The 115,343-nt window shown below is 72.1% G+C and carries 82 protein-coding genes, 1 tRNA gene and 2 pseudogenes (1 of these 85 only partly in view); 43 read left to right on the forward strand and 42 right to left on the reverse strand.

Annotation, left to right across the window (positions count from 1 at the left end; all coding sequences use genetic code 11):
• A partial coding sequence (locus N5I75_RS25480; protein ID WP_476680971.1) for a bile acid:sodium symporter occupies positions 1–198 on the forward strand: 198 nt, incomplete at its 5' end.
• Here N5I75_RS25480 and N5I75_RS25485 read toward each other — a convergent pair.
• The 3 genes and pseudogenes from N5I75_RS25485 to N5I75_RS25495 all read right to left on the reverse strand — a co-directional run bounded on the left by N5I75_RS25485 (position 143) and on the right by N5I75_RS25495 (position 4,443).
• Positions 143–1,341, reverse strand: a pseudogene (locus N5I75_RS25485) (hypothetical protein). The gene N5I75_RS25480 and the pseudogene N5I75_RS25485 sit on opposite strands and share 56 nt — an antisense overlap.
• A 177-nt stretch (positions 1,342–1,518) precedes the next feature.
• Positions 1,519–3,324, reverse strand: coding sequence for an exo-alpha-sialidase (locus N5I75_RS25490; RefSeq protein ID WP_476680973.1), 1,806 nt, complete (start codon positions 3,322–3,324; stop codon positions 1,519–1,521).
• A 195-nt stretch (positions 3,325–3,519) separates the two neighbouring features.
• A complete protein-coding gene (locus N5I75_RS25495) occupies positions 3,520–4,443 on the reverse strand; it encodes a quinone oxidoreductase family protein (protein ID WP_476680975.1) in 924 nt (307 codons plus the stop codon).
• Between the two features lie 145 nt (positions 4,444–4,588).
• Here N5I75_RS25495 and N5I75_RS25500 point away from each other — a divergent pair, with 145 nt between their 5' ends.
• Positions 4,589–5,041: a MarR family winged helix-turn-helix transcriptional regulator gene (locus N5I75_RS25500; protein WP_476681278.1), complete on the forward strand. Its 453-nt coding sequence runs from the start codon at positions 4,589–4,591 to the stop codon at positions 5,039–5,041.
• Positions 5,042–5,108: 67 nt separating this feature from the next.
• On the opposite strand, the gene fdhD is transcribed toward N5I75_RS25500, so the two are convergent.
• From fdhD to N5I75_RS25525, 5 genes are read right to left on the reverse strand one after another with little or no spacing between them, the layout of a single operon-like run.
• Complete coding sequence (gene fdhD, locus N5I75_RS25505) at positions 5,109–5,972, reverse strand: formate dehydrogenase accessory sulfurtransferase FdhD (RefSeq protein WP_476680977.1); 864 nt, start codon at positions 5,970–5,972, stop codon at positions 5,109–5,111.
• Between the two features lie 7 nt (positions 5,973–5,979).
• On the reverse strand, positions 5,980–6,840 hold the full coding sequence (locus N5I75_RS25510) for a 2Fe-2S iron-sulfur cluster-binding protein (RefSeq protein WP_476680979.1): 861 nt from the start codon (positions 6,838–6,840) through the stop codon (positions 5,980–5,982).
• Positions 6,837–8,675, reverse strand: a complete 1,839-nt coding sequence (locus N5I75_RS25515) for an NADH-ubiquinone oxidoreductase-F iron-sulfur binding region domain-containing protein (RefSeq protein ID WP_476680981.1) — start codon at positions 8,673–8,675, stop codon at positions 6,837–6,839. The genes N5I75_RS25510 and N5I75_RS25515 overlap by 4 nt, the downstream gene beginning before the upstream one ends.
• Before the next feature lie 48 nt (positions 8,676–8,723).
• On the reverse strand, positions 8,724–10,655 hold the full coding sequence (locus tag N5I75_RS25520; protein WP_476680983.1) for a molybdopterin oxidoreductase family protein: 1,932 nt from the start codon (positions 10,653–10,655) through the stop codon (positions 8,724–8,726).
• Positions 10,652–11,632, reverse strand: a complete 981-nt coding sequence (locus tag N5I75_RS25525; protein WP_476680985.1) for a 2-dehydropantoate 2-reductase — start codon at positions 11,630–11,632, stop codon at positions 10,652–10,654. Before N5I75_RS25525 ends, N5I75_RS25520 begins: the two co-directional genes overlap by 4 nt.
• Positions 11,633–11,800: 168 nt before the next feature.
• Between N5I75_RS25525 and N5I75_RS25530 the strand changes: the two genes are divergently transcribed.
• The 19 genes and pseudogenes from N5I75_RS25530 (at position 11,801) to N5I75_RS25620 (ending at position 35,531) form a co-directional block, all read left to right on the forward strand.
• A complete protein-coding gene (locus N5I75_RS25530) occupies positions 11,801–13,174 on the forward strand; it encodes an OFA family MFS transporter (RefSeq protein WP_476680987.1) in 1,374 nt (457 codons plus the stop codon).
• A complete protein-coding gene (locus tag N5I75_RS25535) occupies positions 13,134–13,286 on the forward strand; it encodes an MFS transporter small subunit (protein ID WP_476680989.1) in 153 nt (50 codons plus the stop codon). Before N5I75_RS25530 ends, N5I75_RS25535 begins: the two co-directional genes overlap by 41 nt.
• A 129-nt stretch (positions 13,287–13,415) precedes the next feature.
• Positions 13,416–14,363 (forward strand): beta-ketoacyl-ACP synthase III, encoded by a 948-nt coding sequence (locus tag N5I75_RS25540; protein WP_476680991.1) that lies wholly within the window; start codon positions 13,416–13,418, stop codon positions 14,361–14,363.
• Between the two features lie 128 nt (positions 14,364–14,491).
• Positions 14,492–15,169 (forward strand): GntR family transcriptional regulator, encoded by a 678-nt coding sequence (locus tag N5I75_RS25545; RefSeq protein WP_476680993.1) that lies wholly within the window; start codon positions 14,492–14,494, stop codon positions 15,167–15,169.
• Between the two features lie 154 nt (positions 15,170–15,323).
• Positions 15,324–16,505: an ROK family transcriptional regulator gene (locus N5I75_RS25550; protein WP_476680995.1), complete on the forward strand. Its 1,182-nt coding sequence runs from the start codon at positions 15,324–15,326 to the stop codon at positions 16,503–16,505.
• A gap of 129 nt (positions 16,506–16,634) precedes the next feature.
• Complete coding sequence (locus N5I75_RS25555; RefSeq protein ID WP_476680997.1) at positions 16,635–18,182, forward strand: sugar ABC transporter ATP-binding protein; 1,548 nt, start codon at positions 16,635–16,637, stop codon at positions 18,180–18,182.
• Positions 18,183–18,246: 64 nt separating this feature from the next.
• Positions 18,247–19,263: an ABC transporter permease gene (locus N5I75_RS25560; protein ID WP_476680998.1), complete on the forward strand. Its 1,017-nt coding sequence runs from the start codon at positions 18,247–18,249 to the stop codon at positions 19,261–19,263.
• A gap of 39 nt (positions 19,264–19,302) precedes the next feature.
• Positions 19,303–20,352, forward strand: coding sequence for a substrate-binding domain-containing protein (locus N5I75_RS25565; protein ID WP_476681000.1), 1,050 nt, complete (start codon positions 19,303–19,305; stop codon positions 20,350–20,352).
• 151 nt (positions 20,353–20,503) lie between these two features.
• Entirely contained in the window at positions 20,504–21,652 is a 1,149-nt protein-coding gene (locus tag N5I75_RS25570) for a Gfo/Idh/MocA family protein (RefSeq protein ID WP_476681280.1), read from the forward strand.
• Positions 21,653–21,729: 77 nt separating this feature from the next.
• Entirely contained in the window at positions 21,730–22,728 is a 999-nt protein-coding gene (locus N5I75_RS25575; RefSeq protein ID WP_476681282.1) for a sugar phosphate isomerase/epimerase family protein, read from the forward strand.
• Positions 22,729–22,949: 221 nt separating this feature from the next.
• A complete protein-coding gene (locus N5I75_RS25580) occupies positions 22,950–26,678 on the forward strand; it encodes a ThuA domain-containing protein (RefSeq protein WP_476681002.1) in 3,729 nt (1,242 codons plus the stop codon).
• Between the two features lie 251 nt (positions 26,679–26,929).
• A pseudogene (locus N5I75_RS25585) lies at positions 26,930–28,129 on the forward strand (inositol-3-phosphate synthase).
• Positions 28,126–29,244, forward strand: coding sequence for an SCO3242 family prenyltransferase (locus N5I75_RS25590; RefSeq protein ID WP_476681004.1), 1,119 nt, complete (start codon positions 28,126–28,128; stop codon positions 29,242–29,244). Before N5I75_RS25585 ends, N5I75_RS25590 begins: the two are co-directional and overlap by 4 nt.
• Positions 29,241–30,122 (forward strand): sugar phosphate isomerase/epimerase family protein, encoded by an 882-nt coding sequence (locus N5I75_RS25595; protein WP_476681005.1) that lies wholly within the window; start codon positions 29,241–29,243, stop codon positions 30,120–30,122. The genes N5I75_RS25590 and N5I75_RS25595 overlap by 4 nt, the downstream gene beginning before the upstream one ends.
• The gene (locus tag N5I75_RS25600; protein ID WP_476681007.1) at positions 30,119–30,769 is read left to right on the forward strand and encodes an EboA domain-containing protein; all 651 of its coding nucleotides are present in this window, start codon (positions 30,119–30,121) and stop codon (positions 30,767–30,769) included. The genes N5I75_RS25595 and N5I75_RS25600 overlap by 4 nt, the downstream gene beginning before the upstream one ends.
• A complete protein-coding gene (locus N5I75_RS25605) occupies positions 30,769–31,620 on the forward strand; it encodes a TatD family hydrolase (protein ID WP_476681009.1) in 852 nt (283 codons plus the stop codon). The genes N5I75_RS25600 and N5I75_RS25605 overlap by 1 nt, the downstream gene beginning before the upstream one ends.
• Positions 31,621–31,623: 3 nt before the next feature.
• The gene (eboE, locus tag N5I75_RS25610; protein ID WP_476681011.1) at positions 31,624–32,796 is read left to right on the forward strand and encodes a metabolite traffic protein EboE; all 1,173 of its coding nucleotides are present in this window, start codon (positions 31,624–31,626) and stop codon (positions 32,794–32,796) included.
• Positions 32,793–34,178 carry an alkaline phosphatase family protein gene (locus N5I75_RS25615; RefSeq protein ID WP_476681013.1) on the forward strand — a complete coding sequence of 462 codons (1,386 nt, stop codon included), beginning with the start codon at positions 32,793–32,795 and terminating at the stop codon, positions 34,176–34,178. The genes eboE and N5I75_RS25615 overlap by 4 nt, the downstream gene beginning before the upstream one ends.
• Before the next feature lie 171 nt (positions 34,179–34,349).
• The gene (locus N5I75_RS25620) at positions 34,350–35,531 is read left to right on the forward strand and encodes a sugar phosphate isomerase/epimerase family protein (protein ID WP_476681015.1); all 1,182 of its coding nucleotides are present in this window, start codon (positions 34,350–34,352) and stop codon (positions 35,529–35,531) included.
• Positions 35,532–35,594: 63 nt separating this feature from the next.
• On the opposite strand, the gene N5I75_RS25625 is transcribed toward N5I75_RS25620, so the two are convergent.
• From N5I75_RS25625 to N5I75_RS25645, 5 genes are all read right to left on the reverse strand, one after another.
• Positions 35,595–36,971 (reverse strand): OFA family MFS transporter, encoded by a 1,377-nt coding sequence (locus N5I75_RS25625; RefSeq protein ID WP_476681017.1) that lies wholly within the window; start codon positions 36,969–36,971, stop codon positions 35,595–35,597.
• A gap of 1 nt (position 36,972) precedes the next feature.
• Positions 36,973–38,358: an OFA family MFS transporter gene (locus N5I75_RS25630; protein ID WP_476681019.1), complete on the reverse strand. Its 1,386-nt coding sequence runs from the start codon at positions 38,356–38,358 to the stop codon at positions 36,973–36,975.
• Positions 38,359–38,479: 121 nt separating this feature from the next.
• Positions 38,480–40,633: an acetate--CoA ligase family protein gene (locus N5I75_RS25635; RefSeq protein ID WP_476681284.1), complete on the reverse strand. Its 2,154-nt coding sequence runs from the start codon at positions 40,631–40,633 to the stop codon at positions 38,480–38,482.
• Between the two features lie 3 nt (positions 40,634–40,636).
• Entirely contained in the window at positions 40,637–41,866 is a 1,230-nt protein-coding gene (gene frc / locus N5I75_RS25640; protein WP_476681021.1) for a formyl-CoA transferase, read from the reverse strand.
• Positions 41,867–41,881: 15 nt separating this feature from the next.
• Entirely contained in the window at positions 41,882–43,582 is a 1,701-nt protein-coding gene (locus N5I75_RS25645; RefSeq protein WP_476681023.1) for a thiamine pyrophosphate-binding protein, read from the reverse strand.
• A gap of 146 nt (positions 43,583–43,728) precedes the next feature.
• Here N5I75_RS25645 and sucC point away from each other — a divergent pair, with 146 nt between their 5' ends.
• The 4 genes from sucC (at position 43,729) to N5I75_RS25665 (ending at position 47,717) form a co-directional block, all read left to right on the forward strand.
• Positions 43,729–44,880 (forward strand): ADP-forming succinate--CoA ligase subunit beta, encoded by a 1,152-nt coding sequence (sucC, locus tag N5I75_RS25650; RefSeq protein WP_476681025.1) that lies wholly within the window; start codon positions 43,729–43,731, stop codon positions 44,878–44,880.
• Between the two features lie 11 nt (positions 44,881–44,891).
• Positions 44,892–45,806, forward strand: a complete 915-nt coding sequence (sucD, locus tag N5I75_RS25655; RefSeq protein ID WP_476681027.1) for a succinate--CoA ligase subunit alpha — start codon at positions 44,892–44,894, stop codon at positions 45,804–45,806.
• Positions 45,807–45,956: 150 nt separating this feature from the next.
• Positions 45,957–47,495 carry an aldehyde dehydrogenase family protein gene (locus N5I75_RS25660; RefSeq protein ID WP_476681029.1) on the forward strand — a complete coding sequence of 513 codons (1,539 nt, stop codon included), beginning with the start codon at positions 45,957–45,959 and terminating at the stop codon, positions 47,493–47,495.
• Between the two features lie 134 nt (positions 47,496–47,629).
• Positions 47,630–47,717: transfer RNA gene (locus tag N5I75_RS25665), tRNA-Leu, on the forward strand.
• Positions 47,718–47,794: 77 nt separating this feature from the next.
• Here the strand turns inward: N5I75_RS25665 and N5I75_RS25670 are convergent.
• Together N5I75_RS25670 and N5I75_RS25675 are read right to left on the reverse strand one after the other, a co-directional pair.
• Positions 47,795–48,721, reverse strand: coding sequence for a lytic polysaccharide monooxygenase auxiliary activity family 9 protein (locus N5I75_RS25670; protein ID WP_476681286.1), 927 nt, complete (start codon positions 48,719–48,721; stop codon positions 47,795–47,797).
• A 209-nt stretch (positions 48,722–48,930) separates the two neighbouring features.
• Positions 48,931–49,740 carry a TetR/AcrR family transcriptional regulator gene (locus N5I75_RS25675; RefSeq protein ID WP_476681031.1) on the reverse strand — a complete coding sequence of 270 codons (810 nt, stop codon included), beginning with the start codon at positions 49,738–49,740 and terminating at the stop codon, positions 48,931–48,933.
• An 83-nt stretch (positions 49,741–49,823) separates the two neighbouring features.
• On the opposite strand from N5I75_RS25675, the gene N5I75_RS25680 reads away from it, so the two are divergent.
• A complete protein-coding gene (locus N5I75_RS25680) occupies positions 49,824–50,765 on the forward strand; it encodes an aldo/keto reductase (protein ID WP_476681033.1) in 942 nt (313 codons plus the stop codon).
• A gap of 25 nt (positions 50,766–50,790) precedes the next feature.
• Here the strand turns inward: N5I75_RS25680 and N5I75_RS25685 are convergent, their stop codons facing one another.
• Positions 50,791–51,846 carry a lipoate--protein ligase family protein gene (locus N5I75_RS25685; protein WP_476681035.1) on the reverse strand — a complete coding sequence of 352 codons (1,056 nt, stop codon included), beginning with the start codon at positions 51,844–51,846 and terminating at the stop codon, positions 50,791–50,793.
• 313 nt (positions 51,847–52,159) lie between these two features.
• Here N5I75_RS25685 and N5I75_RS25690 point away from each other — a divergent pair, with 313 nt between their 5' ends.
• The 3 genes from N5I75_RS25690 (at position 52,160) to N5I75_RS25700 (ending at position 58,714) form a co-directional block, all read left to right on the forward strand.
• The gene (locus N5I75_RS25690; RefSeq protein WP_476681037.1) at positions 52,160–53,155 is read left to right on the forward strand and encodes an SGNH/GDSL hydrolase family protein; all 996 of its coding nucleotides are present in this window, start codon (positions 52,160–52,162) and stop codon (positions 53,153–53,155) included.
• A gap of 181 nt (positions 53,156–53,336) precedes the next feature.
• Positions 53,337–56,510 carry a glycoside hydrolase family 2 TIM barrel-domain containing protein gene (locus N5I75_RS25695; RefSeq protein ID WP_476681039.1) on the forward strand — a complete coding sequence of 1,058 codons (3,174 nt, stop codon included), beginning with the start codon at positions 53,337–53,339 and terminating at the stop codon, positions 56,508–56,510.
• A 110-nt stretch (positions 56,511–56,620) separates the two neighbouring features.
• The gene (locus N5I75_RS25700) at positions 56,621–58,714 is read left to right on the forward strand and encodes a pectinesterase family protein (RefSeq protein ID WP_476681041.1); all 2,094 of its coding nucleotides are present in this window, start codon (positions 56,621–56,623) and stop codon (positions 58,712–58,714) included.
• Between the two features lie 9 nt (positions 58,715–58,723).
• Here N5I75_RS25700 and N5I75_RS25705 read toward each other — a convergent pair whose 3' ends face one another.
• A complete protein-coding gene (locus tag N5I75_RS25705) occupies positions 58,724–59,551 on the reverse strand; it encodes an alpha/beta fold hydrolase (RefSeq protein WP_476681043.1) in 828 nt (275 codons plus the stop codon).
• Between the two features lie 166 nt (positions 59,552–59,717).
• Between N5I75_RS25705 and N5I75_RS25710 the strand changes: the two genes are divergently transcribed.
• A complete protein-coding gene (locus N5I75_RS25710) occupies positions 59,718–60,176 on the forward strand; it encodes a hypothetical protein (RefSeq protein ID WP_476681045.1) in 459 nt (152 codons plus the stop codon).
• 63 nt (positions 60,177–60,239) lie between these two features.
• Here N5I75_RS25710 and N5I75_RS25715 read toward each other — a convergent pair whose 3' ends face one another.
• Both N5I75_RS25715 and N5I75_RS25720 read right to left on the reverse strand, forming a co-directional pair.
• Entirely contained in the window at positions 60,240–61,280 is a 1,041-nt protein-coding gene (locus N5I75_RS25715) for a nucleotide-binding protein (protein ID WP_476681047.1), read from the reverse strand.
• Between the two features lie 1,386 nt (positions 61,281–62,666).
• Positions 62,667–63,902 (reverse strand): CynX/NimT family MFS transporter, encoded by a 1,236-nt coding sequence (locus N5I75_RS25720; protein ID WP_476681049.1) that lies wholly within the window; start codon positions 63,900–63,902, stop codon positions 62,667–62,669.
• 135 nt (positions 63,903–64,037) lie between these two features.
• On the opposite strand from N5I75_RS25720, the gene N5I75_RS25725 reads away from it, so the two are divergent.
• From N5I75_RS25725 to N5I75_RS25750, 6 genes are all read left to right on the forward strand, one after another.
• On the forward strand, positions 64,038–64,772 hold the full coding sequence (locus N5I75_RS25725; protein ID WP_476681051.1) for a FadR/GntR family transcriptional regulator: 735 nt from the start codon (positions 64,038–64,040) through the stop codon (positions 64,770–64,772).
• 183 nt (positions 64,773–64,955) lie between these two features.
• The gene (gene qcrB, locus N5I75_RS25730; protein ID WP_476681053.1) at positions 64,956–66,647 is read left to right on the forward strand and encodes a cytochrome bc1 complex cytochrome b subunit; all 1,692 of its coding nucleotides are present in this window, start codon (positions 64,956–64,958) and stop codon (positions 66,645–66,647) included.
• Between the two features lie 85 nt (positions 66,648–66,732).
• Entirely contained in the window at positions 66,733–67,503 is a 771-nt protein-coding gene (locus N5I75_RS25735) for an enoyl-CoA hydratase family protein (RefSeq protein ID WP_476681055.1), read from the forward strand.
• Complete coding sequence (locus tag N5I75_RS25740) at positions 67,500–68,366, forward strand: CoA transferase subunit A (RefSeq protein ID WP_476681057.1); 867 nt, start codon at positions 67,500–67,502, stop codon at positions 68,364–68,366. Before N5I75_RS25735 ends, N5I75_RS25740 begins: the two co-directional genes overlap by 4 nt.
• Complete coding sequence (locus N5I75_RS25745) at positions 68,363–69,112, forward strand: CoA-transferase subunit beta (protein ID WP_476681058.1); 750 nt, start codon at positions 68,363–68,365, stop codon at positions 69,110–69,112. The genes N5I75_RS25740 and N5I75_RS25745 overlap by 4 nt, the downstream gene beginning before the upstream one ends.
• The gene (locus tag N5I75_RS25750; protein ID WP_476681060.1) at positions 69,109–70,173 is read left to right on the forward strand and encodes an NAD(P)H-dependent flavin oxidoreductase; all 1,065 of its coding nucleotides are present in this window, start codon (positions 69,109–69,111) and stop codon (positions 70,171–70,173) included. Before N5I75_RS25745 ends, N5I75_RS25750 begins: the two co-directional genes overlap by 4 nt.
• Positions 70,174–70,181: 8 nt before the next feature.
• On the opposite strand, the gene N5I75_RS25755 is transcribed toward N5I75_RS25750, so the two are convergent.
• Complete coding sequence (locus N5I75_RS25755; protein WP_476681062.1) at positions 70,182–71,339, reverse strand: acetyl-CoA C-acetyltransferase; 1,158 nt, start codon at positions 71,337–71,339, stop codon at positions 70,182–70,184.
• Positions 71,340–71,393: 54 nt separating this feature from the next.
• Positions 71,394–72,179 (reverse strand): SDR family oxidoreductase, encoded by a 786-nt coding sequence (locus tag N5I75_RS25760; RefSeq protein WP_476681064.1) that lies wholly within the window; start codon positions 72,177–72,179, stop codon positions 71,394–71,396.
• Positions 72,180–72,273: 94 nt separating this feature from the next.
• Between N5I75_RS25760 and N5I75_RS25765 the strand changes: the two genes are divergently transcribed.
• Both N5I75_RS25765 and N5I75_RS25770 read left to right on the forward strand, forming a co-directional pair.
• Positions 72,274–73,416 carry an acyl-CoA dehydrogenase family protein gene (locus N5I75_RS25765; protein WP_476681066.1) on the forward strand — a complete coding sequence of 381 codons (1,143 nt, stop codon included), beginning with the start codon at positions 72,274–72,276 and terminating at the stop codon, positions 73,414–73,416.
• Positions 73,416–74,363 carry an acyl-CoA dehydrogenase family protein gene (locus N5I75_RS25770; RefSeq protein ID WP_476681068.1) on the forward strand — a complete coding sequence of 316 codons (948 nt, stop codon included), beginning with the start codon at positions 73,416–73,418 and terminating at the stop codon, positions 74,361–74,363. Before N5I75_RS25765 ends, N5I75_RS25770 begins: the two co-directional genes overlap by 1 nt.
• Here N5I75_RS25770 and N5I75_RS25775 read toward each other — a convergent pair.
• From N5I75_RS25775 to N5I75_RS25785, 3 genes are all read right to left on the reverse strand, one after another.
• The gene (locus N5I75_RS25775) at positions 74,354–75,493 is read right to left on the reverse strand and encodes a serine hydrolase domain-containing protein (RefSeq protein WP_476681070.1); all 1,140 of its coding nucleotides are present in this window, start codon (positions 75,491–75,493) and stop codon (positions 74,354–74,356) included. The genes N5I75_RS25770 and N5I75_RS25775 overlap by 10 nt on opposite strands.
• 61 nt (positions 75,494–75,554) lie before the next feature.
• Complete coding sequence (locus N5I75_RS25780; RefSeq protein WP_476681072.1) at positions 75,555–76,949, reverse strand: hypothetical protein; 1,395 nt, start codon at positions 76,947–76,949, stop codon at positions 75,555–75,557.
• Entirely contained in the window at positions 76,936–79,854 is a 2,919-nt protein-coding gene (locus N5I75_RS25785) for a peroxidase family protein (protein ID WP_476681074.1), read from the reverse strand. The genes N5I75_RS25780 and N5I75_RS25785 overlap by 14 nt, the downstream gene beginning before the upstream one ends.
• A gap of 329 nt (positions 79,855–80,183) precedes the next feature.
• Here N5I75_RS25785 and N5I75_RS25790 point away from each other — a divergent pair, with 329 nt between their 5' ends.
• Positions 80,184–81,440, forward strand: a complete 1,257-nt coding sequence (locus N5I75_RS25790; RefSeq protein WP_476681075.1) for a lipase family protein — start codon at positions 80,184–80,186, stop codon at positions 81,438–81,440.
• Positions 81,441–81,462: 22 nt separating this feature from the next.
• On the opposite strand, the gene N5I75_RS25795 is transcribed toward N5I75_RS25790, so the two are convergent.
• From N5I75_RS25795 to N5I75_RS25835, 9 genes are all read right to left on the reverse strand, one after another.
• A complete protein-coding gene (locus N5I75_RS25795) occupies positions 81,463–83,496 on the reverse strand; it encodes a metallophosphoesterase family protein (protein WP_476681077.1) in 2,034 nt (677 codons plus the stop codon).
• A 65-nt stretch (positions 83,497–83,561) separates the two neighbouring features.
• The gene (locus N5I75_RS25800) at positions 83,562–85,208 is read right to left on the reverse strand and encodes an FtsK/SpoIIIE domain-containing protein (RefSeq protein WP_476681079.1); all 1,647 of its coding nucleotides are present in this window, start codon (positions 85,206–85,208) and stop codon (positions 83,562–83,564) included.
• Entirely contained in the window at positions 85,136–87,670 is a 2,535-nt protein-coding gene (locus N5I75_RS25805; protein WP_476681081.1) for an FtsK/SpoIIIE domain-containing protein, read from the reverse strand. Before N5I75_RS25805 ends, N5I75_RS25800 begins: the two co-directional genes overlap by 73 nt.
• A 59-nt stretch (positions 87,671–87,729) precedes the next feature.
• Positions 87,730–88,404: an SLATT domain-containing protein gene (locus N5I75_RS25810; protein ID WP_476681288.1), complete on the reverse strand. Its 675-nt coding sequence runs from the start codon at positions 88,402–88,404 to the stop codon at positions 87,730–87,732.
• 114 nt (positions 88,405–88,518) lie between these two features.
• On the reverse strand, positions 88,519–91,350 hold the full coding sequence (locus tag N5I75_RS25815; protein ID WP_476681083.1) for an NHLP bacteriocin export ABC transporter permease/ATPase subunit: 2,832 nt from the start codon (positions 91,348–91,350) through the stop codon (positions 88,519–88,521).
• Between the two features lies 1 nt (position 91,351).
• Positions 91,352–93,568 (reverse strand): NHLP family bacteriocin export ABC transporter peptidase/permease/ATPase subunit, encoded by a 2,217-nt coding sequence (locus tag N5I75_RS25820; RefSeq protein ID WP_476681290.1) that lies wholly within the window; start codon positions 93,566–93,568, stop codon positions 91,352–91,354.
• A gap of 11 nt (positions 93,569–93,579) precedes the next feature.
• A complete protein-coding gene (locus N5I75_RS25825) occupies positions 93,580–94,380 on the reverse strand; it encodes a DUF2118 domain-containing protein (RefSeq protein WP_476681085.1) in 801 nt (266 codons plus the stop codon).
• A gap of 146 nt (positions 94,381–94,526) precedes the next feature.
• Positions 94,527–94,754: a type A2 lantipeptide gene (locus N5I75_RS25830; RefSeq protein WP_398194386.1), complete on the reverse strand. Its 228-nt coding sequence runs from the start codon at positions 94,752–94,754 to the stop codon at positions 94,527–94,529.
• Between the two features lie 293 nt (positions 94,755–95,047).
• Positions 95,048–95,782 (reverse strand): YoaK family protein, encoded by a 735-nt coding sequence (locus N5I75_RS25835; protein ID WP_476681088.1) that lies wholly within the window; start codon positions 95,780–95,782, stop codon positions 95,048–95,050.
• A 116-nt stretch (positions 95,783–95,898) separates the two neighbouring features.
• On the opposite strand from N5I75_RS25835, the gene N5I75_RS25840 reads away from it, so the two are divergent.
• Positions 95,899–96,819: an LLM class F420-dependent oxidoreductase gene (locus N5I75_RS25840; protein ID WP_476681090.1), complete on the forward strand. Its 921-nt coding sequence runs from the start codon at positions 95,899–95,901 to the stop codon at positions 96,817–96,819.
• Between the two features lie 178 nt (positions 96,820–96,997).
• Entirely contained in the window at positions 96,998–98,014 is a 1,017-nt protein-coding gene (locus N5I75_RS25845; RefSeq protein ID WP_476681091.1) for a LacI family DNA-binding transcriptional regulator, read from the forward strand.
• A 22-nt stretch (positions 98,015–98,036) separates the two neighbouring features.
• Here the strand turns inward: N5I75_RS25845 and N5I75_RS25850 are convergent, their stop codons facing one another.
• The 6 genes from N5I75_RS25850 to N5I75_RS25875 are packed head-to-tail and all read right to left on the reverse strand — an operon-like array spanning position 98,037 to position 106,651.
• Positions 98,037–98,756 carry a GH12 family glycosyl hydrolase domain-containing protein gene (locus N5I75_RS25850; RefSeq protein ID WP_476681093.1) on the reverse strand — a complete coding sequence of 240 codons (720 nt, stop codon included), beginning with the start codon at positions 98,754–98,756 and terminating at the stop codon, positions 98,037–98,039.
• 40 nt (positions 98,757–98,796) lie between these two features.
• Complete coding sequence (locus N5I75_RS25855; RefSeq protein ID WP_476681292.1) at positions 98,797–101,004, reverse strand: glycosyl hydrolase family 95 catalytic domain-containing protein; 2,208 nt, start codon at positions 101,002–101,004, stop codon at positions 98,797–98,799.
• A complete protein-coding gene (locus tag N5I75_RS25860) occupies positions 100,997–102,991 on the reverse strand; it encodes a beta-galactosidase (protein WP_476681294.1) in 1,995 nt (664 codons plus the stop codon). The genes N5I75_RS25855 and N5I75_RS25860 overlap by 8 nt, the downstream gene beginning before the upstream one ends.
• 2 nt (positions 102,992–102,993) lie before the next feature.
• Positions 102,994–103,920: a carbohydrate ABC transporter permease gene (locus tag N5I75_RS25865; protein WP_476681095.1), complete on the reverse strand. Its 927-nt coding sequence runs from the start codon at positions 103,918–103,920 to the stop codon at positions 102,994–102,996.
• A complete protein-coding gene (locus N5I75_RS25870; protein WP_476681096.1) occupies positions 103,917–104,972 on the reverse strand; it encodes an ABC transporter permease in 1,056 nt (351 codons plus the stop codon). Before N5I75_RS25870 ends, N5I75_RS25865 begins: the two co-directional genes overlap by 4 nt.
• Positions 104,972–106,651: an extracellular solute-binding protein gene (locus tag N5I75_RS25875; RefSeq protein WP_476681098.1), complete on the reverse strand. Its 1,680-nt coding sequence runs from the start codon at positions 106,649–106,651 to the stop codon at positions 104,972–104,974. Before N5I75_RS25875 ends, N5I75_RS25870 begins: the two co-directional genes overlap by 1 nt.
• Before the next feature lie 221 nt (positions 106,652–106,872).
• On the opposite strand from N5I75_RS25875, the gene N5I75_RS25880 reads away from it, so the two are divergent.
• Both N5I75_RS25880 and yicI read left to right on the forward strand, forming a co-directional pair.
• Positions 106,873–109,698, forward strand: a complete 2,826-nt coding sequence (locus N5I75_RS25880) for a glycoside hydrolase family 3 C-terminal domain-containing protein (protein WP_476681100.1) — start codon at positions 106,873–106,875, stop codon at positions 109,696–109,698.
• Complete coding sequence (yicI, locus tag N5I75_RS25885) at positions 109,695–111,923, forward strand: alpha-xylosidase (RefSeq protein WP_476681102.1); 2,229 nt, start codon at positions 109,695–109,697, stop codon at positions 111,921–111,923. The genes N5I75_RS25880 and yicI overlap by 4 nt, the downstream gene beginning before the upstream one ends.
• Here yicI and N5I75_RS25890 read toward each other — a convergent pair.
• From N5I75_RS25890 to N5I75_RS25900, 3 genes are all read right to left on the reverse strand, one after another.
• Positions 111,904–113,391 (reverse strand): glycoside hydrolase family 43 protein, encoded by a 1,488-nt coding sequence (locus tag N5I75_RS25890; RefSeq protein WP_476681104.1) that lies wholly within the window; start codon positions 113,389–113,391, stop codon positions 111,904–111,906. The genes yicI and N5I75_RS25890 overlap by 20 nt on opposite strands.
• A gap of 108 nt (positions 113,392–113,499) precedes the next feature.
• Positions 113,500–114,777 (reverse strand): MFS transporter, encoded by a 1,278-nt coding sequence (locus tag N5I75_RS25895; protein WP_476681296.1) that lies wholly within the window; start codon positions 114,775–114,777, stop codon positions 113,500–113,502.
• Between the two features lie 73 nt (positions 114,778–114,850).
• On the reverse strand, positions 114,851–115,343 hold the 3' portion of the coding sequence (locus tag N5I75_RS25900; RefSeq protein WP_476681106.1) for a hypothetical protein. It continues 365 nt past the right edge of the window; the window shows 493 of its 858 coding nt (coding positions 366–858); its start codon lies off the right edge, out of view; the stop codon is at positions 114,851–114,853.

A 115,343-nucleotide genomic window follows, 5' to 3' on the forward strand; every position in this document is an offset into this window, starting at 1 on the left:
ATGGCGAGCGTGCTGTTCGGCGCGCACGCCTCGCTCGCGGTCCTGCCGCTGATGCTCTTCCACCAGATGCAGCTGATGGTGTGCGCGGTGATCGCCAAGCGCCGCGCGAAGGACCCGGAGGAGCCGCACGACGAGCGGCCGCTCACCCCAGCCGGAGCGTCACGAACCGCGGCCGGTACAGCGCCACGTTCCGGCTGAGGTGCGCCTGCGCGGTGGCGGGCGCGGCGTCCAGCCAGTTGACGTCGTAGCTGAGCACGAGCCGCCCGCCCCCGCTCACGGCCTGGTGCACCTGCGGGTTGTAGGCGGCGACCGTCCCGTCCGGCAGCGGCGGCGCGAACCCCTTCGCGGGCCCGTGCCAGGGCCCGGTGGGGGAGCAGGACCAGTACGAGGTGACGGTGGTCAGTCCCGCAGTGCCCGCCGCCATGGTGAACAGGACGTACGTCCCCGCGTCCCGCACCACCCCGAACGCGCTGCCCACCCCGCGCCGCCGACCGTCCCCGAGTACGGGCGCCGCCCGCGCCCCGGCCCGCCAGCGTTCACCGTCCCAGTACTCCCAGTCCTGCGGTGAGCCGAGTTGCCCGCGCTCGACGCGGGCCACGTAGGCACGGCGCACCGGAGCCTGCCCGTCGTCACCGCCGAACACATACGTGAAGGCCCCGTCGTCGACCATGGTCGTCCCGTACAGCACGCGCCGGGCGGGATCGGGCACCTGCCGCTGGTCGAGCACCTGCGTGAGGGAGTCGAGCCGCAGGTCGGGCAGGGTGAGGGTGGCGACCTCGGTGGCCGTGGGCACCCCGTAGATGTACGGCCCGGTCCCGGCGGTCCGCGTCCAGAGCAGCACCCGTACGACGTCCTCCTCGGCCCCCGGCGACCGCGGCTCCACCCGCGCGGCGACGGGCCACCGCCACTCACCGGCCCCCGTGTCGGGGAACAGCGGCGCGGCGAGGGTCCGCTCGATCCGCCCCGAACGCCCCATGACCACGGCGGAGTTGCGCACCATCGGCGCGTCCGCGTCCCGCCAGGAGTAGTTCTGCCCGACGGGGTTGGGCGGCGGACGCACGGCCCCGAGATACGTGTCGGAGAACAGCCACAGCACCCGCCCGTCGGGCAGGGCCACGGAGTGCGTCCCGTCCCCACCGGTCCAGTCGTCGCCGAGGGAGTTGTCGTCCCGTACCGCGCCCACCGCCCGGTCAGCTCGTCATCGGCCTCCCAGCCGGTGACGGATCGGGAGCCGCACGACAAGCCGCCCTCATCACGACCGACGAGGGCAACCCACACCACGAACCCGCAGACAAGAACGAGGACCAGCCCGATCAGGGGCGCGGGGAACTGCGCGACCAGCCCCCACCGGCCGCGAGACGCCAACGATCCCTCACGGCCCCCCACGGTCTGCGACGCTAGCTCCCCGGGCCGACACGATCCAGACCACCAGCCCCCTCAGAGGCGCGGGGAACTGCGCGACCAGCCGGAACAGACCGCGAGCGGCCAGCGATTCCGCACGCCCCACGCCCCGCGACGCTAACCCCCCGAGCGCACCCGATCCAGCGGCAGCCAGAGAACCGGCCGCCCACCGGAGGTGACCCGGACATCATCGAGCGCCCCCGAGAAGAACGCCCGGCTGTCCATCCGCTGCCCCACATGCACCCCGAACGGCGAGTTCCGGCTGACGGACCCAGGAACGTCGACGGCGCTCTTCACCACGTCACCGTCGACACTGAGGGTCAACTCCCCGCCAGCGCGCCGGAGTTCGACCTGATGCCAAGCTCCGTCGTTGTACGCGGAGGAACTGCTGACCGACACGGTCCGCGGAGCACCGGCCCCCTCGCGTGCGGTGATCAACCCGGTGATCCGGTGCGACGCGGGCTCGCCCCGCAGCCACACCTGCGGCTGCGTCGTCCCGATGCCGCCCATCCACAGGAACGGCTGCTCCCCGCTGGTGGCGGTGTACCGGAACCGCACGGAGGCGGTGAAGTCCCGCTCGCCCAGGGGCAGTGACCGCCGGAACGGCAGCCGCACCGCGTCGTCGACCCCGTCGAACGTGAGCGCCCGCCCGACCGCCCCGTCGTCGGTCACCGATGCCCCGCCGAGGACGGCCGCCGGCCGCGCGCCCGGCGCGAGGTCGAGCGTCGTCGGATCGGGCCCGCGCCGCTCCTTCAGCCAGTCGAGCGTGAACCGGGCGAAGCGGATCTCGTCGCGGGCGTCGACGGCGCCGCCCTCGTACATCAGGCCCACATGGTCCCGGTCGGCCTGCACCAGGTCCGAGTAGCCCGACCAGTCCGTCGTCACGACGGTGGAGCGGTCGAAGCTGTCCCAGGTGCGTCCGCCGTCGTAGGAGGACCGGATCGTCATGGTGCGGCGCCGGTCCGGGTCGCCGGGGCAGCCGAGCAGCAGCTGCCTGCCGCCCTTGCCGACGGGCAGGATCGAGCACTGCACCTGCGGCGCGTACAGGTCCGGGATCGCGGTGAAGGGGCGGGCGAAGGAGTTCCCGCCGTCCCGGCTCACCGTGTGCGTACGGTGCCCGAGGTCGGTGCCGTCCTGCTCGCGCCCGCTGACGTAGACCGTGCCGTCGGGGAGTTCGGCGAGCGTCATCTCGGACGGCTTCTGGCGCCATGTGCCCTCCGGCGGTATCGGCCATGTGTCCTTCGCGCCGATCCGCCAGTGCTCGCCGTGGTCGTCGCTGACCATCAGGGTGGCGTGGTTGGCGGTGACGCGGCTGCCGTCCCACGTCTCGGCGTTGACGGTGAAGACGAGGCGGCCGCGGTGGCGGCCCTTGGTGAGCTGGATGCCGTGCACGGGCCCGGTCGCGTACCAGGAGTTGTACTCGGGCGGCAGCAGCTCGTCGCTCAGATCGCGCGGCGCGGACCACGAGCGGCCGTCGTCGTCGCTGTACTGGAGGTGCGGGGTGCGGTCGCACGGCACGGGGCAGTTCCCGCCGTTCGGAAGGCCCGTGTTCCAGGTCTCGGCGAGGAGGATGCGGCCGGTCTGCCGGTCGACGACCGGGGCCGGGTTGCCGTGGGTGTCGCCGGCGCCCTCGTTGACGACCTGGAGCGGCGACCACGTACGGCCGCCGTCATCGGACCGTTTGACGACGATGTCTATGTCACCGGCGTCGGTGCAGTCGTGTGTGCGCCCCTCGGCGAAGGCGAGAAGGGTGCCCTTGACCGTCCGCACGACGGCAGGGATGCGGTAGCAGGCGTAGCCGGGGTCCTGCGACGCCCTGAACAACACCTGTTGCTCGAACGGGGGTTGGGGCTCGGCCGCCGTCGCGGCGACGGCCGGGAGCGCTGCGGCGACAGCTATGGAGGCGATCGAGGCCGCCACCATGGATCTCAGAGATCTCAGACGTGCGCGCACGGAGTTACGTCGCATGACGCGACCCACCCTTCAGGTCATACCGACATATGGCTATGAACCAGACATCCCACGTCCAACGTATGCGGCACAGACGCTACTGGCGTGCCCCGACACCCCACAAGAAGCGCGCACCACGTCGTTCTCCCGCAGGAGGGGGCAGGAGAATCAGGGGATCAGCACCACCTTCCCGAGATTGGCCCGCCCCTCGATCACCGCGTGCGCCCGCCCCGCCTCCTCCAGCCCGTACTCGCCGTGCACCACCGGTTTCAGAGCCCCCGTCAGGAACAGCCGCCACAACTCCTCGCGCCACTTCTCGTACGTCTCCGGACACCCTCGCGCGATGAGGCCCAGCTGGAACCCGATCACCGACTTGGCCCCGACGAGCAGGTCGTACGCGGCGACGGTCCCGCCGCCCGAGCTGTACGCCACGACGCGGCCGTGCGGGGCGAGGGCGGCGACCGCGCGCGGCAGCACGTCGCCGCCGACCGCGTCGAGGACGTAGTCCACCGGTTCGCCCCAGCTCCGGGCGTCGTAGCCGACGACGGCGTCGGCTCCGAGCCCGCGCGCGAAGTCGGCCTTCCCCCTGTCGGAGACGGCGGCCACCACCCGGGACGCGCCCTCCAGACGGGCCAGTTGCAGGGCCAGATGGCCGACACCGCTCGCCGCCGCCGTCACGAGCGCGCCCTCGCCCGGCCCGGGCCGCGCCGCCCGGAGCGCGCCGTAGGCGACGAGCCCGCTGCGGACGAGCGCCACCGCGTCGACCGGGCTCGCGGCGTCCGGCACGGGGGAGGCCATCGCGGTGTGCAGCAGCGCGTAGTCGGCGTAACCGTGACCGAGGACCAGGCCCGTGACGCGGTCGCCGACGGCGTACGTCGTCACGCCCTCACCAAGGGCCACCACCTCGCCCGCGATCTCGCCGCCCAGCGCGATCGGCTCCCGGTCCTCGCGCACCTTGCGGACGACGGGCAGGGTGACCCCGACCGCCTCGGCGCGCACGAGCAGCTCGCCGGGGCCGGGCTCGGGGACGGGTGCCTCCTCCAGGAACAGGACCTCGGGGCCTCCGCTGCGGGTGTACCGGACTCGACGCATATGTGTGCCACCGCCTTACGTCTGCCGTCTCTCGACGCGCGAAACCGTTGGGAGCTCCAACGGTAGCCCTTTGTTCATTGGGAAGTCCAACGATTGTGGGTACGCTCTGTCCATGAGCAGCAGCAACAGCAACAGCACGCCGCCGATGCCGCGCGCCGTCGCTCCGAGTACCATCCGTGACCTGCCGAGCTGGCTTCTCGGCCGGGCCGCCGCGCGCGGCCGGGCGCTGGTCGCGGAGGCTCTGGCCGGGCAGGGGCTGAAGATGTGGCACCACGTGGTGCTCAGCGCGGTCGCCGATCTGGAACCGGTCGCGCAGGCGGATCTCGTGCGGAGTGTGCAGCTCGACCCGAAGGACATGGTCGGCGTCCTGAACGACCTTCAGGCGGCGGGTCTCGTCGAGCGCACGCCCGACCCCCGTGACCGGCGCAAGAACGCCGTCACGATCACCGCGGACGGCACACGTATGGTCGACACGTGTGCCCAGGCGGCGCGCGCCGCCAACGACGAACTGCTCGCACCGCTCACCGCGGACGAGCGGGGGATGTTTCTCGACATGGTGCGCCGGGTGTCCGGCGTGCTGCCGGGTGGGTCGGCGTAGGGGCCCGGCCGGCGCAGGGGGCGCTCCCCGCCGGTCCGGGGCCCCGCCGCCGTGCCGCGGGGCGGGGTCAGCCCTGCCGCGGCGAGACGGCCGTCGCCGCCTCCTGCAGCGCGAGCCGCTCCTCACCCGCGTACACGTTCATGGAGGCGCCCCGCAGGAAGCCGATCAGGGTGAGGCCGGTCTCGGCGGCGAGGTCGACGGCGAGCGACGACGGCGCCGACACCGCCGCGAGCACCGGGATGCCCGCCATGACGGCCTTCTGCGCCAGCTCGAACGAGGCCCGCCCGGAGACCATCAGCACCGACCGCGACAACGGCAGGTCCCCGCTCTGCAGCGCGCGCCCGACCAGCTTGTCCACCGCGTTGTGCCGCCCCACGTCCTCCCGTATGTCGACGAGCTTCCCCTCCTCGTCGAAGAGGGCCGCCGCGTGCAGCCCACCCGTCCGGTCGAAGACGCGCTGCGCCTCGCGCAGCCGGTCGGGGAGCGAGGAGAGCAGCTCGGGGGTGAGCCGCAGCGGGGGAGTGTCGGCGATCGGGAAGCGGGCCGTGGTGCGCACCGCGTCGAGGCTCGCCTTGCCGCACAGCCCGCAGGAGGAGGTGGTGTAGACGTTGCGCTCAAGGGTGATGTCGGGCAGGACGACCCCGGGCGTGGTCCGCACGTCGACCACGTTGTACGTGTTGGAGCCGTCCGCCGTGGCGCCCGCGCAGTACACGATGTTCAGCAGGTCGTCGGCGGCGCCGAGCACGCCCTCGCTGACCAGGAACCCCGCCGCGAGCGCGAAGTCGTCGCCCGGGGTGCGCATGGTGATGGCGAGCGGCTTCCCGTTCAGCCGGATCTCCAGGGGTTCCTCGGCGACGAGGGTGTCCGGCCGGGTCGAGACGCGCCCGTCCCGGATGCGGAGCACCTTGCGCCGTTCGGTGGCTCGTCCCATGTCCTGATCAGTCCCGGTTCTGTACGTGCTGGTAGCCGAAGCGGCCCTTGATGCAGAGGTTGCCGTGCGTCACCGGATTGTCGTGCGGCGACGTGACCTTCACGATCTCATTGTCCTGCACATGGAGCGTGAGGTTGCAGCCGACTCCGCAGTAGGCGCACACCGTCACGGTCTCCGACTGTGCCGACTCGTTCCAGGTACCCGCCGCACGCATGTCGAACTCCGACTTGAACGACAACGCGCCCGTCGGACACACCTCGATGCAGTTGCCGCAGTACACACAGGCCGAGTCGGTGAGCGGCGCGTCCTGCTCCACCGCGATACGTGCGTCGAATCCGCGCCCGGCGACCGAGATGGCGAAGGTGTTCTGCCACTGGTCGCCGCAGGCGTCGACACACTTGTAGCAGAGGATGCATTTGCCGTAGTCGCGGACGTAGAGGTCGTTGTCGACACGGGGTTCATCGCCGAGCCGCTCGGCGTCCGGACCGAACCGGTCGGGCTTCGCACCGTACTCCTCGATCCATGTGGCGACCTGCGGAGTCGTCGACAGATCGACCGACGACGCGAGGAGTTCGATGACGACCTTGCGGCTGTGCCGGGTCCGCTCGGTGTCGGTGCGCACCGCCATCCCCGGCTCGGCCTTCCGGGAGCAGGCGGGCACGAGCGTGCGCGCCCCTTCCACTTCCACGACACACACCCGGCACGCGTTCTTCGGCGTCAGGGTGTCTCCCTGGCACAGGGTCGGTATGTCCTTCCCGGCGGCGCGGCAGGCGTCGAGGAGCGTCGACCCCTCGGGCGCGCGCACCGGCTCGCCGTCGATGGTGAACTCCAGGAGGCGGCGCGGGACACCCAGCTCGATGACGGTCATGACGCGTAGACCCCCAGGCGGTCGATGGCGGACTCGATGGCGTTCCACGCGGTCTGGCCGAGACCGCAGATCGAGGCGTCCTTCATGGTCCGGCCCACCTCGCGCAGCAGGGCGATGTCGTCGTCGGCGGCGATGCCCCTCTTCTCGGCGATCCGGTGCAGCGCCTCCTGCTGCCGCACCGTCCCGACCCGGCAGGGCACGCACTGCCCGCACGACTCCTCGCGGAAGAACTGGGCGATGCGCAGCAGTACGCGGGGGAGCGGCACCGCGTCGTCGAGGGCCATGACCACCCCGGAGCCGAGTGTGGTCCCGGCGGCGCGGGTGCCCTCGAAGGTGAGCGGGATGTCCAGCTCGTCGGGGCGCACGAAGCCGCCGGCGGCGCCGCCGAGCAGGATCGCGCGCAGCGGGTTCGGGGTCCCGGCGAGGGCGAGCAGATCGCCGAGGGTGGCGCCGAAGGGCAGCTCGTAGACCCCGGGTCGGTCCACGGCACCGGAGACGCAGAACAGCTTGGGCCCCGTCGACTGCCCGGTGCCGATGGCCGCGTACGCCTCCGCGCCGATGGTCAGGATGGGCAGCACGTTGACCAGCGTCTCGACGTTGTTGGCGGCGGTCGGTTTGCCGAAAAGCCCCTTCTCGGCGGGGAACGGCGGCTTCGAGCGCGGCTCGCCCCGGTACCCCTCGATGGAGTTGAACAGGGCGGTCTCTTCACCGCAGATGTAGGCGCCCGCGCCGCGTCGGATCTCGATGTCGAACGAGAACCCCTGCCCGAGGATGTCCGCCCCGAGGAACCCGCGCGCCCGCGCCTCCTCCACGGCATGGCTCATCCGGGCGAGCGCGAGCGGGTACTCGCCGCGCAGATAGAGGTATCCGTGCCAGGCCCCGACCGCGTACGCCGCGATGGTCATGGCCTCGACCAGCGCGTACGGGTCACCCTCCATCAGCACCCGGTCCTTGAAGGTGCCGGGCTCGGACTCGTCGGCGTTGCAGACGAGGTAGTGCGGCTGATCGGGCTGCGCGGCGGTGCCCTGCCATTTCCGCCCGGTGGGGAACGCGGCCCCGCCACGCCCGACGAGCCCCGCGTCCGTCACCTCCTTGATGACGGCGGCGGGCCCGACGGCGAAGGCACGCCGAAGGGCGGCGTACCCACCGGCGGCACGATAGGAGTCGAGGGAGCCGGGATCGACGACTCCGACACGGCTGAGCAGAAGCAGCCCCTCCGGCGCTTGAGGAGCGGGGTTCGGGGCGGAGCCCGGTGACAGCGCGACCGGCAATCCCAGCCTCTCCGGCGTTTGAGGAGCGGGGTTCGGGGCGGAGCCCCGTGACAGTGCGACCGGCTCGGCCGACGCAGATGATCCCGCCCGCGTCAGCAACGCCGCGGGCGCCCGCTCGCACAACCCCAGACACGCCGACTCGGCGACACACACATCAGGCCCGAACCGCTCCTGCGCAGCCCCACACACATCCGGCCCCGAAACCCGCGCACACGCCAGATCCGTACACACATGCAGAACCGCCGCCCCCCGCTCCCGCAGAGAGAACATGGAGTAGAACGTGGCCACCCCATACGCCTCGGCGGGCGGCACGGTCAGCCGCCGGCACAGATAGTCAAGCGCCCCGGGGCTGATCCACCCGACCCGGTCATGGACCGCATGCAACCCCGGCAACAACAGATCCCGCCGCTCGCGCACAAGGGCTTGCCCACCCCGCGCCCACCGCAGATCCGCGTCGGACCGGTCACCGGCCCCTTCCCACGCGGACTCGGGCGGCCCGAGCAACGCGTCGACGGCCTCCCGCTCCTCGTCCGTGGGTTCGCTGTCACCGAAGCGCAGATCCACGTGCCCCCAGCCCCTTCCCACCACTTACGCGACCGCTCGGGCCACCGCTCACACGTCCAGCTTCTCGATACGTATCGCCGACGCCTTGAACTCCGCCGTCCCGGCGATCGGGCAGTTCGCCTCGATCGTCAGCGCGTTGGTGTCCACCTCGTCGGGGAAGTGCATGGTCATGAAGGCGAGGCCGGGCCGCAGCCCGGGATCGACCCAGACCGGCGCGGTGACCACCCCGCGCCGCGAGGAGACACGTACCTCCTCCCCGACCGCCACCCCGTACCGCTCGGCGTCCTCCGGGCACAGCTCGACGTACTCGCCGCGGCGCAGCGGCGACGCGAAACCGCCGCTCTGTACCCCGGTGTTGTACGAGTCGAGGCGGCGCCCGGTGGTCAGCCGGATCGGGTACGCCTCGTCGGTGAGGTCGACCGGCGGGTCGTGCTCGACGAGCCCGAACGGCGCCCGCCGCCCGCGCCGTTCCGGATCGGTGTCCCACAGCCGCCCGTGCAGATAGGAGGAGGGCAGTTCGTCCACGTCGGGGCAGGGCCACTGCAACCCCTGGTGGAGCGCCAGACGTTCGTACGTCATGCCGAAGTGGTCGGGGGACAGGGCGCGCAGCTCGTTCCAGACGGCCTCGGCGTCCGCGTACTTCCAGTCGTGGCCGAGGCGTCCGGCCAGGTCGCAGAGGATGTCGATGTCCTCGCGGGCCTCGCCGGGCGGGGTGAGCGCGGCCCGTACGCGCTGGACGCGGCGCTCGCTGTTGGTGGTCGTGCCCTCGGTCTCCGCCCAGGCGGCGGTCGCGGGCAGGACGACGTCGGCCAGTTCTGCGGTCCTGGTCAGGAAGATGTCCTGGACGACGAGGTGGTCGAGGGCGGTGAGTCTGCGCACGGCCTGCTCGCTGTCGGCCTCCGACTGCGCCGGGTTCTCGCCGATGCAGTACACGGCGCGCAGCCGCCCGTGCTCCATCGCCTCGAACATGTCGGTGAGCGTCATCCCGTACCGCGCCGGGATCACCGTCTCCCACGCCTGCTCGAACTTGGTCCGGTGCCCGTCGTCGAGGAGGTCCTGGAAGCCGGGGAGCCGGTTGGGGATGGCGCCCATGTCGCCGCCGCCCTGCACGTTGTTCTGCCCGCGCAGCGGCTGCACCCCGGCGCCGTACCGGCCGACGTGCCCGGTCAACAGGGACAGGTTGATGAGGGCGCGGACGTTGTCGGTGCCGTTGTGGTGCTCGGTGATCCCCAACGTCCAGCACAGTTGCGCGCGTTCGGCCCGTGCGTAGGCGTGCGCGAGGCCGCGGATCGCGGCGGCGGGCACGCCGGTCACCTTCTCCGCGAGCGACAGGGTCCACGGTTCGACGAGCGCCCTGAACTCCTCGAACCCGGTGGTCGCCCGCTCCACGAACGCCTTGTTGTACAGACCGGCCGCGATGATCTCCCGGGCGACGGCGTGCGCGAGCGGGATGTCGGTGCCGACGTTGAGGCCGAGCCAGCTCTCCGCCCACTCGGCGGTCGAGGTGCGGCGCGGGTCGACGGCGTACATCCGCGCCCCGTTCCTGATCCCCCGCAGCACGTGCTGGAAGAAGATCGGGTGCGCGTAGCGGGCGTTGGAGCCCCACATCACGATGAGGTCGGTGTGCTCGACCTCCTCGTACGAGGAGGTGCCGCCGCCCGAGCCGAACACCGCCGACAAGCCGGCGACGCTCGGCGCGTGACACGTACGGTTGCAGGAGTCCACGTTGTTGGTGCCCATGACGACACGGGTGAACTTCTGCGCCACGAAGTTCATCTCGTTGGTGGCGCGGGCGCAGGACAGCATCGCGAAGGCGTCCGGGCCATGTGTCTCGCGGGTGTGCCGGAAGCCGTCGGCCGCGAGGGCCAGCGCCTCGTCCCAGGTGGCCCGCCGGAACGGTGACGTGCGGTCGCCGGGTGTCTCGCGCACGAGGGGGTGGGTGAGCCGGGTGTACGTTCGCCGGGGTTTCCTGGTCCTCACGCGGCGTCCCTCCTCATACCGTCGGCGAGCAGGTCCGTGAGCGCGTGCACGGTGCGCAGGGTGGGCACCTCGACGCCCGTGATGTCCGCGAGCTCCACCACCGCGGCCAGCAGCACGTCCAGCTCCAGGGGCTTTCCGCGCTCCAGGTCCTGGAGCGTGGAGGTGCGGTGGTCGCCGACCCGCTCGGCACCGGCGAGGCGGCGCTGCACGGAGATGTCGGGCGTGCAGCCGAGCGAGGCGGCGACGGCGAGCGTCTCGGCCATCATGATCTCGATGACGCGCCGGGTCCCGCCGTGCCGGCACATCTGCCCCATCGTCGCCCGCACCAGGGCGCTGATCGGGTTGAAGGAGATGTTGCCGATCAGCTTGATCCAGATGTCGGCGCGCAGGTCCGGCTCGACGGGGCACTTCAGACCGCCCGCCCGCATCGCCTCGCTGAACGCGGCGCAGCGCGGGGACACCGACCGGTCCGGCTCCCCGACGGAGAACCGCGTCCCCTCCAGGTGGCGGACGACGCCGGGCGCCGACAGCTCCGTAGCCGCGTAGACGACACAGCCGACGGCCCGTTCCGGCGCGAGGACGGCGCTCACGGCGCCGCCCGGGTCGACGCTCTCGAGCCGGTGGCCGTCGTGCGGGCCGCCGTGCCCGTGGAAGTACCACCAGGGGATGCCGTTCTGCGCCGCGACCACCGCCGTACGGCCGTGGAGGAGGGGCTCGATCAGCGGCCCGCACGCCGCGTACGAGGTCGCCTTCAGGCCGAGGAAGACATAGTCGACGGGGCCGATCTCGGCCGGGTCGTCGGTGGCGTGGGCCCGCGCGGTGAAGTCGCCGCGCGCGCTGAGGACCCGTACACCGCGCTGCCTCATGGCCGCCAGGTGCGGTCCACGGGCGACGAGATGGACGTCGGCGCCGGCGCGGTGCAGCGCGGCTCCGACGTAGGCGCCGATCGCTCCGGCGCCGAGGACTGCGACTTTCACTGGCGTGCTCCGTCCGGTCGAGGTCCGGTCGAGGGTGCGAAGCGGAGTCCGGGAGCGGACTGCATGAACTGCCGACGGAATATTGTCTACAGTATGGAAGGTGGGTCGACAAGGCTTCACACACCGGGCTCTTCCCAACGCCCGCGCCCCTGCCTACCGTTCTCGATCATGAGGCCCCCCGTCGCACCCCCCGGCTGGAGCCGCTGGCTCGTACCGCCCGCCGCCCTCTCGGTCCATCTCTCCATCGGCCAGGCCTACGCCTGGAGCGTCTTCAAACCACCCCTCGAATCCGCCCTCGGCCTGAGCGGCACGCAGAGCGCGCTGCCGTTCCAGCTCGGCATCGTGATGCTCGGCCTGTCCGCCGCGTTCGGCGGCACGCTCGTCGAACGCAACGGCCCGCGCTGGGCGATGACCGTCGCCCTCGTCTGCTTCTCCTCGGGCTTCCTGCTCTCCGCCCTCGGCGCCGCCACCGAGCAGTACTGGCTGATCGTGCTCGGCTACGGCTTCGTCGGCGGCATCGGACTCGGCATCGGCTACATCTCCCCGGTCTCCACCCTGATCAAGTGGTTCCCCGACCGCCCCGGCATGGCCACCGGCATCGCGATCATGGGCTTCGGCGGCGGCGCGCTCATCGCGTCGCCGTGGAGCGCGGAGATGCTGGACAGCTTCGGCACGGACAGTGACGGCATCGCGCTGGCGTTCCTCGTGCACGGCCTGGTCTACGCGGTCTTCATGACGCTGGGCGTGCTGCTGGTCAGGGTGCCGGGCAAGGAGTCCCGGCCAGGGGCGCGGGGGACCGCGCGAGAAGTCCCCACCGGCCCGCAGGTATCGGCGAAACAGGCCATCCGCACCCCCCAGTTCTGGTGCCTCTGGCTCGTCCTCTGCATGAACGTCACCGCGGGCATCGGCATCCTCGAAAAAGCCGCACCGATGATCACCGACTTCTTCAAGGACTCCAGCACGCCGGTGACGGCGAGCGCGGCGGCCGGTTTCGTCGCGCTGCTCTCCGCCGCCAACATGGCGGGCCGCATCGGCTGGTCCTCCGCCTCCGACCTCATGGGCCGCAAGAACGTCTACCGCCTCTACCTCGGCGTGGGCGCCCTGATGTACCTCCTCATCGCCCTCTACGGCGACGCCTCGAAACCCCTCTTCGTCCTCTGCGCGCTCGTGATCCTCTCCTTCTACGGAGGCGGCTTCGCGACCGCGCCCGCCTATCTGAAGGACCTGTTCGGCACCTACCAGGTCGGCGCCATCCACGGCCGGCTGCTCACGGCCTGGTCGCTCGCCGGCGTCCTCGGCCCGCTCATCGTCAACTGGGTCTCCGACAGCCAGGAGAGCGCGGGCAAGCACGGCCCGTCCCTCTACGGCGTCTCCTTCGTCATCATGATCGGGCTGCTCGTCGTCGGCTTCGTCGCCAACGAGCTGATCCGTCCCGTCCACGCCCGCCACCACGTCCCCGCCTCCGCCGTCCCCACCCCCGCCGCTCCCAGGGAGTCCTCCGATGACACCGCCGACCGCGAGCACGACAGCGACCGCCAGTAGTCCGCCTAGCCGTCGCGGCCTCATCGCCTTCGCCTGGCTCTGGGTGGGCGCGCCGCTCGCCTACGGACTGTACGAACTGGTGCAAAAGGCCACACAGCTGTTCACAGGCTGATCGGTTGGAAGTCTCCAACCGAGACACCGCAATCCTGTTGTATACGTCACCTCGTACTCACCGGTCACTGAACAGACTTGGACGTCCGCGCCCCGCACAGGGGCGGGCCAGCTATACGAGGGGACCACCATGAACGGTTCGCGCATCGTCGGCATCGGCCACTATCAGCCCGCCAGAGTCCTCACGAACGAGGATCTGGCGGGCATGGTCGACACCGACGACGAGTGGATCCGCTCCCGCGTCGGCATCCGCACCCGGCACATCGCCGGGCCCGACGAGCCGGTCGACGAGCTGGCCGCGCACGCCGCCGCCAAGGCGCTGGCCGCCGCGGGCCTGACCGCCGACGCGATCGACCTCGTCGTCGTCGCCACGTCCACGGCCGTCGACCGCTCCCCGAACATGGCGGCCCGCGTCGCCCATCGGCTCGGCGTCCCCTCCCCGGCCGCGCTCGACCTGAACGTCGTCTGCGCCGGGTTCACCCACGCCCTCGCCACCGCCGACCACACCCTGCGCGCGGGGGCCGCCACCCGCGCCCTCGTCATCGGCGCCGACAAGATGTCCGCCGTCACCGACTGGAGCGACCGTTCCACCTGCGTCCTCGTCGGCGACGGCGCGGGCGCCGTGGTGATCGAGCCCTGCGCCGACGGCGAGGAGCCCGGCATCGGCCCCGTCCTGTGGGGCTCGGTCCCGGAGATGGGCAACGCCGTACGGATCGAGGGCGAGCCCGCGCGCTTCGCCCAGGAGGGCCAGTCCGTCTACCGCTGGGCGACGCGGCAGTTGCCGCCGCTCGCCCGGGAGGCCTGCGAGAAGGCGGGGCTCGCCCCGGCCGACCTGGCCGCGGTCGTCCTGCACCAGGCCAACCTGCGCATCATCGAACCCCTCGCCGAGAAGATCGGGGCGGTGAACGCGGTCGTCGCCCGGGACGTCGTCGAGTCCGGCAACACCTCCGCCGCGAGCGTGCCGATGGCGCTCTCCAAGCTGATCGAGCGCGGCGAGCTGCCCAGCGGGGTGCCGGCGCTCCTCTTCGGCTTCGGCGGCAACCTCTCGTACGCGGGGCAGGTCGTGCGCTGCCCCTGAGGCCGTCAGGCGCGCTGCCTCGGGATGTGACGAGGCCAACGGCCCCTGGTGGTGGTGATTGTGCTCGGTAAACTGTATTCCAAAGACAATCGCAGCCGCGAGGACCGAAGCCCACGAGGGGGACCGCGATGTTGTCCACAGGACTGCCGCAGGGGGCGGTGCCCAAGCTCGAACGCCCCGGTCCGCTGCGCGAGCGGGTCTACGAGGCGCTGCTCTCGCTGATCACGACCCGCGCCCTCCAGCCGGGCCAGCACCTCGTCGAGAGCGAGCTGGCCGGGCATCTCGGGGTCTCGCGCCAGCCGGTGCGCGAGGCGCTCCAGCGCCTCAACACCGAGGGGTGGGTGGACCTGCGTCCGGCGCAGGGCGCGTTCGTGCACGAGCCGACGGAGGAGGAGGCCGACCAACTCCTCACCGTCCGTACGCTCCTTGAGGCCGAGGCCGCCCGGCTCGCCGCCGCCAACGCGGGCAGGACCGGCATCACCGCCCTGGAGGAGCTCTGCGCCAAGGGTGAGCAGGCCGTCGCCGACGGGGACGTGGACCTGGTCGTCGAGGCCAACGCCGAGTTCCACCGCAAGATCATGGAGCTCGCGGGCAACGTGGTCCTGGCCGAACTCGCCGGGCAGGTCGACGCCCGCGTCCGCTGGTACTACCAGCCGGTCGCCCGCCGGCGCGGCAAGCAGTCCTGGATCGAGCACCGCGCACTCATCGCGGCGATCTCGGACCGCGACGAGGCCCGGGCGACGGCCGTGATGCGGGCCCACACGGAGCACACCCGGGAGACGTACCACCATCGCGATCAGGGCTGAGTGTTCGGCCCCATCTTTGTCCTGTGACTGGAGAAAGTCATGGGTAATTCCTGCGCAACTTCTTCCCACACCCGGCAGGCACTGCTACGTTCCCCATCGAAAGAACGGCGGAAGTACCGGAGCCCGAAGAGGCGGGGAGGGGCACGTGAGACGCATGACGGCTCGACCCGCGAACGCGCATCAGGCGCGCCTGTTGCGACTGCTGCGTGACGGAGGGCCCAACTCCCGCGCTCAGCTCGGCGACCAGATCGACCTGTCCCGCTCCAAGCTGGCGGTCGAGGTGGACCGCCTCCTGGAGACCGGACTCGTGGTCGCCGACGGACTCGCCGCCTCGCGCGGCGGCCGCCGGTCCCACAACATCCGGCTCGCCCCCGAACTCCGCTTCCTCGGCGTCGACATCGGCGCGACCTCGGTCGACGTCGCGGTCACCAACGCCGAGCTGGAAGTGCTCGGGCACATCACCCAGCCCATGGACGTGCGCGAAGGACCGGTCGCGGTCTTCGAGCAAGTGCTCGCCATGGCAGCGAAGCTGAAGGCGTCCGGACTCGCCGAGGGGTTCGACGGAGCGGGCATCGGCGTGCCGGGCCCGGTCCGCTTCCCCGAAGGTGTGCCGGTCGCCCCGCCGATCATGCCGGGCTGGGACGGCTTCCCGGTCCGCGAGGCGCTCAGCCAGGACCTCGGCTGCCCGGTCATGGTCGACAACGACGTGAACCTGATGGCCGTGGGGGAGCAGCACGCGGGCGTCGCCCGTTCCGCGCGCGACTTCCTCTGCGTCAAGATCGGCACCGGTATCGGCTGCGGCATCGTCGTCGGCGGCGAGGTCTACCGGGGCACGACCGGATCGGCCGGCGACATCGGCCACATCCAGGTCGAGCCCGACGGCAGACAGTGCGCCTGCGGCAACAAGGGCTGCCTGGAGGCCTACTTCAGCGGCGCGGCGCTCGCCCGCGACGCCGAGGAGGCCGCCCGGGACGGCCGCTCGCCCGAGCTCGCCGGGCTCCTGGAATCGGCGGGAAAGCTCAGCGCCGCCGACGTCGCGGTGGCCGCCGCGGCCGGGGACGGCACCGCCCTCGACCTCATCCGCGACGGCGGCAACCGCACCGGTCAGGTCATCGCGTCCCTCGTCTCCTTCTTCAACCCGGGCCTGGTCGTCATCGGCGGCGGTGTCACCGGCCTCGGCCACACGCTCCTCGCCGCCCTGCGCACCCAGGTCTACCGCCAGTCGCTGCCCCTCGCGACCGGCAATCTGCCCATCGTCCTGGGTGAGCTGGGCCAGGCCGCCGGAGTCATCGGCGGCGCCCGCCTCATCAGCGACCACCTGTTCTCACCCGCGTAACACCCCGTTAGACACGTCTCACAGGTACTCACACGTACTCACACGTATTCATCAACCACGTCACTCAGCACAGCGCCCTGCTCTGCCCTGCCCTGAAACCGGCCCGCACCCGCTGCTAGGGGAACCGCCATGGCACTTTCGGCACCAGAACCACCGCTGCTCACGATGTCCGGCATCACCAAGTCGTTCCCCGGCGTCCGCGCCCTCGACGGCGTGGACCTAGAGGTCCAGGCGGGTGAGGTGCACTGCCTCCTCGGCCAGAACGGTGCGGGCAAGTCCACGCTCATCAAGGTCCTCGCCGGCGCCCACCAGCCCGACGAGGGCTCCATCACCTGGCGCTCCGAGCACGTCACCCTGCGCTCGCCGATCGCCGCGATGCGCCTCGGCATCGCCACCATCTACCAGGAACTCGACCTCGTGGAAGGCCTGTCGGTGGCCGAGAACGTCTTCCTCGGACACGAACCGACCTCGGCCGGATTCGTCGTACGCGGCAAGGACGCCAAGGCGGCAACAGCCGCACTGCTCAAGCGGCTTGGACACGGGGAGATCGACCCGGGCACCCTCGTGGGCGACCTCTCCGCCGCCGGGCAGCAGATCGTCTCGATGGCCCGCGCCCTCTCCCACGACGTACGCCTCATCGTGATGGACGAGCCGTCCGCCGCGCTCGACCCCGACGAGGTCGACAACCTCTTCCGCATCGTCGCGAGCCTCACCGCCGACGGCGTCGCCGTCGTCTACATCTCGCACCGCCTGGAGGAGATCCGCCGCATCGGCGACCGCGTCACCGTCCTCAAGGACGGCCGCGCCGTGGCCGGCGGACTCCCCGCCAAGGACACCCCGACGCGGGACGTGGTGGCGCTGATGACGGGCCGCAACGTCGAGTACGTCTTCCCGGACCGCCCGTCGTACGGGACCGGTTCCGCCGCTTCTGCAGAACCGGTTCTGCGCGCCGAGAACCTCTCTCGTGAGGGCGAGTTCGAGCCACTCGACCTCACCCTGCGCCCCGGTGAGATCGTCGGCCTCGCGGGACTCGTCGGCTCCGGCCGCTCCGAGATCCTGGAGACGATCTATGGCGCCCGCAAACCGACGACCGGTCAGGTCATGGTCGAGGGCCGCGCCCTGCGGCCGGGAAGTGTGCGGGCGGCGGTCCGCGCGGGCCTCGGCCTCGCCCCCGAGGAGCGCAAGGCGCAGGGCCTCCTGATGCTGGAGTCCGTCACCCGCAACGTCTCCGTCTCCTCCATGTCCCGCTTCTCGTACGGGGGCTGGGTCGACCGGGGCCGTGAGAACGAGGCCGCGCACAAGGTCACCCGTGAACTCTCCCTGCGCCCCGACAACCCGGCCGTCCCCGTCCGCACCCTCTCCGGCGGCAACCAGCAGAAGGCCGTCCTGGCCCGCTGGCTGCTTCGCGGCTGCAAGGTGCTGCTCCTGGACGAGCCGACCCGCGGCGTCGACGTCGGCGCCCGCGCCGAGCTGTACGCGGTCATCCGCCGCCTCGCCGACGAGGGCCTCGCCGTGCTCATGGTCTCCAGCGAGGTCCCCGAGGTGCTCGGCCTCGCCGACCGCGTCCTGGTCCTGCGCGAGGGCCGCGTCGTCCACGAGGCCCCGGCGACGGAACTGACCGAACACCGGGTCCTGGACCTGGTGATGGAAGGCAGCCCGGAAGACAGCGCGGCATGAAGCAGTGCGCCGCCGCAGCCGCCCCGCTGAACAGACGACCCCGACCAGAAGGGACCCCGGCGCCATGACGCAGCCCGCCTCACCCGCCCGCCCGGCGGAGCCCAAGACCGCGCCGGCCTCGCACCCCAGCGCCCTGAAGACCCTGCGCCTCGACGTACGGACGCTGTCCCTGCTCGGCGTCCTCGCCGCGCTGATCATCGTCGGCGGCGTCACCCAGCCCGACTCGTTCCTGGACACCGACAACGTCCAGCTGATCCTCACCCAGGGGTCCGTCATCGGCGTCGTCACCGTCGGCATGACCTTCGTGATCATCTCCGGCGGCATCGACCTCTCCGTGGGCGCGATCGTCGCGCTCGCCAGCTGCTGGGCGACCACGGTCGCCACCCAGGAGTACGGGTTCATCGGCATCCTGTTCACCGCGGTCGTCGTCGGTGTCGGCTGCGGCCTCGTCAACGGTGTCCTGATCGCGTACGGCGGCATGGTCCCCTTCATCGCCACCCTCGCGATGCTCGCCTCCGGGCGCGGCCTCGCCGAGCAGATCACCGACGGCAAGACCCAGGTCGTCACCGTCGACAGCGTGCTGAAGCTCGGTGAGCGCGACGCCTACGTCCTCGGCATCCCACCGCTCGTCCTCGTCTTCGCCGCGGTCACGATCGTCGGCTGGCTGGTGCTCAACCGCACCACCTTCGGCCGCCGCTCGGTCGCCGTCGGCGGCAACGCCGAAGCCGCCCGCCTCGCCGGCATCGACGTACGCCGCCAGCGGCTCTACCTCTACCTGCTCTCCGGCCTGTGCTGCGGCATCGCCGCGTTCCTGCTCATCGTGCTCGCCGGATCCGGCCAGAACACCAACGGCAACCTGTACGAGCTCGACGCCATCGCCGCCGCGATCATCGGCGGCACGCTCCTCACCGGCGGCCGCGGCACCATCGTCGGCTCCGTCCTCGGTGTCCTGATCTTCACCACGATCACCAACATCTTCGCGCTGAACAACCTCCAGAGCGACGTCCAGGAGATCGCCAAGGGCGCGATCATCGTCGCGGCGGTCCTGGTCCAGCGACGTACAGCGAACACGCATTCCTGACGTTCCGCACTTTTCGAAGCCCCGGGAAGGGACGACGCCATGCCAGAGACCACGAGCCGCAGAGGACTCCTGTTCGGCGCGGCAGCAGCCGTCACCGCAGGCGGTCTGCTCACGGCCTGCACCAGCAACGAGCCCAGCGACAAGGGCGACAGCAGCAAGGCCGCCGACCAGCCGGTCGCCGACGACAAGCCCGGCAAGCAGGTCACCATCGGCTTCGCCGGTCCGCAGGCCGACCACGGCTGGCTCAACGCGATCAACGAGAACGCCAAGGAACGGGCGAAGAAGTACTCGGACGTCACCCTCGAAGCCACCGAGGGGTCGAACGACACGGCCGCGCAGATCGGCCAGGTCGAGACGCTCATCAACAAGAAGGTCGACGTCCTCGTCATCCTGCCCGCCGACGGCAAGGCGCTCACCCAGGTCGGGCTCAAGGCGATGCGCGCCGGGATACCCGTCGTCAACCTCGACCGCATCTTCAACACGCCGCAGGCGTACCGCTGCTGGGTCGGCGGCGACAACTACGGCATGGGCCTGAGCGCCGGGAACTACATCGGCGAGAAGCTCAAGGACAAGAAGAACGCCAAGGTCGTCGAGCTCGCGGGCATCGACAACCTCGAACTGACCAAGCAGCGCACGCAGGGCTTCGACGACGCGCTGAAGAACTACCCGAACATCGAGAAGGTCGCACGGCAGGCCGCCGAGTTCACCGTCGAGTCCGGCCAGGCCAAGATGGCCCAGCTCCTCCAGGCGCAGAAGAGCTTCGACGCCATGTGGAACCACGACGACGACCAGGGCGTCGGCGCCCTGCGCGCCATCAAGCAGGCGGGCCGCGACGACTTCCTCATGGTCGGCGGCGCGGGCGCCCTCTCCGCGATGCAGGCCATCGAGGCCGACGACAGCGTCCTGAAGGCCACCGTCCTCTACCCGCCGACCATGGCCGCCTCCGCCATCGACCTGGCCCGCGCGCTCGGCCAGGGCAAGGGCATCAGCGGCATGGCCGAGTTCGAGATCCCCGCCCACGTGACCCTGTTCTCCGCCGTCGTCGACAAGGAGAACGTCGCCAAGTACATGCCCACCGGATTCAAGTGACGGGCGCCGGCACGAGGCATCGGGCGATCACCGCGTGGACCAGGAGGACTTCCGCATGGCAGGCAGCAGCACGGGTACGACGGCTCGGGTTACGGGCGGCGGCGACGACGGCGACGGCGACGGCGAGGTGAAGCCGGTCCTCGGGGTCGGCATGGTCGGCTACGCGTTCATGGGCGCCGCCCACTCCCAGGGGTGGCGCACCGTGGGCCGGGTCTTCGACCTGCCGCTGACCCCGCGGCTCGCCGCGGTCTGCGGCCGTGACGGCGCGGCCGTGCGCGCCGCCGCCGACCGGCTCGGCTGGGCCGCAGCCGAGACCGACTGGCGGGCGCTGATCGAGCGGGACGACGTCGACCTCGTCGACATCTGCACCCCCGGCGACAGCCACGCCGAGATCGCCGTCGCGGCGCTCGAGGCGGGCAAGCACGTGCTGTGCGAGAAGCCCCTCGCCAACTCCGTCGACGAGGCGGAGGCGATGACGGAGGTCGCCGAGCTGGCGGCGTCGCGCGGGCAGGTGGCGATGACCGGCTTCAACTACCGCCGCGTCCCCGCCATCGCCCTCGCCCGCCGCATGGTCGCGGAGGGCCGCGTCGGCACCCTGCGCCACGTCCGCGTCAGCTACCTCCAGGACTGGCTCGTCGACCCGGCGTTCCCGCTGACGTGGCGGCTGCAGAAGCCGTACGCGGGCTCCGGCGCACTCGGCGACCTCGGCGCGCACGCCGTCGACCTCGCCCAGTACGTGGCGGGGGAGCCGGTCGCGGGGGTCTCGGCGCTCACGGAGACGTTCGTACGGGAGCGGCCTTTGGTGGAGGGCTCGTCGTCCGGGCTCTCCGGGACCGGCGGAGGGCGGTTCGGGCAGGTCACCGTCGATGACGCGGCCGTCTTCACCGGCCGCTTCGCCTCCGGCGCCCTCGCCTCCTTCGAGGCCACCCGGTTCGCCACGGGCCGCAAGAACGCGTTGAAGGTCGAGCTGAACGGCGAACGCGGCTCCCTCGCCTTCGACCTGGAGCGCCTGAACGAGCTGTCCTTCCACGACCAGACCGAGCCGAGCGCCAGCGCGGGCTTCCGCCGCATCCTCGTCACCGAACCCGACCACCCCTACCTGGAGGCGTGGTGGCCGCCGGGCCACGGCCTCGGCTACGAGCACACCTTCGTGCACCAGGCCCGCGACCTCGTCCACGCCATCGCGGAGCGCGCCACGCCCGCGCCGTCGTTCGCCGACGGCCTTCAGGTGCAGCGCGTCCTCGCGGCGGTCGAGGAGAGCGCGGCGAAGAACTCCGTCTACACCCTCGTCCAGGCTTGACCTCGTCCCGGCTTGATCTCGCCAGGTTTGACCTCGTCCAGGTTTGACCTCGTCCACGCTCAGGAGGCTTGACGACCGTGCCACGCCAGTTCACCCTGTTCACCGGCCAATGGGCGGATCTCCCGCTCGAAGAGGTCTGCCGCCACGCCCGCGACTTCGGCTACGACGGCCTCGAACTCGCTTGCTGGGGCGACCACTTCGAGGTCGACAAGGCCCTCGCGAACCCCGATTACGTCAAGGGCCGCCACGCGCTGCTCGACCGTTACGGCCTCAAGTGCTTCGCCATCTCCAACCATCTGGTCGGCCAGGCCGTCTGCGACGCCATCATCGACGAGCGCCACGAGGCGATCCTGCCCGCGCGCATCTGGGGCGACGGCGACGGTGAGGGCGTACGGCAGCGCGCCGCCGCCGAGATCAAGGACACGGCCCGCGCGGCGGCGGCCTTCGGCGTCGACACCGTCATCGGCTTCACGGGCTCGTCGATCTGGCACCTCGTCGCCATGTTCCCGCCGGCCCCCGAGTCGATGATCGAGCGCGGCTACGAGGACTTCGCCACGCGCTGGAACCCGATCCTCGACGTGTTCGACGCGGAGGGCGTGCGGTTCGCCCACGAGGTGCACCCGAGCGAGATCGCGTACGACTACTGGACGACGCACAAGGCGTTGGAGGCGGTCGGCCACCGCCCGGCCTTCGGCCTCAACTTCGACCCCTCGCACTTCGTGTGGCAGGACCTCGACCCGGTCGGCTTCCTGTGGGACTTCCGTGACCGGATCTACCACGTCGACTGCAAGGAGGCCCGGCGCCGCCTCGACGGCCGCAACGGGCGCCTCGGCTCCCATCTGCCGTGGGGCGACCCGCGCCGCGGCTGGGACTTCGTCTCCGCCGGGCACGGGGACGTGCCCTGGGAGGACGTCTTCCGGATGCTCCGCTCGATCGACTACCAGGGGCCGATCTCCGTGGAGTGGGAGGACGCGGGCATGGACCGCCTCCAGGGCGCTCCCGAGGCGCTGAGCCACCTGCGCAAGCTCGACTTCGAGCCGCCGAGCGCGTCGTTCGACGCGGCGTTCAACAGCTGATCCGTCGCGCAGGTGTCCGGTGGGCCGAACGCCTTTGTCCTGCACTGGGAAAAAGTTGAACCAGTTGTGGCGCACGGGGTGTTCGGCCCGGACAAACAGAGTTAACGTCCCTGAAGTGTTCAGGTCACACACGTCTCCGGGGTGACGGCGCACCCCGGCGCCCGCACCGCACGTCTCCGCACCCATTCCGTACGGCCCACCCCGTTCCCGGAGGGACCTTCGTGCACAGCAGCAGAAGCAGAAACCGCAACGGCACCACCACCAGGCGCTCCAGACTCCGCACCACCATCGCCCTGCTCACCGGCTCCGTCCTGGTCGGCTCCTCGCTCGCGCTGTCCATGCCGGTGGCGAGCGCCCACCCGGACCACCCGGACGCACCCGCCGCCGACTCCGACTTCCAGCAGGTCACCCTCGCCAAGGGCGCGGACGAGACCGGCGAGCCGATGTCGCTCGCCGTCCTTCCGGACCGCAGCGTCCTGCACACCTCCCGCGACGGCACGCTCCGCCTGACCGACGCGGGCGGCTCCACCTCCGTCGCCGGCAAGCTCGACGTGTACAGCCACGACGAGGAGGGTCTCCAGGGCGTCGGCGTCGACCCCGGCTTCAAGGACAACCGGTTCATCTACCTCTACTACGCGCCGCCGCTGAACACCCCGGCCGGTGACGCCCCGGAGAACGGCACCGCCGCCGACTTCGCCCCGTTCGACGGCGTGAACCGGCTCGCCCGCTTCGTCCTCAAGGAGGACGGCACCCTCGACAAGGCGAGCGAGAAGAACATCCTCGAGGTCAAGACCTCGCGCGGCACCTGCTGCCACGTCGGCGGCGACATCGACTTCGACGCCGACGGCAACCTGTACCTGTCGACCGGCGACGACACCAACCCCTTCGCCTCCGACGGCTACAGCCCCCTCGACGAGCGCGCGGACCGCAACCCGGCCTTCGACGCGCAGCGCAGCTCGGGCAACACCAACGACCTGCGCGGCAAGGTCCTGCGCATCAAGGTCAAGGACGACGGCAGCTACGACATCCCCGAGGGCAACCTCTTCGCGCCGGGCACCGAGAAGACCCGCCCCGAGATCTACGCGATGGGCTTCCGCAACCCGTTCCGCATCAGCGTCGACAAGCCGACCGGCACCGTCTACGTGGGTGACTACGGCCCCGACGCCGGTGCGGCCGACCCCAAGCGGGGCCCGGCCGGACAGGTCGAGTTCGCCAAGATCACCAAAGCGGCCAACTTCGGCTGGCCGTACTGCACCGGCGCGAACGACGCCTACGTCGACTACGACTTCGGCACGAAGGTCTCCGGCGCCGCGTTCGACTGCGACGCGCCGAAGAACACGTCGCCGAACAACACCGGCCTGACCGACCTGCCGCCGGCCCAGCCCGCCTGGATCCCGTACGACAACGCGTCCGTGCCCGAGTTCGGCTCCGGCTCCGAGTCCCCGATGGCGGGCCCGGTCTACCGCTACGACGCCGACCTCGACTCCCCGGTGAAGTTCCCCGAGGAGTACGACGGCGACTTCTTCGCCACCGAGTTCGGCCGCCAGTGGATCAAGCGGATCGAGCAGGACGGCTCCGGGAACGTCTCGAAGATCAACGACTTCCCGTGGTCCGGCACCCAGGTCATGGACAGCGCCTTCGGCCCCGACGGCGCCCTCTACGTCCTCGACTACGGCCTCTCCTGGTTCGGCGGCGACGAGCACTCGGCGCTGTACCGCATCGAGAACGCGACGGGCGGCCACTCGCCGATCGTCGAGGCGAAGGCGTCCAAGACGTCGGGTCAGTCCCCGCTGCGCACGCAGTTCACCGCGACCGGCACCGACGCCGACGACGACCCGATCACCTACACCTGGGACTTCGGCGACGGCACGACGGGCACGGGCCCGAACCCGAGCCACACGTACCGCAAGGACGGCACGTACGTGGTGACGGTGACGGGTGACGACGGCACGGGCCGCACCGGCTCCGCCAACGTCCGCATCGTCGTCGGCAACACGGCGCCCTCGGTGAAGTTCCAGAACCCGCCGAACGGTTCGCTGTTCAAGTTCGGCGACACGATTCCCTTCAAGGTCGCGGTCAGTGACCCCGAGGACGGCACGATCGACTGCTCCAAGGTCACCGTGCGCTACCTCCTCGGCCACGACAACCACGCCCACGCCATCACCTCGGCCAACGGCTGCGAAGGCACCATCACCGCGCCCGCCGACGCCGAGCACGACCCCAACGCCAACATCTACGGCGTGCTCGACGCCGAGTACACCGACGGCGGCGGGGGCGGCCAGGCCGCGCTGACCACGCACGACCAGGTCCAGCTCCAGCCGCGCCACCGCCAGGCCGAGCACTACAGCGCGCAGCAGGGCACCACGCTGCAGAACAAGACCCAGGCCAACGGCGGCCGCACCGTCGGCGACATCAACGACGGCGACTGGATCTCCTTCACCCCCTACAACCTCACCGGGGCCAAGAAGCTCACCGCCCGGATCTCCTCCGGCGGCGCGGGCGGCTTCCTCGAGGTGCGCGCCGGCTCGGCGACCGGCACCCTGCTCGGCTCCACGACGGTCCCCGTCACCGGCGGCTGGGAGACGTTCCAGAACGTCGACGTGCCCCTGCGCAACGTCCCGAAGAAGACCACCGACCTGTACCTGGTCTTCAAGGGCGGCGACGGCGCGCTCTACGACGTCGACGACTTCGAGATCTCCAACGATGCTCCGGTCAAGGGCGCCAAGCGGGTCCTCGTCTTCTCCAAGACGGGCGGCTTCCGCCACGACGCGATCCCCGAGGGCATCGCGGCCCTGAAGGAACTGGGCGCCACCAGCAACATCACGGTCGACGCCACCGAGTCCGCCGCCCAGTTCACCGCCAACAACCTCGCCCGCTACGACGCGGTCGTCTTCATGTCGACCACGGGTGACGTCCTGAACGACGCCCAGCAGAAGGCGTTCGAGGGCTTCATCGCGGGTGGCGGCGGCTACATGGGCGTCCACGCCGCCGCCGACACCGAGTACGACTGGTCGTACTACGGCGGCCTCGTCGGCGCCTACTTCGACTCGCACCCGGCCATCCAGAAGGCCACCGTCCGCGTCGAGGACAGCGCCAACCCGGCCACCGCCCACCTCAGCAAGGCCTGGGAGCGCACCGACGAGCTGTACAACTACCGCACCAACCCGCGCGACAAGGTGCACGTCCTCGCCACCCTCGACGAGACGACGTACCAGGGCGGGAACATGAAGGGCGACCACCCGATCGCCTGGTGCCAGAGCTACGGCGGCGGCCGCTCCTTCTACACCGGCCTCGGCCACACCAAGGAGTCCTACGCGGACGACGCCTTCCGCACCCACCTGCTCGGCGGCCTGAAGTACGCCGCCGGCCAGGCCAAGGCGGACTGCAAGCCGAACAAGGGTTACCGGTCGATCTTCAACGGCCAGTCCCTCGACGGCTGGAAGCAGGCCGGTCCCGGCAAGTTCAGCATCAAGGACGGCACGCTGAACTCCGAGGGCGGCATGGGCCTCCTCTGGTACCAGGCCAAGGAGCTGAAGTCGTACTCCCTCAAGCTCGACTGGAAGATGCAGGGTGACGACAACTCCGGGATCTTCGTGGGCTTCCCCGCCTCCGACGACCCCTGGTCCGCGGTGAACAAGGGCTACGAGGTCCAGATCGACGCCACCGACGCGGTCGACCGCACGACGGGCTCGATCTACACCTTCAAGGCCGCCAACACCAAGGCCCGCGACCAGGTCCTGCGCCCGCCGGGCCAGTGGAACTCCTACGAGATCAAGGTCCAGGGCGAACGCCTCCAGGTGTTCCTCAACGGAGTCAAGATCAACGACTTCACCAACAAGAACCCCGAGCGCTCCCTGACGGACGGCTACATCGGCATCCAGAACCACGGAGACGCCGACCACGTGGCCTTCCGCGACATCCAGCTCAAGGAACTGCCCAGCTCGGAGTGAGCCCCGTCCGCGGCGGGCACGCCCGCCGCGGACGACTGGCCAGGAACCGCCCGCCCCGGGCGACCGATACGACGGTGGGCGGAGGACGCCGGACCTCCGCCCACCGTCCCACCCGACCCGGCCGGGGCCCGAACACCCCGGCCGCCTCCGGCACCACTTGCTCCGCATCACGTACGACCCCTGATCACGTACAAACCTACAACCCCCGTTTCATGTACGACCCCGGTTCGTGTTCGACAAGGAGGCTGCCCATGTCCGCCGAACCGTCCCCCGCCGCTCCTCTCACCTCCCCGACCCCCACCCCTCCCACTCCTCCTCCGCGCCCGTCTCGTCAGAGACTCCGCCGCTACGGTGTCTGGCTCATCGGGGGCCCGCGGCTCCGTCGCCACGACCGCCGTCGCGGGATGCGCCGCCGTCGCCGCGGGTCTGCACCCGCCGACCGGCATGGTCACCGAGACCGCCCCCTTCGCGGACGCCGGTCTGCCAACGTTGTCGTCGCTCGTCTTCGGCGGCCACGACACCGACGACTGCCCGCTGCCCAAACGCGCCGAACACCTCGCCGCGGGCGGCGTCCTGCCCCACGGCCTGCCCTCCGCGATCGCCGCCGAACTGGCTGCAGCGGACCGGGAGATCAGACCCGGTGGTCCGCTGCCCGGCCGCGACGACGACCGCACCCAGGACGACCTGATCACCACCTTCGCCACCGACCTGCGTGACTTCATCCGCACCCAGGACCTGGCGGGCGCCGTCGTCGTGAACGTCGCCTCGACCGAACCCGCACCGGCCGACGGCGACACACTCCCGGCCAGCTCCCTCTACGCCGCCGCCGCCCTTCGCGCGGGCTGCCCCTACGTCAACTTCACCCCTTCCACGGGCCTGCACCACCCGAACTTGGCCGCCGAGGCGTCCGCCGCCTCCGTCCCCTACGCGGGCCGCGACGGCAAGACCGGCCAGACCCTCCTGCGCTCCGTCCTCGGCCCGATGTTCCTGCAACGCGCCCTCACCGTACGCGCCTGGTCCGGCACCAACCTGCTCGGCGGCGGCGACGGCGCCGCCCTCGCCGACCCCGCCGCGGCCGCCGCCAAGAACGCCGGCAAGGAACGCGTCCTCGCCGACACCCTCGGCGGCGCCCCGAGGGCCAGGTCCACATCGACGACGTGCCCGCGCTCGGCGACTGGAAGACCGCCTGGGACCACATCGCCTTCGACGGCTTCCTCGGCGCCCGCATGGTCCTGCAGACCACCTGGCAGGGGTGCGACTCCGCGCTCGCCGCGCCCCTCGTCCTCGACCTGGCCCGCCTCCTCCTGCGCGCCGCCGACCTCGGCTTGACCGGCCCGCGCCCGGAACTCGGCTTCTACTTCAAGGACCCGGACGGCGACGCCTCCTCGGCACTCGGGGAACAGTTCGCCGCGCTGGTGGACTTCGCCCAGCGACTGCGGGACCCACGATGAGCGCGGGACGACGACGTGCCTGGGCCGAACTCCTGCGCCTCCCCGCCCTGTTCACCGTCCCCGGCGACGCCCTCGCGGGCGCGGCGGCGGTCGGCGCCCGCCCCGGCCGCTCCACCTTCCTCGCCATCGGCTCCTCCCTGTGCCTGTACGAGGCGGGCATGGCCCTCAACGACTGGGCCGACCGCGCCGAGGACGCCCGCGACCGCCCCCACCGCCCCATCCCGTCGGGCCGCGTCCACCCCACGGCGGCCCTGACGGCAGCCGGCGCGTTCACGGCAGCGGGCATCGCCCTGGCCTTCCGCGCGGGACGCACCCCGGGAACCCTGAGCGCGGCCCTGGCGGCAACGGTCTGGGCATACGACCTCGGCCTGAAACAAACCCCGGCCGGCCCAGCGGCCATGGGCACGGCCCGAGCCCTGGACGTACTCCTGGGGGCATCGGCCTCCGGCCGCGGGGCCGGGTACAGGTCCGGCTCCGGTTCCGGAGCAGGGTACAGGTCCGGCTCCGGTTCCGGAGCAGGGTCCGGGTCCGGAGTAAGGTCCGGGTCCGGAGCAGGGTCCCTGAACGCGGGGTCGGCCACCAGTGCGGCCAAGCTGCCAAGGCTCGGCGCCGACCGCAATCGGCGCCCCGGCCCTGGCCTCGGGCCCGGCCCCGGCCCGGGCCCCGGGCCCGGCTCTGGCTCTGGCTTCGCTCCCGCCCCGCTGAGCGCAGCGCTCCCGGCCGCTCTGGCCCTGGGCGCCCACACCGCCGCCGTGACCACGGTCTCCCGCAACGAGACGACCGGCGGCGCCCCCGGCGCACCCGCGGCGGCGCTGGCCGCCACCGCGCTTCTGACCAGGCACCTTCTCAAGCTCCCGGCGGGCCGAGGCGACGCAGCCCTCCTCGGCCTGCCGGGTCCCACCGCATACGCGGCGACCACCGCGCGCCCTCTCCTGCACGCCCTCCTCAATCCGTCCCCGCCCCTGACGCAGCGCGCTGTCGGCGCCGGGATCCGGGCCATGATCCCGCTCCAGGCGGCTCTGGCGGCCCGCGCGGGAGCTCCCCGGACGGCTCTGGCCACCGCCGCCCTCGCCCCCTTGGCCCGCCGCTTCGCGAAGAAGGTGAGCGTCACGTGACCACGCACGAACCGAGCCGCCCGCGCTGGGGCTACGGCACCAACGGCCTCACCGACCTCCGCCTCGACGACGCCCTCGCCCTCCTCTCCGACCTCGGCTACGACGGGGTGGGCCTCACCCTCGACCACATGCACCTGGACCCGGTCACCCCGGACCTCGCCGAACGCACCCGGCAGGTCGCCCGGCTCCTGGAGCGGTACCACCTGACGGCCACCGTCGAGACCGGTGCTCGCTATGTCCTCGATCCGCGCCGCAAACACGGCCCCTCCCTCCTCGACCCCGATCCCGACGCCCGGCAGGCGCGTGCCCGGCTGCTGATCCGCGCCGTCCAGGTCGCCGCCGACCTGGGCGCCCACGCGGTGCACTGCTTCAGCGGCATCACCCCCGACGGCACGGACCAGGACACCGCCTGGAAGCTGCTCGCCGACGAACTCGGCCCGGTCCTGGACACCGCCACCGCCGCCGGTGTCCCGCTCGCCATCGAGCCCGAACCCGGCCACCTCCTGGCGACGCTCGCCGACTTCCACCGGCTGCGCCACGCCCTGGGCAGCCCCGACGCGCTCGGCCTCACCCTCGACATCGGCCACTGCCAGTGCCTGGAGCCCGACCCGCCGGCCGACTGCGTCCGCGCGGCGGCGCCCTGGCTGCGGCACGTGCAGATCGAGGACATGCGGCGCGGAGTCCACGAGCACCTCCCCTTCGGCGAGGGCGAGATCGACTTCCCGCCCGTGCTCGACGCCCTCGCCGCCACCGGCTACCAGGGCCTGACCGTGGTCGAACTGCCCCGCCACTCCCACGCGGGCCCCCAGCTCGCGGCGGAAGCCATCCAGTTCCTGCGGGAAGTAAGCCGAGAAGCAGCGCAAGGAGGCCGCGTATGACCGCGCCCGCCACCCTCGCCGCGCTCCGTGCCCACCTCGACGGCGCCCTGACGGGAGCCGCCCGCGCCTGGCTGGACCAGGCACTCGCCGAAGCGGCCGCCCACACCGGGCCCCGCGACGAGAAGGCACCGCCCACCTGGGAGCTGCGCTTCGCGGAAGCGGGCCGCCGCACCGGCCAGGACCACGCTGACGCCACCCGCGTCCTCCTGCTGCACGCGGCCCGCGCCGACGCAGCCACCCTCACCCGCGTGTACGCGCAGGGCACCGCCGCCGAACGCCGCGCCGTCCTGACGGCCCTGCCCCACCTGATCCCGGGCCCTGAAGGGCTGGCGCTGGTCGAGGACGCCCTGCGCACCAACGACACCCGGCTCGTCGCCGCCGCCCTCGGCCCGTACGCCGCCGAGCACCTGCCCGCCCACGACTGGCGCCACGCCGTCCTGAAGTGCCTGTTCACCGGCGTGCCCGTGGACGCCGTCGCCGACCTGCCGCGCCGCGCGGCAGGGGACGCCGAACTGGCGCGCATGCTGGACGACTTCGCCCAGGAGCGCACCGCCGCCGGCCGCCCCGTACCCGAGGACCTGCACCGCGTGCTGAGCCTGACGGCCCCCGCGAAGAACCTGACGGCCCCCGCGAAGAAGGAGTCCTGATGCGCATCTTCGACCCCCACATCCACATGACCTCGCGCACCACCGACGACTACCAGGCGATGTACGCGGCCGGGGTCCGCGCCCTGGTCGAGCCCTCCTTCTGGCTCGGCCAGCCCCGCACCTCGCCCGCCTCCTTCTTCGACTACTTCGACGCCCTGCTCGGCTGGGAGCCCTTCCGCGCCGCCCAGTACGGCATCGCCCACCACTGCACGATCGCCCTCAACCCCAAAGAGGCCAACGACCCGCGCTGCACCCCGGTCCTGGACGCCCTGCCGCGCTACCTCGTCAAGGACAACGTGGTCGCCGTCGGCGAGATCGGCTACGACTCCATGACCCCGGCCGAGGACACCGCGCTCGCCGCCCAGCTGCAGCTCGCCGCCGTCCACGAACTGCCCGCGCTCGTCCACACCCCGCACCGCGACAAACTCGCCGGGCTGCGCCGCACCCTGGACGTGGTCCGCGAGTCCGCGCTCGCCGTCGAACACGTCCTGGTCGACCACCTCAACGAAACCACTGTGAAGGACGCCAAGGACGCGGGCTGCTGGCTCGGCTTCTCCGTCTATCCCGACACCAAGATGGACGAGGACCGCATGGTCGAGATCCTGCGTCTGTACGGAAGCGAGAAGGTCCTCGTCAACTCGGCCGCCGACTGGGGCAAGAGTGATCCGCTCAAGACCCGCAAGGTCGCCGACAAGATGCTCGCCGCCGGGTTCACCGAGGACGACGTCGATCAGGTCCTGTGGCGCAACCCGGTCGCCTTCTACGGCCTGAGCGGCCGCCTCCAGCTCGACGCGGCCGCCCCGCAGGAGGCGACCCACGAGGGGAACTCCATCCTGCGCGGAGGGGCGTGACACATGCGCTTCCGCCACCCCGACGGCTCCACCGTCCACCTCGCGTACTGCACCAACGTCCACCCGGCCGAGACCCTCGACGGCGTCCTCGCCCAGCTCCGCGACCACTGCGAACCCGTCCGCAGGCGCCTCGGCCGCGACCGCCTCGGCATCGGCCTCTGGCTCGCCAAGAACGCCGCCCGCACCCTGATCACCGATCCGGCGGCCTTGCGCGGCCTGCGCGCGGAGCTCGACCGGCGCGGCCTGGAGGTCGTCACCCTCAACGGCTTCCCCTACGAAGGGTTCGGCGCCGAAGAGGTCAAGTACCGCGTCTACACACCGGACTGGGCCGACCCCGAGCGCCTCGCCCACACCAGCGACCTGGCCCGCCTCCTGGCCGCGCTGCTCCCCGCCGACGTCACCGACGGCACCGTCTCCACCCTGCCGCTCGCCTGGCGCACCGCCTACGACGACCAGCGCGCGGTCACGGCGGTCACCGCCCTCGGCACGCTCGCCGAACGCCTCGACGCCCTGGAGGAGCTGACGGGGAAATCGGTCCGCGTCGGCCTGGAACCCGAACCGGGCTGCACCGTCGAGACGACCGCCGACGCCATCGCCCCGCTCACCGCCGTCGCCCGCCCCGACCGCATCGGCATCTGCCTCGACACCTGCCACCTCGCCACCTCCTTCGAGGACCCCGACACCGCGCTCGACGGCCTCGCCGCCGCCCGTGTCCCCGTCGTCAAATCGCAGCTCTCCGCCGCCCTGCATGCCGAACACCCCCATCTCCCCGAAGTCCGCGAGGCCCTCGCCGCCTTCGACGAACCCCGCTTCCTGCACCAGACCCGCACCGTCACCGCCGGCACCCTGCACGGCACCGACGACCTCGGCCCCGCCCTCGACGGCGCCGCCCTGCCGGACGCCACCCCGTGGCGCGCCCACTTCCACGTCCCCCTGCACGCGGCTCCCGCCGCCCCGCTCACCTCCACGCTGCCCGTCCTCAAGGCGACGCTGGCCCGCCTCGTCGGCGGCGCGCGTCCACTCACCCAGCACCTGGAGGTGGAGACGTACACCTGGCAGGCGCTGCCGCCCGAACTGCGCCCACGGGCCCGCACCCAGCTCGCCGACGGCATCGCCGCCGAACTCGCCCTCGCCCGCGACCTGCTGACCGACCTCGGCCTCAAGGAGCTGCCATGACGGAGACCCGCCCCACCCCGCTCCTCGTCCTGGACGTCGTCGGCCTCACCCCCCGTCTCCTCGACCACATGCCGCACCTCAAAGCGCTCGGCCAGTCCGGCTCCCGTGCCCCGCTCGGCACCGTCCTGCCCGCCGTCACCTGCGCCGCCCAGTCCACCTTCCTGACCGGCACCATGCCCTCCGAGCACGGCATCGTCGGCAACGGCTGGTACTTCCGCGAACTCGGCGACGTCCTCCTGTGGCGCCAGCACAACGGCCTGGTCTCCGGCGACAAACTCTGGGACGCCGCCCGCCGCGCCCACCCCGGCTACACCGTCGCCAACATCTGCTGGTGGTACGCCATGGGCGCCGACACCGACATCACCATCACCCCCCGCCCCGTCTACTACGCCGACGGCCGCAAAGAACCCGACTGCTACACCCGGCCCCCGGCCCTGCACGACGAACTCACCGAGAAACTCGGCACGTTCCCCCTCTTCCACTTCTGGGGTCCGGGCGCGGACATCGTCTCCAGCCAGTGGATCATCGACGCCACCCGCCACGTCATGGCCACCCGCCACCCCGACCTGACCCTGTGCTACCTCCCTCACCTCGACTACGACCTGCAGCGCTTCGGCCCCGACGACCCCCGCGCCCACCGCGCCGCCACCGAACTCGACACCGCCCTCGCCCCGCTCCTCGACGACGCCAAGGCCGAGGGACGCACCGTCGTCGCCCTGTCCGAGTACGGCATCACCCGAGCGGACCGCCCCGTCGACATCAACCGCGCCCTGCGCCGCGCCGGCCTCCTCGAAGTGCACACGCAGGACGGCATGGAGTACCTCGACCCGATGGCCTCCCGCGCCTTCGCCGTCGCCGACCACCAGATCGCCCACGTCTACGTGCGCCGCCCCGAGGACCTCGATGCCACCCGCGCCGCCCTCGCCGACCTGCCCGGCATCGAGCAACTCCTCGACGACCAGGGCAAGAAGGACCACCACCTCGACCATCCGCGCGCCGGAGAACTCGTCGCGATCGCGGAGCCCGACGCCTGGTTCACGTACTACTACTGGCTCGACGATGCCCGCGCGCCCGACTTCGCGCAGCTCGTCGAGATCCACCGCAAACCCGGCTACGACCCGGTCGAACTCTTCATGGACCCCCTCGACCCCTACGTCAAGGTCAAGGCCGCGACCGCGCTCGCCCGCAAGAAACTCGGCATGCGCTACCGCATGGCGGTCGTGCCGCTGGACGCCTCACCTATTCGCGGCAGCCACGGCCGCCTCCCCACGAGCGACGACGAAGGTCCGCTCATCATCAGCTCCACCCCCCACGCACTTCCCGGCCGGGTCCCGGCCACCCAAGTGAAATCGCTGCTGCTCGATCTGGCCGGACTGGGCTGAGGCAGAGACAGTCCTCACCCCTGCCCGGCCCTGACCAGGACCAGTTACAGAGAGTGAAGCACGCGCCACGGACAACGCGCCAGTGGCTCCCGCCGTTTTCACCCGCACGACGACCGTCCCCCTGGCCGGCCCCGACGACCGTCACCGCACTTCGAGAAGAGAGAGGCACCCGTGACCGACTTCCAGGACACCCCCACCGACGAGGCCCTCAGACAGCGTCTCGGTGTCAACCGCCGCCGCTTCCTCAGCACCTGCACCGCCGTCGCCGCGGGCGCGATCGCCGCGCCCGTGTTCGGCGCCTCGCCCGCCTTCGCCCAGTCGCACTCCGGCGGCGGTCACGGGCACGACCACGGCCACGGCGGTCACGGCCGCGGCAGCGAGCTGGTGCCCGCGAACAAGCGCGGCATCATCCTCTACACCGTCCGCGACGCGACCGGCCGCGACCCGCTCTCCACCGACCTGCCCTCCGGCTTCCGCGAGGTCTTCAAGGAGCTGGCCCGCTACGGGTACAAGCAGGTCGAGTTCGCGGGTTACGGCCAGCACGCCAACGCCCCCGGCGGCGCCAGCCTGGAATCCGTCGCGGGCGCCAAGCTGCTGCGCCGCTGGCTCGACGAGTACGGACTGCGCGCCCAGGGCAACCACGGCTTCATCCCGTCGTCGTGGCCGCTCAGCACGGCCGACCTCGACACGTTCAAGAAGCACCTGGAGATCGCCAACATCCTCGGCATGGCCCACATGGGCACCGGCGGCGACCCGACCAACAGCTCCTACAAGGCGGACTGGGACGTCGCCGCCGACAAGTGGAACGCGCTCGGCGACATCGCCCGCAAGGCCGGCATCAAGCTCTACACGCACAACCACGACGCGGCCTACGGCTTCCTGCTCGACGGCGGCCCGCTCGACGCCCAGGGCCGCCCGACCCGCAGCTCCGGCATCCGCAAGCTGGAGTACTTCCTCAAGGTCACCGACCCGAGGTCGGTCTGGCTGGAGATGGACGTCTTCTGGGCGCACGTCGCGCAGTACAAGTTCCACACCTACACCGCCCACGACGGCTCCCAGCGGGAGAAGGTCTTCGACCCGGCCGGGCTCGTCGTCCGCCACAACAAGCGCTACCCGCTGTTCCACGCCAAGGACGGCACGCGCAACGAGACGAGCGGCGAAGGCTACGACATGGGCGTCTTCGGTGAGGGCGTCATCGACTACCGCACCTTCTTCAGCCGGGTCGGCGAGAAGAACTACCGCAACCCCATGGTCGAACAGGACAACGCGCCCAGCTCCACGGATCTCGGCCAGTCCCTGAGGTATGCCAAGATCGGGTACGACAACCTGGCGGCCCTGCGCAAGAAGCGCTGACCGCGCCCACGCACGAGAGGGGCCCGGCCGCCGAGCCGGGCCCCTCTCGATGTGCGGCAGTACTTACTGTGCGGCGGCACCCCGCTCCCGCCCTGGCTGGCGCAGCAGCAGCGCGACCGCCGCCGCCACCATGGAGACGCCCCCGGCCAGCGCGTACGCCCCGTTGTAGCCCCACGCGGCGACCACCATCGAGCCGAGCCCGCCGCCGAAGAGGCCGCTGACGAGTTTGCCGCTGTAGACGAGCCCGTAGTTGGTGGCGTTGTAGTTCTCGCCGAAGTAGTCCGGGGTCAGCGCCGCGAACATCGGGTAGAAGGCGCCCCCGCCGAAGCCCGACAGGAAGGCGAAGAACAGGAACAGCCATTCGCTGCGGACGTCGCCCGCCCAGATCACGCCGAACTGCGCGAGGCCGAGGACGACGATGACGAAGACGAGGCTGGACTTGCGGCCCAGGATGTCCGACAGCCAGCCGACGACCGCCCGTCCGACGCCGTTGATGACGGCCATGACGCCCATCGAGGACGCCGCGACCAGAGGGCCGAAACCGACCTCCTTGGCGAAGTCCACCTGGAAGGAGATGCCGAAGATGGACACCCCGGCCGTAAGGACCAGGCTCAGCCACATCAGCGGCAGCATCCCGGTTCGTATGGCCTCTTTCGGGGTGAACTGCTTTACGGCGGGCGGATTCTTCGCCAGGCTCCGCGCGCTCTTCCCGGAGCCCGACTTCACCAGCGGATCGACCTCCGCGGGCCACCAGTTCTTCGGCGGGTCCCGGAAGAAGAAGGCGCAGACCAGCACCACGACCAGGACATACGCGCCGATCATGTCGAGCACCCGGTGGTAGTTCGAGGTGTCGAAGCCGTAGTTGAAGAGGAAGATGAACGGCAGCGACCCGTAGGCGAATCCGCCGTTGACGAATCCGGTCCTGCCGCCCTTACGTTCCGGGAACCATTTGCCGACCATGTTGATGCAGGTCGCGTAGACCAGGCCGGAGCCCAGGCCGCCGACGACACCGAACCCGAGGATCGCCAGCCACACACTGCCGAAATGGCTGAGCGCGAGAAATCCCAGCAAGCACATGAAGGCGCCGGTCATGGTCGCCCTCTTCGCCGTCAGGATCCCCTTCTCCCGCAGCCAGCCGCCCGGGAAGGCGATGCCCGCCTGGAAGAACACCCAGACGCTCAGGATCCAGAAGGTGTTCGACTGCGTCCAGCCGTGGGCGCTGGACAGGGTGTCCTCCGCCGAACCGTACGCGTACTCCGAGACGCTGATGGCCATCATCGCGACCCATGGCAGATACACCATGAGTTTGCGCGAATGACCGAGGATGTCGCGGTCCGTCTCGCCGACGCGGTAGACGCGGCCGTTCTCGTCGGTGATCTCTCGGTATCTCGTTCCGGGGGCCGGTGCAGTATTGCCTGCGGCGATGGGCTCCGCCGTCATATCAAGCCATCTCCTCACCGAGCGGTTGCGGGTTGGGTTCGATGCCACGGGTCTTGCGCCTGCCGGGCGGGGACAGGAAGAGCGCGACGAAACCGGCGAAGAACGAGATGCAGCCCGCCAGGATGAAGGCGCCGGAGTGCCCCCACGCGCTGACGACGAGGGCGCCCATGCCCGCGCCGAGTCCGGAGACGAGCTTGGAGCTGTAGACCATCCCGTAATTGGTGGCGTTGTTGTTCTCGCCGAAATAGTCGGCGGTCAGGGCCGCGAACATCGGGAAGATGGCGCCGCCGCCGAAGCCCGATATCGCCGAGAACGTCAGGAACAGCGGAAGGTTCTTCGCCTCGGCCGAGAAGAGGATGCCGAACTGCGCCGCGCCCAGAATGGCGCAGACGGCGAGGAGGCACTGTTTGCGGCCGTAGCGGTCGGAGAGCCAGCCGATGACGCCGCGCCCGGTGCCGTTGACGATCGCCTTGAGCGACATCGCCGTGGCGACGATGCCGCCCGCGAAGCCCGCCTCCTCACCGATGTCGACCTGGAAGGCGATGCCGAAGATGTTCACGCCGGAGGTGCACGCGAGACAGAACCACATCAGCGCCACCCGGCCGGTCTTCCACGCCTCCATGGGGGTGTACTGCTTGACCGCCGGCGGGTTCTTCGCGAGCGACCTACGCGCGCGTGGGTCGCTCGGCGGGTTCAGCGGGTCGATGTGCGCGGGCCACCAGTTCTTCGGCGGGTCCTTGAAGAAGTAACCGGCGCACGCCACCATCGCGGCGAGCAGCACACCCACCGACAGCAGCACCCAGCGGAAGTTCGTCAGATCCATGTAGCCGGTGAACAGGAAGACGAACGGCACGGACCCGTAGGCGAAGCCGCCGTTCACGAAGCCGGTCTTGCCGCCCCTGCGCTCCGGATACCACTTGCCCACCATGTTGACGCAGGTGGCGTACACCATGCCCGCGCCCATGCCGCTGAGGACGCTGAAGCCGATGTAGGCGACGACGACGTGCGGTGCCAGGGCCAGCGACAGGTACCCCATGAAGGTGCCCGAAGCGCCGATCATCATCGCCCAGCGGGCCGGAAGCCGGCCGCTCTCGCGCAGCCTGCCCGCGGGGAAGGCCACGGCCGCCTGGAAGAACACCCAGACGGTCATCATCCAGAAGATGTGCAGGCTGTTCCAGTGGTGCGCGGTGTGCAGCGTGTCCTCGGCGGACGCGAACGCGTACTCGGCGGAGGAGATCCCCATCATGCCCACCCAGGGCAGGATCACCATCCACCTGCGCTTGCGCCCCATGATGTCGATGTCGCTCTCGCCAACGCGGTACACCCGGCCGTTGACGTCCGCCACCTCCCGGTAGGGAACGGCGGCGGGCAGCTCGGTGGTCGTCATGACGGTCGCACCCCTTGCGTCGAAAGACTTGGCCAGCGCCCCCTGTCCAATTGCTTTCGTGTGCGCACGGGACCTGGGTCCGGCCGACGCGCACCGCCGGCCGGACCCGCCGGAGGTCACCTCATCGACCGCCCCCCAACAGACCGGCCGCGCGCGCCCACCGGTACTTGGCGCCCAGGACCGCCACCGGCTTCTCGGTCGTGTACGGGTACGCGACCACGCCGCGCTCGAACAGGTACTGGCACGCTTCCTCGACCTCGACGTCCCCGGCCAGCGACGCGACCACCGGCTTCTCGACGCCGCGCTCGCGGAACTCCCGTACCACGCGGGCCGTTACCTCTGCGAAGACCATGGGAGGGGTGACGATGGTGTGCCAGTAGCCGAGCACGAGCGCGTGGATGCGCGGGTCCTCCAGGCCGAGGCGAATCGTCGCCTCGTACGTCGACGGCGGCTCGCCGCCTGTGATGTCGACGGGGTTGCCCGCGGCCCCGAACGGCGGGATGAACCGCCGGAAGGCCGCGTCCAGGTCGGCCGGGATCTCCATGAGGCGCAGCCCGTTGTCCGTGACCGCGTCGGAGAGCAGCACACCGGAGCCGCCCGCGCCGGTGATGATCACGACGTTGTCGCCCTGCGGGGCGGGCAGCACGGGCAGCGCCCGCGCGTACTCCAGCATGTCGTTCAGGCCCGGGGCCCTGATGACCCCGGCCTGCCGCAGGATGTCGTCGTAGACGGCGTCGTCGCCCGCGAGCGCGCCCGTGTGCGACCCGGCGGCCCGCGCGCCCGCGGCCGTCCGCCCCGCCTTCAGGACGACGACCGGCTTCTTCGGCACGGTCGCGCGCGCCGCCTCCACGAAGGCACGCCCGTCCTTGAGGTCCTCCAGGTGCATGGCGATGCACTGGGTGTGCGGGTCCTCGCCGAACCAGGTCAGCAGGTCGTCCTCGTCCAGGTCCGACTTGTTGCCGAGTCCCACGATCGCCGAGACGCCGGTCCTGGTGGTGCGCGCGAAGCCCAGGACGGCCATGCCGATGCCGCCGGACTGCGAGGTGAGGGCCACGCCGCCCTTCACGTCGTAGGGCGTGCAGAACGTGGCGCACAGGTCGTGCCACGTCGCGTAGTAGCCGTAGATGTTCGGCCCGAGGAGCCGTACCCCGTGCCGCTCGCCGACGGCCACGATCTCGTCCTGGAGCGCCTGTTCCCCGGTCTCCGCGAAGCCCGATGGGATGAGGACCGCGTTCGGGATGCCCTTGCGCCCCACCTCCTCCAGGGCCGCCGCGACGAACTTGGCGGGGATGGCGAAGACCGCCACGTCCACGTCGCCGGGCACGTCCGTGACGCTCTTGTACGCCTTGCGGCCGAGGATGTCGTCGGCCTTGGGGTTGACCGGATGGATCTCCCCGGAGAAGCCGCCGTCGATCAGGTTGCGCATCACGGAGTTGCCGATCTTGCCCGCCTCGTTGGAGGCGCCGATCACGGCGACCGAGCGCGGCTGCATGAGCCGCCGCATCGTCGTGAGGATCTCCTCGCGCGTGTACGTGCGCCGCGGCTTCGGCGCCCCCTCGGCGAGGATGACCCGGATGTCGGCGGCGACCGCGCCCTCCGGCGTGGCGATGACCGGGTTGAGGTCGACCTCCGCGATCTCGGGGAAGTCCGTGACCAGCTGCGACACCCGGCGGATCTGTTCGGCGAGCGCCCACCGGTCGACTCCGCGCGCGCCCCGCACCCCGCGCAGCACCTCGGCCGCCCGGAGGGAGTCGAGCATGCCGGCGGCCTCGTCGGCGTCGATCGGTGCGAGCCGGAAGGTGACGTCTTTCAGGACCTCCACCAGGACACCGCCGAGCCCGAAGGCGACGACCTTGCCGAACGTCGGATCGGTGACCGCCCCGACGATGACCTCCTGCGACTCCGCGCCCGTCGGCAGCAGCTCCTGCACCTGTACGCCCTCGATGCGCGCATCGGGCGCGTACGCGCGCGCGTTGTCGATGATCCGGTGGAACGCCGCGCGCACGTCGGCCGCGCCCTCCACCCCGACGACGACCCCGCCCGCGTCGGTCTTGTGCAGGATGTCCGGGGAGACGATCTTCAGGACGACGGGCTTGCCGAAGCGCGCCGCAGTGGCTACCGCCTCGTCGACATCCGTGGCCAGGGCCTCACCGGGGACGGCGATCCCGTACGCGTCCGCGATCACCTTGCCCTCCGGGGCGGTGAGTGCCGTGCGCCCCTCCGCCCGTACGGCGTCGAGCAGCGCGCGCACCGTCGGCCTGCGGTCCTCGGCCAGCAATCAGATCACTCCGTTCGACTTGAGCAGGTGCAGTTCCTCGTCGCCGAGGCCGAGTTCACCGACGAAGACTTCCTCGTTGTGCTCGCCGAGGAGCGGGGAAGCGGTCACGTCGACGGGGGAGTCGGAGAGTTTGAGCGGGGAGCCGACGGTGGTGAAGGAGCCCCGCTGCGGGTGCGCCACCTCGACGACCATCTCGTTCGCGACGAGCGAGGCGTCCTCGATGATCTCCTTGGTGGAGAGGATCGGGCCGCACGGGATGTTGTGCGCGTTGAGCCTTTCCAGGACTTCCCACTTGGGCAGCGTCGAGGACCACTCCTCGATCAGCTGGAACATCTTGTTGAGCTGGGGCAGGCGCGCCTCCGGGGTCGCCCACTCGGGGTCGGCCGCCAGCTCGGGCCGTCCGATCAGCTCGGTCAGCGGCTGCCAGCCCACCGGCTGCACGATCACGTACACGTAATCGTTGGGCCCGCCCGGCGCGCATTTCACGGCCCAGCCGGGCTGTCCGCCGCCGGACGCGTTCCCCGAGCGCGGCACCTCGTCGCCGAAGTCCTCGTTCGGGTACTCCGCGAGCGGGCCGTGCGCCAGGCGCTGCTGGTCGCGGAGTTTGACGCGGCACAGGTTGAGCACGGCGTGCTGCATGGCCACGTTCACGCGCTGCCCGCGCCCGGTGCGCTCACGCTGCAGCAGGGCGGCGAGGATGCCGGCCACCGCGTGGACACCGGTCCCGGAGTCGCCGATCTGCGCGCCCGTGGCGAGCGGCGGCCCGTCCTCGAAGCCGGTGGTCGCCATGGAGCCGCCCATCGCCTGGGCGACGACCTCGTACGCCTTGAAGCCGGTGTACGGGCCCTCGCCGAAGCCCTTGATGGACGCGTACACGATGCGCGGATTGATCTCCTGGATGCGGTCCCAGGTGAAGCCCATGCGGTCCACGGCGCCGGGGCCGAAGTTCTCGACCATGACGTCGGAGCGGCGGATCAGTTCGGTGAGCAGCTCCTTGCCGCGCTCCGTCTTGGTGTTGAGGGTGATGCTCCGCTTGTTGCAGTTGAGCATCGTGAAGTACAGGGAGTCGACATCCGGGAGGTCGCGCAGCTGCTTGCGCGTGATGTCGCCGGTCGGCGCCTCCAGTTTGACGACGTCCGCGCCGAGCCAGGCGAGGAGCTGGGTGGCGGAGGGCCCCGACTGGACGTGGGTCATGTCGAGGACGCGGATGCCTTCGAGAGCCTTGGTCACGAGGGACTCCCCTCTCTACTTGTACATGGTCTGGTTCATGGTTCCGGGGGCGTAGGCGTCCGGATCGACCCATACGTTGATCAGGGACGGCTTGCCGGACTCACGCGCGCGGCGCAGTGCCGGACCGATGTCGGCGGGGTCGCGGACTTCCTCGCCGTGGCCGCCGAGGATCCGGGCGAACTGGTCGTAGGGCACGTCGCCGAGGGTGTTGCCCACGCGCTCGCGCGCGGCGCCGTACTTCGCCTTCTGGCCGTAGCGGATCTGGTTCATCGAGGAGTTGTTGCCGATGATCCCGACGAAGGGCAGGTCGTAGCGGACCAGCGTCTCGAAGTCCCAGCCGGTCAGGGAGAACGCGCCGTCGCCGAAGAGCGCCACCACCTCCTTGTCGGGCCGCGCCTTCTTGGCGGCCAGGACGAAGGGGATGCCGACGCCGAGCGTGCCGAGCGGCCCCGGGTCCATCCAGTGGCCGGGCGCCTTGGGCTGCACGACCTGTCCGGAGAAGGTGACGATGTCGCCGCCGTCGCCGATGTAGAGCGAGTCCTCGGTCAGGAAGTCGTTGATCTCGCTGACGAGCCGGTAGGGGTGGATCGGGGAGGCGTCGGAGCGCAGGTTCGGCAGCCGCTTCCCGATCGCCGTCTGCTCGGCGGCGCGCAGCTCGTCGAGCCACTCCTTGCGCTTGGCGGCGCCCCCGTTGAGCCGCCCCGAGGCGGCCTCCGTGACCGACTTCAGGATGAGTCCCGCGTCGCCGACGATGCCGAGGTCGATGTCGCGGTTCTTGCCGACGGTGCGGTAGTCGAGGTCGATCTGCACGACGGTCGCGTCGGGGGAGAGCCGCTTCCCGTAGCCCATGCGGAAGTCGAAGGGCGTGCCGACGATCACGATGAGGTCGGCGTGGGAGAAGGCGTAGCGGCGCGACAGCTGGAAGTGGTGCGGGTCGCCGGGCGGCAGCGTGCCGCGTCCCGCGCCGTTCATGTAGGCGGGCACGTTCAGGGTGCGGACGAGGTCGATGGCGGCGGCGGTGCCGCGCGTCGTCCACACCTGGCTGCCGAGCAGGATCGCGGGCTTCTCCGCGTGCACGAGCAGGTCGGCCAGCTTTTCCACCGACTCCGGGTCGCCTGCGGACCGGGTGGAGGCGCGGTAGTGGCCTGCCTTCGGCACGCGCGCCTTGTCCACCGGGACCTTCGCGTCGAGCACGTCGCGCGGTATCTCCAGGAAGGAGGGGCCCGGCGCCCCGTGGTAGCACTCGCGGAACGCCATGGAGACCATGTCGGCCGCGCGCGCGGTGTCCGGCACCGTCGCGGCGAACTTGGTGATCGGGGCCATCATGTCCACGTGCGGCAGGTCCTGGAGAGACCCCATCTTGTGCTGGGTGTGGGCCCCTTGGCCGCCGATGAGCAGCATCGGTGACTCGGCGCGCAGCGCGTTGGCGACACCGGTGACGGCGTCGGTCGTGCCGGGTCCGGCCGTCACGACGGCGCAGCCGGGTTTGCCGGTCACGCGCGCGTGGCCGTCCGCCGCGTGCGCGGCGACCTGTTCGTGGCGTACGTCGACGACTTCGATGCCTTCGTCGACGCAGCCGTCGTAGATGTCGATGATGTGGCCGCCGCACAGGGTGTAGATGACCTCCACCCCCTCGGCCTTGAGCGCCTTGGCGACCAGATGCCCGCCGGAGATCTGTTCCTGGCCGTTGTCCTTGTCCGCATCGGACTGGGGCATGACGAAGTCCCGTCCCTTCCTCAGGGGCTCGCGCACAACCGGTTCGTACATTGCATACAGTCGACGAATACTGTATGAACCTTGTTATCCCGCATCCGATGAACGGTGTCCAGGGGGCGTGCGGCACTTTCGAGTCAGGAGCCGGAATGGACCTGTACGAACATCAGGCGAGGGAACTCTTCGCGGAACATGGCGTCTTGGTACCGCGAGCTGAGGTCACCGACTCCGCCGAGGAGGCGCGGCGGATCGCGCGCCGGCTGGGCGGCCGCGTCGTCGTCAAGGCGCAGGTGAAGACGGGCGGCCGCGGCAAGGCGGGCGGCGTCAGGATCGCCGCCGACCCGGCCGCCGCCGAGGAGGCGGCGCGCCGGATCCTCGGCATGGACATCAAGGGCCACACCGTCCGCGCGGTGATGCTGGCCCAACCTGTGAAGATCGAGACCGAGTTCTACGTCTCCTACGTCCTCGACCGCGCGGCCGGCACCTTCCTCGCCATCGCCTCCGCCGAGGGAGGCATGGACATCGAGGAGGTCGCGGCGGCCCGGCCCGAAGCGGTCGCGCGGATCCCCGTGGACCCGGCCGAGGGCGTCACCACGGCGGTGGCCGCCCGCATCGCCGAGGCGGCGGGGCTGCCCGCACAGTGCGTCGACACCCTGGTCCGTCTCTGGGCCGTCCTGGTCCGGGAGGACGCCGTCCTCGTCGAGGTGAACCCCCTCGCCCGCACCGCGCGAGGGCAGATCATCGCCCTCGACGGCAAGGTCACCCTCGACGACAACGCCCGCTTCCGGCGCGCACGTTGGGGCGCACAGGAGGAGACGCACGACGACCCGCTGGAGGCGCGAGCAGCGGCCAAGGGGCTCACCTACGTGAAGCTGGACGGCGAGGTCGGCGTCATCGGGAACGGTGCGGGGCTCGTCATGTCGACCCTCGACGTCGTCGCCGACCGGGGCGCCCGCCCCGCCAACTTCCTCGACATCGGCGGCGGCGCCTCCGCCCGCACCATGGCCGACGGGCTGAACGTCGTCCTCGCCGACCCGGCCGTGAAGTCCGTACTCGTCAATGTCTTCGGCGGCCTCACCGCCTGCGACGCCGTCGCCGACGGCATCGTACGGGCGCTCGACAGCGTCCGGCCGACCAGGCCGATCGTCGTCCGCCTCGACGGCAACAACGCCGCCCGGGGCCGCGCCCTCCTCGACGAACGGGCCCATCCGCTGGTCCGGCAGGCCACCACGATGGACGACGCCGCAGGCCAAGCCGCACACCTCGCCCGCACCGCCCACGCGCACGCGCACGCCAGTTAGGGGACCGGGACATGGCCATCTACCTCACCAAGGAGAGCAAGGTCCTCGTCCAGGGCATGACCGGCGCCGAGGGCATGAAGCACACCCGTCGCATGATCGACGCGGGCACGGACGTGGTCGGCGGCGTCAACCCCCGCAAGGCGGGGCGCAGCGTCGACTTCGACGACCGCGCCGTCCCTGTCTTCGGCACCGTCCGCGACGCCGTCGAGGCCACGGGCGCCGACACCACCGTCGTCTTCGTCCCGCCCGCCTTCGCCAAGGCAGCCGTGGTCGAGGCCGCCGACGCGCGCGTGCCGCTCGCCGTCGTCATCACGGAAGGCATCCCGGTGCACGACGCGGTCGCCTTCCACGCCCACGCCCGCCGCACGGGGACACGGGTCATCGGGCCCAACTGCCCGGGACTGATCACACCGGGCCAGTCCAACGCGGGCATCATCCCCGCCGACATCGCCAAGCCCGGCCGGATCGGACTCGTCTCCAAGTCCGGCACGCTCACCTACCAGCTCATGCACGAACTGCGCGACACCGGCTTCTCCACCTGCGTCGGCATCGGCGGCGACCCGGTCATCGGCACCACCCACATCGACTGCCTCGCCGCCTTCGAGGCCGACCCGGACACCGACCTCGTCGTCCTCATCGGCGAGATCGGCGGCGACGCGGAGGAGCGGGCCGCCGCCTACATCCGCGACCACCTCACGAAACCGGTCGTCGCCTACGTCGCCGGGTTCACCGCCCCCGAGGGCCGCACCATGGGCCACGCGGGCGCCATCGTCTCCGGCTCGTCCGGCACGGCGCGGGCGAAGAAGGAGGCGCTGGAGGCGGTCGGCGTACGAGTGGGATTGACCCCGACCCGGACGGCATGGCTCGTCCTGGAACGACTCGCCGAGGACAGCGGCAGCGGCACCGGCACGAACAGCACCGCTTGAGCGGCAGCGCCCCAACAACAGCGGCTGAGCGCCGCCAGTGCCCCGACATCAGCGGCTGAGCACCGCCAGTGGCCGGGCAGCAGCGCCCCAACCCGCGCAAACGCCCATGACCCGCACCCGCCCCGACCGTGCACCGTGAGCGGAGACACCATGGCACCCACCCTCAAAGCCGGCACCTCCTGGGACGACGCCTGGCAGCGCTGCCTCGCCGCCGCCCCCGAGGCCTTCCGCGACGACCGCGTCCTCAACCTCTGGGACGCCGGCTGGCGCGCCGACGGCCACCCGCTGCCCGCCACTTCCCCGGTCGACGGCCGCCCCGTCGCCGGGCCGCCGCGCCTGGACGCGGCCACCGCCCACCAGGCCGTACGCGCCTCGCTCGACCAGCACCGCGCCTGGCGCCACATCCCCCTCGCCGAGCGGCGCGCCCGCGTCGCCGCCACCCTCGACGCCCTCGCCCACCACCGCGACCTGCTCGCCCTGCTGCTCATCTGGGAGATCGGCAAGCCGTGGCGGCTCGCCCTGGCCGACGTGGACCGGGCCGTCGACGGCGTGCGCTGGTACGTCGACGGCATCGACGCCATGCTCGGCGAACGCACCGCGCTGACCGGCCCGGTCTCCAACATCGCCAGCTGGAACTATCCGATGAGCGTGCTCGTTCACTCACTGCTGGTCCAAGCACTGGCAGGGAACGCGGTCATCGCCAAGGCCCCGACCGACGGCGGCGTCTCCTGTCTCACCCTGGCCTGCGCCCTCGCCGCCCGCGAAGGCGTTCCGGTCACGCTCGTCAGCGGCGGCGGCGGGCAGCTCTCCCAGGCGCTCGTCCGGGCGCCCGAGATCGGCTGCGTCTCCTTCGTCGGCGGCCGCGACACCGGCGCCCGCGTCGCCACGGACGTAGCCGACCTCGGCAAACGCCACATCCTGGAACAGGAGGGACTCAACACCTGGGGCATCTGGAACTTTACCGACTGGCCGAAGCTGGCCGCGACAATCCCGAAACTCTTCGATTACGGGAAGCAGCGCTGCACCGCCTACCCGCGCTTCGTCGTGCAGCGCGACGCCTTCGACGCGTTCCTCGCCGCGTACCTGCCCGCCGTACGCACCCTGCGCGTCGGACATCCGCTGGCCGTGCCCGACCCGGCGGACCCGTACCCGGAGCTCGACTTCGGCCCGCTCATCAACGCGGCCAAGGCGAAGGAGCTGACCGATCAGGTCGCCGAGGCCGTCGGCCGCGGTGCCGTGCCCGTGTACCGCGCCGCCCCCGACCCCGGCCGCTTCCTGCCCGGCCAGGACATCAGCGCGTACGTCCACCCCGTCACGCTCCTCGACCCGCCCCCGTCGTCGCCGCTGCACCACGCCGAGCCCTTCGGCCCGGTCGACACGATCGTCCTCGTCGACACCGAGGCGGAGCTGCTCGCCGCCATGAACGCCTCGAACGGCGCGCTGGTGGCGACGCTCTCCACCGACGACGAGGCCACGTACGCGCGGCTCGCCCCGCAGATCCGCGCCTTCAAGGTCGGCCACGGCGTGCCACGCTCGCGCGGCGACCGGGACGAGCTGTTCGGCGGGTTCGGTGCGTCCTGGCGCGGCGCCTTCGTCGGCGGCGAGCTGCTCGTGCGGGCGGTCACACAGGGCCCGGCGGGGGAGCGGCTGCCGGGGAACTTCCCCGCGTACCACCTGATGCCCGGGTGACCGCGCCGTCACTCCTCGTACAGCCGTGAACCCGCAGGTCAGGCGGGACGGATACGCAGGTGAAAGGCACTCCGAAACCTTGGTATTGTTGTCCATGTCGCCGCGGGGAACACCCCGCGAACGGCAGACACCTTGTCCGGGTGGCGGAATGGCAGACGCGCTAGCTTGAGGTGCTAGTGCCCTTTATCGGGCGTGGGGGTTCAAGTCCCCCCTCGGACACCACTGGGATCCCCAGGTCGGTTGAAACGGCCTGGGGATCTTTGCGTTGATCGGCATTGTTCGGCGTTGTACGGCGTCGGTCAGCGTTCGTCGGTGCGCGGTTTGCGCAGGCGCAGGTGGAGGACCGTGCCGCCGAGCAGGGCTACCGCGCCGGTGGCCGCGAGGGTGCCCGCCTTGTTGAGGGTGGACGCGGCGTTCTGCTCGGAGGTGTCGGACGGCGTCGCCGCCACCGCCTGCTGAGTGCCGTGGTCCGCGTGTGTCGCATGGCCGGCGTGTGCCGCGTGGTTCGCGTGCGCCGCGGCCGGGACCGCCGCGCTGATCGAGCGCGCGGCGCTGGACAACCCGGTGACCTCGCCGTTGCCTCCGTCGAAGACCAGGTCCGAGCAGGAGAAGAAGTTCTCCTGGCTGTCGGAGCGGACCCACTGGACGAACATCATGTGGCGGCCTGTGCGCTGCGGCAGCTGCAGGTTCCAGTAGTAGTGGCCCGCTTCCGTGCCCGGGCCGCCGCTGTTGGGCGGGTTCGTGATGGTCTGCACCTGTTCCAGGTCCGCCCAGCGCAGCGGCTGCGCCGCGTCGAAGCCCTGCTTGGTGACGTAGACCCTGAACGAGCCCGGGTGGTGCGCCCAGTTGCTGTACTTCACCTGGATCGTGGCGCCGGCGGTCAGGTGGGTCACCGGCCAGTCGGTGCGGGCCGCGTTGTACGGGGAGAAGTTGTACGGGCTGCGGTCGCCCGCGCTGCACAGCTTGCCGTCGGCGACGTAGCCCTGGCCGCGGCCGCCCGCGTTCGAGTCGAGCACCGCGAACCAGTTGTAGAGCGGGGTCGTGCCGGCCGACTGCACCGCCGCCTTGCAGGCGGGGTTGGCCGGCATCTGGGTCGAGGAATGGGCGAGCAGGTCCTTGTAGCAGAGGTAGGTGCGGGAGCCGGGTGTCAGCGCCACGCCGTGCGCGGCGGCCGGGCCGGGGAACGCGAGGACTGCCGCCGCGGCCGTGCCCAGGGCACCGGCCAGGGCCGCGGCTCTCGCGGCGCGGGACGCGCGGGCTGCGCGGGCTGCGCGGGGCGCGCGACGTGTGCCGTCGGGGCGTAATTGGGGGATCGGGCGAGGAACAGTCACGGGACGTCTCCTTCGGGGGGCCTGGAGTTTCCGATGAGTGGCTCGCCCGGTGGTTGCCGCCGACGTCCCGAAGGTTGCCGCCCGTTCCCGTATTTTCTGTTCGGTCAGGCCGGTGCCGGGCGCAGCACGTCCACCACCAGGTCCTGCAACCGGGCTGTCTTCTCCGGGCAGTTGACCACCGTCGTGGAGAGGAAGACCCCGAGGAGCATCAGCGTGATCTCCCCGGCCTCGACGTCCGACCGCAGGGTACCCGCCCGTACCCCGGCGTCGAGGATCAGCGCGATCGCGGCGGTGATCCGTTCCCGGGTGGCCGGAGTCGCGATGGTGCCCGCGGCCCAGCCCGCCCGCAGCGTGTCCGACATGCCGCGCTTGGCCGCGCAGAAGGCGGCGTACCGCTCGACCCAGGCGCGCAGCGCGGCCTCGGGTGGCAGGTCGGCGAGGAGGACGGGCGCGCTGTCGACCACGGCGTCGAGCTCGGCGGAGTACAGGGCCTCGACGAGCGCCTCGCGGGTCGGGAAGTGGCGGTAGAGCGTGCCGATGCCGACGCCTGCCTCGCGGGCGATGGCGTCGAGCGGAGCGGCTCCGCCCGAGGTGGCGAAGGCTGCGCGGGCGGCGTCGAGGAGCTTCTCCCGGTTGCGGCGGGCATCGGCGCGGGGCGCTCGCCGCGCGGAGCCTGTCGGCTCGGCGGACCTGGCGGATTCCGGCGCGGCAGGGCTGGTGGACTTGGCGGATTCCGGCGCATCGGGGTTGGCGGACCCGGTGGTGGGCTCCGGCGCGGCGGGGTCCGCGGCCCCGGCGGATGGCGGCCCAGCGGGAGTGGCGGACTTGGCGGAATCGGGCAGAGCCGGGTCGGCAGGCGCGGCGGGATCAGGAACAGCCGGATCGGTGGGCTCGGTGGGATCTGACGGGGTCAAAACGGAGGCCCTCCGGTTAGTGGTACGGTCGCTATAACGGAGTCCCTCCGTTTACCCCATCGTCTCACGAGGGCGGCATCGTCATGGCTTCCACCAGCTCCCACGTCTCCGCTGACCCTGACCCCACTGGCCGTCCCGGCGGCGCCGGCACGCTCGCCGGCCGCACCGTCTCCCGTATCGGCTTCGGTGCCATGCAGCTCGAACGGCTCCGGGACGACCGCCCCGCCGCCGTCGCGCTCCTGCGCCGCGCCGTCGAGCTCGGCATCGACCACATCGACACCGCCCAGTTCTACGGGCACGGCTTCGTCAACGAGGTCATCGCCGAGGCGCTGCGCCCCGAGGACGACGCCATCGTCGTCAGCAAGGTCGGCGCCGAACCCGCGCACGACGGCCCCCTCCCGCTCCGGCTCGCCCAGCGGCCCGAGCAGCTGCGGGCCCAGATCGACGACAACCTCAAGAGCCTGGGTCTCGACCAGATTCCGCTGGTCAATCTGCGCCGCGCCGACACCGGCCCCGGGCTGCGCGCCGAGGGCGACCAGCTCGTCGACATGGACGATCAGCTCGCCGTGCTGACCGATCTCCGCGACGCGGGCAAGATCGGCGCGATCGGCGTCAGCAATGTCACCGCCGACCAGCTGCGCAGGGCGCTCCCCGTGGGCGTCGCCTGCGTGCAGAACGCCTACAGTCTCGTGGCACGCGGCGACGAGGACATGCTGCGCCTCTGCGTCGACGAGTCCATCGCCTGGGTGCCGTACTTCCCGCTCGGCAGCGCCTTCCCCGGCATGCCGAAGGTGACCGACGAGCCCGCGGTCGTCGAGGCGGCCAGGGCCCTCGGCCACACGCCCGCGCAGGTCGGCCTCGCCTGGCTGCTCCACCACGCGCCGAACGTGCTGCTCATCCCGGGCACCGCCGACCCGGAGCACCTGCGGGCCAACGTCGAGGCGGGCGCGATCGCCTTCGACGAGGCGACCCTGGCCGCGCTCGACGCCGTACCGACGCGCGACGGGGACATCGAGCTGCACTGACGCCCCGTGTCCTGCGCGAGGACGTCTACGGCACCCGCGCCGTCCACTCCGCCGTGCCGAACTTCGTCCGCACCAGTTCCTCCGCGCGGGCCCTCTCCGACTCCGTCACCCGGCCGTCGGAGAGCCCGTAGCGGGCGCGGAAGGAGTCGATCATGCGGGTGATGACCTCCTCGCGCGGCAGACCGGTCTGCCGGCGCAGGGGGTCGACGCGCTTCTTGGCGCTCTTCGTGCCCTTGTCGGAGAGCTTCTCCTTGCCGATGCGGAGCACCTCGACCATCTTGTCCGCGTCGATGTCGTAGGACATGGTCACGTGGTGGAGCACGGCGCCCTGCCCCGCCACGATCCGCTTCTGCGCGGCGCCCGCGACCTTGCCGATGTCCGTGGCGATGTCGTTGAGCGGCTGGTACCACGCCTTGATGCCCATGTCGCCGAGTGCTTCGAGCACCCAGTCGTCGAGGTAGGCGTAGCTGTCCTGGAAGGAGAGGCCCGAGACCAGGGACTCGGGGACGGCGAGCGAGTACGTGATCGTCGACTTCGGCTCGGCGAACATCGCGCCGCCGCCGGAGATCCGCCGCACCACGGTGACGCCGTGGCGGCCTGTGCCCTCGGCGTCCACCTCGTTGCGCAGGGACTGGAAGCTGCCGATGATCACGGCGGGGCGGTCCCACTCCCACACGCGCAGGGTCGGCGGGCGGCGGCCGAGCGCGACCTCCTCCACCATCACCTCGTCGAGCGCCATGTGCAGGACGGGGGACTGCGGGGCGTCGTGGATGAGCTGCCAGTCGTAGTCGCGCCAGTCGGTGGCCTGGGCGAGCGCGCGGCGCACCGCCGTGGCGACGCCCTCGGTGGTCAGGCCGAGCATGACGGTGCCGGGCGGCAGCGCCGCTTCGACGCGGGCGGCCAGCGCCGCGTGGTCGGCGTCGGCCGGGGCGCCCTCCAGGGCGGTGTTGATCGCCACGAGCGCGTCGTCCGGCTCCAGGAAGAAGTCACCGGCCACGCGGACGTCGCGCAGCACGCCGTCCGCCACCTCGACATCCGCGACGACGAGCTTGCCGCCCGGGATCTTGTACTCGCCGTGCACTGTGCGCCACCCTTCCGCTGCCGCGGACGTTCCGGGTCCGCGGCTTGTCGCCACCGCGGGCGTTTCCGGGTCCGCGGCTTGTCCCCACCGCGGACGTACGGGTCCGCAGCTTCTCGCCGCCGCGGGCACCTCGTACTCGCCACGGTTCTCACCTCTGCCAACGCTATCCGCAACCCGGACATTCCGGTTGGCGGCGCCTGTCCCCGGGGGCCGCCGCCGTTCCGGTGGAGCCCGCCGTACGTGACCGGACAGACCCTTGTCGCGGACGGGGCAGCCGGGGTGAAGTACCCGTATCCGACCCCGGGGGTGCGCGATGAGGGAGTACGTGCGCGGCGCCGCCTGGTGGGCGCCGGACGGCAGGCCCGTGCGGGCGGACCCCGCCGACCGGGACCGGCTGCCGGGCGACACCTGGGAGCGGGCCAGGACACCGGCCGGGGTCCGCCTGGAGTTCACGGCGCACGGCGTCACGGCGGTCGAGGTCGCGTACGAGGCGTGCGCACCGGCGGAGGCGGACACGCACCACGCCGTCCCGGCCGTGTTCACGGTGATCGGCGGCGTGGACGTACGGGCGCGCACCACCCCGGGCGCGCACGTCGCCCGGCTTCCGCTGCCGCGCCCCGACGGGACGTACAGCGTGCAACTCCCGCAGAGCATCCGGCCGTTGATCCGGGACGTGCGCCCGCTGGGCGGCGGCACCCTCGTGCCCGCCCCGCGCCGTCCGCGCTGGCTCGTGTACGGCGACTCGCTCGTCGAGGGCCGGGCCGCGACCCGGCCGCACTTCGCCTGGCCGTCCGTCGCCGCGCGGATGCTCGGCGTCGAGGACGTGAACCTCGGGTACGCGGGCGCGGCGCGCGGCGAACTCGCCTCCGCCCAGCAGATCGCCACGCTGGACGCGGATCTGCTGACCCTCGCGTTCGGCACCGACTGCTGGGCGGGTACGCCGCATTCGGCGCCGCTGCTGTACGAGACGGCCCGCGCGTTCCTTGCCGCCGTCCGCGCGGGGCACCCGCAGACCCCGCTGCTCGTGCTCTCCCCGGTGCTCCGGCCGGACGCCGAGGCGGCGCCGAACGCACTCGGCGCCACCCACGCGGCGTTGCGGGACGCGGTCGAGCGGGCCGCCCACGACGCAGCCGAGGGCGGCGACAAGCGGCTCGCGCTGCTGCCCGGCGGTGCGCTGCTCACCGCCGAACACCTGGTGGACGGGGTCCACCCGGGTGATCGCGGCCATCTGCTGCTCGCCCGCGCCGTGGCGAAGAGCCTCGCAGGCGTCGAGGGCGCGGCGACCGTACTTCCTCGAGGACTTTCGTAAGGCCCTTGACTATTGGCTGTTCGGAGACGAAGGATCCCTTCCGCACGCCAGTTGCTTTCTGGTCGAACCTGTTTGAATCCTGTGCGCCCAGACTCTGTGCGCCCAGATTCTGTGCGCCCGGATTCTGTGCGCCCGGACTCTGTTCGCCCGGATCCTGTTCGCTGTCGAGGGGACCCCGCTCATGCCTGTCACCCGTAGAACCGTGCTGGCCGCGAGCGCGGCCACCTCCGTCGCCGGAGCGCTCGCCGTACCCACCGCCGCGCACGCCGCCGACCGCACCGCCGAGCGCACCGGAACGGTCGGGCGCCGCACCGTCGAACTCACCGACGACTGGCGCTTCGCGCTCGTCGACCCGGGCGGCATCACCGACCCGACCGGCGCGTACGACGACGCCGAGCAGCCCGGGTTCGACGACTCGGACTGGCGCACGGTCGCGATCCCGCACGACTGGAGCATCGAGCAGACCCCGACCACCGACCACCACACCACCAGCGGCACCGGCTTCCTGCCGGGCGGACTCGGCTGGTACCGCAGGGCGTTCACCGTGCCGCGCGGCTGGGCGGGCAAGCGGATCTCCGTCGAGTTCGACGGCGTCTACATGGACGCGAACGTCTACCTGAACGGCCGGCTCGTCGGCAACCACCCCTACGGCTACACCGGCTTCGCCCACGACATCACCGACCTCGTGCACACCGACGGCCGCACCCCCGACGTCCTCGCCGTCGAGGTCCGCAACCGGCTGCCCAGCAGCCGCTGGTACTCCGGCAGCGGCATCTACCGCCACGCCCGCCTGGTCGTCACCGAGCCGGTGCACGTCGAGCGCTGGGGCACGTTCGTCACGACCCCCGATCTGGCCGCGACCCTCACCAAGGGGTACGCGACGGTCGACGTACGCACCTCTGTCGTGAGCGAGGCGGAGGAGGCGAACGAGGCGGACGAGGCGGACGCGGCGGACGGGGCGGACGGGGCGGGCAGGGCGCGGGACGTCACCGTCGTCTCCACCGTCCGCGACCCGAAGGGGCGGCGCGTCGCGCGGACCGAGTCCGTGCTCAAGGCGGTCACGGGCGGCGGCGCCACGGCGCACCACGAACTCCGCGTGCGCGCACCGCAGTTGTGGTCCGTCGAGACGCCCTCTCACCGGTACACGCTCGTCACCGATCTCCGCGTGGACGGCCGCACCGTCGACACGTACCGCACCCGCTTCGGCATCCGGCACGCCGTCCTCGACCCGGAGCAGGGGCTGTCCCTCAACGGCACCCACCTGAAGATCAAGGGTGTCGACCTCCACCACGACCTCGGCGCGCTAGGCGCCGCCGTGCAACGCGACGCCGTCCGGCGCCAGTTGAGCATCATGAAGAGCATGGGCGTCAACGCCCTGCGCACCTCTCACAACCCGCCCGCGCCCGAGGTGATCGAGGCCTGTGAAGACCTCGGCCTGATCATGCTGGTGGAGGCGTTCGACTGCTGGCGCACCGGCAAGAACACCTACGATTACGGCCGCTTCTTCGACGCCCACAGCGACGCCGACATCGCCGAGATGGTGCGCGCCGCCCGCAACTCACCGGCCGTCCTCATGTGGTCGATCGGCAATGAGATCCCCGACTCGACGCGCACCGAGGGCATCGCCATGGCCCAGCGCCTCATCGACGACATCAAGGCGCTCGACACGACGCGGCCCGTCGTCATCGGCTCCGACAAGTACCGCTCGCTGCCCGCCGTCGGCTCGCCCGCCGACCTGATCCTCGCCAAGCTGGACGGGCTCGGCCTGAACTACAACACCGCCGCCTCCGTCGACGCGCTGCACGCCCGCTACCCGCACCTGTTCCTCTTCGAGTCCGAGTCGTCCTCGGAGACGTCGAGCCGGGGCACGTACCAGGAGCCGCAGCACCTCAACACCGGCGAGAACCACACGCCGGGCAAGCGCGCCACCTCCAGTTACGACAACAACCTCGCCTCGTGGACGATGAGCGGCGAGTACGGCCTGAAGAAGGACCGCGACCGGCGCTTCTTCGCTGGCGAGTTCCTGTGGTCCGGCATCGACTACATCGGCGAGCCGACCCCGTACGACGTGTTCCCGGTGAAGGCGTCGTTCTTCGGCGCGGTCGACACGGCCGGGTTCCCCAAGGACATGTACCACCTGTTCCGCAGCCAGTGGACCGACGAGCCGATGGTGCACCTGCTGCCGATGGACTGGACGACGTACGAGCCGGGGGAGGAGGTGGAGGTGTGGGCGTACGCGAACGTCGCCGAGGTCGAGCTGTACCTCGACGGGCGCTCGCTGGGCGTGCGCACCTTCGACCGGAAGACGACGCTCGACGGACGGACGTACCTGGAGACCACGGAGGCGACCGGCGACGACAAGACCGTCACCACGGGCCCCTACCCCGGCAGCTACACCAGCCCGAACGGCAGCGCGGGCAAACTGCACCTGACCTGGAAGGTGCCGTTCGCGGCCGGTGAGCTGAAGGCGGTCGCGCGGCGGAACGGGAAGACCGTCGCGACCGACGTCCTGCGCACCGCCGGAAAGCCGCACGCGGTGCGGCTGACGGCCGACCGGAAGACGGTCGCGGCGGACGGGCGTGCGCTGGCCTTCGTCACCGCCGAGATCGTCGACGCGCGCGGGGTGGTCGTGCCCGACGCCGGGCACCTCATCGAGTTCACCGTCGCGGGCGGCTCCCTGGCCGGGGTCGACAACGGGCGGCAGGAGAGCGCCGAGCGCTACCAGGCCAGCACGCGCACCGCCTTCCACGGCCTCGCGCTGGCCATCGTCCGCGCGGGCACGAAGCCGGGCGCGCTCACCGTCACCGCGCGGGCGAAGGGGCTGCGCGCCGGAAAGGTCGCGGTGCGGGTGACCGGCCCGGCCGGCTCGCCCGTCACTCCCGCTACGAGGTTCGAGCCGGATCCGGGGCCCGGAGCGGTCACCTACCCGTGCGCGGACGCCAGTTACTCGGGCGCCACGAGCACCCTGCCCGCCGCCATGCTCGACGGCGACCCGGGCACGCTGTGGTCGAACGCCTTCCAGAAGGCCGCCACCGCCCTGCTGCCCGCCTTCGACGGGGCCCGGCCGCGCGACTGGGTCTCCGTGGCGTGGGGGGAGGAGCGGACCGTCGGCCGGGTCGAGGTGTCCTTCACGGTCGACGCCCGGCACGCGCTGCCCGCGTCGGTCGCGGTGTCGGTGGGCGGCGTCACCGTCCGGGACGCCGACATCGCGTGGGCGTCGGTGTCCGGCGAGCCGACCGTCATCACGTTCGACGCGGTGCGCGGCAGCGACGTCCGGCTCGACCTCGTGAGCGCCGCACCCGGCACGCGGGGAGGGGCGTTCGGAATCGGCGCGCTCGACGTGTCCGCCTCATGACCGCCATGACCTGACGCGGGGGCGGCAACCTTTCGGCGGCCGTACGGCGACTGCATTCCGGCCCGTGCCGCCCGGCACGGGCGCCCCCACACCACGGAGTGCGACCGCAGATGAGTGATCACCACAGCGATCCTCGCAGCAAGGCCGGGCACCGCCGGCGCCGTACCGTCCTCACCGCCGGGGTGCCGCTCGCGGCGGCTGCCGCGCTCGGCCTCACGCTCACCCACGCGGGCGGCGCGGACCGGGCCTCGGCGGCGACCACGACGACGACCGCCGGGGTGACCGCCGGGGCGGCGGCCTGGGCCGACGACGTGGCCGACGGGTTCGCCTCCGTCGACTCGCTCGGTCAGAAGGGCACGTACGGCGGGCGCGACGGCAAGACGGTCACCGTGAAGACACGGGCCGACCTGGAGAAGTACGCGACGGCGAGCGAGCCGTACGTCATCGTCGTCGCGGCCGCCATCACCCTCGACCCCGTCGGAAAGGAGATCAAGGTCGCCTCCGACAAGACGATCGTGGGCTCCGGGACCTCCGGGCAGATCGTCGGCGGCGGCTTCTTCCTCGGCACCGGCGTGCACAACGTCATCATCCGCAACCTCACGATCCGCGACACCTACCAGGGCGTCTGGAACGACAAGGACCACGACTTCGACGCCATCCAGATGGACGGCGCGCACCACGTCTGGATCGACCACAACGACCTGCGGCACATGGCCGACGGCCTCATCGACGTCCGCAAGGACAGCACCAACGTGACCGTCTCCTGGAACCGCCTCAGCAACGACAACAAGGCGTTCGGCATCGGCTGGACCGAGAACGTCGTCACCGACATCACCATCCACCACAACTGGATCCACGAGACCGAGCAGCGCAACCCCTCCACCGACAACTGCGCCCACGCCCACCTCTACAACAACTACCTCCAGGACGACCCGAACACCGCGATCACCTCCTCGTACGGCAACTACTCGCGCGGCAGGACCCGGATGGTCCTGGAGAACAGCTACTTCCAGGGCATCAACAACCCCGTCACGAAGGACGCCACCGCCACCGTCGTGCAGCGCGGCAGCGTCTTCTCCGGGACGAGCGGACGCAACGAGAGCGGGGGCACCGCCTTCGACCCGAAGGCGTTCTACGCGTACACGCTCGACAAGGCGGCGGACGTGCCGTCGGTGGTGAAGTCGGGCGCGGGACCCAAGAGTTCGATCGGTACGGCCTCGGCCTCGTCCACCGCGTCGGCGTCCACCGCGTCGGCGGCCGCCGCCACCACGCTGACCGTCGCCAAGGACGGCAGCGGCCAGTACAAGACGGTGCAGGCCGCCGTCGACGCCGTGCCCGCGAACAATTCCGCGCGCGTGGACATCCTCATCGCCCCCGGCACCTACCGCGAGACGGTCACCATCCCGTCCAACAAGCCGCACGTCACCTTGCGGGGCACGGGCGCCAGCCGCAAGGACACCACCATCGTCGAGGGCCACGCGGCGGGCTCGACCAAGCCGGACGGTTCGACGTACGGCACCTCCGGCAGCGCCACCGTGCACGTCCTCGGCGCCGACAGCCAGCTGCGCAACCTCAGCGTCACCAACGACTTCGACGAGGGCGCCAACCAGTCCATCGCCGGACAGGCCGTGGCCCTGCGCACCAATGCCGACAAGGTGTTCCTCGACAGCGTCATCGTCAGCGGCGACCAGGACACCCTCCTCGTCGACGGCGCCGGCAAGCGCGTCTACATGACCAACTCCTACGTCGTCGGCAATGTCGACTTCATCTTCGGCGGCGCCACCGCCGTCATCGACAAGTCCGTGATCACGCTGAAGAAGCGGTGGAACGGCACGTCCGCCGGGTACGTCGCCGCGCCCAGCACCGCCGCCGCGAACAAGGGCATCCTCATCAACCGCTCCACGATCGACGGTGACGTCTCCGCCAAGAGCTTCTACCTCGGCCGGAACTGGCACGCGGGCGGCAACGCGGCGCTCGACCCGCAGGCCACCGTCCGCAACTCGACGCTCGGCGCGGCGGTCAAGGCGACGCCGTGGACGGACATGGGCGGCTTCTCCTGGAAGGACGACCGGTTCGCCGAGTACAAGAACACGGGGGCCGGCGCGGGCTCGGCCAGTGCCGACCGGCCGCAGCTGAGCGACGCGCAGGCCGCGAACCAGGAGGTCGCGGACTGGCTGGGGGACTGGACGCCGACCGCCGGATGAGCGCGCGGCTCACCCCTCCGCGATGAAGTCCAGCAGGTCCTGATTGAGCTGTGCGGCGTGCGTGACGAAGATGCCGTGCCCCGCGTACGGGTACTCCTTGTACGCGGCGTCCGGCACGGACTTGGCGAGTCGCCGCCCGCACAGGTCGATCGGCGCGGAGGCGTCGGCGTCGCCGTGCACGATGAGCGTCGGCACGCGCAGCGCGGCGGCCTCCTCGCGCAGATCGGTGGAGAACGCGGTCCTGATCACCTCGACGGCGGCCTTGGCGGAGCAGTCGAGGCAGCGCTGCGTCATCCAGTCGAGGAGTTCGGCGGAGACCGCGTTGCCGAGGTGCGTGGCGAAGAACGCCTGCGCGTTCTGGGCCATCCAGCGGGGCCGGTCCCGGGTCCGTTCGGCCATCCCCGCCTCGAAGACGGCCGCGTCGATTCCCTCCGGATGGTCCGGGGTCCTCAGGAGCAGGGGAGCGGTGGTGGAGATCAGCGCGATCCGGCTGACGCGGTCGTGGCCGTGCCGGGACAGATAGCGGATGACCTCGCCGCCGCCCATGGAGTGCGCCACGAGCGTCACCTCGCGCAGGTCCAGGTGGTCGAGGAACGCGGCCAGGTCGTCGGCGAGCGTGTCCAGGTCGTACCCGTGCCCCACCCAGTCCGAGCGGCCATGGCCCCGGCGGTCGAACGAGACGCAGCGCAGGCCCTGTTCGTGTGCGGACAGCGGCAGCATCTGGAACTCCCACGAGCTGCTGCTGAGCCAGGCGCCCGCGACGAACACGACCGGCTTGCCCTGTCCCCAGTCGGTGTAGAAGAGGCTGGTTCCGTCGGAGCCTTCGAAGTACGGCATGAGCGCGTCCCTTTCAGCCGGTGTCGCTTGCGTGTCGCTGTCGCGGGATCACTCTCGTCCGTCGTGTGCGGCGGGTCGATTACGTGGGGGGTAAGGCCCCTGCGCCGGGCGTGGCGTGATCGGCTACGCTGCCGGTCTTCGATGGCATGTACACATGGGGGGAACCATGTCCTGGACGCGGGGACCGGCGCTGGCCGGATCGATAGTGGTGCTCGTGAGCGTGCTCGCGGGGTGCGGGGGCGACAGCGAGCCGCCGACGGTCAGCGGGGTCCGCGACACGGTGCGGCACGTCACGCCGCAGACCGTCCGGGACACCCGGCCGCGCATGGTCAAGAGCTGCGTGAGCGACAGCCGTCAGGTCAAGCACTCCAAGCGCAGCAACGGCAAAACGAAGACCTGGTACACGACCGAGAAGTACCAGAACTGCACGAACGTGCGCCGGGGCACCGAGTCGTACACCCGCGTCGTGCGCGCGGAACGCTGGTGCGTCGAACTCGACGACGTCGGTGGCCGGCCCGACCGGGACGATCTCTGGTACCGCGTCCGCCCCTCCGTCTACGACGAGATCAGAGCGGCGGACGAGCGGGCGGAGGTGACGTTCGAGTACGACGCGCGGGGCTGCTGAGCGCGCGTCGCACGTGGCTTGTCGTGCGTGGCTTGTCGTACATGCCTGTCGTACGTGTCTTGTTCACATGCGGACCGCCCGCTGGACGGCCTCGGCCGCGAGCTGGGCGGCGGCGCGGCGGGTCGTCGCGGCGAGCATGTCCGAGTGGATCGGGCCGCCCGCCGCGAGGTGCCGGTCGTAGGGCAGGTGGACGACGCCGACGCCGGTCTCCCGGATGTGGGCGGTGGCCGCGGTCAGGTCCAGGTTCTGGTCCGGGGCGCCCGAGGTGAGCGCCACGACGGTGGTCGGCAGCGTGGAGTGCGGCAGGTTGCCGAGCCAGTCCAGGACGACGCGGGTGCCGCCGACGCCCTCCGCCGTCATCGGGGCGACGACGATACGGGCGTGCGCCGTGTCCATCGCCGTACGGGCCACATCGCCCGGCAGCGTCTCGCAGTCGACGACCGTCATGGCGAAGTGGCGGCGCAGGGCGAGCGTGACCTCGCGGTAGGTGCGGACGTCGAGCGGGGGGCCCACGCGGCCCTGGCTCGCCGGGAGCAGCCAGCCGCCGTCCGGGAGCGGGACCAAGTAGCCCGTGATGTCCAGGAGATGCATCGACGGGGTCAGGATCCGGGCCAGTTCACCGGCCGACCAGCGCACCGACTGGGCGCCCAGCCGCACGGCCAGTGTGCCGAGTGCGGCGTCCGCCTCCAGGGCCAGAACGGGGTCCTGGCGGACGCGTTGCAGGGTGCGGGCGACCAGCGCGGCGGTCGTCGTCTTGCCGACACCGCCCCGGATGGACGTGACGGCGATGACCCGGCCCTTCGTCACCGGGTGCTGCAACTCCCGTACCCAGGGCCCCTCTTCACCCGCCGCCTGCGCCGATGACCGGGCCATCCGCCGCAACGACTGCCCGGACCGCCGCGCCACGGAGTCCCCGTACTGCGGCTTCCCACTCGCCTGCGCGAGCCGCGGATCGACGGTGAGGACGGGCTCGGGCGCCGGGAAGGCGATGTCCGTGCCGGGGCGCGGGCGGATGACGGGGGCGGCGGGGGCCGCGGGTGGCGCCGGGGGCAGCGGTGGCGGCGCGGGAGCGGTTGTGCCGGGCTGCGGCGCGGGGGGTGCCATGACGCTGGCGCCGGGTTCGTATCCCGGGAGCGGACGGGGGGTCGTGTCGATGACGGGCGGGGGCGCGGACACGGTGGTACGAGGCGTGGGGGCGGCGGCAGGGCCAGGGGACACGGTCACGGTCGGTTCCGGGGATGCGGGGCTGGGCACCGGGGCGGGGGCCTCGGGGGCGGCCGGCGGAGTGGCGTCGGGGGTCGCGGGGGCGAGGGGTGCTGGCGGCGCGGGCGGGGTGTCGGTGGGGTTCGCCGGGGGTGCGGGTGCTGCCGTGGGCGGGGTGTCGGTGGGGTTCGCCGGGGGCGCGGGTGCCAGCGCGTGCGGGGTGGCGCCGGGGTCGCCGGGGGGAGGGTGTGCAGCGGGCGGGGTGTGGCGAGGTTTGCGGGGGTGCGGGTGCTGCGCGGGAGGGGTGGGTGAGGTTTGGGGGGTGCGGGTGCTGCGCGGGGGGGTGTCGGTGAGGTTTGCGGGGTGGGGTGTGCGGGGGGGTGTCGGCGGTTCGTAGGGGGCGGGTGCCGGGGCGGGTGGCGTGGGGGTTGCCGGGGGTGTGGGTGCTGCCGCGGGCGGGGTGTTGGTGGGGTTCGCCGGGGGTGCGGTGCTGCGCGCTGCGCGCGGCGGGGTATCGGCAGGTTTGTCGGGGCGCGGGGGTGAGATCAGGTTGGGCTGCGGGGGGGCTTGCCGGGGTTTGAAAGTGCGGCGCGGTTGAGTCCTGGGCGGCGGAGGGGGCTGCGGAGAGCTGAGGGTTGGCCGGGCTGGGTCGCCGACCTCCGTCGGCGGCGCCAATCGGGTGCCGGGGTTCGGCATCGGGCGGGGGTGCGGCGAAGGGTCGGAGGGGCGCCGGCGCTCGCGCCTGGCGCCTGCGCCGCCTGCCCGTTCGCCGCGGCTGTGCCCTGTGCGGGGGCGGGCGGCGTCGCGGAGCTCGCCTGCTTCGGGCGGCGATCGCGGCGGACCGTACCGGGGTTCGGACGCGCCACGTCCCGACGGCGCACCGGAAGCGGCTCCTTGGTCCGGCCCGGGGCCGGGGCCGTGCCCCCGTCCTCGGGCGCACCTGTCACCGGAGCCATCGCCGAAGGCACAGGCGCGGCGATGTTCTCCGCGGAATCAGCGGCCAGCGCCTCCGTGTTGTTCTCCACCGGGTTCATCGAACGCACCGCACCCCGCGCGTCGTAGCCCGCGACGGTGTCTGCGGACCAGTCATCCGTGCCCCCACGTCGAACATCATCGGCAGACCCCCGGAACTGAGGCGATTCGCCTTCACTCGCGCCTTCTGCGGCCCCTCGTGGACCACCTGCCGCGAAAGCCTATATCCCCGCACCCCCGGCCCCGGGATCGGTTACCGGCCCACCCTCCGGTCACCGGGCCCGACCGGCCCCGACGTCCGCGATGCTCATCGGCTCACCCCTCCAACTGCCGCGCCCGTCCCGCCCCGACACCCGCGATCCCCATCGGCACGCACAACACCGCGAGCAGCGCCAAAGGAACCGTCCAACCCCCGGTCGCATCATGCAGCGCCCCGAGCAGGAACGGCCCCGCCGCCGCCAGCAAGTAGCCGACTCCCTGGGCCATTCCGGACATCTCCGCGGCGCGCGTCGCGTCCGGGGAGCGGAGGACGATCACCGCCAGCGCCGTGCTGATGAGGAGCCCGGAGCCGAAGCCCTGCATGAGCATCCACGCGTACGCCCCGCCGACCGGCGCGACCATCAGCCCGAGCAGCGAGGCGAGGAACAGTGCCGTGCCGGCGAGGGCGAACGCCACCTGGTTCGCGGACCGGCCGACCAGCGCCGTGAAGGCGAGCGAACCGGCGATCCCGACCAGGCTCATCAGGGACAGCATCCAGCCGGCCTGCGTCGACGACATGCCCTCGTCGGTCAGCATCGCGGGGATCCACGCCGCGCACGCGTAGTACTCCAGGGACTGCAGGCCCATGAGGAGCGTGATCTGCCAGGCCAGGCGGGAGCGGCGCAGGGGCGTACGGGGACGGACAACGCCCCCGGCCACCGCACCCGGCGCGTCCGACCGGCGCGACTGCGGCAGCCACACCACGAACGCCAGCGCCGAGAGCACCGCCCACATCCCGATCGCCCCGCGCCAGCCGAGCCCGAGCGCGTCGCCGAGCGGCACCGTCACTCCGGCCGCGAGGGCCGCGCCGCAGAACAGGGCCACGGAGTACAGGCCCATCATCAGACCCGTCCGGTGGTGGAAGTGGCGCTTGATGACGCTGGGTACGAGCACGTTGGACAGCGAGATCGCCGCGCCCAGCAGTACCGTCCCCGCGAAGAGCGCGGGCAGCCCCGGTGCCAGGCGTACCGCGATGCCCGCCGTGAGCAGCGCCATCATCGCGCCGAGCGCCCGCGTCATCCCGATCCGCCGCGACAGCTTCGCCGCGAACGGGGCGAGCAGCCCGAAGCAGAGGATCGGCAGCGTCGTGAGCAGCCCGGCCAGCGAACTGCTCAGGCCCGTCGCCGCGCGGATCGTGTCGAGTTCGGGGGAGACCGACACGACACCCGGCCGCAGGTTCATGGCGATGAGCAGGACGCCCGCCGCGAGCAGCCCGCCCGCCGCGAGAACGGGTGGCGCGGATGCGGTACGGGCGGGCTCGGACGTCGTCGACGGGTCGGCGCTGTGGGACATGCCGCCAACGTAACATCCCATGTTTCGTCCCTGCGGAGGGTGGCCAACCGCTGAATGCGGCCGAGGAGCCGCAGGCGTCCACTCCAGATATGGGATATTTGGAGTGTCGTCCGCACCCATCAGAAGGGCCCCGCCTTGCCCCCGACCCCGACCCCGCCCCCCATCCCGTCCCCCACCCTCGTCCAACAAACCATCCACCGCATCGAGCGGCACATCGAACGCGGCGACTGGCCGGTAGGCCACCGGCTTCCCGCCGAGGGGCAGCTGGTCGAGGCGTTCGGGGTCGGGCGGAACACGGTTCGTGAGGCGGTTCGCGCGCTGTGTCACACGGGGCTGCTCGAGGCGCGGCGCGGCGACGGTACGTACGTCCGGGCCGCCAGCGATCTCAACGCCGCGCTGCAACGACGCCTGCGCCGGGCCGAGTTGCGCCACGTCCTCCAGGTCCGCCTCGCCCTGGAGCGGGAGGCCGCGCCCGCCGCGGCCCTGCACCGCGGTGAGGAGGATCTGGCCCGCATCCTGTCGGCGCTGCTCGCGCGGCGCCGTGCCGACGAGCGCGGGGAGGTGGCCGCCTTCGTCGACCGGGACCTGGAGTTCCACCGGGCGGTCGTCGCCGCGAGCGGGAACCCGCTGATGACGGACCTGTACGAGAGCATCACGGCGTCGGTGCGGCACAGCATCGAGTCGCTCGTCCCCGACTGGACCCCCGAGCTGCCCGGCGCCTCCGCCCACGACGACCTGGCCGACGCGATCGCGCGCCGCGACCCGGACGCGGCCACCAAGGCCGCCTGGGCGCACACGCAGACCGTGGAGGAAGCCATGGAGCGGCTCACGGAACGCGGTGACTCAGGGGAGAAAGGCGAGAAGGAGTGATGCGGCCCGTGCCCGGGGAAGTGCTGGGCTGGACATTCCGGGACGCAGTCACCACCCGCACCCTGCGTTTCAGCGGCATCCGGCTGCATAACGCGACCCCGCGCTGAACCCCTGTCCGCCGCCCCGCCCGCGCTCTACCCTGAGACCCTGTCCGCGCCTCACCGGGCTTCGAGGGGGAGTCGCATGAGCGATGGCAGCGACGGCAGCGATGGCGACGACGGCGACAGGGACGGCGGCCGAGGGCGGCGCGCGAACCCCCCGGGCAAGGGGGAGCGGCTCGCCGACTGGGCCGACGGGCGGCTCGGGCTCTACCAGCTCGCCAAGTCCCAGATGCGCAAGATCTTCCCGGACCACTGGTCCTTCATGTTCGGCGAGATCTGCCTCTACAGCTTCATCATCCTCATCCTCACCGGCACCTATCTGACCCTGTTCTTCGAGCCCAGCAACGCCGAGGTCGTCTACAACGGCTCGTACGAACCGCTCAAGGGCATCCTCATGACCCGGGCGTACGAGTCGACGATCGACATCAGCATGGAGGTGCGCGGCGGTCTGCTGATCCGGCAGATGCACCACTGGGCCGCGCTCGTCTTCGTCGCGGCGATGCTCTGCCACATGATGCGGGTCTTCTTCACGGGCGCGTTCCGCAAACCCCGCGAGGTCAACTGGCTGTTCGGCTGGACCCTGCTGATGCTCGGCATCGTCACGGGGCTCACCGGCTACTCGCTCCCCGACGACCTGCTCTCCGGCACCGGCCTCCGCTTCTCGCAGGGCGCGATCCTGTCGGTGCCGATCGTCGGCACGTATCTCTCGTTCTTCCTCTTCGGCGGGCAGTTCCCCGGCGACGACTTCATCGCCCGCCTCTACCCGGTCCACATCCTGCTGCTGCCCGGCATCATGCTCGCCCTGGTCGCGGCCCATCTGATCCTGGTCTTCTACCACAAGCACACCCAGTTCGCGGGGTCCGGACGCACGGAGAGGAACGTGGTCGGCGCGCCCTTCCTGCCGATCTACGTGGCGAAGGCGGGCGGCTTCTTCTTCCTGGTCTTCGGTGTCCTCGCCGTCATGGGCGCGGTCGCCACCATCAACCCGGTGTGGGCGTTCGGGCCGTACCAGACGCACCTCGTGACCACCGGCGCCCAGCCCGACTGGTACCTCGGCTTCTCCGAGGGCCTGATCCGGGTGATGCCGGGATGGGAGATCAACCTCTGGGGGCACACGTTACAACTCGGCGTCTTCATCCCGTTCGCGCTGTTCCCGCTGGTCATGACCCTGATCGCGGTGTACCCGTTCATCGAGGCGTGGATCACGGGCGACCGGCGCGAGCACCACATCGCCGAGCGTCCGCGCAACCGCCCCGTCCGCACCGGCCTCGGCGTCGCCTGGCTCTCCCTGTACGGCGTGCTCCTGATCGGAGGAGGCAACGACATCGTGGCGCTGCGCTTCCACCTCTCCATCAACGCCATCACGTGGGCCGTGCGGATCGGCTTCTTCGTCGTCCCGGTGCTCGCGTTCTTCGTCACCAAGCGGATCTGCAACGGGCTGCAGCGCCGTGACCGCGAGAAGTCCCTGCACGGCCGCGAGTCCGGCACGATCAAGCGGCTGCCGCACGGCGAGTACATCGAGGTCCACGAACCGCTCAGCCGTGCCGAGCTGTACAAGCTGAACCTGCACGAGCAGCCGGCGCCGTACGAGCTGGGGCCGCGCGTCGACGAGAACGGGGTGGCGCGGAAGTTCACCGTGCGGCAACGGGTGCGTGCACGTCTCGCCAAGGCCATGTACGGGCCCGGTTCGTACGTGCCGAAGGCGACCGTGGAGGAGTACCAGGCGCTGCACGCGGGCTGGCACGAGTCCGAACGGGACCCGTCCGCCCGCTGAGCCCTCCTGTTCCCCGCGCGGCATGACTGCTACCTTCGCACCAACGCACCTAACAAACGTTTGGTGGAAGGTGGCGGTGCCGCCCATGCCCGTCTCTCTCTCGTACGCGGGGCCCGATCCCGCCGAGCGGGCCGTCGCCGTCGTCGACGTCGACTACGCCCCGGTCAACGCCCTGCCCGTACAGGGCTGGTACGACCTCGCCGACGCCGTCCGCGCGGCGGGGCGCGACCCCGATGTGCGCTGCGTCGTGCTCACCGCCACCGGCCGCGGCTTCAACGCCGGGGTCGACATCAAGGAGTTGCAGCGCGACGGCGGCCACACCGCGCTGATCGGCGCCAACCGGGGCTGCGCCGCCGCCTTCGCCGCCGTGTACGAGTGCGAGGTGCCGGTCGTCGCCGCCGTGCAGGGGTTCTGCCTCGGCGGCGGGATCGGGCTCGTCGGGAACGCCGACGCGATCGTGGCCAGCGACGACGCCACCTTCGGCCTGCCCGAACTGGACCGGGGCGCGCTCGGCGCCGCCACCCACCTGTCCCGCCTGGTCCCGCAGCACCTGATGCGCGCCCTCTACTACACCTCGCGCACCGTCACCGCCGTCGAACTGCACGCCCACGGGTCGGTGTGGAAGGTGGTGCCCGGTCCCGACTCCACGCGACCGCCTTCGCGCTGGCGGGGAGATCGCGCGCAAGGACGGATACCTCCTGCGGCTCGCCAAAGCCGCGCTCAACGGCATCGACCCCGTCGACGTACGCCGCAGCTACCGCTACGAGCAGGGGTTCACCTTCGAGGCGAACCTCAGCGGCGTCGCCGACCGGGTCCGCGCCGGTCTCGGCGCCGCCCCGACGAGGAGGCCGAGTGAGCACGAGCGACAAGACCCTCTCCGCCGACGACGTGGCCGGGCGGCTGCGCAGCGGCATGACGCTCGGCATCGGCGGCTGGGGCTCGCGCCGCAAACCCATGGCGCTGGTCCGGGCCCTGCTGCGCAGCGACGTCACCGACCTCACCGTCGTCTCCTACGGCGGCCCCGACGTGGGCCTGCTCGCCGCCGCGGGGAAGATCCGCAGACTGGTCGCACCGTTCGTCACCCTCGACACCATCCCCCTCGAACCGCACTTCCGCGCCGCCCGCGAGCAGGGCCGTATCGAGCTGACGGAGATCGACGAGGCCATGTTCATGTGGGGGCTGCGCGCCGCCGCGAACCGGCTGCCGTTCCTGCCCGTGCGCGCGGGCCTCGGCTCGGACGTCATGCGCGTCAACCCCGGCCTGCGGACCGTCACTTCACCGTACGAGGACGAGGAGACGTTCGTCGCGATGCCCGCCCTGCGCCTGGACGCGGCCCTCGTCCACCTGAACCGCGCGGACCGGCGCGGCAACGGCCAGTACCTGGGCCCGGACCCGTACTTCGACGACCTCTTCTGCTCGGCCGCCGACACCGCGTACCTGTCCTGCGAGCGGATCGTGGACAGCGCCGAACTCGCCAAGGGCGGGCCGCCGCAGTCCCTCCTCGTCAAACGGCACCGCGTCACCGGCGTCGTCGAGGCCCCGAACGGCGCGCACTTCACGTCCTGCGCACCCGACCACGGCCGCGACGAGGCGTTCCAGAAGCTGTACGCGACCACACCGTTCGAGGAGTTCCGGGCGCGGTTCCTGAGCGGGGACGAGCAGGCGTACCAGGCCGCCGTCGAGGCGTGGCGGCAGGAGCGGGGAGAGGAGGCCCGATGAGTGCATCCAGTGCCCTGACGGCCACACGCGCCGATCACTGCGTCATCGCCTGCGCCGAGGCCTGGCGCGACAGCGGCGAACTGCTCGCCGGCCCGATGGGCCTGATCCCCGGTATCGGGGCGCGGCTCGCGCGGCGCACGTTCGCCCCCGACCTGCTCCTCACGGACGGTGAGGCCATGCTGATCGGCCCCGACGGGGAGCGTGAGGGCTGGCTGCCCTACCGTCAGCACCTGGAGCTGGTGGCGAGCGGGCGCCGGCACGTGATGATGGGCGCGAGCCAGCTCGACCGGTTCGGCAACCAGAACATCTCCTGCATCGGTGACTGGCACCGTCCGACGCGGCAGCTGCTCGGGGTGCGCGGCGGCCCCGTCAACACCCTGAACAACCCGACGAGCTACTGGGTGCCCAGGCACTCCCGGCGCGTCTTCGTCGGCAAGGTCGACATGGTGAGCGGTGTCGGCCATGACAGCGCCGCCGCGGCCGGGCCGTCCGCGACCCGCTTCCACCAGTTGCGGCGCGTCGTCACCGACCTCGCCGTGCTCGACTTCGACACCCCGGACCGCACGATGCGGCTCGCGTCCCTGCACCCCGGGGTCACGGTCACGGAGGTGCGCGAGGCGACCGGCTTCGAGCTGGCGCTGCCCGCCGATGTCCCGTACACGCGGGAGCCGACCGACGAGGAGTTGCGGCTGATACGCGAGGAGCTGGACCCGGACGGGCTCCGCCACCGCGAGGTGCCCGCGTGAGCGACGCCGCCTTCCGCACCGCCCTCACCGAGCTGACCGGCGTCCGGTACCCCCTCGTGCAGACCGGCATGGGCTGGGTCGCCGGGCCCCGGCTCGTCTCCGCCGCCGCGAACGCCGGGGCGCTCGGCATCCTCGCCTCCGCGACGATGACGACCGGGCAGCTCCGCGCCGCCGTGCGGGAGGTCAAGGGCCGGACCGCTCAGCCCTTCGGGGTCAATCTGCGGGCCGACGCCGGGGACGCGCGGGAGCGTGTGCGCGTCATCGTCGACGAGGGCGTGAAGGTGGCCTCGTTCGCGCTCGCGCCGTCGCGGGAGCTGATCGCCGAGCTGAAGGACGCGGGTGTCGTCGTCATCCCGTCCGTCGGGGCGCGCAGGCACGCGGAGAAGGTCGCGGCGTGGGGCGCCGACGCCGTCGTCGTACAGGGCGGTGAGGGCGGCGGGCACACCGGGGAGGTGGCGACCACCGTGCTGCTGCCGCAGGTTGTGGACGCCGTCAGCATCCCCGTGATCGCGGCCGGTGGGTTCCGTGACGGGCGCGGGCTCGTCGCGGCGCTCGCGTACGGCGCCGCCGGGATCGCCATGGGCACCCGTTTCCTGCTCACCTCCGACTCGACCGTGCCGGACGCCGTCAAGGCCCGCTACCTCGCGGCCGGCGTCAAGGACATCACCGTCACCACCGCCGTCGACGGCCTGCCGCACCGCATGCTGCGCAGCGAACTCGTCGCCGGGCTCGAACGCGCCGGGAGGCCCGCCGCTCTCGTGCGGGCGGTGCGCCACGCCGCCGCGTTCCGCGAGGTGTCCGGGGTGAGCTGGGCGCGGATGGTCCGCGACGGGCTCGCCCTGCGGCACGGCAAGGAGCTGTCCTGGAGCCAGGTGCTGCTCGCCGCCAACACGCCGATGATGCTCAGGGCCGCGATGGTGGACGGCGATCCGCGCGGCGGCGTCATGGCCTCCGGGCAGGTCGCGGGCGTCATCGACGACCTGCCGTCGTGCCAGGAGCTCGTGGACCGGATCATGGCGGAGGCGGGCCGCACCCTGGAGCGGCTGCGGCCCTCACCCTGAACGGCGGGTCACAGGCGCTCGATGATCGTCACGTTCGCCTGGCCGCCGCCCTCGCACATCGTCTGCAGGCCGAACCGGCCGCCCGTGCGCTCCAGTTCGTGGAGCAGCGTCGTCATCAGCCGCACGCCGGTCGCGCCGAGGGGGTGGCCGAGGGCGATCGCGCCGCCGTTGACGTTGACCTTCGCCGGGTCGGCACCGGTCTCCTTCAGCCAGGCGAGGACGACCGGCGCGAACGCCTCGTTGATCTCCACCAGATCGATGGCGTCGAGCGACAGACCGGTCTTCTTCAGCGCGTACGCGGTCGCCGGGATCGGCGCGGACAGCATCCGGATCGGGTCCTCGCCGCGTACGGAGAGGTGGTGGACGCGGGCCCGGGGCGTCAACCCGTGCTCGCGCACCGCCCGTTCGGAGGCGATCAGCATCGCCGCCGCGCCGTCCGACACCTGCGAGGAGCACGCCGCCGTGATCGTGCCGCCCTCCAGGACGGGGGCGAGCGCCGCCATCTTCTCCAGGGTCGTGTCGCGGCGCGGACCCTCGTCGACGGTGACGCCGCCGTACGGGACCGTCTCGCGATCGAAGCGGCCCTCGTCGATGGCACGGACCGCCCGCTGGTGCGACCGCAGCGACCACTCCTCCATGGCCTGCCGGGAGACGGACCACTTCTCGGCGATGAGCTGCGCGCCGTGGAACTGGTTGACGGGCTGCGTGCCGTAGCGGGCCCGCCAGCCCTCGCTGCCCGCGAACGGGCCCTCCGTCAGGCCGAGCGGCTCGGCCGCGAGCCGCGACGCGAACGCGATCGGCACCATTGACATGTTCTGCGTGCCTCCCGCGACCACCAGGTCCTGCGTGCCGGACAGCACGCCCTGCGCCGCGAAGTGCACCGCCTGCTGCGAGGAGCCGCACTGCCGGTCGATCGTCACGCCCGGCACCTCCTCGGGCAGCCCCGCCGCGAGCCAGGAGGTGCGCGCGATGTCACCGGCCTGCGGGCCGACCGCGTCGAGGCAGCCGAACACGACGTCCTCCACGGCGGCCGGATCGACGCCGGTGCGCCGCATCAGCGCCTTCAGTACGTGCGCGCCCAGGTCGGCGGGGTGCACGGCGGACAGGCCGCCCCTGCGCCGGCCCACCGGGGTGCGCACGGCGTCCACGATGTACGCCTCGGGCATGTTCGACTCCATTCCGGTCCGGTCCTGAGAGGGCGGTTGTGCGTGCTGTGCGTGCTATGCGTGCCGGTCGCTGACGGAGAGCACCTCGCCCGTCAGGTACGAGGAGTAGCCGCTGGCCAGGAACACGATCACGTTGGCCACCTCCCACGGTTCGGCGTACCGGCCGAACGCCTCGCGGGAGGTCAGCTCGTCGAGCAGCTCGGGCGAGACCACCTTGGCCAGGTGCGGGTGCATGGCGAGGCTCGGCGAGACCGCGTTGACGCGGATGCCGTGCTCCGCCGCCTCCACGGAGGCGCAGCGCGTCAGCGCCATCACCCCCGCCTTGGCGGCGGCGTAGTGCGCCTGCCCGGCCTGGGCGCGCCAGCCGAGCACGGAGGCGTTGTTGACGATGACGCCGCCGCGGCCCGCCGCCTTCATCAGCCGCAGGGCGGTGCGGGTGCAGCGGAACGTGCCGGTCAGCGTCGTGTCGATGACCTTCGACCACTGCTCGTCGGTCATCTCGGTCAGTTCGGCGGTGCCGCCGAGCCCCGCGTTGTTCACGACGATGTCGAGCCCGCCGTGGGCCTCGTCGGCCAGGGCGAACAGGGCCCGGACCTGGTCCTCGTCGGTGACGTCGCAGGGCGTGCCGGTCACGCGGCCGGCGCCGAACTCCTCGGCGAGGGCCTCGACGGTCTCCGCCGTCCGCCGCGCGTGCGCGTCCCCGACGACGACGCGCGCGCCCTCCTCCAGGAAGCGGCGCGCGGTCGCGCCGCCGATGCCCGCGCCCGCGGCGGCGGTGATCACGGCGGTGCGGCCGGACAGGAGGCGGTGGCCGGGCTCGTACGGCGGCGGCGGGCTCATACGCGTACCTCCGGTGTCGACGGACGTCGGCGCTGGCAGCTACTCTGCGGACAATCTACCAAACAGTTGTTAGGTAGGAAGGGGTGCGAGTCCGGTGGACCTGACGATCGACGCCGACGACGCGGCGTTCCGGGCACGGGCGCGCGACTGGCTCGCCGCGCACGTGCCGGATCAGCCGCTGCCCTCCCTGGAGACCGAGGAGGGGTTCGCCGCGCACCGCGCCTGGGAGCGCGAACTCGCCGCCGGCCGCTGGTCCGTCGTCTCCTGGCCCGAGCGGTACGGAGGCCAGGACGCGGGGCTCGTACGGTGGCTGCTGTTCGAGGAGGCGTACTACGCGGCCGGGGCGCCGGGCCGGGTCACGCAGAACGGCATCCACCTCCTCGCGCCGACCCTGTTCGACCACGGCACCGAGGAGCAGCGGGACCGGGTCCTGCCGTCCATGGCGAACGGGGAGACGGTCTGGGCGCAGGCCTGGTCCGAACCGGAGGCGGGTTCGGACCTCGCCTCCCTGCGCTCAACCGCCGCGCCTGTGCATGGTGGTTGGGTGCTCAACGGGCAGAAGACGTGGTCCTCGCGCGCCGCCTTCGCGGACCGGGCCTTCGGCCTCTTCCGCAGCGATCCCGCCACGGCGCGAAGCGACAAGCCGCACCGCGGCCTCACCTACCTCATGTTCGACCTGCGCGCGCCCGGCGTCACCGTCCGGCCGATCCCACGCCTCGACGGAAAACCCGCCTTCGCGGAGCTCTTCCTCGACGACGTGTTCGTGCCCGACGTCGACGTCATCGGCGAGCCGGGGCAGGGCTGGCGCATCGCGATGTCCGCGACCGGCAGCGAACGGGGTCTGACGCTGCGCTCGCCGGGCCGGTTCCTCGCGAGCGCGGGCGCCCTCGCCGACCAGTGGCGGGAGACGCCCGACCCCGCGCTCCGCGACCGCGTCGCCGACGCCGTGATCGGCGCCCGCGCCTACGAACTCTTCACCTGGGCGCACGCCACACGCGCCCTGGAGGGGCAGGACATCGGCGCGGAGTCCAGTATGAACAAGGTGTTCTGGTCGGAGCTCGACGTGGCGCTGCACGAGACCGCGCTCGAACTCGGAGCGGACGGGTGCTTGGCGGACGGGCCCTGGTCCGAGGGGTACGTCTTCTCCCTCGCCGGGCCCCTCTACGCCGGCACGAACGAGATCCAGCGCGACATCATCGCCGAGCGCCTGCTCGGCCTGCCGAAAGGGCGGCGCTGATGCGGTTCCTCCTCGAAGCCGAGCAGCGCGAGTTCGCCCGCACGCTCGACGCGCTGCTCACCAAGTCGGACGTTCCGGGCGCGGCCCGCGCCTGGGCCGACGGAGACTTCGCACCGGGCCGCGCCTTGTGGCACCGGGTCGCCGGCCTTGGCGTGTTCGCACTGGCCGGCCCGGACGCGTACCCGGTGGAACTGGCGCTCGCGTGTGAGCAGTTGGGACGGCACGCCGTTCCGGGCCCGTACGTCGAGACGCTGGCGGCCGTCGCCTTGTGCGCCCGCCTCGGTGACGCCCCGAACGGCGACGGGGAGGCCATGGTCACGCTCGGTCTGCCCGGGAGCGGCCCGTACGTCCTGGACGCGGACGCCGCCGACCGGCTCCTTGTCGTGGAGAGCGGCGACCCCTGGACCCTGCGCCTCGCCCCCGGGCACGGCTCCGTCCGGCCGGGGCTCGATCCCGCCCGCCGGTACGCCGAGCCGCTGCCCGGCGGCAACCAGTTGGCCGACGGCCCCGCCGTACGCGACGCCGCCCTGCGTGCCGGGGCGATTGCCCGGCTCGCCTCCGCCGCGCAGGCGCTCGGGGTCGGACGGGCCATGCTCGACCGGACCGTGGCGCATGTGCGGCAGCGGACGCAGTTCGGGGTGCCGATCGGTGCCTTCCAGGCGGTCAAGCACCGGCTGGCCGACACTCTCGTCGCCCTGGAGTTCGCCCGGCCGCTCGTGTTCGGCGCGGCGGTGACCATGCGCCCCGCCGACCTCGCCGCCGCCAAGGTGGCCGCGGGCGAGGCGGCGTACGCGGCGGCCCGTACCGCGCTCCAGCTGCACGGCGCCATCGGGTACACCGCCGAGTTCGATCTCAGCCTGTGGCTGATGAAGGCGCGGGCGCTGCGTGAGGCGTGGGGGACGCCGGGGGAGTGCCGGGCCCAGGTGCTCACCAGTCGTCACCACTGAGCCGCGTACGCCCAGAAGTCCCGCATGACCGGCGGCAGCGGTGACGGGCCGCCGAGGGAGAGCTGCGTCAGCAGGATCGACACCGTGCCGGTCGACGGGGTCAGATGCGCGGCCGTGCCGGTGCCGCCGACCCAGCCGTAGCGGCCCGGCACGTTCCACGGGTCGCGGCGTTCTACGTCGACGGAGCCGCCGTAGCCCCAGCCCGAGCCGAGCGTGAAGAGATCGCTGGCCGCGCGCTGGTCCGCCGTCAGGTGGTCGGTCGTCATCCGGCGTACCGACTCGGGCGAGAGCACCGGGGCGCCGTCCGCGAGGAGCATCCGGGCGAACGCCCAGAGGTCGTCGGCGGTGGAGACGAGCCCGCCCGCGCCGGAGGGGAACGCGGGCGAGCTGCTCCACCTGCCGTCGGGGGTGTCGACGCGCTCGGCGCCCCCGTCGGCCGTGGGTACGTAACAGCTGGTGAAGCGCGACAGCTTCGCGGCCGGGACCGCGAACGCGGTGTCGCGCATGGCGAGCGGCGCGAAGATCCGCTCGGCGAGGAAGTCCGGCAGGCTCTGCCCCGTGACCCGTGAGACCAGGACGCCCTGGAGGTCGGAGCAGGTGTTGTACAGCCACGCCTCGCCGGGCTGGTGGAGGAGCGGGATGCGGGCGAGCGCCGCGAGCCAGGCGTCCGGGCCGGGCGCGTGGTGCGGGTCGTGCGGGTCCGCCAGCGCGAAGACCGGCTGCACGGCGGGCAGGTTGAAGTCGGACGGGAAGCCCCAGCCCGCGCGGGAGGTCAGCACGTCCTCCACCGTGATCGGACGGCGCGCCGGCACGACGTCCTCGGCCGGGCCCGCCGGGTCCCGTACGACGACGGGATCGGCCAGCTCGGGCAGCCAGCGCCGGATCGGCGCGTCGAGGGTGAGACGGCCCTCGTCCACGAGGATCAGGACGGCCGCCGCCGCGATCGGTTTCGTCACGGAGGCGATGCGGAAGAGCGAGTCCCGCGCGAGCGGCGCCGTGCCCTCGGCGTCGACGTGACCGACCGCCGCGACCTCGGCCCGGTCGCCGCGGGCCACCAGACCCACGGCTCCCGGCACCGGCCCCTTCGTGACGTGCGGGGCAAGGACATCGTGCAGAGCGGTCTCGGGCATCGGGGTCACCCTCCTGGGCTGACGGTCGCAGGTGTCGTGAAGGGTGACTCCCGGACCCCTCTCAACTCATCGGTTCCCCGTCCCAGAGCGTGTCGTGCGCCCGGTGCGCGTCGGTGAGCCCATGGGTGAAGAAGCGCTCGTAGTACTCGTCCTCCACATGGTGGGCCTGGAGCCAGATCCCGGGCACGTGGATGGCGTCCGTGTGCGCGGGGAAGCGGCGGTGCGTGGCCAGGATGTACGTACAGACGTCACGGGCGCAGTCGATGACCCGCTCGTCGTACTCGCTGGCCTCGGCGAGGTAGCGCTGGCCGTAGTCCTCCTTGTAGATGCGGGTGAAGACGTCCTTGTCGGCGTAGGTGCCGCCGGTGCCGAACTTCGACTCGACGACCGCGTCCACCGCGTCCGACATCGAGGCGTGCGCGGGCGGGCAGGCCGCCTCGATCAGTGGTGCGCCGGTCGCCGGGTCGGTCAGGCCGACCGGCTGCGAGCGCAGGGTCGCGTACTTGGGCAGCGGCACGTGCCAGCGCCACAGGTCCGCGAGGCGCCAGCGCGGCGTCACGAACGTGAAGCCGAGCATCTTGCCGTAGACCTTGCTGAACTTCGGGTCGCCGAGCGCGATCTGCGGGTTGACCGAGGCGTGGATCCAGGCGCCCAGGCCCATCGCCTCCGCCGTCAGCATCACGTTCTGCAGGAGCAGGTCCGCCTCGATCTGGGTGCGCAGCGGGCCGAGCGCGCCGAGCGGCAGCTTCAGGTCCTTGTTCAGGAACCCGTTCTCCATCCACTTCCTCACGCCCGCCGGACGGTACAGGTTCCGGTCGTCGACGAAGGTCGGCCGCGCCCCGTCCGGCTGCGTGAGCAGGTACATCAGCGCGTTGATGTACTGGTGCGAGAGGTCGACGACCGGGAAGAGGACGGTCGTGCCCGGCAGGTTGGACAGGAAGCGGTTGGAGTCCAGGTAGGCCGGGAAGTCCCGCAGGCCCTCGGCCACGTCGAGCCGGTGGTCGAGGATCTTCACCTTCGCCTGCCGGGCCCGCTCGATCAGCGAGGGTGCGTCGAACGGCTCGTGCGGGGCCGGGTCCAGCTTGCGCAGGAAGTACGTGCCGCTGTCGTTGATCAGGAAGAAGTACGTGCCCTGCGCGTTGTCGGGGCTGCCCGCCGTGCGGCCCGTCATGGTCAGGTTGGGCTTGGCCATGATGGGCTTGCCGTCGCGCGGGTCCTCGAACGGGCGGTCCGGCATCGTCAGGCCCGTGGAGCCGGTGACCGCGATGAGCACCGCCTCCTCCAGCTCGCTCAGCGGCTGGGCCTGGTGCGGCGACCGGTAGCTCATCGATCCGGCCGGCACCGACGCGCCCCGGGAGACCCGGTGGGTGCGCCGCCGCCAGACCGTCTGGAGGAACGGGCGGGCGAGGAGGTCGTCCAGGCCCCGGTTGCCCGTGTTCCCGTCAACCGACGTCATCGGTGCCCCCGTTGTTCCCGTCCGCACCGTTGTCCCCGGTGGCCATCGGCGAGACCGGACGCCACGGCGCGAAGGCGCTGGCGTCGCGCGGCAGCAGCGAGGCGAGGTCCGGGCAGTGCCGCAGCACGACGGACTTCATGCCGCCCTTCTCCACCCAGTCCATGCCGAGCGGCGTGTAGATCTCCGGGCGGTAGTCGACGGTGAGGAACCGGTCGCTCTGCAACCGCCGCGTCGCCATCAGGATGAAGATGCGGAACGCGGTGTCCGAGAAGCCGAAGCCGGTCGGCGGGTTCTCCGCGAACAGGCCGACGACCGTGTCGATCTCGTCGACCGTCCGGTAGACCTCCTTCAGACGGGCGAGGGTCTCCGGCTCGCGCGTGAGGTCCTCGAAGCGGCGGATGCGCTCCTTGTGCAACCCCGCCCGGAAGTCGTTGTAGCGCGGCACCCCGCGCCTGCGGGTGCGCACCAGGTCGACGACCGACAGGTCGATGATCTCGCCCTCGCGCTGGAAGTGCTGGAGCGACTTCGGGTAGTTGTGCAGGGTGATCGCGCCCGGGTGCGCGATGCCGAACGAGTAGAGCGTGTTGGCCAGGCCCGTCTTGCGGATCTGGCTCTCGGCCGCCGCGCCCTGGATGTCGTTGAAGCCGACGGTCTCCAGGCGCTGCCCGAAGTGGAACTCGCGCAGCTCGTAGTCGTCGGGGATCAGCGGGTGCATCCGGTAGACGGTCACGAAGTCCTCGGTGAGCGAGTACGGCGCGCCGTGGTGGTCGGGCAGCGTCTTCGGGATGCCGGTCAGCGAGTGCGCTTCGAGGAGCCACAGGCCCAGCTGGTTCAGCCAGTTCCTCGGCGGGCCCTCCCAGTTGGTGCGCAGGCCGATGTCGATGGCCTTCGTCGCGAGGATCGCCGGGGTCCACTCCACCGTGTGGATCTTCGCGATGAGCGCGGAGACGACGAGCCGGGCCGTGTGGTAGATCCGGTCCTCGCTCATCGACGGGTACTCGGCGCGCAGCGCGTCGCACACCGCGTTGTGCTCGCGGGCGAACAGCGTGTGCATGGCGCTGAGCCCCATCCACCAGTTGTCCTTGAACCCGGTGATCGGGATGCCGCCGCGGTCGATCGGGATGTGCCCGGCGTCGAGCAGCAGCTTCGCGCCGCCGTCGGGCTCGCGCAGCTGCCGGGCCGTCGCCTCGTCGCCGCCGTACACCTCGGACCCGTCCCACCAGTGCGAGGCGGTGTTCCCGAAGAGGACCGGCGGCTTGTCGCCGGGCACCTCGATGCCCTCGTTCTCGGCGAACCGCATCACGCTCTCCTGCGGGCCGCCCGGCGTGTTGGTCCAGGTCCCGCCGCCCGGCGGCAGCGGCACCTCGACGGTCCTGCCGCCCTCGGGGTAGCGCCGGTGGTTGACCCAGTCGTGCACCTGGAACTGGATCCAGGCCGCCGCGAGGACGTTCAGCGACGTCGCGGGCACGAAGCTCTCCCGGGCCAGGAGCTGGCGGCTGACCGTCACCGGGTTCGGGGTGTCGAAGAGGTCGGGCCGGTACTGCGGCTTCAGGTTGCGGCCGAACGCCGCGCCGACCGCGCCCATCTTCGGCGCCGACAGATCGTTGTACGTCCCGTCGTACGAGCGTGAGGTGCGCAGCCGCTCGTCGACGGGGACCGGCACGGGGACGGCCTTCGGCGGCGCCTCGGGCACATCGGTGTCGATGAGGTTGAGGCGGCGAAGGACCTTGCGCAGGAAGACGAGGTTGAGCAGGCTCGCGTCGACCGGCAGCCGGTGCCAGGGCACGGCCCGGTTCAGGACGCGGAAGGCGAACGCGAACGGCACGTCGAGCACCCGGTTCCTGACCGGCTCCGTCGTCGTGAAGCGGGTGTCGTGGCGCTGGGCGCTGCTGGCCTGGTAGGCGGCCTTGCGGGCGCGGTTGATGTTGCCGAGCGGGCGGAACCCGTCCGTCGTGAACCACGGGTTGAACGACAGCTCCTCGACGCGCCGGGCCGCCGAACCGGCCTCGGCCGTCGTGATGTCCTGGCTCGGGATCGTCAGCCTGGCCACCACGATCGGCGGTGTGATGGCGTCCTCCCACTCCACGGCGGCGTCCTCGACGGGCGTGCGCCGCTCGTCCACGTAGCGCTGCACGCACAGGTCGAAGGCGACGTCGTCCCGGGAGAGGCGCTGCCCCAGCTCCTTGCGCAGGAAGTTCGGGTCGCCGCGGTCCGGGTGCGGTGCGCTGCCGCCGGTCGCGGCGGGCCGGAACAGGTAGCGGACCGGGCCCGCCTCCGCCCACAGCAGGGCGCCCCGGCTCCAGTACGTCTCGCGCGCCAGGCTGCTGACCTTCTGCCGGGTCGCCGCCTGGACGTTGCGCCGCATCCGGGTCGCCGTCGAGAGGCCCACCGCGAGCGGCAACTTCACGAACAGGCCGAACGCCTTCTGCAGCGGGGTGCGGGCGCCGGCCATCGCCTTGGCGAACGCCACGAACTCGCGGGCGTTGCTCGCGTGCGAGACGGGGAAGCTCGTCGCCATCAGATCGTGGCTCTCGTCGCCCGTCACCTGGACGCGCACGGCGATCCCGTGCAGGTCGGGCGCGCCGTCGGGGCCGGGCACGCCGCTCGCGTTGGAGAGCCGCACCGTCGCCGGATAGTCGGCGCCGGGCTGGGCGAAGCCGCCGCGCAGCGCGGCCGGGAGGTCGTCGGTGAAGCGCAGGCGGGCGTTCTCCACACCGAGCGCGGCCTTCGCGTGGAAGGTCCGCTCAAAGCGCGGGGCGCCGGCGGCCCGCCGGTTCGCGACCTGCACCTCCATGATCTCGCGGGCGAGGCGTTCGAACACAAGGCGTTCGGCCTCGGGGCTGCCGCCCTCGTACCGCTCGTACTGTGCCGACTCGTACGGTGTGTGACGTTCGGTCTCGGCCATGGGTTGCCGTCCCTGTCGTGTGCTGTACGTCGGGAGGTCGTGCCTGGAGGAGGAAGGGGCCAGTGACGCTATCGGCGCCGTGACAGGGATCGCAGCGCCGCTTCCCGCCATGTACCGGCACCCGCCCCGAGCACGAACTCCCGTACGTATGCGGGGATTTGGGCATGTCAGCGACGACCGCCCCGGCGCACCCCGTCCGTTCCCGGTACCGTGCGCCGCCCGCTCCTCACCCGCCCCACCCGACCGGCGCGGCGGTGGCCGGTCAGCGACGCCTTGACGGCGTGTCGCCCCGGTGGTGTGCTCGGCAGCCCCGTCCTGGGAGGCCCTTCATGCGGGACAAGACCGAGCACGGACCCACCTTCGCCGAGCTGCGCCCCTTCAAGGAACCGACCTTCGTCGAGCCGGGCAGGACCACCTTTCCCGTCTACCCCGACCTGCTGACACGGCTCCTCGACGACAAGGGCCACCCCGACCCGGACGGCGTCCTCCCGCACGCCTTCGCGACGCTGTCGGCCTACGCCTACGCCGGGTTCGACCAGGGCGCCGACCCCCGCACCGTCGCCCTGATGGCGACGCGGCTCGGCCTGGAGGAGAACCGCTGCCGCGTCTTCGTCCAGCGTGTCGACGCGCTCTACATCTCCTCCGCCGCCTACCTGATCCAGGACAAGGACCGCCGCGTCGCGATCCTCTGCTACCGCGGCACCCAGCCCGAGGACATCATCAGCATCCTGACCGACGCCGACGTGCACCCCGACACGCTCCGCGTCGACCTCGACGGTGTCCGCCACCCCGTGCACGCGGGCTTCTACCGCAACATGCGAGCCACCCGGTACCTGGTCCTCGAAGCCCTCGACCGGGCCGTGCGCGGCGAGTCCCTCGACCCGCGCGAGGACGGCACCCGGGGCGGCGGCCTCGAAGCGCTCTACATCACCGGGCACAGCCTCGGCGCGGCCATGGCGGCACTGATGGCGGTCACCCTCGTCCACGAACCGCGCTACGCCCACATCGCCCGCTGTCTGCGCGCCGTCTACACCTTCGGCCAGCCCATGCTCGGCGGCCCCGCACTGGCCCGCGCCTGCGAGAGCGCCACCGACGTGAACGGCACCCACCTGCTGCGCGACCGGCTCCTGCGCTACATCCTCGACCGCGACGTCGTGCCCGCCCTGCCGCCGCGCCCCGTCGGCCCGTACGCCGCGTTCGGCCGCGAGTTCCACTACCGCACCCGCCGTACGGGGATGGACGCCGTGCTCGGGGCGGCGGCCGACGCGGCGGCCGAGGCCGTCTCGGTCCCGGGCGACCTGCTCGCCGGCGTCAGCCCCCTGCACCGGCTGCGCCGCCTCGCGGCGGTCCCGGTGCGCGGCCAGGAGGACGGCTGGGTCGAGCGGCGCGACCCCGCCCCGCCCTATCCGCAGATGGACAGCCTCGCGGGGCTCGCGGTCGTCGCGCCGCTCGCGTTCTTTGCTGCGCGGCTCGCGCTGACCCGCTCCCTCCCGTTCAAGTACTCCTTCGAGGACCACGGCCCGGGGAGGTACGTGAACGCGCTGATGCCCGAGGGGGTGCTCAGCGAGTTCGGTGACGCGCGCTGATCTGTGCTTCCTCTCTGAGGGCTCAGTCCCGGCACAGCTCGGCGAGCGGGAGTTCCGCCGGGGCACCCGGCCGGAACGCGATGGGGCGGTCCGGCACCCACTGGCCGCCCGAGAGCCGGACCGTGCGCACGGCGAGCGTGTGCGCGTCGCCCTCGCGGGCCACGAACACCTCGTTGTACCCGTTGTGCTCGTCCGTCTCGCGGCTGCCGAGCGCGGGCGCCCCGGCGATCCGCGTCGTCCACTCCTGCTCCCCGCCGAGCAGCCGCTCGGCGGCCAGGAACCCCAGGTGCGTATGGCCGTGCAGGACCAGGGACGTCTCGGCGGCGGCCAGCGCCCGCTTGGCCTGGCCCGCGTTGACCACCCCCGAGTACGGGGCGATCTCCACCGCGGGCACCGGGGAGAGCGGGTGGTGCAGGGCGGCGAGCGTGGTCCAGCCCCGGTCGGGGGCGAGCCGGTCGAGGACGGCGCGGGAGACGACCCCGGGGTCGATCCGCTCGAAGTCCAGTATCAGCGAGGAGAGATCGGTCTCGTCGAGCGCGTGGGCGAACTCCTCCTGCGCCGCCTCCAGTTTGTCGCGGTCCTCGTCGCGGGCCGTCTCGCCGCCCGACTCGGCGGAGCCGAGCAGCGCGATCCGCAGCCCCGCCTCCGGGTAGCGCACGTACAGACGCCTGCGGTCGTGGCGGGGCTCGTGCAGGTCGGGGTGGGGGAACTCGGCGAAGGTCCGCGCGAACCACTCGTGGCGCGCGCCGGGCCGGGGGTCGAGCGTCAGGTCCCAGGACACGTCGTGGTTGCCGCCGACGAGGAGGATCCGCGGATCGTCCGGGCGCAGGTCCGGGTGGTCCGCGAGGCTCTTGCCCGCCTTGCGCAGCCAGTTGAGCGCGACGGTGCCGAACGCGTCGTGCGGCCGGTTGACGAGGTCGCCGGTGACGAGCAGCAGGTGCGGGGCGCGGCCGAGTTCCCCGAGGCGGCGCAGGTGCTCCAGGTAGCTGTCCATCGGGGACCCGGCGCCCGCGAGATCGGCCAGCCTGCGGCCCGCCGCGGTGACGTCCTTGGCGTCGACGTTGGAGCGCAGGCTGCCGCCGTGGTGCAGGTCGGAGACGTGGTGGACGCGGAGCACCTCGGGCAGGTGGCGGGCGAGGACGGGGTCGGCGGCCGGATCGGCGGCACCGTTGCGCGGCTGCTCGGCCCGGCCCTCGGTACGACCTTCGGTGCGGCTCTCGGCCCGGCCGTCGGGTTCGGTCACCGTGAGCCCCGAGCCGCGCCAGCGGTGGGCGCGCAGCAGGGCGCGCCCCGCCGCCGAGGTGCCGTCGTGGAACCACTGGTCGATATAGGCGTGCTGCTCCACGGCCGCCTCGCAGGCCGCGCGGTCGAGTGCCTCGGCGTCCGCGCGCAGCTCCGGCTCCAACTCGGCCACGTACAACGCGAGTTCGAGGAGGAACGGGGTCTGGAGCCAGCCGGGGAAGGAGTCGCGCAGCAGCTCCACCACCCCGGGCGCCCACTCCGGGGCGCGCGCCGTCATCCGCGCGCACTCCTCGGCCGACAGCACGGGCGGCCGTACGACGTCCTTGGGGTGGTCGGCGCCCAGATACGGCCCGAGCCGCTCGTGCTCGGCGGGGGTCGCGAGGACGACGGGGACGATGCCCGCCTCCCGCACCTGTTCGAGCCCGGCGGCGAGCACGGCCGGGTCGACGCCGCGGCCCCGGCCGCCCGGCGTGGACAGCGCGGGCTCGTCGACGAACAGCACCGCGCCCGGGGCGGGCGTCGGCGTGGAGCGCCGCCCGAGGAGACAGCCGAGGCCTGCCCTGCGGACCGCCGCCTCACCGGAGCGCAGGTCGATGCGGCGCGCCCCGCCCGGTGCGGCCCGCGCCCGCTCGGCGGCCTGCGCCAGCCAGCTCTTCCCGGCCCGCCGCGCCATCACGGCCACCCATGCGGTGCTGTTCGGCTGCCGGCCCTCCACCAGCGGGCGCGCCCACGCCGGGACGGCGCCGTCGGTGAAGCGGATGTCGAGGTCGTGGCGGTAGGCCTGGCTCGGCCAGAAGTCGCTCATGGTCGTCATTCCCGGGGAGGCTGGTCAGGGCTTGGTCAGGACGGGTCAGGACGGGGTCGGGGCGGGTGTGCGGGTCATGGCCGGGACTCCTCGTCGCGCAGTGAGCTCTCGCTGTGGCCGACCCAGTCGAGGAAGGGCCGGTCGGCCAGCCACTGGTTGTGCCGGAGGAGGCCGACCTCGCGCAGGTCGTTGCGCTGGGCGCGGGCCGGGTCCACCGGGATCGCCCCGGGGTCGGCGAGCAGCGCGGCGCGTCCGGCGGGCCCGATCTCCTCCCAGCGCGCCCGGAAGTGGTGGTCCCACTCCACGATGAGGCGCTGCTCGACGAGGTCGGCGAGGGCCCGGTCGTCGCTGAGCGGGCGGACCTCGTTGTCCTGCGCGGCACGCACCAGGGCGTCGCCGACGACCTGGAGGTAGAACGGCCAGGTGCCGACGAGGTCGAGGACGGCCTGCCCGGTGCGGTCCGGGGCGATGTTGACGCCCAGGTTCTCGGCGGTGCCGGTGAGGAACTTCAGGGCGGCCTGGTCGTCGAGGGGGCCGAGGACGCGCGCGTTCACGTCGTTGCCGAAGCTCGATCCCGGCGCGGTGAGCGCCCAGCGCACCACCCGGTGCCAGTCCTTCTGGGTGCCGGTGTAGACGAACCAGGCCCCGGCCTGCCCGAGGTCGCGCAGCCACGAGACGACGCCGGGGTCGTAGTTGACGAGGCGGCCGATCTCGTCGAGGAGGAACGCCATCCGGTCGGAGCCCGAGCGCCGGCCCACCTTGTTGATGAGCCGCTGGGCGGCGCCGGGCCCGGAGAGCCTGCGGTCCAGGAGGTGGGCGAGGGCGTCCGGCGTCTCGACCTGCCCGCCGGAGGGAAGCACCAGGATCGGCTGCACTGCGGTGGCACCGTCCGCGCGCAGCCGCCGCCACAGCTCCTCCAGGACCCAGGTCTTGCCCGCCCTGCGCGGCCCGAGCAGGGCGACCGAGGCGCCGGTGGCGTGCCGGTCGCGCAGCCACGCCAGCTCCGCCTCGCGCCCCACCGGGCGGCCCTTGCCGGTGCCGACGTGGAACTGGTCGGCCACGAGCGGCAGGTCCTCGATGCGGAACGGGCGCTGGCTGCCCTGGAGTTCGGGGTCGCGGGCGCGCGCGTCGGCCGCGTACCGGGCGAGCGCGTCGGTCTGGCCCTGCCGGGTCGTCGGCCCCGGCAGCGTCGCGATCTGCAGCAGCCGCCCGCTCTCCGCGCTGAGCGCCCGCCCGGCGGGCTGCACCTCGGGGAAGCGCCGTCGCGGCAGCCCGACGTTGGCGTACCAGTCGGGGGCGGGCAGCCGCAGGACGAGGAGCCGCTCGGTCAGCGAGACCAGGCGCCGCGTGTTGAGGATCTGGGCGCCGCCCGCGAGGACCGTGCAGACACCGACCTGCGGGCCGCCGCGCAGGACCGCGTACAGGTCGTCGACGGCGCCGCCCCCGTCGGTGGAGCCCATGCTGGTCAGGAACTCCTCCCAGCCGTCGAGGAGGACGAGGAGGTAGTGCATCCGGCGCGGTGTCGCCACGGACTGGCGCTGCGCGCCGATGTCCGCGAAACCGCCGTGCGAGAGCAGCTCCTGACGCCTGCGGACGGTGGCGGTGAGCATGCCGAGCAGCCGCACCATGTGGTCGGGGCGGCCCAGGTTCACGACGGTGCCGCAGTGCGGGAGTTCGGTGAGCGCCTGCAGCGCGCCGTCGCCGCAGTCGATCCCGTACACGTGGATGTCCGCGGGCTGTGCTGGCGGGCGACGGCGGCGGCGAGGGTGCGCAGGAACTGCGAGCGGCCGGTGCGGGGCGCGCCCACGATCCGCAGGTTGCCGTCGCGCGCGAGGTCGAGGATGGCCGGGCGCTGGGTCTGCTCCTCCGGCGCGTCCTCCAGACCGAACGCGAGCGGCGCGAGACCCCGTCCTCGTGCGGGCGGCCGGATGTCGGTGAGCGGCAGGACCTCCTTGAGGGGCGGCGGCAGCGGCGTCGGCGGCGGCTCGACCGCGAGCAGCTCGGTCGCCTCGCTCAGGGCGTCCACGAGCAGCGCGAGATCCGTCGTGCCGACCGAGTCCGGTTCGTCCCGCACGGTCAGCGGGGTGCGCGGCTGGGACCCGTAGGGCGTGATCTCCCGGACGACGACGGCCTCGCTCCCCGCGGGCCGGTGCAGGCCGCCGACGCGGGCGGTCTGCACGAGCAGCGGGTCGAAGGTGCCGGTCCTGATCAGGGCGACCCCGGGCGAGGAGGTGCTGAGCTGGGCGGCGTCCGGCGCGTCGATGACGTCCATGCTCTCGCCCTCGTCGACCAGGCGCAGGGCGACCCGCAGGTTGGTCAGGGCCCGGATCTCCGCGCTGACCACGCCCGAGGGGCGCTGCGTGGCGCAGACCAGGTGGATGCCGAGGGAGCGGCCGCGCCGGGCGATGTCGATGAGCCCGGACAGGAAGTCGGCGTCCTCGCGGGCGAGCGAGGCGAACTCGTCCATGACGATGACGAGCCGGGGCAGCGGCGGCGGTCCCGGCTCCGCCCCGTCCCTGCCCCGGTCGCGCAGGTCCGCGTACTCGTGGATGTCCTTCACATGGGCCTCGAACAACCGCCGCTCGCGGCGGCGCAGTTCGGCGCCGAGCCCGTCGAGGACCCGGTCGCCGAGGCCCGGCCCCACGTCGTTGACGACGGCCACCGTGTGGGGGAGGCGGGCCAGGTCGCCGAAGGCGGAGCCGCCCTTGTGGTCGACGAGCATGAACGTCATCTCGTCCGGCCGGTTCGCCACCGCGAGCGAGGCGATCCACGTGCACAGGAACTCCGTCTTGCCGGACCCGGCGGTGCCCGCGACCAGGGCGTGCGGCCCGTCCCGCAGCAGGTCGAGCGCGACCGGGGTCGGCGTGGACCGCCCGATCAGCGCCTCCGTGCCGCGCGGCGACGCCTCCCAGCGCGCCACGATCTCGTGCGGATCCGGCGTGCCCATGCCGAGCAGGTCCAGGAGGCGGTGGGGGCGCGGGCGCAGGTCGTCGGCGGTGGCGTCGCGCAGCGGGGCGACGGCGCGGGCCGTCCGGTCGAGCCAGTCGTCGGAGACGGTGTCGGCGATGCCCGTCAGGTCGGTGCCGCCCGACGTGTACAGGGTGAAGGCCGTCGAGTCGGGAGCGCGCGGCGGGAACTGCTCGGCCTCGATCACGGCCGCGCACTGCTGCGGCAGCGACCGCACGTCGGGCGCCAGACAGACGGCGAAGATCCCGGCGGCCGGGCCCTCGCGCAGCAGCTGCGACACCCCGGGCAGCGAGATGAGGGGGCGGGCCCCGTCGAGGACGAGGACCAGGTGGCGCCGGGTGCCGCCGGGCGGCGGCAACGGCCTGCTCTGCCGCTCGCGCAGCGTCGTCAGCGCCTCGGAGACCTGCTTGAGGTGGCCCGCGTAGTCGGTGCTGATCCGCGGCCGGCTCTCCCCGTCGTACGAGCGGACCCCGGGAAGCCAGCGGGCGAACCGCCAGTCGGCCGCCCCGGAGGGCGTCGTGAACACCCGCACCCCGACGTCGGCCGGGCTGTGCAACAACGCCACCTGCGCGATCAGCCAGGCGCCGATGCGCCGGGTCACCGGGGTGGGGCCCGCGACGCCGAGGATGCCCGTGCCCGGCAGGTCCACGACCACCGGGACGGGGTACGCGCCGACGCTGTTGACGCCGATGCGCAGGCGCAGGTGGTCGCCGTCGCTCACCCGGCGCTCCCACAGGCGGGCCGTCTCGCCGTAGGCCCCGGTGAGGATGTCGGCCGGGCCGGGAACCAGGTACGCGGCCTGCGCCCGGAGCTGTTCGCGGGCCCGCTTGGCGGCCCGGCGCAACCGGAACCTGCCGGGCCTGTCCGTCTCGGCCGGCGGCCCCGCCGGGAAGACCCGGGGCGGCCTGCGGAACATCAGCGTGCCGTCGCCGCCCGCGGTGAGCAGCTCCTGCGGCAGGGCCGTGAAGTCGGGCCCGGCGGTGTCGGGCGGCGCGGGCGGCCGGTGCAGCCAGAGCGTGCAGCCGTCCCGCAGCGGCGACTCGTCGAGCGGCGCGTCGAGCGCGACGTTCTCCGCCGTGTCCTGCGCGCCGCGCAGCGCAAGCCGCGTCACCTCCGGCAGCCCGCACACCTGGCCGAGCGCCTCCGCGACGGCCCGGACCGGGGTGTCCCCGGCGGCCGTCACCACCACGTCCCGCTCCACGCCGTCAGGCGCCACCACAGTGAAGATCCGGCCCATGCTCCCCGCCCCCCGTGTTCCGGCCCCGCTTCCCGTGCCTAACGCGGCGCGGGCGCCGGTCCCGGGACCGCCGTCTGGTCCCGCAACTGCTGCTCGCTCGCCGCGAACTCCGTCAGCCAGCCCGCCGTCTCGCCCTCGACCTGGCTGTGCACGGCCGCCACCAGCGCGGTGATCAGGTCCATGCGCCGCTCCAGGCCCTCCGCGGTGATCCCGTCCGCCGCGGGTCCTGCCCGCAGCTCCTCGCGCGACCACGCGAGCCGGAACTCGCTCAGCTTCGTGCGCAGCGCCTGCGCCGCCGCCATGTCCCGCATCCAGGCGGCCGAGAGCCCGAAGAAGTGGTCGAAGCCCTTGCAGCCCGCGGCGAGCGCGAGCAGCACGTACCCGAGCGCCTGCGGCGGGCCCTGGTCGAGGGAGCCCGCCAGGGGGACGGCCGTCCCCGCTATGGCCAGCAGGATCGTCAGGCCGCGGATGAAACGGGAGCCGCGCCGCTTCAGGCGCCGGTCGCGCAGGTACCAGTCGACGGCGTCCTCGGCCTCCTGCTCGGCCCACGCGCGGATCGCGACGAGCGCCTCGCGCCGGGCCTGCGGCGTGCCGCCCGTCACCGCCGGGAACGGCCGACTGCGCAGATCCCGCTTCGGGCCCGTGCGGCCGCCACCCGCCGCGCCACCCGTACTGTCACCGACCGTGTCACCGCTGATCCCCCGACGCAGCATCAACACCACCCGAACGTAGGCGAGTTCACTCATAGTGAGCGTAACCGCTCGGAGTGCTCCCTGTCCCGGCTCCGGCACGCACGCCCTGGACTCACACCCGGCGTGCCCCGCCCCTCACGCCAGCTGCCGCCGCACCAGCTCGTGCAGCCGCCCGCCCGTGTCCGCGAGCAGTTCGGCGGGCGCGCCCTGCTGCACGACGCGCCCCGCCGACATGACGACGACCCGGTCCGCGTCGAGCACCGTGGACAGCCGGTGGGCGATGACGACGCGGGTGGCGCGCAGGGCGCGGGTGCTGTCGATGACGATGCGCTGGGTCTCGTTGTCGAGCGCGCTCGTCGCCTCGTCGAAGAAGAGCAGGCGCGGGCGGCGGATCAGCGCCTGCGCGATCATCAGCCGCTGGCGCTGCCCGCCGGAGATCGCGCCGCCGCCGGAGATCATCGTGTGCAGGCCCATCGGCATCCGCCTGATGTCCTCGGCGAGCCCCGCCATCTCGGCCGCCGCCATCGCCTCCTCGGGCGTGAACGACTCCGCGCCGCAGATGCAGTCGAGGATCGACCCGGTCAGCGGCTGCGCGTTCTGCAGGACGACCCCGCACTGGCGCCGCACCGCCGCCTGGTCGAGCGCGGAGAGGTCCTGGCCGTCGTAGAGCACGCTCCCGGAAGTGGGCGCGTCGAAGCCGATGAGCAGGCGCAGCAACGTGGACTTGCCGCAGCCGCTCTCGCCGACGACGGCCACGAACTCGCCGGGCCGGATCGCCAGCGACACGTCGTCCAGGACGAGCGGCCCGTCGTCGGTGTAGCGGAAGGAGAGGGCGCGGGCCTCCAGGGCGCCGGTCAGCTCGCCGGGCTGCGTCGCCGTGCCGCGCACCTCGGGCTCCGCGTCGAGGACCGGCTTGATCTGCTCGTACATGGGCAGCACGGCGGCGGCCGAGATCAGCGCGCCCGTCAGCTGCGTCACGGAGGTCAGCAGCATCGTCACCGCGGTGTTGAACGTGAGGAAGGACGCCGCCGACATGCTGCCCCGCGCCGGACCCGCGAGCAGCATGAACATCACCAGCGAACACAGCGGCAGGTAGACGGCGTTGAGGACCGTCGTCGCGTTCTTGACGCGGCCCGCGCGGCGGTGCAGGTCGCGGCTGCGCGCGAACTCCTTCGCCCAGGCCGCGTACGCGAAGCTCTCGGCCCCGGCGACCCGCAGCTTCGGCAGCCCGCGCAGGGTCTGGTACGCCCGGTTGTTGAGCTTGTTGCCGAGCTCCACGAGCCGTCGCTGCCAGCGCAGCTCCCACAGCCCGAGGGTGAGGAAGACAGCGGCGACGACCACGAGCATGCCGAGCGCCGCGAGCGCGAGCGGCACGCTGTAGAGGAGGAGCAGGACGAGGTTCATCGCGCCGATGGTCACCGACTGCACGGCGACCGGGCCGACTCCGGAGAGCAGCCTGCGGATCGCGCTGATGCCCATGGCCGCGCTCGCCAGTTCCCCGGTGGAGCGGGACGCGAAGAAGCGGGTCGGCAGCCGCAGCAGCCGGTCCCAGACGGCCGGTTGCAGCACGCTCTCGACGCGGCCCTCGACCCGCAGCACGGTCACGTTCTGCAGCAGCATGAAGACGGCGGACACGAGACTGGTGATCACGACCGCCAAGGACACCTGTGTGATGAGGCTCGTCTGCGCGTTCGGCACGTAGGTGCCGAGCACATGGCCCGTCGCCACGGGCACGAGCGCGCCGAGCCCCACCGTCACCAGGCCCGCGAGCAGCAGCCTGCGCACGTCGGAGGCGGCGGCGCGCAGGCTGAACCGGGCCAGGCGCCAGGGCGTCAGCCTCCCCTCGGGCAGCGGCCGGTACAGCATCACGGCCCGCTCCTCGAAGTCCTCCGCGGTGTCCTCGTCGATCCGGGTGCCGCCGCGCTCGGCGGAGGGGTGCACGGCCTCGTAGCCGCCGCGCCGCCACAGCAGCGCGACCGGTGCCCCGGACGCGGCCCGGAACCCGACGAGGGGCCCCATGTCCTCACGCCACCAGGGACCGGCGAGCCGTACCGGCCGGGTCCGGATGCGGGAGGCGACCGCGATCTGCTCGACCGGGTCGATCCGGTCGCTGACCGCGCCGCTGTGGCCCGGCTCGGCGAGCCGGATCCCGGCCGCGTCCGCCACGACCTTGCACGCCGCGTACGTCGCGTCGACGCCGCCCTGTGTCCCGCGCTCGCGCCGCCCGCGCGTACCGATGGAGGCGAGCAGCGTCCGGTCGGCCTGTTCGCGGACGGCCTCGCCCGCGCGGATGCCCGCCGCCGCCCGGTCCTCGTGCGCGCTCTCCAACCGCTCGATCCACCGGTCGAGCGTGGCGAGGAGCCGGTACTGCTGGTCGACCATGCGCTGCCACAGCGCGCCGTCCATCAGCAGGTCCGCTGCGGCGTCGGCGGCGTACGCGGAGCCGTACTGCACGCTGCCCGGCGCGAGCTGCGGCCAGAGCACGTCGTCGTCGCCGGTGAACGCGTCGTCCGCGCTGTGCCCGGTCCGGTCGCTGAGCGGCGCCTCGAAGAGCACGCGCTGACCGCGCCCGACCCCGAGCGCGAACGCCTCTTCGAGCAGGCTCCACGCCATGTCGTACGTGCCGTCGTGCGCGGCCGGGCTGTACGGCAGCTCACGCAGCGGTATCCGGCGCAGGGCGCAGCCCGCGAGGGGCCGTCCGACGAGGGTGTGCCGGGTGCCCTCGACCGGGCCGAGCAGCAGCGTGCCCGGTTCGAGACGGCCGAGGAAGTGCCAGTGGCCCTGCTCGTACACGTCCACGGCGAACAGGTCGAGCGCGCCCTCCACGACGAGCCACAGAACCTGCGGCCCTTCCAATGACAGGCTGCGCAGGCCCGTGCAGTCGACCGGGGTGCCGAGCCCGCCGAACGCGGCGACCACCTGGTCCGAGGCGGCGTACGGGGCGGACTCCGTCGCGGCGTGCGTCATCTCAGTGCTCCCTGACCAGCTCGGCGTAGGCCCCGCCCGCCCGTACGAGGTGTTCGTGGCGGCCCCGTTCGACGACCTGGCCGTGGTCGAGGACCACGATCTCGTCGCTGTCGCGCACGGTGCTCAGGCGGTGCGCGATGACGACGCAGGCGCAGCCGCGCCGCCGGATGTTGTCCATCACGATCTGTTCGGTCTCGGCGTCGAGCGCGCTCGTCACCTCGTCCAGGACGAGGATGCTGGGGCGGCGCACCAGGGCCCGCGCGATCTCCAGGCGCTGGCGCTGGCCGCCGGAGAAGTTGCGGCCGTCCTGCTCGACGCGGCTGTGCAGGCCGCCGGGGCGCCGCGCCACCACGTCGTACAGGCACGCGTCGCGCAGCGCGTCGGCGACCGCCTCGTCGGGAATCGAGGGGTCCCACAGCGCCACGTTGTCGCGCACGGTGCCCTCGAAGAGGAAGACGTCCTGGTCGACGAAGGACACGGAGGCGGCGAGCGCCCCGCGCGGGATGTCGTCCAGGCGCCGGTCGTCGATCCGGATGACGCCCTCCCAGGGCGCGTACAGACCGGAGATCAGCCGCGAGACCGTCGACTTGCCGCTGCCGGACCCGCCGACGAGCGCCACCTGCTGCCCCGGCCCGACCGTCAGCGAGAACCCGGACAGGAGCGGCTTGTCGAGCGGGCTGTACCCGAAGGTGATGTCGTCCAGCTCGACGTGTCCCTTCAGGCGGCGCGTGCTCCGCACCGCCTCCGGGCGCGCGTACAGGCTGTCGACGGGGAAGTTCTCGACGTCCTTCAGCCGGGCCACGTCGGCGGCGAAGTCCTGGATGCGCCCCGCGACCCCGTTGAGCCGGGTGATCGGCGCGGTGAAGCGGGCGACGAGCGCCTGGAAGGCGACCAGGAGTCCGACGGAGAGGTGCCCCTCCACGGCCCGCAGACCACCGATCCACAGGATCAGCGCACTGTTCAGCGTCGCGAGCGTCGGCGCGACGATGCCGAGCCACGCGCTCGGCACCCCGAGCCGCTGCTGCTCCTCCAGGGTCGTCGCGTGCTGCCCGGCCCAGCGCCGGAAGAACCCGTTCTCGCCGCCGGTCGCCTTCATCGTCTCGATCAGCTGGAGCCCGGTGTACGCGGTGTTGGTCAGCCGCGCCGAGTCCGCCCGCAGCTTCTGCGTACGGGTCGCGCGCAGCCGGACGACGATCCGCATCGCCACCACGTTCAGCAGCGCGATGCCGACACCGACGAGCGTGAGCTGCGGGTCGTAGGTCCACAGCAGCGCCGCGTAGAGCAGCACCACGATGCCGTCGACCCCGGCGGCGGTGAGGTCGCGGGCCAGGGTCTCGGCGACCGCGTCGTTGGACTGGAGCCGCTGCACCAGGTCGGCCGGGCTGCGCTGGGCGAAGAACGTCACCGGCAGGCGCAGCAGGTGGCGGAAGAAGCGGGCGCTGGACAGGGTGGAGGAGATGATGCGGCCGCGCAGCAGGTTCGCCTGTTGCAGCCAGGTCAGGACACCCGTCAGGGCGACCATCGCGGCCATCGACGCGAACAGCGCGCCGAGCAGCGAGGTCTGCTCGCCGATGAGGAAGAGGTCGATGTAGGTCTTGCTGAGCGCGGGCACCGCCGCGCCGACCGCCACCAGGAGCAGGCTCGCGAGGAGCGCGGCGAGCATGGTGCCGGTCGTGCCGCGCAGCCGTCCGGGCAGCGCCTTGAGCACACCGGGCCGGCGCCCGCCCGTACGGAAGCCGTCCCCCGGCTCCATCACGAGCACGACACCCGTGAAGCTGGTGTCGAAGTCCTCCATGGCGACGAACCGGCGGCCCTTGTCCGGGTCGTTGATGTGCACGCCGCGCCGTCCGAAGCGGCGGCCCATGCCGTCGTAGACGACGTAGTGGTTGAACTCCCAGAACAGGATCGCGGGGCCCTGGACGTCGGCGAGGGCCGCCGTCTCCATCTGCATGCCCTTGGCGGTCATGCCGTAACTGCGCGCCGCCTTCAGCAGATTGCTCGCGCGCGAACCGTCCCGCGAGACACCGCACGCGATGCGCAGTTCTTCGAGCGGAATGTGGCGGCCGTGGTGCGCGAGGACCATGCCGAGCGCGGCGGCGCCGCACTCGACGGCCTCCATCTGGAGCACGGTCGGGGTGCGGACGGTCCTGCGGCGCTTGGGCGGCGGGGGAGCGGAGCGGGCGCGGCGCCGGTCGGGGCGGTGGCTCGCGGGCGGCAGCGAGGTGGAGGTCACGGCAGCAGCCAATCGATCGGGCGCTGCTCGGCGAGGTGCACGGCGGCGGAGGCGAGGGTCATGGAGGTGAGCGGGTAGGGCGGCCCGTCCTTGGTCGACCAGGCGTAGCCGGACTTCGTGTGCGTGTCCTTGGTGAGCTGGACGAGCACGGGCACGCGGGCCCCGCCCTGCGTGAACTGCGCGGCCAGTTCGCCGTCGCCGAGGAAGTCGGTGACCTGGCGCCGGGTCTGGGCGGCGCGGCCGACCGCCTTCACCTTGCCGCGCAGCACGCCGTAGCTCTGGGCGGCGGGCACGGTGAGGTCGACGGAGGCGTTCGCGGGTACGTTCGCCGCGCCGGTCGCGGGCACGTACACCATGGCGAGCAGCGGATCGCGCTCCGACGTGGTCTTCTCCAGCGTCGCGACATCGGCGCCCGTGGTGATGACGGCGCCGACGCGGGCGACGAGCGCGGTGACGCGCCCGGCGTCGATGGCGCGCACGACCCGATTGCCCTGCTCCGTGCGGACCTTCAGCAGGGGCGCGTCCTTGCCGACCCGCTGCCCCTCCTTCACGTAGACGCCGGTGACCTGCCCGGTGACCGGGGTCTGGAGGACGTAGCTGCCCTGTCCGTAGGTGAGGATGCCGCTCGCCTTGAGCGTCGAGTCCAGCGAACCGGTGACGGCCCACACACAGGACGCGGCCATGACGACGAGGGTCACGGCGAGGGCGAGCACCCCCTGCGGCCGGGCGAGGCGCACCGGCAGGTCGAGCTGGTCCGGCGACTGCAGTTTGCTGAGCGCCTGCTGACGGAACTGCACGCGATGTTTCCCTTACGTAGCCCAGCGCCGGCCGGGGCGGTGCCCCGCGGCCCTGACGCGCCCGAAAGCCCCGGGACCTTGGAGTCCCGGGGCCTTGGAGCCGCCGCCCGTCAGGTGGCGGCGGCGTGATCCGTACTGGATCCGGCTCAGAGGCCGGCGACCAGACCGGTGGCCAGACCCGTGACGGCGCCGACGTTGACGCCGGTCAGGCCCTCGACCGTGCCGGTGACGCCCGCGACGACGCCCGAGACCGGGGCGATCGAGTCGACGGTGCCGGTCACGTTGGAGGCGAGGCCGCCGACGAGGCCGCCGGAGACGTTGTCCAGCTCGGCGTCGGAGATCTCGAGGGTCTGGACCTGGGGGGTGTTGCTCATGAGGAGAGCCGCCCTTCTCAATGGGTATCTGGGGTATCGGGGTATTGCGAAAAACGCGGGAACGCTGCACGGAATCGGTGGAGGCGAATCCGTGAGGTCCTGCGGTGCGGAGGATCAAAGCACGTTGACGCATCGCACAGCTAATCGGAACGTCCCCGGTGGGAGGGGATGTGCGGGGTCAATTACCGCCCGGTGCAGGACCATTCACGGGCCGGTGCCATTCCCTTCACAACCTTCACGGGAGAAAGGGTGAAAGGGGTGCGGGCACCTTCGGGAAAAGGGACACTCGCGCATCAATGGGTTTCCGTGTCCGAGCCGCGCGGTGGATTTTCGTGTTCCCCCGTGACCGCTCTGCGCACTCGCTGTGCAGGTTTCTGGCACACCACCGCTGCGGCCGCCAGAACGGCCGGTGGCACGAACCCCCACGACGGCGCACGCGCGTGCAGGGTCACCGCGCAGGCGGCCCCGCCGACGACGGCGAAGAGGCGTGCGGCGACCCGGAGTTGCCCGGCCCCGCGCCGCGATCCGTCCGTGAACCCGGTGACGAGGGTCGTGAGGGTTCCGGTGAAGTAGGTCGTCGGCGCGGCACCGGCCGCGACCATCGCCGCCGACTGGCCGCCCATCGCGAGCGCGGCGGCGACGAGCAGCACCGTCCGCCAGGGCGCGTCGGGGTGGCCGCCGCACACCGCGCCGACGACCGCGACGCCGGCGAGCAGCACGGCCTGCCCCGCGAGGCAGGCCACGGCACGGCCCGGCCACTCCTCCCGGCGGGCCGGGCGGCCCCGGCACACGCGCGCGACGAGCGCGGCCCCGACGACGTACCCGGCGAGCGCCCACAACGGCCCGGCCACGCCTTCCCCCTGCCCGGACCCGCCCCCGGCGACCTCCCCGACCGCCACACCGAGCAGCACGAGGTTCCCGGTCATCACCCCGGCGAAGACGGTGCCGAGCGCGGTGAAGGCGAGCGCGTCGACGGCGCCGGACGCCCCGGCGAGGAGGAGAAGGGAGAGCTGGGCGCGAGTCTTCATACGGGGGACGGTAGGCGCGGCGCCGCCCCCGTTCCGGCCCACCGCGCCGTCGCCCGCAACGAACTGTTCATACGGCACCCGGAATCGGGACGGTCAACCCGCTCGTTGTCCTTGTCATGACAGTGGGAGTGATCCTCAACACGACCGGTTCCGACCTCCTCATCGACGACGCCGTTCAGCAGGCGCGCCAGGCCCGCGCGTCCGGCCTCACCTCCCTGTGGTTCGGGCAGACGCTCGGCTACGACGCCCCGACGCTCGCGGCGGTCATCGGCCGCGCCGTCCCCGACCTCCACCTGGGCACCTCCGCGCTCCCGGTGTTCGGCCGCCACCCGCTGCTCGTGGCGAGCCAGGCGCGGACGGTCCAGGCCGCCATCGGCGGGCGCTACCACCTCGGGCTCGCACTCGGCACGAAGCTGATCTCCGAGGGCGCCTTCGGCATTCCCTTCGAGCGCCCGGTCGGCCGGCTGCGTGAATTCCTCACCGTGCTGCGGCAGTTGGTGCACACCGGGGAGGTCGACTTCGAGGGTGAGCACCTCACGGCACGGACCCCACTGCCCGCGTCCGTTCCGGGCGCCGAACCGCCCGTGCCGCTGCTCGTCGCCGCGATGGGCCCGCAGGCCCTGCGCGTCAGCGGGCGGCTGGCCGACGGGATCCTGCCGTACCTCGCGGGCCCGCGCGCCCTGGAGGAGCACATCGTGCCCGAGGTGACCCGGGCCGCCGCCGAGGCGGGACGGCCCGCGCCGCGCGTCGTCGCGTTCGTGCCCGGAGTCGTCACCGACGACGCGGACGCGCTTCGCCCGCGCCTCTACGAGCAGCTCTCGTTCTACGCCCAGATCCCGTCCTACGCCCGCGTCGTCGAGCTGTCCGGCCACCACCACCCCGGCGACCTCGCCGTCGTCGGCGACGAGAAGACCCTGACGGAGGCGGTGCGCCGCTACCGGGACGCGGGCGCCACCGACGTGGTCGTCAGCTCCACGGAGGCCGCCGGTGACGACTCCCGCGTACGGACCTGGGAGGTCCTCGGCGAACTGGCCTGACCTGTCGCCCACCTGTGAGGTGCCGGTGCGGAGGCCGCCACTGTCGAAGCGCTTCGACTGGCTTCTGGACAGGCACCCCCCGCCGCCATAGGGTCGGTAGGCCGAACACCCCACGGCAGCCCGTCCCCGTCGGAGTGGTCCGCACCGGCGCCCCCTCGTCACGGCTCAGGAGAACGACATGGTCACGCTCGCAGAGGTCGCCCGGCACGCCGGAGTCTCCGCCAGCACCGTGAGCTACGTCCTCAGCGGCAAGCGCTCCATCTCCGCCGCCACCCGGGAGCGCGTCGAGACCAGCGTCCGCCAGCTCGGCTACCACCCGAACGCGGGCGCGCGGGCCCTGGCCAGCAGCAAGTCGAACATCATCGCCCTGATGGTCCCGCTGCGCACCGACATGTACGTGCCGGTGATGATGGAGATCGCCATGGCCGTCGCCACGGCCGCCCGCGCCCACGGCTACGACATCCTGCTGCTCACCGGCGAGGAGGGCGCGCAGGCGGTGCGCCGCATAGAGGGCAGCGCCCTCGCCGACGCCATGATCGTCATGGACGTCGAGCTGGACGACGAGCGGCTGCCGCTCCTGCGCTCCGCGCCCCGCCCCGCCGTCCTCATCGGCCTGCCGTCCGACACCACCGGACTGACCTGCGTCGACCTCGACTTCGCCGCCGCGGGCGCCGTCTGCGCCGAGCACCTGGCCGACCTCGGCCACCGCGAGATCGCCGTCATCGGCGAGGCCGCCGCCGTCTACGAGCGGCGCACCGGATTCGCCGAGCGGACCCTGACAGGGCTGCGCGAGCGCAGCCGCGAACTGGGCCTGCGCCTGCTGCACCGCCCGTGCGAAGGCTCGTACGCCGCCGTGTCGGCGACGCTCTCCCGCGTCTTCGACGAGCGCCCGAACACCACCGCCTTCGTCGTGCAGAACGAGGCGGCCACCGACCCGCTGCTCGCGCTCCTGCGCCAGTCGGGCCGCGCCGTCCCCGAGGACGTCTCGGTCGTCGCCGTCTGTCCCGAGCAGGTCGCCGCGCACGCCTCGGTGCCGCTCACCGCGGTCGCCGTCCCCGCGCAGGAGATGGGGCGGCGCGCGGTCGAGCAGGTCATCGCGCGCATTGAGGGGCGCGGCTCGGCCGAGGAAGTCGTGCTCCTGGAACCGGAGTTGACCCTGCGCGAGAGCGCGGCCCAGGCCCCCGTGGGGTCCTGAACCGCGCGCCCGTGAGGAAGGATCAGCTGCTGGAGACCTTGAAGCTGTTGGTCCTGAAGTCCAGGCCGCCGGACGACGAGGTGATCTCGTAGCCGAACTGGACGTCGCCGATCGTCTCGTTGCCCCACCACCCCTTGGTGTCCTTGATCCACTTCAGGATCGGCAGGATGTTCACCGTGCCGGACGACGAGTCCGAGGTGCGCAGGAACGAGAACACCTCGTTGGCCCCGTTGTCGCCCTTGTAGACGGTCCAGGTGTGCCCGCCGAGCGTCACGGTCCCCTGCGAGGTGCCGAGCGGCCCGACGGCCCCGTTGTAGTTGACCCAGAGCATGACCTCGTAGTCGTAGTCGCTGTCCCAGATGTCGTACGAGGTGTTGTACGCGCCCGACGACGGCACCGTCACGTTGTAGCTGCTGGTGAGGGACGACAGGGAGGAGAGCGGCTTGTTCACGATCTTCTTGGCGTTCGGGTAGGACTTGATGCCGCCCGTGTTCGGGTGGTTGGCCCAGACGCCCCAGTTGGACGAGGAGTTGGCCCAGATGGACTGGGCGCCCGCGCCCGAGCCCCAGATGTTGTTGTAGAGGATGTAGCCGTCCGAGGTCGTGTAGTTGCCCCACTGGTCGGACGACGACCAGACGAGCGCCTGCGCGGGAGCGGCGGCGAGGGCGACGGCGGCCGAGGCGGCGAGCGCGGCGCCGAGCAGGGTGCGGCGGCGCGGGGAGCGGTGTGGGGTGGGTGCCATGGTGTTCCTTTCCATGGTGGGGGTGGGGGTGAGGTCGGAACTACCGTGTGCGCAATGCGAGGTGGTGCTCCTCGCCCGCGGTCAGGCGCAGCCGCCCGGTGCCGCCGACGGGGGTCATGAGGGCCACGTCCGCGTCCCGGCCGGGGTGGAACACGGCCGTGCAGGTGCCGCCGCTCCAGGCCAGGTCGACGCGTGCGCCGAACCGGGTGCGCAGGCCGGACACCGATCCGCGCCGCCACCCGTCGGGCAGCGCGGGCAGCAGGACGAGCCGGTCGGGCGTGGACTGGAGCAGTGACTCGGTGAGCAGAGCGGGCAGGGTGTGCGCGGCGTCCGCGTTGTAGACGTCGCGGCGCGGATAGTGCGCGCTCATCAGGGAGCGGTGGAAGTAGTCGCCGGTCAGGACATGGCGCAGGGCGTCACCGACCCGGGCCGGATCGCGCAGCCGGGCCGCGATCAGGGCGTGGTGGAGGTGGCCGTGCGCCGAGTCGTTCTCGGCGCCGCGCAGTTCGAGGGCCCGGTGCGCCGCCTTGGCCCACTCGGGGGTGGAGTACGGGTTGATCTCGTGGTGCGGCCACACCGGATACAGGTGGCTGAGATGGCGGTGGTCGTAGCTGTCGTCGAGGCCGGGCCAGGCCCACTCGGCGAGCGCCCCGTCCGCGTTGACCCGGTAGTCGGGCAGCCGGTCGGCGAGCGCGTTCCAGCGGTCGGCGTCGGGCCCCGGGTGCCAGGCGGCGGCGGTGCGCAGGGCGTGCCGGACCGCCGCGATGTCCATCGTGGCGTTCAGGGTGCCCCAGCTCGCGTTCGCCGGGCGGTTCTCGGGCGAGTACGACGGCACGACGACCACGCGCCCGTCGGGCCCGGTGCGGCTGAGGAAGTCCTCGTAGAAGACGGCGACCTCGGCGAGCGCGGCGGCCAGCCAGGCGGGTCGCTCGCCCGTCGTCTCGGCCTGCTCGACGAGCGGCGTGAGCAGCCAGTCGGCGCCGGCCGTCCACAGGTGCATCGGCCACTCCCGCTGGAAGTGGTAGGCGTGCCCGGACTCACCGTCGGTGTGGGCGGGCGCGACGATGCCGCGGGCGCCGAAGATCTCCCGGGCGTTGTCCCGCCAGTGTGCCAACTGGGCGCGTATCAGCGCCCCTTGCGCGTCGGTGACCTCGGGGAGGGCGCAGGCGGCGGCGGACGCCGTCTGCAGATTCAGGTTGGCGTCCGTGGTGAACGCGCTCGACCACGCCGTGTCCCACTCGCCGGTCCAGAGCCCGGTCAGGCGCGGCGGCAGCGCGCCCGAGGAGCTGAGCAGGTGGTAGCGGCCCGCCGCGAACAGCCGCTCCAGGAGGGCGTGGCTGTCGGGGCGTTCGAGGAGGGCGCTGCCGGGGAGGCCGCGTTCGGCGGGAGGGCCGCTCAGATCGAACGCCACCCGCTCGTACGCGGTGCGGTGCGGCCCCTCGTGGCGGGCGAGGAGGTCCGCGTACGTCGTCGCCGGGTCACCGCTCACCAGCGCCGCGAGGTCGGCGGCCTCGGTGGCGGCGTCCAGCTCGCCGGTGTGCCGGTGCACCCGCGTGAGCAGCAGCAGCCCCGTCGCGCCCTCGACACGCAAGCCCTTGACGCCCACCGCGCAGTGCCCGCCCTGCGCGTGCGCCAGCGTGACCCCCGTGTACGCGAGGTCGCTGCCCGGGTACCGGCAGCGCACCGTCACCTGCGCGCCGTGCGACGTCAGGACGATCGCGCGGCCGACACCGAGCCCGTCCGGCACCCCGGCGAGCCGGTGGTCGAGCCACAGCTCGCCGTCGAGGCCCGGCCCGGTCACGTACCGCACGACCACGTCGTCCGCCCGGGAGACGAAGACCCGGCTGTGCCAGCCGCCGCACCGGGCATCGACGACCCCGGTCGCGAAGTCGACGGAGCGGCGGTAGCCCCGCCACACCACGCTCTCCCGTACGAACCTGACCTGGAACGCCGGATGGAACGGCCGCACCCAGCGCAGCGCACGCCCGTCCGTGAACCGCTCGGCGGCGTCCACGTCGCCGGCGAGCAGGCTGTCCTGGAGCGCGGGCAGCCGGTCGGCGAGGGCGGGCGGGCCCGGCTGCGGCCCTTCGCCGTCCGGGCGGACCAGGGTGTGCTGGGTGACGATCACCCGGTCGTCGTGCGGGTCCCCGAACACAAGGGCGCCGTGCCGGCCGTTGCCGCTGAGGAAGGCGTCCTCCCAGCGTTCGGCCGGCACCGGCTCCCAGGTGCCGTGCGGATGCTCAGGCAGCACCGGACCCCCGCTCCTCGCGCGCGAGCACGGCCACGCCGAACCGGCCGAGCCGTATGCGTCCCGTGTGCCCGGCGCCGCTCAGCACGTCCCGGTACGCCGCGCCGTCCGGCAGCGGCACGACCGTCTCGCCGCGCCCGTGGTGCAGCAGGAACAGCAGCCCACCCCGCCGTACGGCCTCCACCCCTGCGGGGAGGCCGGACAGTGGAGGCCGTACGCCCGCTCCGGCGGCGGCGTCCGCGAGGAGCGAGGACAGCGCCGGAGGTTCGGGGAGGGTGGAGAGGTACCAGACATGGCCTCGGCGCAGGACGGCGGGGAGCCCGTCGAGGTCGCCGCCGCGGTACGAGGCCACCACGTCGGCGTCCGCGGAGGCGGTCAGCTCCTCCGACCACAGCGTGCCGCGGAACTCCCCGCAGTCGACGGTCTCCCCCTCGTCGAGCGGCCACCACTCGTGCAGGGTGCGGATGCCGAACAGGTCGCGCAGGCGGGCGTCGACGCCGCCGGACCGTACGCGGTCGTCGGCGTCGGCGATCCCGGTGAAGAACCCGCACACGAGCGTTCCGCCGCCGCGCACGTACGCTACGAGGTTGTCGATCGCGGCGTCCGTGAGCAGGTACAGCTGCGGCACGACGACCACCTTGTACGCGGACAGGTCGTGCTCGGGGTGCGCGAAGTCGGTGGCGAGGTGCGCCTCCCACAGCGCCCGGTGCCAGGCCCGTACGACACCCTCGTACGTGACGCGCTGGGACGGCCGTCCGTCCTGGTCGGCCGCCCACCAGGCGTGCCAGTCGTGCAGGACGGCGATGCCGGCCCGCTCATGGGTGCCCGCGACGTCGAGACGGGCCAGCTCGGCCCCGATCCGCTTGACCTCGGCGAAGGCCCGGCCCTCCGCGCCCGCGTGGCCGACCATCCCGGAGTGGAACTTCTCCGCGCCCTGCCGGGACTGCCGCCACTGGAAGTAGTGGACGGCGTCCGCGCCGCGCGCCACGGCCTGGAGCGACCAGAGGCGGTTGAGCCCGGCCGGCTTGGGGTGGTTGACCTCGCGCCAGTTCACCGGGCCCGCCGCCTGCTCCATGACCATCCACGGGCCGCGGGCCTGGCCGCGCGTCATGTCGGCGATCATCGCGTTGTACTGCCCGCCCAGCGGGTCGCGCGGATCGGGATAGACATCGACGGAGACGACGTCCTCCTGCTCCGCCCACGCCCAGCCGTCCTGCCCGACCCACAGGGGCATGAAATTGGTCGTGACCGGGATGTGCGCGGGGGAGTGGCGGCGTACGAGGTCGCGCTCGGCCACGTAGCACTCCATGAGCGCGTCCGAGGTGAAGCGGCGGAAGTCGAGGAGCTGCGCCGGGTTGCGGGTGTACTGCGCGCGGCGCGGCGGGATGACGTCCGCCCAGGTGTCGAGGTGCTGGCTCCAGAACGCCGTGCCCCACGCCTCGTTCAGCGCGTCGAGCGTGCGGTACTTGGCGCGCAGCCAGTCGCGGAAGGCGCGGGCGGCTTCATCGCCGTGGTCGAACGTGCAGTACTCGTTGTTGATGTGCCACATGCGCAGGGCCGGGTGGTGGCCGTAGCGGATCGCGAGGTCCTCGGTGATCGCGGCGGCGTAGCGGCGGTAGGCGCTGGAGGAGTGCGAGAACTGCTGGCGCGAGCCCCACCAGATCGTGTGTCCGTCCTCGTCACGCGGCAGTGTCTCGGGGTGGAGCCGGCCGAGCCAGGGTGGCGGGGACGCCGTCGGGGTGGCGAGGACGACGCCGATGCCGTGCGCGTGCAGCAGGTCCATCAGCCGGTCGAGCCAGCCGAACTCCCGCGCGCCGGGGCGTGGTTCGAGCCTGGCCCAGGCGAAGACGCCGACCGTGACCGAGGTGACGCCCGCCTCCTTCATCAGCGTCACGTCCTCGGCCCACACTTCCTCGGGCCACTGCTCGGGGTTGTAGTCGCCGCCGAACAGCGGACGGCCCTCGTGCGCGATGGTCGAAGCAGCGATGCTCACCCCTTCACCGCCCCCGTCAGCATCCCCTTCTTGAAGTGGCGCTGGACGAACGGCGAGGCCACCGCGACCGGGATCAGCGCGAGCACCATGACCGCCATCTGGAGCCCCAGAGTGGACAGTTCACCGGTGCGCACCGCCTGCTGGAGGCCGGTCGGCGCCGCCGTGTTCTTCTGCACGAGCTGGATGAGGACGTTCTGCAGCGGCATCATGTCCTGATCGCTCAGGTAGATCGACGCGTTGAACCAGGCGCTCCAGTACCCGACCGCGTAGAACAGCGAGATGACGGCGAGCACGGCGCGGGACAGCGGCATGATGATCGTCAGCAGGATGCGCAGGTCGCTCGCCCCGTCGATGCGCGCGGACTCGGTCAGCTCGGGCGAGATGCCCATGAAGAAGCCGCGCAGGACGAGGATGTTGAAGACGCTGACCGCGCTCGGCAGGATCAGCGACAGATAGGTGTCGGTGAGGCCGAGCGACTGCACGAGCAGGTACGTCGGGATGAGGCCCGCGCCGAAGAACATGGTCGCCATCAGCGCCATCAGCAGGAACCGGTGGCCCAGGCTGCCGGGGCGCGACAGCCCGTACGCCGCGAGGACCGACACCGCCATGGAGAAGACGGTGCCGACGAGCGTGACGCCGACCGAGACGAGGATCGCCCGGCTGACCTGGCCGCCGCTGAGCAGCTCCGTGTAGTTGACGAAGGTGATGCCCTCGGGGAGGACGACGAGGCCGCCCGCCCGGTCGATCACGGGCTTCGGGGAGAGGCTGGTGACGACGACGATCCACAGGGGTGCGAGGACACCCAGGCAGCACAGGACGAGGAAGCCGCCCTTCGCCGTGAGCCCGGTCCTGCTCGGCGGCTCCTCCCACACGGGGCGGGGCGGCGCCTGGAGGCTGCGGATCAGCTGCGTGTTGAGACTCACTTCTTGTACACCCCCTGCTCACCGAGCAGATGAGCGAACTTGTTCGCGGCGAGCACGAGGCAGACCCCGATCACGCCCTTGACCAGGCCGACCGCCGCCGCGTAGCTGAAGTCGCCGTTCTGGATGCCCATGTTCCAGACATAGGTGTCGAGCACTTCGCTGGCTCCGACGCCGACCGCGTCGCGCTGGAGCAGGAACTGCTCGAAGCCGACGCTGAGCGCGTCGCCGACCCGCAGGACGAGGAGGAGCGCGATGACCGGGCGCAGCGCGGGCAGCGTCACGTGCCACATGCGGCGCCAGCGGCCCGCGCCGTCCATGGCGGCGGCCTCGTACAGGTCGGTGGAGACGGCCGCGAGGGCGGCGAGGAAGACGATGATGCCCCAGCCGGCGTCCTTCCACACGGACTGCGCCGTGACCAGGAACTTGAAGAAGTCGGCGTTCGTCATCAGGTCGAAGCCGCCCCAGCCGTGCTTCTCCATCGTCTGCGCGATGATGCCCGCCCCGCCGAAGACCTGCTGGAAGACGGTGACGACGAGCACCCACGAGAAGAAGTGCGGCAAGTACATGATCGCCTGCGCGACGGCCCGGACCCGGGGCCGGATCACACTGTTGATGAGCAGCGCGAGCGCGATGGGGATCGGGAAGAACAGGACGAGCTGGAGCAGGAAGAGGACGACGGTGTTCTTCGTCGCGTCCCAGAACAGCGGATCGTCCACCAGGCGCGAGAACTGCTCGATCCCGAGCCACGGGCTGTGGAAGATCGCGGTGACGCCGTTGCTCGCGGCGTACGGGTCGTAGTCCTGGAACGCGACGACGTTGCCGAGCAGCGGGACGTAGTTGAAGAGCAGGAGCAGGGCGAGGGCGGGCAGCGTCATCAGGACGAGCGCGCGGTCCCGGCGCAGTCTGACGCGCCACGGGATGCTGCCCGCCTTCCTGCTCGCCCTGGGCGGGACCTCCGCCTTGGCCGCCGTGGCGGCGACCGCGGCCGTCGGTTCCTCGACGGCCGCGGGCGGACGGGTCCCGTCGGGCCTGCTCCCGGCGGTGAGAGACATCAGTTGCCGCTGCCGTTCTTGTCGATGAGCTTCTTGTACCAGTCGCGCAGCTTGTCGCCGCCGGAGGACTTCCAGGTCGAGATGGCCTGCTGCACGTCGGTGAGCTTCTTGTTGCCGCGCACGAAGTCGATCTCCAGCTGCTCGAACTGGCTGGAGAGGTTGGCGTAGCGGGTCGGCTCGACGATGTTCATGCCGTACGTGGACGTCTTCTTCATGAAGGCGCCCATCCGCTGCTCCCACTCGACCTGCTTGCGCGCGATGTCCGGGTAGTCGGGGTGCGCGAAGTAGGGGGCGGGGGCGGCGAGCATCACCCAGGCGTTGATGACCTCCTGGTTGCCCTGGTCGGTCTTGACCGGGACGCCGTCCTTGACCTTGTAGTGCGTGCCCTCCGTGCCGTAGTCGACGAGGATGCGCTCCTTCGTGCCGTACGGGGCGGCGGCGAAGTTGGCGGCGGCGAGCGCGTTCTCGACGGTCTCCTTCGAGGCGCCCTTGCGGATCAGCGACCAGATGCTGGCGGGCTGGCTCGCCCACAGCCGCGGGTCGCCGCCGTCGGGGCCGAAGATGTCCATCGCGTCCATCGTGAAGTCCGGGTTGGACGCGGCCTGTTCGGCGGTCTTGGCGTACCAGTGGGACGTGTCGTTGTTGTACATGAGGATCTGTCCCGCGCCGAAGCGCTGGCCCGCGTCGCCCGAGCGGGCCTTGTCGTCGGGGTGGACGACGCCCGCGTCGAACAGCTTGCGGGTCCATTCCAGGGCTTCGAGGTACTCGGGCTGCTCGATGCGGTACGTCAGCTTGCCGTCGTCCTCGATGTGCCAGCCGAGCGTGCCCGAGGGGCGTACCCCGAAGATGTTGAAGGCGGTCCAGGACATGTCGCCGCAGGCGTACACCTTCGCCTTGGCGCTGGTCGCTTCCTTGGCCCAGCTCAGGAAGGTGTCGGGCGAGGTCGGGACCTCGTAGCCCTCCTTGTCGAAGATGTCCTTGCGGTAGTACGGGATGTTGAAGGTGGCGGCGGCGGTCGGCATCGGGATGCCGCGCAGCGCGCCGCCGAAGATGCCCATGCGCCAGGAGTCGGAGGGGATCGCGGCGAGGTTCGGGTACTTCTTCACCTTGTCGCCCGCGAGGTACGGGCCGAGGTCCATGAACTTCGCGGTGACCGCGTTGGAGATCTTGCCGACCAGCTCCCAGCTCGGCACCACCACCATGTCGGGGATGGAGCTGGAGGCGAGGACCGCGCCGAGTTTCTGCCCGTAGGTGTTGCCGTCCTGGTTCTGCCAGGTGATCTTGGTGCCGGCCGCCGCGTCGAGCGCCTTGTAGTAGGCGCAGTCGCTCTTCGGCGGCGATCCCCAGAACGGGGACATGATCTTGACGGGTGCGCCGGTGCCGAGCTTCTCCGGGACCGAGGCGGCCAGCCCCGCCAGGGTCACCTTGCCGGTGTACCCGGCGGCCGAACCGTTCTTCGACGGCAGGTCCGGGTCGGCGAACTTGCTGGCGACGTAGGTCGGCAGCAGCTTGTCGGCGGCCTTCCCGGAGGTGGTGCCCTCCCGGTCCTTGCTGTCCGTCCCGCCGCAGGCCGTGAGCAGCGGCGCCCCGCCGGCCACGACAGCGGCGGCCAGGGCGCTGGAGGCGAGGAAACTTCTCCGGCTGGGAGCGGAGGCGGCGGAAGGCGAGTTCGGCGTCATTGCGGCAACCCTTCAAGGAACGCGACGACTTTTTGTCGAAGCGCTTCGATTTTGCAGCGAGGCTAAGGGAACGTTTCCGGGGTCACAAGATTGGTGCACGGAATTCCTCAACCGACTTTCGCCGCACCGCTCTTGACACTTGCTGGGGCCAGTGCGGAGCATCGAAGCGCTTCGAAGATGCTGCCGCCACCTTTCCCGCTCCTCTGCCAAGGGACCCGTACGTGACCGACAATCCCCCGCTCCGCCCCGAGACCGCCGCGCCCGTGGACAAGCGCGTCGACGATCTCCTCGCCACGCTGACGCTCGACGAACGCATCGCGCTGCTGCACCAGTTCACCCCCGCCGTCGAACGGGTGGGCCTCGCCGCGTTCCGCACCGGACAGGAAGCGCTGCACGGCGTCGCGTGGATGGGTCCCGCCACCGTCTTCCCGCAGGCCGTCGGGCTCGGCGCGACCTGGAACGACGACCTCGTGCGCCGCGTCGGCGACGCCGTCTCCGCCGAGGTCCGCGCGATGCGCGCCCGCGACGACCGCGTCGGCCTCAACGTCTGGGCGCCCACCGTCAACCTCCTTCGGCACCCGCTGTGGGGCAGGAACGAGGAGGGCTACTCCGAGGACCCGCACCTCACCGCCGCCATCGCCACCGCCTACACGCGCGGCCTGCGCGGCACCCACCCCACCTACTGGCGCACGGCCCCGGTCCTCAAGCACTGGCTGGCCCACAACAACGAGACCCGCCGCGACACGACGAACTCCTCCGTGCGCCCGCGCGTCCTGCACGAGTACGACCTGCGGGCGTTCCGCGCCCCCGTCGAGGCGGGCGCCGTCGCCGGTGTCATGCCCGCCTACAACCTGGTCAACGGCCGCCCGAACCACGTGTCGCCGTACCTGCGCGAGCACCTGCGCACCTGGACCGGCCAGGCTCTCCTCGTCTGCTCCGACGCGGGCGCGCCCAGCAACCTCGTCGACTCCGAGCACTACTTCGACACCCACGAGGAGGCGACCGCCGCCGCGCTCGTCGCGGGCGTCGACAGCTTCACCGACCACGGCACGGACTCCTCGACGATCGTCGGACGCCTGCGCCGCGCCTACGACCAGGGCCTGATCACCGAGTCCGACATCGACACGGCCGTCCGCCGCCAGCTCGACGTACGCGCGCGGCTCGGCGAGTTCGCGGACGTCGGCCCCTTCGCGGACGTCCGGGACTTCGACACCGAGGCCCACCGCGCCCTCGCCCAGGAGGCCGCCGAGCAGGCGATCGTGCTGCTCAAGAACGACGGCCTGCTGCCGCTGCCCGAGGACGCGAAGATCGCGCTCGTCGGCCTCCTCGCCGACGAGTGCAAGCTGGACTGGTACAGCGGCACCCTGATCCACCGCTCCACCCCGCTCGACGGGCTGTACGAGCGGTTCGGCACGGACCGCGTCACGTTCGCGGAGGGCGTCGACCGGGTGCGGCTGCGCTGCGAGGCGGGATGGCTGCGGGTCCCCGACGCGCCGGAGGAGGCCAAGGTGAACGGCGCCGAGGCGGCCCTCGACCCCGCCCTCCTCGCCGGCCGCACGGACCTGCCGCCGCTCACCACCTCCCCGGCGGAGGGCACGGAGTTCGCCCTGATCGACTGGGGCGACGACGTCCTCACTCTGCGCGCCCCGGACGGCCGCTACCTCTCCGTCGCGGAGGACGGCTACGTACGCGCCTCCGCCGAGCAGCCCGGAGGCTGGGTCGTCCAGGAGACGTACGCGCTCGAACCCCATGGAAACGGTCACCTCCTGCGGCACGCGGGAACGGGTCGGTACGTCTCTGTCGCCGCCGACGGCGTGAAGGTTGCCGACGAGGGCACCGCATTCACCCTGGAATTCGTCGAGCGCGGCGAGGAAGCCGTGGCCAGGGCCGCCGCCGAGGCGGATGTGGTGATCGTCGTCGCGGGCAACGACCCGCACCTCAACGGCCGCGAGACCGAGGACCGCACCACTCTCGCCCTGCCCCCGCACCAGGAGCGGCTGTGGCGCACGGCCCGCGCCGCGAACGCGAACACCGCGCTCGCCCTGGTCTCCGCCTACCCCTACGCCGTCCCCGACGCCCACGCCGAACTGCCCGCCCTGCTGTGGACGGCCCACGGCGGGCAGGCGGCGGGCCGCGCCCTCGCCCGGGTCCTCGCGGGCGACGTCAGCCCCGCCGGACGCCTCCCGCAGACCTGGTACGCGGCCGACACCGACCTGCCCGGCCTCCTCGACTACGACGTCATCGGCTCCCGTCAGACCTACCTCTACTTCGAGGGCACCCCGCTCTACCCGTTCGGGCACGGGCTCGGCTACAGCTCGTTCGCCTACGACGCGCCGTTCGTGTCGCGCGGCGACGACACGGTCGAGTTCACCTTCACCGTCACCAACACGGGTGAGCGGGCCGCCGACGAGGTGGCCCAGCTCTACGTCCGCCCGCTCGGCATGCCGGTCCCGCGCCCGCGCCGCCAGCTCCTCGCGCACCGCAGGCTCACGCTCGCCGCGGGCGCGTCCGAGCGCGTCACCTTCACCGTCCCGCTCACCGACCTCGGCCACCACGACGTGGCCCGCGACCGCTGGAGCGTCACGTCCGGCACGTACGAGCTCCTCGTCGGCGCCTCCAGCGAGGACATCCGGCACACGGCACCGCTGACCGTGGAGGGGGACGAACCGGCGCCGCGCCCCGTGCGCGCAGACGGTCTCGACGCGGCGTCCTACGACGAGCAGCGGGGCACCGAGATCGTCGACCGCACGAAGACGTCCGGCGACGCGGTGACGGCCACCGCGGACTCCGTCGGCGAACTCCTCTACCGCGCCTGCGACTTCGGGCCCGACGGGGTGACCGGCGTGCGCGTGGAGGCGGCGGGCGAGGGCGTCGTGGAGCTCCTCGACGGCTGCTCCGTCACCGTCCCGGCGACCGCGGACCCGTACAAGTACGCCACTCTGCACGCCGACTTCACGGCCACCGGCGTGCGCGACCTGCGGGTCCGGCTGCGCGGCGGCGTCCGCCTCGCCCGGCTCGCCTTCATCCCACGGGGGACCACCACATGAAGTTCACCGACGGTTTCTGGCTGATGCGCGAAGGGGTCCGCGCCGCGTACGCCACCGAGGTCCGCGAGGTCAGCGCGGAGGAGGACCGGTTCACCGCGTACGCCGCCGTACGCCACGTGCGCGGCCGGGGCGACACGCTGAACCAGCCGCTGATCACGGTCGACTGCTTCGCACCGGCCGAGGGCGTCATCGGCGTCCGCGTCACCCACCACGCGGGAAGGCGGCACCGCGGCCCCGACTTCGAGCTCCTCGCCGGTGAGGCCGGCGGCAGCGGAGCGCGCGTGACCCGCGACGGCACGGTCACCGAGCTGACCTCGGGCCCGCTGAGCGTGCGCCTGGACACGGCGGAGGGCTGGAGCCTCGCCTTCCACGACACCACCACCGGCCGGCGCCTGACCGCGATCGAGGAGAAGGGCGCCGCCTTCGCGACGACCCCCGACGGCGCGCACCACATGGTCACCCAGCTCGCGCTCGGCATCGGCGAGCAGATCTACGGACTCGGCGAACGCTTCACCCCGTTCGTCAAGAACGGCCAGACCGTCGACATCTGGCAGGCCGACGGCGGCACCAGCAGTGAACTCGCCTACAAGAACGTCCCGTTCCACCTCTCCTCCCTCGGCTACGGCGTCCTCGTGAACCACCCGGGGCGGGTCAGCTACGAGATCGGCTCGGAGTCCGTCGGCCGGCTCCAGTTCAGCGTCGAGGACCAGTCGGTCGAGTTCTATGTGGTCGCGGGCCCGACCCCGAAGGACGTGCTGCGCCGCTACACCGCGCTGACCGGCCGCCCGGCGCTGCCGCCCGCGTGGTCGTTCGGCCTGTGGCTGACGACGTCCTTCTGCACCGAGTACGACGAGGCGACGGTGACCTCCTTCGTCGACGGGATGGCCGAGCGCGACATCCCGCTCAGCGTCTTCCACTTCGACTGCTTCTGGATGCGCGCGTACCAGTGGACCGACTTCGCCTGGGACCCGGAGGTGTTCCCCGACCCGGTCGGCATGCTGTCCCGGCTCAAGGCGCGCGGCCTGCGCATCAGCATGTGGATCAACCCGTACATCGCGCAGAAGTCCCCGCTCTTCGCGGAGGCGGCCGAGCAGGGCTTCCTGGTACGCCGCCCGAACGGCGACATCTGGCAGTGGGACCTGTGGCAGCCCGGCATGGCCCTCGTCGACTTCACCGACCCGGCCGCCCGCGCCTGGTACGCGGGCAAGCTGCGCGTCCTGCTCGACCAGGGCGTCGACACCTTCAAGACGGACTTCGGCGAACGCGTCCCGACGGACGTCGTCTGGCACGACGGCTCCGACCCGGAGCGCATGCACAACTACTACGCGCAGCTCTACAACCGCACCGTCTTCGACCTGCTCCAGAAGGAGCGGGGCACGGGCGAGGCCGTCGTCTTCGCCCGCTCGGCGACCGTCGGCGGCCAGCAGTTCCCGGTGCACTGGGGCGGCGACTGCTTCGCCTCGTTCACGGCGATGGCCGAGTCCCTGCGCGGCGGCCTCTCCCTCTCGCTCTCCGGTTTCGGCTTCTGGTCCCACGACATCGGCGGCTTCGAGGGCACCCCCGACCCGGCCGTCTTCAAGCGCTGGCTCGCCTTCGGGCTCCTCTCCTCCCACAGCCGCCTGCACGGCAACGTCTCGTACCGGGTGCCGTGGGAGTTCGGCGACGAGGCGGTCGACGTGGCCCGCACCTTCACCAAGCTCAAGCACCGCCTCATGCCGTACCTCTACGGTGCCGCGGTCGAGGCGCACCGCACCGGCGTCCCGGTGATGCGCCCGATGCTGCTCGACTTCCCCGACGACCCGACGTGCCGCACCCTCGACCGCCAGTACATGCTCGGCCCGGACCTGCTCGTCGCCCCCGTCTTCACGGCGGAGGGGGAGGTCGAGTACTACCTGCCCGAGGGCGTCTGGACCCATCTCCTGACGGGCGAGCGGGTCGAGGGCCCGGCGTGGCGCCGTGAGACGCACGGCTTCGACAGCCTGCCGCTGTACGTGCGGCCGGGCGCGGTCGTCCCGATGGCCGCGGACGACCGCCGCCCGGACGGCGACTGGCTCGACGGCCTGACGCTGCTCGTCGCCCCCGGGGTGCGGGACGTCACGGTGACGGTGCCGGACCACGGGGCGAACGCCGGGCCCGCCGCCTCGTACCGGGTGCGCAGGGACGAGGACGGCGGGGCGGTGACGGTCGAAGGGTCCGCACACCCGGCTACGGTGCGGGAGTTGTAGGCGTACCCGGTTCGTACGCGAACCAGTCGAAGCGGACGGTGCCGGCCGCGGCGTACAGCCCGATGACGCGGCCGGTGAACCCGCCCGCCACCTCGGTCGACAGATACCGGCCGTCGAGGGCGGCGAGCGCGGTGAAGGCGCCGTCCGCCTCCTCGACCCCGAAGGTGAGCGTGTCGGGGCCGGTACGGGCGTCGTCGAGCGTCCGCGTCTCGGTGATGTCGACGCCGAGGACGTGCGGCTCCCCGGTCGCGGGCCGCACGGCGAGCACGGTGCGCGCCGGGCCGATCCGGACGACGACGCGCACCTCCTCGGCGTCCGCCTCGATCTCGTAGTGGTGCCGCTCGTCGAGGCGCACCGCCAGTCCGCCGCGCCCTTGCGCCGCGTCGACCCGGGTGCGGACGCGGCACGTCAAATGCTCCTGTCGCCGCCCGACGAAGACCGCGTCGGGCTCGTCGAGCGACGCACCGGCGGCGTGCAGCGTCAGCCGTCCGGGCGGCTCCTCCGTGCTGACGTGCGCGGCGGAACGGCTGCGCGGCGAGATCCACTCGGGGGCGAGCCGCGGGCCCTCGAACCCGTCCCGGTACGAGGCCGGGGGCGCCTCCGCGCCACTGCGGATCGGCCCCACCACCGGCCACCCGTCCTCCCACGTCACCGGCGCGAGGAACGTCTCCCGGCCGAGCACGTGCCACCCCGGCGACCCGCCGCGCGGACGCACCCCGAGGAACACCATCCACCAGGTACCGTCCGGCGCCTGGACGAGATCGGCGTGGCCGGTGTTCTGCACGGGGTCGTCGGTGGAGCGGTGGGTGAGGACCGGGTTGGCGGGGCACGGCTCGAACGGGCCCGTCGGCGCCGGACCGCGCGCGATCGACACCCCGTGCCCGCGCTCGGTGCCGCCCTCGGCGATGAGCAGGTACCAGTAAGTGCCTATGTGATAGAGGTGCGGCGCCTCCGGGGCCTTGGCGCCGGGCGTGCCGGACCAGATCCGGCGCGGCTCGCCGAGCGTCTTCCCGGTGGACGGGTCGATGCGGAACTGCGCGACCCCGGCGACGGTGCACCAGCAGGCGCCGTCGTCGTCCCAGGCGAGGTCGGGGTCGATGCCGTGGACGTCGGGCAGCGGGACGGGGTCCGACCAGGGCCCGGCCGGGTCGGTGGCGGTGACCAGGAAGTTGCCGCCGTCGCTGACGTTGGTGACGATCAGCCAGAAGCGGCCGTCGTGGTGGCGCAGGGTGGGCGCGTAGATCCCGCCGGACGACGGCGACTCCACGGGCAGCCGCAATTGCTCAGGCCGGTCGAGGACGTTGCCGATGCGCGTCCAGTTCCGCAGGTCGCGGCTGTGGAAGAGGGGGATGCCGGGGAAGTACTCGAAGCTGGAGCACGCGAGGTAGTAGTCGTCGCCCACGCGGCAGACGGTGGGGTCGGGGTGGAAGCCGGCGATGACGGGAACGGCCGGGGGTCCGCCTGGCATGGGGTGCCTCTCTGTCAGTGCACCGAAACCTTTCGAAGCGCTTCGACTGCTTGGATCACGGGAGAGTAGCCAGACCGGCGAAGCCCCGACAAGGGTCCGGAAGCGGGCTCAGCGCTCCAATGTGCGATGCGCGCTCTCCGGGAGCCGCAGGTACACCACCGACGACACCAGGCACAGCACGGCCACGTACCAGGGGAAGAGCCCGCTGTGCCCCCACTCCTTGAACAGCGTGCCCACGTACGGGGCCGTGCCGCCGAACAGAGCCACCGTCAGCGAGTACGGGAACCCGATCCCGGCCGCCCGCACCCGTGCCGGGAACACCTCGGCGTTGACCGCCGCCGAGATCGACGTGAACCCGGTGAGCAGCACCATGCCCGCGCACTGGGCGAACAGCAGCGAGCCGAACGAGCCGGTCAGCGAGTGCAGCAGCGGCACGCTCAGCAGGGCGAAGCCGACGCCGAAGAACAGCAGCAGCGGCTTGCGGCCGAACCGGTCGGAGACCAGGCCGCCGACGGGCTGGAGCAGCGCGAAGAACGCGAGCGAGACCGTCCCGACGAGCAGGGCATCGGACTTGGTGATGTCCGTGTTGAGCTCCGCGTACGTCGGCAGGTACGAGGTCCACGTGTAGTACGCGAGCGTGCCGCCCGCCGTGATGCCGCAGATCAGCAGCGACTCGCGCGGATGGTGGCGCAGCGCGTCGAAGAGCCCCGGGCGCGCCCCGGGCCCGGCGAGCTCCTCGCTCCGGGTCTCCTGCGCGCCCTGCCGGATCCAGAACCCGACGAGGCTGAGCAGCGCCCCCGCGAGGAACGGCACGCGCCAGCCCCAGCCGTCCATCTGGCCGCCGTCGAGGACGGCCACGAGGAGCGCGGCGATTCCGGATGCCGCGAGCTGCCCGATGGACGTGGACACGTACTGGAAGGAGGAGAACAGCCCGCGGCGCCCCGGCCCGGCCGACTCGACGAGGAAGGTGGTGGACGCGGCGAACTCCCCGCCCACCGAGAGCCCTTGCAGCAGCCGGGCCAGCACCAGCACGACCGGCGCGAGGACGCCCACGGCCGCGTACGTCGGGGTCAGCCCCACCAGCAGGCTGCTGCCGCCCATCGACAGGATCGTCACCGTGAGCGCGGCGCGCCGCCCGTGCCGGTCCGCGACCGCGCCCATCAGCAGCCCGCCCACCGGCCGCATGAAGAACCCGACCGCGAAGACGGCGAACGTCGAAAGGAGCGGTACGAGCGAGTTGTCCGCACTCTTGGGGAAGACCTGGTCGGCGATGTAGGTCGCCAGGAAGGTGTAGGCGTACCAGTCGTACCACTCGACGGCGTTGCCGACGGAGGCGGCGAGGAGCTGGCGGGCGGGGCGGCGCGGGGGAGCGGTGACCGAGGTCATGGAGGGCGGGGTCGGCGGGGTCGTGCGATCTGTCATGATCGCGACCATCCCCCGAACCCCGCCGCCTGACACCTCAGGACTTCTTGTACGAGATCACTGTCGTCGTCACCAGGCACGGCGCGGGCGGCACGATCGTGACGCGCAGGGAGCCGCGCGCGGTGTCGTAGTCGATGCCCTCCGCCTCGAAGGAGCCGGAGCAGATGCTGCGCTGCGGGATGGCGAACACGGTCGAGACGTGACCCGTGACCGGCTTGCCGTCGAGCGGGCGGTCGAGCGCGACCTCCAGGACCTCCTTCGCGGCGTTGTCGGAGGAGCACAGCAGATGCGTGGCGTCGGTGAAGTCGCAGCCCTGGATGTTCTCGACGCCCTTGTCGAGGGTGATCTGCCCGGCCTGCGGGAGGTTGGCGCCCGGCGCGGGGGCCGACGGGTTGAAAACCGGCGTCGGGAAGACCTGGAGCCGCTTCATCGCGCCCCACTCACCGGCCACGAGCCACTGCCCGTCGGGCGCCACCGCCGCGAACGAGTTGTTCAGCAACTCGCCCGCGTCCAGGGCGTGTTCATAGGTC

Source organism: Streptomyces sp. R818, assembly GCF_056172735.1.

Coding starts and splice junctions, on each gene's coding strand:
- N5I75_RS25645 (WP_476681023.1), bottom strand. CDS start 43,582: ATGCCCCAGTCCGATGCGGACAAGGACAACGGCCAGGAACAGATCTCC.
- N5I75_RS25845 (WP_476681091.1), top strand. CDS start 96,998: ATGGTCACGCTCGCAGAGGTCGCCCGGCACGCCGGAGTCTCCGCCAGC.
- N5I75_RS25630 (WP_476681019.1), bottom strand. CDS start 38,358: ATGACGACCACCGAGCTGCCCGCCGCCGTTCCCTACCGGGAGGTGGCG.
- N5I75_RS25660 (WP_476681029.1), top strand. CDS start 45,957: ATGGCACCCACCCTCAAAGCCGGCACCTCCTGGGACGACGCCTGGCAG.
- N5I75_RS25625 (WP_476681017.1), bottom strand. CDS start 36,971: ATGACGGCGGAGCCCATCGCCGCAGGCAATACTGCACCGGCCCCCGGA.
- N5I75_RS25680 (WP_476681033.1), top strand. CDS start 49,824: ATGGCTTCCACCAGCTCCCACGTCTCCGCTGACCCTGACCCCACTGGC.
- N5I75_RS25570 (WP_476681280.1), top strand. CDS start 20,504: ATGGTCGGCTACGCGTTCATGGGCGCCGCCCACTCCCAGGGGTGGCGC.
- eboE (WP_476681011.1), top strand. CDS start 31,624: ATGCGCTTCCGCCACCCCGACGGCTCCACCGTCCACCTCGCGTACTGC.
- N5I75_RS25850 (WP_476681093.1), bottom strand. CDS start 98,756: ATGGCACCCACCCCACACCGCTCCCCGCGCCGCCGCACCCTGCTCGGC.
- N5I75_RS25760 (WP_476681064.1), bottom strand. CDS start 72,179: ATGAGCCCGCCGCCGCCGTACGAGCCCGGCCACCGCCTCCTGTCCGGC.
- N5I75_RS25510 (WP_476680979.1), bottom strand. CDS start 6,840: ATGACCGTCATCGAGCTGGGTGTCCCGCGCCGCCTCCTGGAGTTCACC.
- N5I75_RS25555 (WP_476680997.1), top strand. CDS start 16,635: ATGGCACTTTCGGCACCAGAACCACCGCTGCTCACGATGTCCGGCATC.
- N5I75_RS25690 (WP_476681037.1), top strand. CDS start 52,160: ATGAGGGAGTACGTGCGCGGCGCCGCCTGGTGGGCGCCGGACGGCAGG.
- N5I75_RS25785 (WP_476681074.1), bottom strand. CDS start 79,854: ATGGCCGAGACCGAACGTCACACACCGTACGAGTCGGCACAGTACGAG.
- N5I75_RS25815 (WP_476681083.1), bottom strand. CDS start 91,350: ATGACGCACGCCGCGACGGAGTCCGCCCCGTACGCCGCCTCGGACCAG.
- N5I75_RS25540 (WP_476680991.1), top strand. CDS start 13,416: ATGAACGGTTCGCGCATCGTCGGCATCGGCCACTATCAGCCCGCCAGA.
- sucD (WP_476681027.1), top strand. CDS start 44,892: ATGGCCATCTACCTCACCAAGGAGAGCAAGGTCCTCGTCCAGGGCATG.
- N5I75_RS25870 (WP_476681096.1), bottom strand. CDS start 104,972: ATGTCTCTCACCGCCGGGAGCAGGCCCGACGGGACCCGTCCGCCCGCG.
- N5I75_RS25795 (WP_476681077.1), bottom strand. CDS start 83,496: ATGACGACCATGAGCGACTTCTGGCCGAGCCAGGCCTACCGCCACGAC.
- N5I75_RS25890 (WP_476681104.1), bottom strand. CDS start 113,391: ATGCCAGGCGGACCCCCGGCCGTTCCCGTCATCGCCGGCTTCCACCCC.
- fdhD (WP_476680977.1), bottom strand. CDS start 5,972: ATGGGACGAGCCACCGAACGGCGCAAGGTGCTCCGCATCCGGGACGGG.
- N5I75_RS25710 (WP_476681045.1), top strand. CDS start 59,718: ATGTCCTGGACGCGGGGACCGGCGCTGGCCGGATCGATAGTGGTGCTC.
- qcrB (WP_476681053.1), top strand. CDS start 64,956: ATGAGCGATGGCAGCGACGGCAGCGATGGCGACGACGGCGACAGGGAC.
- sucC (WP_476681025.1), top strand. CDS start 43,729: ATGGACCTGTACGAACATCAGGCGAGGGAACTCTTCGCGGAACATGGC.
- N5I75_RS25810 (WP_476681288.1), bottom strand. CDS start 88,404: ATGCTGCGTCGGGGGATCAGCGGTGACACGGTCGGTGACAGTACGGGT.
- N5I75_RS25895 (WP_476681296.1), bottom strand. CDS start 114,777: ATGACCTCGGTCACCGCTCCCCCGCGCCGCCCCGCCCGCCAGCTCCTC.
- N5I75_RS25600 (WP_476681007.1), top strand. CDS start 30,119: ATGACCGCGCCCGCCACCCTCGCCGCGCTCCGTGCCCACCTCGACGGC.
- N5I75_RS25780 (WP_476681072.1), bottom strand. CDS start 76,949: ATGACGTCGGTTGACGGGAACACGGGCAACCGGGGCCTGGACGACCTC.
- N5I75_RS25565 (WP_476681000.1), top strand. CDS start 19,303: ATGCCAGAGACCACGAGCCGCAGAGGACTCCTGTTCGGCGCGGCAGCA.
- N5I75_RS25700 (WP_476681041.1), top strand. CDS start 56,621: ATGAGTGATCACCACAGCGATCCTCGCAGCAAGGCCGGGCACCGCCGG.
- N5I75_RS25705 (WP_476681043.1), bottom strand. CDS start 59,551: ATGCCGTACTTCGAAGGCTCCGACGGAACCAGCCTCTTCTACACCGAC.
- N5I75_RS25695 (WP_476681039.1), top strand. CDS start 53,337: ATGCCTGTCACCCGTAGAACCGTGCTGGCCGCGAGCGCGGCCACCTCC.
- N5I75_RS25560 (WP_476680998.1), top strand. CDS start 18,247: ATGACGCAGCCCGCCTCACCCGCCCGCCCGGCGGAGCCCAAGACCGCG.
- N5I75_RS25835 (WP_476681088.1), bottom strand. CDS start 95,782: ATGAAGACTCGCGCCCAGCTCTCCCTTCTCCTCCTCGCCGGGGCGTCC.
- N5I75_RS25590 (WP_476681004.1), top strand. CDS start 28,126: ATGAGCGCGGGACGACGACGTGCCTGGGCCGAACTCCTGCGCCTCCCC.
- N5I75_RS25530 (WP_476680987.1), top strand. CDS start 11,801: ATGAGGCCCCCCGTCGCACCCCCCGGCTGGAGCCGCTGGCTCGTACCG.
- N5I75_RS25715 (WP_476681047.1), bottom strand. CDS start 61,280: ATGGCACCCCCCGCGCCGCAGCCCGGCACAACCGCTCCCGCGCCGCCA.
- N5I75_RS25490 (WP_476680973.1), bottom strand. CDS start 3,324: ATGGTGGCGGCCTCGATCGCCTCCATAGCTGTCGCCGCAGCGCTCCCG.
- N5I75_RS25830 (WP_398194386.1), bottom strand. CDS start 94,754: ATGAGCAACACCCCCCAGGTCCAGACCCTCGAGATCTCCGACGCCGAG.
- N5I75_RS25770 (WP_476681068.1), top strand. CDS start 73,416: ATGCGGTTCCTCCTCGAAGCCGAGCAGCGCGAGTTCGCCCGCACGCTC.
- N5I75_RS25495 (WP_476680975.1), bottom strand. CDS start 4,443: ATGCGTCGAGTCCGGTACACCCGCAGCGGAGGCCCCGAGGTCCTGTTC.
- N5I75_RS25605 (WP_476681009.1), top strand. CDS start 30,769: ATGCGCATCTTCGACCCCCACATCCACATGACCTCGCGCACCACCGAC.
- N5I75_RS25535 (WP_476680989.1), top strand. CDS start 13,134: ATGACACCGCCGACCGCGAGCACGACAGCGACCGCCAGTAGTCCGCCT.
- N5I75_RS25840 (WP_476681090.1), top strand. CDS start 95,899: ATGACAGTGGGAGTGATCCTCAACACGACCGGTTCCGACCTCCTCATC.
- N5I75_RS25790 (WP_476681075.1), top strand. CDS start 80,184: ATGCGGGACAAGACCGAGCACGGACCCACCTTCGCCGAGCTGCGCCCC.
- N5I75_RS25745 (WP_476681058.1), top strand. CDS start 68,363: ATGAGTGCATCCAGTGCCCTGACGGCCACACGCGCCGATCACTGCGTC.
- N5I75_RS25735 (WP_476681055.1), top strand. CDS start 66,733: ATGCCCGTCTCTCTCTCGTACGCGGGGCCCGATCCCGCCGAGCGGGCC.
- yicI (WP_476681102.1), top strand. CDS start 109,695: ATGAAGTTCACCGACGGTTTCTGGCTGATGCGCGAAGGGGTCCGCGCC.
- N5I75_RS25755 (WP_476681062.1), bottom strand. CDS start 71,339: ATGCCCGAGGCGTACATCGTGGACGCCGTGCGCACCCCGGTGGGCCGG.
- N5I75_RS25550 (WP_476680995.1), top strand. CDS start 15,324: ATGACGGCTCGACCCGCGAACGCGCATCAGGCGCGCCTGTTGCGACTG.
- N5I75_RS25500 (WP_476681278.1), top strand. CDS start 4,589: ATGCCGCGCGCCGTCGCTCCGAGTACCATCCGTGACCTGCCGAGCTGG.
- N5I75_RS25775 (WP_476681070.1), bottom strand. CDS start 75,493: ATGCCCGAGACCGCTCTGCACGATGTCCTTGCCCCGCACGTCACGAAG.
- N5I75_RS25545 (WP_476680993.1), top strand. CDS start 14,492: ATGTTGTCCACAGGACTGCCGCAGGGGGCGGTGCCCAAGCTCGAACGC.
- N5I75_RS25720 (WP_476681049.1), bottom strand. CDS start 63,902: ATGTCCCACAGCGCCGACCCGTCGACGACGTCCGAGCCCGCCCGTACC.
- N5I75_RS25875 (WP_476681098.1), bottom strand. CDS start 106,651: ATGACGCCGAACTCGCCTTCCGCCGCCTCCGCTCCCAGCCGGAGAAGT.
- N5I75_RS25615 (WP_476681013.1), top strand. CDS start 32,793: ATGACGGAGACCCGCCCCACCCCGCTCCTCGTCCTGGACGTCGTCGGC.